The organism is Cellulomonas sp. KH9, from assembly GCF_900114185.1.
Classification (GTDB): Bacteria; Actinomycetota; Actinomycetes; order Actinomycetales; family Cellulomonadaceae; genus Cellulomonas.
Map to the genome: position 1 here is coordinate 438533 of NZ_FOSE01000004.1, position 115343 is coordinate 553875.

The following is a 115343-nucleotide window of genomic DNA, read 5'->3' on the forward strand; positions in this document are numbered from 1 at the left end:
GACGTGCTCGCGATCAACGCGGCGTCGATGTCGACCCAGCTGTCCGGCCTGCCGTTCTCCGGCCCGGTCGCCGCGACGCGCCTGTCGCTCGTCGACGGCCAGTGGGTCGCGTTCCCGCGCTACTCCGAGCGCGTGCGCTCGACGTTCGACATGGTCGTCGCCGGCCGCATCGTCGGTGACGACGTCGCGATCGCCATGATCGAGGCCGAGGCGCCCGAGGGTGCCTGGAACCTCATCCACGGCGGCGGCGGCACCGTGCCGACCGAGGACGTCGTGGCGCAAGGCCTCGAGGCCGCCAAGCCGTCCATCCGCGCGCTGGCCGAGGCGCAGCAGCAGCTCGCCGGTCAGGCCGCCAAGGAGACGCAGGTCTTCCCGACGTTCCCGGACTACCAGCCGGACGCCCTCGCCGCCGTCGAGCAGGCCGCCACGGCGCGTCTGTCGGACGCGCTGACGATCGCGGACAAGCAGCAGCGCGAGAGCCGCCTCGACGAGATCAAGGCCGAGGTCCAGGGCGAGCTCGCGGAGCAGTTCGAGGGTCGCGAGAAGGAGATCTCCGCCGCGTACCGCTCGGTGCAGAAGCAGCTGATCCGCCAGCGCATCCTCACCGACGGCTTCCGCATCGACGGCCGCGGGCTGCGCGACATCCGCACGCTGTCGGCCGAGGTCGAGGTGCTGCCCCGCACGCACGGCTCGGCGCTCTTCGAGCGCGGCGAGACGCAGATCCTCGGCGTCACCACGCTGAACATGCTGCGCATGGAGCAGCAGATCGACTCGCTGTCGCCCGAGACGCGCAAGCGCTACATGCACCACTACAACTTCCCGCCGTTCTCCACGGGCGAGACGGGCCGCGTCGGCTCGCCGAAGCGCCGCGAGATCGGCCACGGCGCGCTCGCCGAGCGTGCGATCGTCCCGGTGCTGCCGGCCCGCGAGGACTTCCCCTACGCGATCCGCCAGGTCTCCGAGGCGCTGAGCTCCAACGGCTCGACGTCCATGGGCTCGGTCTGCGCCGCGACCCTGTCGCTGCTCAACGCCGGTGTGCCGCTGCGCGCACCCGTCGCCGGCATCGCCATGGGCCTGGTGTCCGACACGGTCGAGGGTGAGACCCGCTACGCGGCGCTCACCGACATCCTCGGCGCCGAGGACGCGTTCGGCGACATGGACTTCAAGATCGCCGGCACGCGCGAGTTCGTCACGGCCATCCAGCTCGACACCAAGCTCGACGGCATCCCCGCCTCGGTGCTCGGTGGCGCGCTGACCCAGGCGAAGGAGGCTCGCCTCGCGATCCTCGACGTCATCGCCGAGGCGATCGACGTGCCGGACGAGATGAGCCCGTTCGCCCCGCGCGTCATCTCGGTGAAGGTGCCGGTCGACAAGATCGGCGAGGTCATCGGCCCGAAGGGCAAGATGATCAACCAGATCCAGGAGGAGACCGGCGCCGACATCTCCATCGAGGACGACGGCACGGTCTACATCGGCGCCACCGACGGACCGTCGGCGGAGGCCGCACGGGCCGCGATCAACGCGATCGCGAACCCGCACATGCCCGAGATCGGCGAGCGCTTCGTCGGCACCGTGGTGAAGACGACGACGTTCGGCGCGTTCATCTCGCTGTCGCCCGGCAAGGACGGTCTGCTGCACATCTCGCAGATCCGCAAGCTGGTCGGCGGCAAGCGCGTCGAGAACGTCGAGGACGTGCTGGCCATCGGCCAGAAGGTCCAGGTCGAGATCGGCGAGATCGACCCGCGCGGCAAGCTCTCGCTGCACGCGGTGCTCGACGAGTCCCAGGGTGAGGGCGGCGACCAGGCCGCCGAGCCGGCGACCGCCGACGCCTGACGTGCCGCAGCAGCTCCCGCTCGTCGCACCCGGTTCGCCGGGTGCGGAGCTGGTCGTCGGGCAGGAGGGTGCCGCCGCCGTGCGGCGCACCGTCCTGCCCGGCGGCGTCCGGGTCCTCACCGAGCACATGCCCGGCATGCGCTCGGCGACCGTCGGCGCCTGGGTCGGCGTCGGGTCCCGGGACGAGACGTCGGGCCACTTCGGCTCGACGCACTTCCTCGAGCACCTGCTGTTCAAGGGCACGGCGCGGCGCACCGCGATGGACATCGCGGAGGCGTTCGACGCCGTCGGTGGTGAGGCCAACGCCGCCACCGGCAAGGAGCACACGTGCTACTACGCGCGGGTGCTGGACACGGACGTCCCGATGGCGGTGGACGTCATCGCGGACATGGTGACGTCGGCGCGGCTCGACCCCGCCGAGCTCGAGACCGAGCGCGGGGTGATCCTCGAGGAGCTCGCGATGAACGACGACGACCCGTCGGACGTCGCCCACGAGCAGTTCGCCACCGCGGTCTTCGGGGACACCCCGCTCGGGCGGCCCATCGGCGGCACGCCGCAGACGATCCGCTCGGTGCCGCGCGACGCGGTCTGGGAGCACTACCGCGAGCACTACCGGCCCGAGACCCTCGTGGTGACGGCCGCCGGCGGTGTCGACCACGACGCGCTGTGCGCGCAGGTCGAGGCGGCACTGCGCACGGGCGGCTGGGAGCTGGGCGCCACCGACGTGCCCGCCGGGCGCCGCGTGGGTGCGACGTCGGCGCCGACGGCCGGCGCGGAGCTGACGATCCGTCGCACGACCGAGCAGGCGAACGTCATCGTCGGCGGCACGTGCCTGAACGCGACCGACGAGCGGCGGTTCGTGCTCTCGGTGCTGAACGCCGCCCTGGGCGGGGGCATGTCCTCGCGGCTGTTCCAGGAGGTCCGGGAGAAGCGCGGGCTGGCCTACTCGACCTACTCGTTCGCCAGCGGTCACGCCGAGACGGGCCTGTTCGGCCTGTACGCGGGCTGCACGCCGGCGCGGGTCGACGAGGTCACGGCGCTCATGGTGCAGGAGCTCGAGCGCATGGCGGACGAGCCGATGGGGGCGGCCGAGCTGTCCCGCAGCATCGGCCAGCTGTGCGGCGGGCTGGTGCTCGGCATGGAGGACACCGGGTCGCGCATGAGCAGGCTGGGCAAGGCCGAGCTGGTGCACGGCGAGCTGCTCGACATCGACGAGTCGCTGGCGCGCGTCCGTGCGGTCACGGCGCAGCAGGTCCAGGCGCTGGCCGGTGAGCTCGCCGCCGCGCCGCGCAGCGTGGTGCGCGTCGGTCCCTTCGGGGACTGACCGGTCCCGTCGTGCCCCGGGATCGGGGCATGATGGGGCATGCCCGTCGCCGTGGACTCCTACCGTCGGTTCCCCGTGCCGAGCGCCCTCGCGGGGGTGGCCGAGCACGCCTGGGTCGCCCGCCACGCCGCGGGCCGCGCGCACGCCGAGGTCCTGCTCCCGGACGGTCGCGGCCTGCTGCAGATCGTGCGCGGTGGCGGCGGTTCGGTCGTCGAGCCGCTGACCGGGGAGCGGACGCCCGACCGCGACGGGGTCCGGGGCGCCTGGACCCACGCGGTCGTCGGTGAGCAGACCGGCCCGGTGGCCCGGCTGGGGGTGCAGCTGCACCCCGCCGGCCTCGCGCGGTTGCGGGAGGAGCGCCCGACGGCCGACACGTGGCTGGCGCCCACGGAGGTGCTCGACGAGAGCAGCCTGGCCACGGCCGGGGAGCAGCTCGCCGCGGGGGCGGACGACGCGGCGGTGGCGACGGTCCTCGGGGCGCTGGCTGCCCGGCCCCGCCGCAGCAGCGCGGACCTCGACCACCTCGACGACGCGCTGGCGTTCGTCGACGAGCGTCGTGGCCTGGTGCGGGCGACCGACGTCGCGCGGGAGGTGGGCACCAGCCTGGGAGAGCTGCACCGGTGGTGCAGCCACCTGCTGGGCACGAGCCCGGCGCAGTACCTCTCCGCCGTGCGGTTCAGCACCTTCGTGCGGGAGGCCGTGGGGGCCGGACCGGTCGACGCGGCCGCGACGGTCGCGGCGATCGAGTGGTACGTCGCGGCGGGCTACCAGCCTCGTGAGGTGGAGCGGTTCACCGGGCTGCCGCCCGTCGAGCTGCGGCGGCTCGCGGAGCACCTCGCGCAGCGGTTCGGTCCCGGCGCGCTCGCGCACTGAGGCGACGTGGTGCGTCGTGGCCGGTGCGGGAGAGCCCCCGGTCGCAGGCGTGCGGGCCGCGGACGCGCCGCGACCCGCGGGTGCGTGGCGACTAGGGTGACCTGCCGTGAGCGAACCGATCCGCGTGGCCGTGCTGGGCGCCTCCGGGCGCATGGGGGCGCAGACCGTGCGCGCCGTGCAGGGGGCCGACGGCCTCGAGCTGGTGGCCGCCCTCGACGCGGGTGACGACCTGCGCGCCGTGACCGACGCCGGTGCGCAGGTCGCGGTCGACTTCACGGTGCCCGCCGTGACGGAGCAGCACGTGCACACCCTGGTGGACCAGGGCGTGCACGCCGTCGTGGGGACGACCGGCTGGGACGAGGCCTCGCTCGGGCGGGTGCACGACCACCTGACCCGGGCCCCCGGCATCGGCGTCGTGGTCGCACCCAACTTCGCGCTCGGCGCGGTCCTGGCCATGACGTTCGCACGGCAGGCGGCCCGCTGGTTCGAGTCCGCCGAGGTCGTCGAGCTGCACCACCCCGACAAGGTCGACGCACCGTCGGGCACCGCGCGGCACACCGCCCAGGGCATCGCCGCGGCGCGCGCCGCCGCGGGCCTCGGGCCCGTCCCGGACGCGACCGCCCAGGCGCTGGACGGGGCACGGGGCGCGGACGTCGACGGTGTGCGGGTGCACGCCGTGCGCCTGCGGGGCCTCGTCGCGCACGAGGAGATCCTGCTGGGCAACCCCGGCGAGATGCTGACGATCCGGCACGACTCGTTCGACCGGACCAGCTTCATGCCCGGGGTCCTGCTCGCCGTGCGCCGGGTGGCGGACCGTCCCGGGCTCACCGTCGGCCTCGATCACCTGCTCGACCTCCCCGCATGACCGACGGACCCGCGGCACGCCGTCGCCGCACCGGTCTGCTCGCTGCGGTCGCGCTGACGGCGCTCCTGGCGATCTACGTCTGGCTGGTCGCGCTGCGTGCCGTGCAGCTGATCGGCACCGGGCAGACGGTCGGCATCGTGCTGGGCGTGGCGCTGCTGGTGGCGCCGCTGCTGGTGCTCGCCCTCATCACGCGGGAGTGGCTGCTGGCGCTGGACGTGCAGCGCATGGCCGACGAGCTGGCCGCGACAGGGGACCTGCCCGTCGACGACCTGCCGCGCTCGCCGAGCGGTCGCATCGACCGGGCCGCGGCGCGGGCCGCGTTCGGCCCCCACCGCGAGCAGGTCGAGGCGGACCCCGGTGACTGGCGTGGCTGGTACCGGCTCGCGTTCGCGTACGACGCGGCGGGGGACCGGTCACGCGCACGGGCGGCGCTACGCACCGCCAGCCGGCTGCACCGGGGCAAGGGCGCGGCCGCGGACCTGCCCTGACGGGGCGGCCGGGTCCGCCGGGCCGCCGGTGGTACGGCCGCCGCGCAGCGCGCGACCCGGCTCAGATGCCGGCGTACCAGCGGCGCTCGGTGACCACGTGCGCCTCCTCGTCGGGTCCCGGACCCGTCGCGAGGCGGCGGCTGCGCCCGTCGGGACCGAGGCCGGCGCCGGACAGGAAGCGCTCGCGCGCCGCGTCCCCGTCGACCACCCACGTCTGCACCTGGTCGGCACCGTCGGCGCGGAGCAGGTCCACCGCGGCCGCCAGCAGGCGTGACCCGTGCCCGGCGCGCTGGTCCGGCGGGTCGACCTCGAGGGCCAGGACCACCCCGCCCGGTGCCTGCATCGGGTCGGGCGGGGCCACGGGGGCGACCGACGCGACGCCGACCACGCGGGGGCCGTCGCACGCGACGAGCACGTGGTAGCCCGGCCCGGGCGGCGCGGTCACGGCCTGCCGCCACCGCTCGACGAACGCCTGCTCGTCGAGCGAGTCGAGCACGACCTCCCCGAGGACGTCGACGTGGGAGGCGCGCCACGCGGCGAGCTGGATGCGCGCGATGCGCTCCTCGTCCCCCGGGACGGCGGGGCGGACGGAGACGTCAGCGGTGGGCAGCACCCGGTGAGCCTAACCCTGCCGGTGGGCGCCCCGGCGGCCCGTCACGGCATGCCGAGCAGGCGCAGCCCGGCGGCCGTCGCCGCGGCGAGCAGCACGACGACCACGAACGGCGCGCGCAGCGCCAGTGCCACGGCGGCCACGGCCAGCGCGGGCAGCCGCGCGTCGAGCACGACGCGTCCGCCGTCGGTGGCGGCCTGCACGGCGACGAGCGCCGAGAGCAGCGCGACGGTGACGAGGGCTGCCACGCGGGCGACCCGCGGCTGGGCGAGCCAGTGCTCCGGCAGGACGTGGCCCGCGAGCTTGATGGCGAGGCACGCCAGGCCCGCGAGCAGCACACCGCCCCACAGTGCGGTCATCGCACCGCTCCGGGTACGGGCGGGCGCCCGGTCGTGACCAGGCCGACGACCACGGCCGCCAGCGCGGCCAGCAGCACCGGCACGCCCGCGGGCAGCAGCGACGTGGTCGCCAGCGCCACGACCACCGCTGCCCCGGCCACCGCCTGCGCGGCGCGGCCGGCCAGGCGCGGCCACACCAGCGCGAGGAACGCGGCCGCGGCCGCGGCGTCGAGCCCGTAGGCGCGCGGGTCACCGAGGCGGTCGCCGGCGAGCGCACCCAGCAGCGTGAACAGGTTCCACAGCAGGTACACGCCCACCCCGGTCCACCAGAACCCCACCCGCGCCGCCGCCCGGGTCGGCTGGGCGGTCGCGACGGCCGTCGACTCGTCGATGGTCAGCTGCGCAGCCGGCAGGCGCCGGGACCACGGCAGGTCCAGCAGGGGCGTGAGCTGCGCGCCGTACAGCCCGTTGCGCGCGCCGAGCAGAGCCGCGGACGCCACGGCGGCACCCAGGGCACCCCCGCCGCCGACGACGCCGATGAAGGCGAACTGGGAGCCTCCCGAGAACATCAGCAGGCTCAGGGCCATCGTCTGCGGGACCGACAGGCCGGCGGCGACGGACAGCGCGCCGAACGAGATGCCGTACAGCCCGGTCGCGAGCGACACCGAGACCGCCTGCCGGCGCGCGGCGGAGACGGGGTCGTACGGGGTCACGTCCTCAGTCTCCCGCACGGTGACCACCCGACCGCGCGCGCGGGTGCCGGCGGTACGCCCAGCACCCCGGGGCGGGTGCCGTGGCCTCAGAGCGCCACGTACACCGGGTCGAGGTACTCCTCGAGGCCGAGCTCGCCGCCCTCCCGGCCCAGGCCCGAGGTCTTGACCCCGCCGAAGGGTGCGCTGGCGTCGGAGACCATGCCCCGGTTGATGCCGATCATCCCCGCTTGCACCTCCTCGGCCAGTCGCATCGCCCGGCCGACGTCCCGCGTGTACGCGTACGCCACCAGCCCGAACGGGGTCGCGTTGGCCAGGCGCAGCGCCTCGTCCTCGTCGTCGAACGTGACGACGGGCGCGACGGGCCCGAAGATCTCCTCGGTCACCACGCGGGCGTCCGGCGCGACGTCCGTCAGCACCGTCGGTGCGTAGAAGTACCCGGCGCGGCGCGGCGCGGTGCCCCCCGTGCGGACCCGGGCACCGCCGTCGGCGGCCTGCGCCACGACCTCCGCGACGCGCTCGACCGCCGCGCGCTCGATGAGCGGACCGACCGTCACGCCGTCGTCGGCGCCGTGCCCCAGGACGAGCCCCTCGAAGGCCCGCGTCAGCCGACGCGAGAACTCGTCCGCGACGGACGCGTGCACGAGGAACCGGTTGGCCGCCACGCACGTCTGGCCGGAGTTGCGCATCTTGGCCTGCACCGCGCCCTCGACCGCGGCGTCGAGGTCGGCGTCCGCGAAGACCAGGAACGGGGCGTTGCCGCCCAGCTCCATCGACGTGCGCAGGATCGACGGGGCGGCCGCGGCCAGCAGCGTGGCGCCCACCTCGGTCGACCCGGTGAACGACAGCTTGCGCAGCCGCGGGTCGGCCAGCAGCGGCTCGCTGATCCGCCGCGCGGACGACGAGGGCACGACGTTGAGGACGCCCGCCGGCAGGTCCCGCGCCTCGAGCTCGGCACGGACGACCTCGGCGACGTACGCCGTGGTCAGCGGCGTGAGACGCGCCGGCTTGACGACGCACGTGCACCCGGCGGCCAGCGCGGGCGCGATCTTGCGGGCGATCATCGCGATCGGGAAGTTCCACGGCGCGATCAGCAGGGCCGGGCCGACCGGTCGGCGCAGCACGAGCTGGTGGTGGGTGCCCGCCGGGGACCGGCGCGCGAGGCCGTCGACCCGGACGGCCTGCTCGCTGTACCAGCGCACGTACTCCGCGGCGTACGCGACCTCGGCGCGGGACTCCGCCAAGGGCTTGCCGCCCTCTGCGGTCACGAGCGCCGCGATGTCGTCCGTGCGGGCCACGAGCGTGTCGAAGACGGCCCGCAGCAGGTCCGAGCGCACGCGGGGCGCGGTGCGGCGCCACGGGTCGAACGCCTCGCAGGCGGCGTCGAGCGCGTCGCGGGCGTCCGACTCGTCGGCGTCGGCGACCTCGAAGATCGTGCGGGCCGTCGCCGGGTCCTCGACCTCGAACGTCGCGCCCGATCTCGCGCCACGCCAGCGCCCTCCCACGAGCATCCCGGTGGGCAGGTGCGCGGCGACGGTCGGCGGCAGCGGCGAGGTCATGCCGACCATCCTCGCGCCCTGCCTACGATGTCGCCATGACGGAGCCGGCCGACGCCACGCACGCCCCGACGACCGACGTCCCGACGCCGTACGAGGACCTGCTGCGCCTCGTCCTGGCCACGGGGACACCCAAGTCCGACCGCACCGGCACCGGCACGCGCTCGCTGTTCGGGCACCAGCTGCGCTACGACCTGCGCGCCGGGTTCCCGCTGGTCACGACCAAGCGGGTCTTCTTCCGCGGCGTCGCGGAGGAGCTGTTCTGGTTCCTGCGCGGGGAGTCGAACATCTCCTCCCTGGTCGAGCGCGGCGTGCACATCTGGGACGAGTGGGCCGACGCGGACGGTGAGCTCGGGCCCGTCTACGGCGTGCAGTGGCGGTCGTGGCCGACGCCCGACGGCGGCCACGTCGACCAGCTCACGCGCGTGCTGGCGGACCTGCGCGCGAACCCCGACTCCCGGCGGCACGTCGTGTCCGCGTGGAACGTCGCCGAGCTCGACCGCATGGCGCTGGTGCCGTGCCACGCGTTCTTCCAGCTCTACGTCGCCGACGGGCGGCTGTCGTGCCAGGTGTACCAGCGCTCGGCCGACCTGTTCCTCGGCGTGCCGTTCAACATCGCGTCGTACGCGCTGCTCACCCACATGATCGCCCAGCAGGTCGGCCTCGAGGTCGGTGACCTGGTGTGGACCGGCGGCGACTGCCACGTGTACGACAACCACGTCGAGCAGGTCCGCGAGCAGCTCTCGCGGGTGCCGTACCCCTACCCGACGCTGCGGCTGCGCCCGGCGGCGTCCCTGTTCGACTACACGTGGGACGACGTGGCGGTGGAGGGCTACGTCCACCACCCCGCGATCTCCGCGCCCGTGGCGGTCTGACGCGTGATCGGTCTGGTCTGGGCGCAGACGCCCGCCGGGGTCATCGGCGACGCCGGCACCATCCCGTGGCACGTGCCCGAGGACATGGCGCACTTCCGGGAGGTCACGGCGGGCGGCACGGTCGTCATGGGGCGCGCCACGTGGCAGTCGCTGCCCGACCGGTTCCGGCCGCTGCCGGGGCGCCGCAACGTCGTGCTGTCGCGCGACCCGACGTTCCCGGCGCCGGGGGCCGAGGTGCTCACCGACCTCGACGCCGCGCTGCGCAGCGCGCCGGACGTGTGGGTGATCGGCGGGGGAGCGGTCTACGCCGCGGCGCTCGACCGCGCCGACCGGCTCGAGGTGACGGTCGTCGACCTCGACGTGCCCGGTGACACCGTGGCGCCCGCGGTCGGGCCGGGCTGGCGGCTCGTCGTCGGCGGCCCGGACGCGCCGTGGCGCACCTCCCGGACCGGGACCCGCTTCCGGTTCGACACGTGGGAGCGGTGACGGACGGTCCCGGACCGGTGGTTGGAAGGGGCGACGCGGACGACGGGTCCGAGCGGTACCGTGTGCCCATGCCCGCCGTGACCTCCGCAACCCACCCGTTCGGGTCGCTGCTGTCCGCCATGGTCACCCCGATGACCGCGGACGGCGCCGTCGACCTCGAGGCCACGGTCCGGCTCGCGAAGCACCTCGTCGACGCGGGGCACGACGGCCTGGTCCTCAACGGCACGACCGGTGAGGCGCCGACGACCCACGCGCCGGAGAAGGCCGAGATCGTCGCCGCGGTCGTCGAGGCCGTCGGTGACCGTGCGTACGTGGTCGCGGGCGCCGGGTCCAACGACACCGCGCACGCCGTCCGCATGGCCGAGCAGGCCGCGGAGGCCGGCGCGCACGGGCTGCTCGTCGTCACCCCGTACTACTCCCGTCCGTCGCAGGACGGCATCGTCGCCCACGTGGGAGCCGTCGCCGCCGCCACGGACCTGCCCGTCATGCTCTACGACGTCCCGGGGCGTGCCGGGGTCCGCCTGGCCGCGCCGACGATCGACCGGCTCGCCGCACTGGACCGTGTCGTGGCGATGAAGGATGCCGCGGGCGACCTGGTCGCCGCGGCCCAGTCGATCGTGCGCACCGGGCTCGCCTGGTACTGCGGGGACGACGGGCTCGCCCTCGCGTCCCTCGCGCACGGGGCGGTCGGTCTCGTGGGCGTCGCGACGCAGGCCGCGCCCGAGGGCTTCGCGCGCCTGTTCGCCGCCTGGCAGGCCAGCGACGCCGCAGGCGCGCTCGACGTCTACCGTTCGCTGCTGCCCGTGATCACGGCCCTCAACGGCGCCGGGTTCCAGGCGACCGCCGCGAAGGCCGCGCTCGTCGAGCTCGGCGTGCTCCACAGCCGGGCCACCCGGCTGCCCCTGGTCCCCTTCACCGACGACGAGGCCGCCGACGTGCGTGCCGGTCTGGCGGCCGCAGGTCTGCTGGGCGTCGTCGCGGGCACCGACCGCGCGTGACGCAGCGGTCGGGACCCACCGATCCCTCAGGAGCTCCATGAGTCACCCGCACCCCGACCTGACGCTGCCCCCGCCGCTGCCGGAGGGCGCACTGCGCATCGTCCCTCTCGGCGGCCTGGGCGAGGTCGGTCGCAACATGGCCGTCCTGGAGTACGCCGGTCGGCTGCTCGTCATCGACTGCGGCGTCCTGTTCCCCGAGGACCACCAGCCCGGCGTCGACCTGATCCTCCCCGACTTCGACTACATCCGGGACCGCCTGGACGACATCGACGCGATCGTGCTGACGCACGGCCACGAGGACCACATCGGTGCCGTGCCGTACCTGCTGCGGCTGCGCCGGGACATCCCGCTGGTCGGCTCGCAGCTGACGCTCGCGTTCGTCGAGGCCAAGCTCAAGGAGCACCGCATCGCGCCGCTGACGCTGCCGGTGCGCGAGGGGCAGGTCGAGCAGCTCGGCGCCTTCGAGTGCGAGTTCGTCGCCGTCAACCACTCGATCCCGGACGCGCTCGCGGTCGCCGTGCGGACCCCCGCCGGCACCGTCCTGCACACCGGCGACTTCAAGATGGACCAGCTCCCGCTCGACGGGCGCATCACGGACCTGCGGGCGTTCGCGCGCCTCGGTGAGCAGGGCGTCGACCTGTTCATGGTCGACTCGACCAACGCCGAGGTCCCCGGCTTCGTCACCCCCGAGCGGGAGATCGGGCCGGTCCTCGACCAGGTCTTCGCGGAGTCCACCGGGCGCGTCGTCGTCGCGTCGTTCGCGTCCCACGTGCACCGCGTGCAGCAGGTCATCGACGCCGCCGTCGCCAACGAGCGCAAGGTCGCCCTGGTCGGCCGGTCGATGGTGCGCAACATGGGCATCGCCGCCGAGCTCGGGTACCTGCGGGTCCCCGACGGCGTCCTGGTCGACCAGAAGCAGATCGAGAAGCTCCCCGACGACCGCGTCGTGCTCATGTGCACCGGGTCGCAGGGCGAGCCGATGGCGGCCCTGTCGCGCATCGCCAACGGCGACCACAAGGTGTCCGTCGGCCCCGGTGACACCGTCGTGCTCGCCTCGAGCCTCATCCCCGGCAACGAGAACGCCGTGTTCCGCGTCATCAACGGCCTCATGCGGCTGGGTGCGCGCGTCGTGCATTCGGGCAACGCGAAGGTCCACGTCTCGGGCCACGCCAGCGCCGGCGAGCTGCTCTACTGCTACAACATCCTGCGGCCGCGCAACGTCATGCCCGTGCACGGCGAGGTGCGCCACCTCATCGCCAACGCCGCGCTCGCGGTGAAGACCGGTGTGCCGGCGGACCGCGTGGTCCTCGCGGAGGACGGGGTGGTGGTCGACCTGATCGACGGCCGCGCCCGCGTCGTCGGCGCCGTGCCCTGCGGCTACGTGTACGTCGACGGGTCGAGCGTCGGTGAGCTCACCGAGGCCGAGCTGAAGGATCGCCGGATCCTCGGGGACGAGGGCTTCGTCTCCATCTTCGCCGTCGTGTCCTCCGGTGACGGCAAGGTGCTCGCCGGTCCGCAGATCCACGCCCGCGGCGTGGCCGAGCAGGACGACGTCTTCGACGAGATCCTGCCGGTCCTCACGGCCGCGCTCGAGGACGCCGCCCGCTCCGGCGCGACGGACACGCACCAGCTGCAGCAGGTGATGCGCCGCGTCGTGGGCCGCTGGGTGTCCAACAAGCTGCGCCGTCGGCCGATGATCATCCCCGTGGTCGTCGAGGCCTGATCCGCTGACGAGGCGCCCTCCCTCCCGGCCGACGCCCGGGGGAGGGCGCCTCGCCGCGTCCGGGTGCCCCCGGGTCGCGCGGTCAGGCCGGGTGGCGGCCCGGAGCTGCGCCAGCCGTTCGTGCTCCGTCGCGACGGCGCGCCGCGTGGCCGCGTCCCACGCCGTCCACGGGTCGACGTCGAGGGCGAGGCGCCTGCCGCGGGCACGCGGGCGCCAGGTGCCGACGACGTCGCCGTCCCGCAGCACGGCGCCCGGCCGACCGAGCGCCGGCCACAGCGCCGCACGTCGCGCGGCGTCCCGTCGACCTCGACCTCGGTGACGTCGGGCGGCCACCGGTCCGTCACGCGACGCGGCGCGCACCACGGCAGGGCTGGTGGCCCTCGCGGTCGTCACGATCGAGTCCGGCGGGTGGTTCCTGCTGCGGGTCGTGACGGGTCGTGCCCCGGCCACCGACTTCCAGCGCTCGTTCTACCGCGCCGGGCACGCCCACGCCGGGGTGCTCGTCACCCTCGGACTGGTGTGCCTGCTGCTCGGGGAGGCGACCTCCCCGACCGGGGGCCGGCGGTGGCTCGCGCAGACCGGCGTGCTCGTCGGCGCCGTGCTGCTGCCGGCCCGGTTCTTCCCGTCCGCCGCAGGGGCCGGCCGGACGCGGCCCAACCGCCTCGTCGTCCTGCTCCCGCTCGGTGCGCCGGCCGTCGCGGCCGGTGTCGTGAGCCTCGGCATCGGGCTGCTGACCGCTCGAGGGGGCCCGATTCACCCGGGAGTGGCGGGCGCCACCGGGCGACACGACCCCGGCCGACGGGGGACCGGGGCCCGGTGCGGCTACCGTGAGGACCATGGCGACCCGTACGACCCCCGGCCCCGCGCGTCCCACGCGTGCCTCCGGTGCGTCGCCCCGGTCACCCAAGGGCGGCCAGCCGCGCGGCGGGTCACGCCCGGCGGGGCGTGGTGCCCCACCCGCACCCCGTCAGGCCGCCCTGCCGGTGCGCATCGTCCGCCGTGTCTGGATGGGCGCGGCGCACCTCGTCGGCGGGACCGCCCGGCACGTCGGGGCCGGCGCCCGTGAGCTCGACCCCGCGCACCGGCGCGACGGCCTCGCGCTGACGCTCGTCGGCCTGGCCGTGGTCGTCGCCGCGCGCGAGTGGTGGGACCTGTCCGGTACGGCCGGCGACGTCATCCACAACGTCGTGGCCGGCACGTTCGGCGTCGTCGGCGTCGCGGTGCCCGTGGTGCTGCTGGGCGTCGGCGTCCGGCTGATGCGGCACCCGGACCGGGTCCAGGCCAACTCGCGCATCGGCATCGGGCTCAGCGCCGTGACGATCGCCGTGTGCGGCATCGTCCACCTCACGCACGGGCTGCCCAGCACGCAGGACATGGCTGCCGTCCGCGCCGCGGGGGGCATCGTCGGCTTCGCGGTCGGCACGCCGCTCGCCACGCTGCTGACCACGATCGTGGCGGGACTGCTGCTCGGGATCCTCGCCTTCTTCGGGGTGCTCGTGGTCACGGCGACGCCCGTGCACCAGATCGGCCCCCGCCTGCGCGGCCTGTACCGCCGCCTCACCGGCCAGCACGAGCACCCCGCCGAGGACGTGGACGAGGACGCGCCCCTGGTGATCGAGGCGCTGCACAGCGCCCGCCCAGAGCCGCCGGCCAAGAAGTCGCGCCGTCTGCTGGGCCGCCGCCGGGCCGAGGACGCGGCTCCGCCGGAGGACGGTCGGCTGGACGGGTACGAGGGCGACGAGGCGTTCGAGCGCGCCGCCGTCGTGGCGCGTGAGGAGGAGGAGGCCGCCGCCGCCGCGGCCGCCGCCGACGCGCTCGAGACCCGGCGCATGGCGCCCACCGCGCCCACCGTGCCGATGGCGGCCGTGGAGCCCGACCTGCCCGCGCCGCCGACGAGCGGGGTCCCGCGCGGTGAGCAGCCGATGCTCGAGGGCGACGTCGTCTACATCCTGCCCACCGAGGACGTGCTGGCGAAGGGCGCCCCGCACAAGGTGCGCTCGGCCGCCAACGACCGGGTCGTGGAGTCGCTGACGTCCGTCCTGGAGCAGTTCGAGATCGACGCGCAGGTCACCGGGTTCACCCGGGGGCCGACGGTCACCCGGTACGAGGTCGAGCTCGGGCCCGCCGTCAAGGTGGAGCGCGTCACGGCGCTGAGCAAGAACATCGCCTACGCCGTCGCCAGCGCCGACGTGCGCATCCTGTCGCCGATCCCCGGCAAGTCGGCCATCGGCATCGAGATCCCCAACACGGACCGCGAGACGGTCGCACTGGGCGACGTGCTGCGCTCGTCGGCGGCCAAGCGCACCGAGCACCCGATGGTGATCGGGGTCGGCAAGGACGTCGAGGGCGGCTACGTCGTGGCGAACCTCGCCAAGATGCCGCACCTCCTGGTCGCCGGCGCCACCGGCGCAGGCAAGTCGTCGTTCGTCAACTCGATGATCGTCTCGATCCTCATGCGCTCGACGCCGGACGAGGTCCGGATGATCCTGGTCGACCCCAAGCGGGTCGAGCTCACGTTGTACGAGGGCATCCCGCACCTCATCACCCCGATCATCACCAACCCGAAGAAGGCCGCCGAGGCCCTCGAGTGGGTGGTGCGGGAGATGGAGGCGCGCTACGACGACCTGGCGATGTTCGGGTACAAGCACATCGACGACTTCAACGCCGCCGTGCGGGCCGGCAAGGTCAAGCCGCTGCCCGGGTCCGAGCGCAAGATCGCGACCTACCCGTACCTCCTGGTGATCGTCGACGAGCTCGCCGACCTCATGATGGTCGCTCCGCGCGACGTCGAGGCCTCGATCCAGCGCATCACGCAGCTCGCACGGGCCGCCGGCATCCACCTGGTGCTCGCCACCCAGCGCCCGTCCGTCGACGTCGTCACCGGCCTCATCAAGGCGAACGTCCCCTCGCGTCTCGCGTTCGCCACGAGCTCGCTCACCGACTCCCGCGTCGTGCTGGACCAGCCCGGCGCCGAGAAGCTCATCGGCCAGGGCGACGCCCTGTTCCTGCCGATGGGCGCCGCCAAGCCCATGCGCACCCAGGGCGCGTGGGTCTCGGAGTCCGAGATCCACGCGGTCGTGGAGCACGTCAAGACGCAGCTCAAGCCCGTCTACCGCGAGGACGTCGCCGTCGTCGCGACCAAGAAGCAGGTCGACGAGGACATCGGCGACGACCTCGACCTCCTGCTGCAGGCCGCCGAGCTCGTCGTGACCACCCAGTTCGGCTCGACGTCCATGCTGCAGCGCAAGCTGCGGGTCGGGTTCGCCAAGGCCGGACGCCTGATGGACCTGCTCGAGTCGCGCGAGATCGTCGGCCCGTCCGAGGGCTCGAAGGCGCGCGAGGTGCTGCTGCAGCCGGACGACCTGCCCGCGACGCTGGCGATGCTGCGCGGCGAGAGCGCGCCGGAGCCGGCGCCGCCGGCGGACGAGGAGAGCCCCGGCGGGCACGTCCCCGCCGACGGCGACTGAGCGGCCACGGCGTGGACGCTGGTCTGGTCGGCCCGTACAGCATCGTCACCACGGTCATCGCGGTGGTCGCCGTCGGCGCGCTCGCGACCGTGCTGGTGCTGCTGCGCCGTGAGCGGTCGCAGGCCCGGCGCAACGCCGACCTGGTCCGCGTGGCCCGGCAGCTGCACCGGCGCTACGACGCGCTGCAGCGCGTCACCGCCGAGGGTGTCGTGGTGCAGTCGCGGGACGGGCACGTGCTCGACCTGTCGGAGCGGGCCGCGCAGATCCTCGGCGTCGAGCGGGAGGCCGTCGTCGGGGTGCCGGTCTCGCGTCTCCCGGTCGTCCTGCTGGACGACCGGGGCCTCGCCGTGAACCCCGGTCTGGTGCTGGGCCGGCACGAGGGCGACGCGGACGAGCGCACCACGGTGGTCACGCTGGTGCCACCGGGCCCGGGCAACCGGCCGTCGGTGGTGCAGGTGACGAGCCGCACCGTGCCCGCCGAGGAGGACGGGGAGATCGCCGTGCTCACCACGGTGGTCGACATCACCGCCCGCCACGACGTGGAGGTGGCGCTGTCCCGCAGCGAGACGCAGTTCCGGGTCGCGATGGAGAACGCGCCGATCGGCATGGCCCTCGTGGACCTGGACTGGCGGATCACCGAGGCCAACGTGGCGCTCGCCGAGCTGCTCGGCACCCACGCCGCGGCGCTGCGGGGCTACCGCGTCGACGAGCTCAGCGCGCCCGAGGACCGCGCCGCCCAGCGCATGGAGATGGACAAGCTGCTCGGCGGCGGCCAGCAACGGTTCTCGCTGGAGATGCGGTGCCGGCGCGCCGACGACCAGCTCGTGTGGGTCGTCCTGGACGCGGCGCTCGTGCGCGCCGCCGACAGCAGGCCGGACCACTTCGTCGTCCAGGTCCGCGACGCCACGGAGTCCCGGATGCAGGCCGAGATGCTCACCCACCGGGCCATGCACGACCCGCTGACGGGGCTGGCGAACCGCACGCTGCTGCAGGAGGTGCTGCAGGCGGCACTCGCCCAGCCGGGTGCGGTGGACCGCATCGCGGTGCTCGCGTGCGACCTCGACGGCTTCAAGGACATCAACGACCGGTACGGCCACGCCGCGGGCGACGACATCCTCGTGCACGTCGCCGGGGTGCTGCGCGCCGCGACGTCCGGCAGCGGCACCGTCGCGCGCCTCGGCGGTGACGAGTTCGTCGTGGTGCTGCAGGACGTGCACGCCGCCAAGGCGGTCTTCGAGGTCGCGAACGAGATCCACTCCGGGCTCGCCGAGCCCGTCCGGGTCGGCCGTCGGCGGCTCGGGGTCCGGGCGAGCATCGGCATCGCGCTGGCCGAGCCGCACCTGGTCGAGGCGGGTGCGCCGACGCTGCTGGCGGCGGCCGACGCGGCCCTCTACCGGGCCAAGCAGAGCGGCCGCGGCCGCACCGAGGTCTACGACACCTCCATGGAGATCGCCGCGCCCTCGAACGTGCACCGCGAGCTGGTGGAGGCCATCGAGGCCGGTGAGCTGGTGGTCCACTACCAGCCGATCGTCGACCTGTCCGACGGGCACGTCGTCGGGTACGAGGCGCTGGTGCGGTGGCAGCACCCCCATCGCGGGCTGCTGCTGCCGGGGGCGTTCCTGCCCCAGGTGCAGGAGGCCGGGGTGTCCGTGCTGCTCGGGCAGCTCGTGGCCACGCAGGTCGTGGAGCACCTGGCGGGGACCGCCGACGACGGACGCTGGGTGTCCGTCAACGTGTCCGCCGACCAGCTGGGGGACTCCGAGCTCGCCACGCGGCTGCTGCAGGACCTCTCGCGGCACCGGGTGACGGCGGGCCGGCTCGTCCTGGAGCTCACCGAGTCGTCCCTGGTCGCGTCCGGCACCCGCATCCGCCACGAGCTGACGCAGCTCTCGGCCGCGGGCGTGCCGATCCTGCTCGACGACTTCGGCACGGGCGTCTCGCCCCTGTCCTACCTGCGCGACCTGCCGGTCGCCGGGGTCAAGCTCGACATGTCGTTCACCTCCGGCATCCCGCACGACCCGACGGCCGGCAAGGTGGTGCGCGCGCTGGGTGCGCTGGCCCGCGAACTCGCGATGGTCACGATCGCCGAGGGCATCGAGAACGAGGAGCAGGCCGACTTCCTGCGCCGCAACGGCTGGCGGTACGGGCAGGGCTGGTTGTACGGCGGCGCGCGCCCGATGCCCTGACGCCGGCTGCGGCGCCCCGCGGCGGGGGCGTGCGCCGCGTGCCGCGGGACGCACCAGCGTGGGTGCGGGAGGAGCAGCGGGGACGTGCGGCCCGGCTCACCGACCACGCGGGACGGCCACCGGTCCGGGTCCCGTGGGTGAGGTCGGTGCGGGTCGCTCGGGTGCCGCGGTGCCCGCGGCGGCACGCACGAGCGCGAGCCGGTCGGCGACCTGGGCGGCCGTGAGGCCCGCCGTGCCGGTCGGCACGTCGACGAGCGCGTGCACCCTGTGCCCGCCGCGGCGGTCCACCGTGACGGGCGTCCACTGCACCCCGACCACGCGCGCGGGCCCGGCAGGTGTTCCGGCGGCCGGGTCGGCCCCCGTCGCGACGACCTGGGCGGTCAGCAGCAGCCCGGACGCCGTGGCGGGCGAGCAGCACGCCTCGTCCTGGTTGGACACGTAGTTGCCGAGGCCGTAGGCGACCCACATCCCGGCGCCACCCGGACCGCCGGCCAGCTGCTCGACCGGCTGGGGCACGTGGGCGTGGTGCCCGATCACGAGGTCGACCGTGCCGGCGTCGGCGAGGCGCTGCGCGACCGCCCGCTGCACGTCGGTCGGTGCCGTGCGGTACTCCGTCCCCCAGTGCAGGCTGACCAGGACGACGTCGGCTCCGGCGGCACGGGCCGCACCGGCTCGCGCGAGGACGTCGTCCGCGTCGAGCAGCTGCACGGACCACGGCTTGTCGGCGTCGACCGGCATGCCGTTCGTGCCGTAGGTCGCCGAGAGGTGCGCGACGGTCACCGTGCGGCCGGCGCGCTCCAGGCGGTAGAGCTGCGGTGCGGTGTCCTCGACCGCCGACCGTGCGGTGCCCGCGTGTCCCAGCCCCGCGGCGTCGAGCGCGTCGAGCGTGGCGACGACGCCCGCCCACCCGCGGTCGACCGCGTGGTTCGAGGCGGTCGAGCAGCCGTCCCAGCCCTGGTCGGCCAGCCCCGCCGCGAGCTCCGCCGGGGCCCCGAAGACGGGGTAGCCCGACGGTGCCGAGCGGCCCGGCGCGACGGGCACCTCCAGGTGGCACAGCGCCAGGTCCGCGCCCTGCACCCACGGGTCGAGCGGATCGAGCAGGCGGCCGAAGTCGTAGCCGTCGCCGGCCCGGGCCGAGCGCAGGACGGGCATGTGCGGCAGGACGTCGCCCGCGGCGACGACGGTGAGCTCCACGTCCGGGTCCGGAGCGGGCCGCGGGGTGGGCGTCGCGGTCGGGCGCGACGCGTGGGTCCCCGCCACCGTCGGGACGGGCGGTGCCGGTGCGGGCCCGGAGGCGAGTGCGCCGGCGGCGCCGGCCGCGCCGACCAGCACCAGCGCGGCCAGGGTGCTCACCACGGCCACGGGGAGCACCCTTGCTCCCGGGTCCCGGGCATGTCGAGGCACGCCCGGACGCTAGCCCGACGGGCCGGCCCACGACACCGCCGGACGTGTGGTGCCGCAGGTGAGGGGCACCCGGTCGGGCGGCCCACCGCCCGGCGCTTAGGCTGTGCGCGTGGTCTCCGACGCTCCCTCCGCCTGGAACCCGGCCAATGTCGTCACCGTGCTGCGCATCGCCGTGGTCCCGTTCTTCGCCGTGGCGCTGCTGGCCGACGGCGGGCACACCGTCGGTGGCCGGTTGCTGGCCACGGGGCTCTTCGTCCTCGCCGCCGCGTCGGACCGCCTCGACGGGTGGCTCGCGCGCCGCTCCGGTCAGGTGACCGACCTCGGCAAGATGCTCGACCCCATCGCGGACAAGCTGCTCATCGGCAGCGCCCTGGTGCTGCTGTCGTGGCTGGGGGACCTGTCGTGGTTCGTCACCGTGGTGGTCCTCGTGCGCGAGCTGGGCATCACCGTCATGCGGTTCTTCCTGCTGCGGTACGTGGTGCTGCCCGCCTCCCGGGGCGGCAAGCTCAAGACCGTGCTGCAGGCCGTGGCGATCTCGCTGTACCTGCTGCCGCTGGACCACCTGCCGGCGGTCGTCGGGGTCCTGGCCGCCGTCGTCATGGCCGTCGCCGTCCTGGTCACCGTGCTGACCGGGCTCGACTACGTCCGGGACGCCGTCCGGATCCGGCGCGCTGCCGGGCTGCCGCCGGCGGCCGGGCTGTGAGCGTCGCGCCGGCCGCCGTCCTCGACGCCGCGGCGCGGCGCGGGTGGTCGCTGGCCGTGGCGGAGTCGCTCACCGGTGGTCTGGTGACGGCCACGCTCGTCGACGTGCCCGGCGCCTCGCGCGTCCTGCGCGGCGGGGTGGTCGCGTACGCCACGGAGCTCAAGGCGAGCGTCCTGGGGGTCGACGCCGCCCTGCTCGCGGCGCGCGGCGCGGTGGACCCCGAGGTGGCGGTCGCGATGGCGACGGGCGTGCGGCAGCGCCTCGCCGCCGACGTGGGGCTCGCGACCACGGGCGTGGCCGGCCCCGACCCGCAGGACGGCCACGCACCGGGCACGGTGCACGTCGCGGTGGTCACCCCCGAGGGCGACCACGTGCGCAGCCTGCACCTGCCCGGCGACCGCCGGGACGTGCGCACCGCGGCCTGCGCGGCGGTCCTGGGCCTCGCCGCGGAGGTGCTGGGCCGCTGAGCCCGGGAGTCACCCGCCATGTCACCCGCATCCGTCGCCGGCTCCGGGAACACCTCGCGGGGACGTCGCGTTGGGTGGGGTATGACCAGCACCCGACCGCCGCTGCGCGGCACAGGCGCACGTGTGGGCGGCGCGCGGTACGGTGGACGTCTCCCGGCTCCTCGGCCGGGAGCGGCAAGTGCGACGGCCCCCCGTGGGGCGGGTCCGTCGGAGGACCGGGGACACGACGTGAGGGGAGGAGCCCAGATGGTCGTCCTGCGACGAGAGATCGGCGACGTCCTGCGGGACGCGCGCCAGCGCCAGGGCCGCACCCTGCGTGAGGTCTCCTCGGCCGCCCGCGTCTCGCTGGGGTACCTCAGCGAGGTCGAACGTGGGCAGAAGGAGGCGTCGTCCGAGCTGCTCAGCAGCATCTGCGACGCGCTCGACGTGCCGCTCTCCCTCGTGCTGCGTGAGGTCAGCGACCGTGTCGCCGTGGCGGAGGGTCTGCTGATCCCCGACACCGTGCCTGCGGACCTGACCGCCTGCGCGGGCGTCGGCGGTACCGACCGTGCGCTCGGCGGCGACGCCGGATGGGCGATGCCGCGTTCGGAGCTCGCACCCGTCGGCTGAGCCGGCACCCGTCCCGCGCGCGTCGCCGAGGCGACGCGCGCGCGGTCGGCATGCCACAGGGGACCCGCAGTCGGCGCTCCTCGGTCAGGGACGACCTCGGACCTGGCAGCCCGGGCACCAGTAGACCTGCCGCTGCGTGGGCTGCTCGCCCACGTCCCCGCGCGCGACGCGCGCACCGCACCGCAGGCACGTGCGACCCTGCCGGCCGTACACGGCCGCCGTCGGCCGGCCCTGCGCGACCGAGGCCCGCAGCAGCGCCCGCGCCGCGCGCAGCACCTCCGCGGCGTCCGTCACCCCCGATGCCGGGGCCCAGGGCCACCACCCCCGCGCGAACAGCGCCTCGGCGGTGAAGATCGTGCCGATGCCGACCGCGACCCGCTGGTCGAGCAGCACCTCCGCGACCGGCCGGGTGCCCTGAGCGGCCCATCGCCGCAGCGCCTCCTCGATCCCCGGCGTGGGCAGGTCGAGCACCGGGGGCCCCGCCCACGGGACGCCCGGCGTGCTGTCGAAGTCGCCGTCGAGGACGTCCGGGCCGAGGTGCGCGAGCAGGGTCCGCTCCGCGCTGGTCGGGACCACGTCGAGCATGCCCAGGTGGTGTCCCACCGCGGTCCAGCGCTCGTCACCCAGGACGGCCCGGACGTCGGGGGAGCGCGCACCCGCGCGTGGCCCGCCCGTGGGGACGATGCGCCAGGTCCCGTCCATGCGCAGGTGCGTGTGCAGGGTGCGGCCGTCGTCGAACCGGGTGAGCAGGTGCTTGCCGTACGGCCGGGTGCCCAGCACGGTGCGGCCGACCAGGTCGACCGTCGCCGCGGTCGGCCAGCGCAGGTCGGCCCGGATCAGCCGACGGCCGGCCAGCGCCCGGTCCAGGTGCGCGGCGGTGCGCCGCAGCACGTCACCCTCGGGCACGACGTCCTCCGGGGTCCCTCACGCGACCTGCAGCCGCAGGCCGCGCGGCGTGGTGACGAACCCCGCCGCCGTGAGGGCGGTGACCACGGGGGAGCGCAGGACGTCGGCGGACAGGACGGGCGCCCCGTCGATCCGGTCCACGGTCAGCCGACCCGTGCGGCGGTCGCGCGCGGTGACGGCGAGCGCCTGCGCGGCCGCTGCGAGTGGCGGGGGGTCGTCGGTGAACGTCAGCAGGGTGCGCCCGCCGCGCTCGAGGTAGAGCACGAGCGCCCCGTCGACCAGGACGACGAGCGCACCGGCCTTGCGGCCCGGGCGGTGGCCGGTCGCGTCGCGCCCCGGCGGCGCGTCGGGCCAGGCCAGCGCGGCGCCGTACGGGTTGGCAGGATCGGTCGCGGCCAGCACCACGGACCACGGTGCCTCCTGCCGGGACGCGGGGCTCCCCGCACCGGGCGACCAGGTGCCCGGCCCGGCAGGGCCACCCCATGCCGGCGGGGCGACGTCCTGCCACGGGAGCGTCGGCCCCGCGGGTCCGGCGTCGCGGCGGTCGGCCGCCTGCTCACGGGCACGGTCGACGACCTCCGCGTCGGTCCGCAGCCGGTCGACCGCACCGGGCAGGGCGAACTGCGACCCGCCCAGCCGCTCGACGAAGTACCCACGGCGGACCTGGCCCGACTGCTCGAGCGCGGTCAGCACGCGGTACACCGCGGCGAACCGCCCGCCGATGCCCTCGGCGGGCGCGACGGCCCGCGTCAGGACGCCGTGCCGGTCCAGGAGCTGGGCCGCCAGGGCGTGCGCGCGCACCGTCACGTCCGGTTCCCGCGCGGGGAGCAGCGACCACCGCCCGGCGCCCGGCCCGGAGGGCGGTCCGGCCGTACGGGGCACGGTCCCCGTCGGTCCCACACCGAGCCGGCCACCGGCACGCAGACCGAGGCGCGGCCGCACCGGACGCCCGCGCGCAGGGGCGGGGCGGGTGCGGTGCGCGGTGGAGCCCCCGGCCAGCCACGCGCGCAGCGGTCCCAGGCCGTCGTTGGTGACGCGACCCGCCCACACCAGGTCCCACAGGGCGGTCAGGACGCCTGCGGTGCCCGGCGGCGCGTCCTCGTCCGGCCACTCCGCGGCGACGCGCTCGACGATCGCGGCGAGGAACCAGGCTCCGCCGCCCTCGAGCGCCGCGAGCACCGCCCGGTGCACGCGGTCGGCCGCCGGGGCGTCGGGGTCGTCGAGGTCCGGCACCGGGGCGAGGGTGAGGTCCGCGACCGCGGTGGGGTGCAGCGAGACGAGCCCGTCGTGCCCGGCCAGCGGGGCGTGCCCGGCCCAGAGCACCTCACCGGCGGCCGTCAGCTCGTCGAGCATCGCGGGCACGTAGTCGGGCACCCGCGCCGGCAGCACGTGGGTCTCCAGCGCGGACGCCGGCACGGCGAAGCCTGCCAGCTGCTCGACGGCACGGGCCACCGCGTCGACGCCGCGCAGGCCCGAGAGCCGCCGCCCGACGGCCTGCACACCCTGCCACTGCGGCAGGAAGACCCCCAGCGCCTGCGGGTCGACGGGCTCCACCTGCGCGCGCAGCGCCGCGAGCGAGCGCTGCCGCAGCCGGCGCAGCACGTCGGCGTCGCAGAACTCGTCGCCGGTGCCGCCCAGCACGTCGGGCCGCAGCCGGCCCTGCACCAGGACGCCCGACGTCTCGAGCCGCCGCAGCACCTCGGTCACCACGGCGACGCCCAGGCCGAACCGGGACGCGGCCTGGGCGGCGGCGAACGGCCCGCGCGTGCGGGCGTGCCGGCGCAGCAGGTCGGCCAGGGGGTCGGGCAGCACCTCGGTGAAGACCTCCGGCACCCCGACGGGCAGCGCCACGCCGAGGGCGTCGCGCAGCCGTCCCGCGTCCTCGACCGCTGCCCACTGCTCCGCGCGGTCGGCCGGCACCCCCGCGAGGCGGACCCGGATGGCCCGTCGCGCCGCCGCGAGCTCGTCGAGCCACACCGGGACCGCGTCGCGCAGCTCGGGGCGGGTGCGGGCCGCGACCTCGGCCGCCGTGAGCGGACCGTGGCGCCGCAGGACGTCGGCGACCTGCTCCAGGGACCCCGCCTGGCGGTCCGGGGCGGTGCCGGCCAGCTCGGCCTCGGTGCGCTCGACCGCCTCGGGGTCGAGCAGGTCGGCGAGCTGCGACTCGCCGCCGGTACCGAGCAGCTCGGCGAGCAGCGTGGGGTCGAGCGTGAGTGCAGCGGCCCTCCGCTCGGCGAGCGGGGCGTCGCCCTCGTAGAGGAACTGGGCGGTGTAGCCGAACAGCAGCGACTGCGCGAACGGCGAGGGGTGCGGCGTCGTCACCTCGACGACGCGCACACGTCCGGTCCCCACGTCCCGCATGAGCCCGGACAGGGCCTCGGTGTCGAAGTCGTCCTGGAGGCACTCGCGCACGGCCTCGAGCAGGATCGGGAAGTCCGGGTACCGGGCGGCGACCTCCAGCAGCTGTGCCGCGCGCTGGCGCTGCTGCCAGAGCGGCTGACGGCGGTCCGGGCGGCGGCGCGGCAGCAGCAGCGCGCGCCCGGCCGCCTCGCGGAACCGGGCCGCGAACATCGCGGACCCGCCGAGCTCGTCCCGGACGGCGGTGAGCACCTCGTCCGGGTCGAGCAGCAGGTCCTCCAGGGTCAGCCGGGGGCCGTCGCCCGCGCCCGCGTCCTCGCCCCACGCGCTGTCCGCCGCGCCGTCCAGCACGTCCGGCAGGCGCAGCACGATGCCGTCGTCGGCGTGCATCGCGGCCGCGTCCACCCCGTAGCGCTCCCGCAGGCGGCCGGCCAGCACCAGCGCCCACGGGGCGTGGACCCGCGCCCCGTACGGCGAGTGCAGCACGACGCGCCAGTCACCCAGCTCGTCGCGGAACCGCTCCACGACCAGCACGGTGTCGCTCGGCAGCTGCCCCGTCGCGGCCTGCTGGTCGCGCAGGTACGCCAGCAGGTTGTCGGCGGCCCACGGGTCGAGCCCCGCACCCTCGGCCCGCGCCCGCGCGCCCGCGTCCGGCAGCGCCGCGACCTCGCGGACCCACGCGCCCACCGCCCGGCCCAGCTCGGCCGGCCTGCCGGGCGCGTCACCCTTCCAGAACGGCAGCCGCCCCGGGATGCCGGGTGCGGGCGTGACGAGCACGCGGTCGGGCGTGATGTCCTCGATGCGCCACGTGCTCGACCCGAGCGTGAACGTGTCCCCGACGCGCGACTCGTAGACCATCTCCTCGTCGAGCTCGCCGACGCGCTTGCCGCCGCGCAGCCGACCGCCCGTGCGCTCGGCGTCCACCGCCACGTCGGCCGTCGTGTCGCCGCCGGCCAGGAAGACCCCGAACATGCCGCGGTCCGGGATCGTGCCGCCGCTGGTGACGGCGAGACGCAACGCACCGGGCCGCCCCGACAGGACGTCCGCGACGCGGTCCCACACCACCCGCGGGCGCAGCTCGGCGAAGTCCTCCGACGGGTAGCGCCCGGCGAGCATGTCGAGCACGGCGCGCAGGGTCACGTCACCCAGGTGGGCGAAGGGTGCGGCACGGCGCACGACACGCGCCAGGTCGTCGACGGGCCAGTCGTCGACGGCCACCATCGCGACCACCTGCTGGGCCAGCACGTCCAGCGGGTTGGCCGGGACGGCGAGCGCCTCGAGCTCCCCGGTGCGCATGCGCTGCGCGGTCACCGCCGCCGGCACCAGCTCGCCGCGGTACGTCGGGAAGACCACGCCGCGGGACACCGCACCGACCTGGTGACCCGCACGCCCCACGCGCTGCAGACCGCTCGCGACCGACGGCGGCGCGCCCACCTGGACGACCAGGTCGAGGGCACCCATGTCGATGCCGAGCTCGAGGGAGCTGGTGGCCACCACGGCCGGCAGCCGGCCCGCCTTGAGCTCGGTCTCGGTGCGGGTGCGCTCCGCGCGGCTCATCGACCCGTGGTGCGCGCGCGCCACGATCGTCGCGGCGTCCCGCGTGTCGACGCCCGCCGCCGTGCCCGACTGCCCGGGCACGGCCGCCGCACGCACCGACCCGGGGTCCGGGACGTCGGCACCGTGGCGCTCGGCCCAGACCTCGTTGATCCGGGCGGTCAGACGCTCGGCCCCGCGCCGGGAGTTGGTGAACACCAGGGTCGACCGGTGCGCCGCCACCAGGTCGACCACCCGCTCCTCGACGTGCGGCCAGATGGACGCGCGGGGTCGCTGGTCCTCGACCGTGGGCGCCGGGGCGCCGGGCGCCGGCGCGCCGAAACCCGCCAGGTCGGGGTCGATGCCCGGGCCGCCGTACCGTCCGACCGACCCCGGTGCGGTCCCCGCCGCGCCCGGCCGGCCCGCGGCCGCCAGGTCGCCCAGGTCGGGCACGGGGACCACGACGTCGACCTCGATCACCTTCTGCGAGGGCGGCTGCACCACGACCACGGGCCGCCCGCCGTCCTGCGGCGTGCGCGCGCCGCCGAGGAAGGAGGCGACGGCGTCGACGGGCCGCACGGTCGCGGACAGGCCCACCCGCTGGGCCGGGCCCGGGCCGCCCTCCGCCTCGAGCAGGGCGTCGAGGCGCTCCAGGCTGACGGCGAGGTGCGCACCGCGCTTCGTCCCGGCGACCGCGTGGATCTCGTCGACGATCACCGTGCGGACGCCGGCCAGGCCGCGGCGGGCACCGGACGTGAGCACGAGGTACAGCGACTCCGGTGTCGTGATGAGCACGTCCGGCGGGGAGGTCGCGAACGCCCGGCGCTCCGCGGGCGGGGTGTCACCCGTGCGGATGCCGACGGTGACCTCCGGCAGGGTCGTCCCCAGGCGGGTCGCCGCCTGCCGGATGCCGACCAGCGGGGAGCGCAGGTTCCGCTCCACGTCCGTGGCCAGCGCCTTCAGCGGCGAGACGTACAGCACGCGGCAGCGCTGGGTCCGGTCCTGCGGCGCCGGCCCCGTCAGCAGGCCGTCGAGACCCCAGAGGAACGCCGCGAGCGTCTTGCCGGACCCCGTGGGCGCCACCACCAGCGCGTGGTCGCCCCCCGCGACGGCCTCCCACGCACCCGCCTGCGCGGCCGTGGGCGCGTCGAAGGCGCCCGTGAACCACGCACGGGTCGGCGCGGAGAACCGGTCGAGAACCACGGGGCCATTGTGTCGGGCGCCACCGACACGCGCGCGGTCCCGCCGCACGGTGGCAGGCTGGGGGTGTGAGGCATCGCGAGCTGGCCGGTCTGGTGGACGACGTGCTGGGCCCCGTCCAGGGCCGGCTGCTGCTCGACGAGATGGTCCTGGGCGAGCTCGGCGGCCGGACCGGGGCCGCCGCCCTCGCCGACGGGGTCGAGCCACGCGTCGTGTGGCACGCGCTGTGCGACGCCCTCGGCGTCCCGGAGTCCGACCGGTGGGGCAGGGACCAGCACCGCCAGGCGCCACCGCGGCAGGCGGGGCGCTGACGCGATGACCGGGGCCGGTCCCGCGGCGGGCGGCGAGGGCGACACGCCCGCGCCGGCGGGCCGCGCGCGGTGGCTGCCCCGCCCCGGCGACGTCCTCGACGCGCTGTTCGCGCTCGCCGTGACGGCGCTCGGGCTCGGGATCGCGATCGCCCTGGTGGACGGCATCTCCGCCGTCACACCGTGGGGCGTGCTGCTGGTCGCGCTCGCGGTGGGCGTCGGCGACCTCGCGCTCCGCGCGCCGCTGCGGCTGCTGGCCGGGGTGGCGGGTGCCGCCGGTGCCCTCGTCACGGGTCTGGCGGCCCAGGTCCTGGTCGTGTGGGCGGCGCTGCAGGTCGCCCCGGGCGTGGAGGTGCGCTCGGGGTGGTCGGTGCTGTGGGTCCTGCTCGTCACCGCGGCCGTCATGGCGGCCGGGCGGTGGCTGTGGGGGTCGAGCGACAACGCGTACGTCGTGGCCGACGTGGTCCGTCGCGCCCGGCGCCGCGCCCCGGCGGGCGCGCCGGCGGGCGTCGTGCGGCCGCCCGGGCTCCTCGTCGTGCAGCTCGACGGCGTGGGTGCGCCCGTCCTGGAGCAGGCCATGGACGCCGGGCTGGTCCCGACCCTGCAGCGCTGGGTCGACTCCGGGAGCCACCGGCTGACCACCTGGTGGTCGGCCGTCCCCAGCACGACGCCCGCGGCGCAGGCCGGTCTGCTCCACGGGGCCGCCGACGCGATCCCGGCGTTCCGCTGGTGGGACCGCGGCCTGGGCCGGCTGGTCGTGACCAACCACCCCGCCGACGCCGCGGTCGTCGAGGAGCGGATGAGCGACGGGACGGGGCTGCTGTCGGGCGGCGGCACGGCGGTCGCGACCATGTTCTCGGGGGACGCCGCGTCGTCGTACCTCGTGATGAGCCGCAGCCGGCGTCACGGGCTGGGCCCCGGTCCCGGGTACGTCCGCTTCTTCGCCCGACCGTTCGTGCTGGCCCGTGCCGTGGCCGGCACCGCGGGCGAGATCGTCAAGGAGCTCTACCAGGCGCGCCGCCAGGCGGTGTACGACGTCCGGCCGCGCGTGTCCCGGGGCGGCTGGTACGTGCTGCTCCGCGCGGTGTCCAACGTGCTGCTGCGCGACCTGGCCACGTCGCTCGTCGCGGAGGCGCTCGTGCGCGGCGACCCGACGGTCTACGTCGACCTGGTCGACTACGACGAGGTCGCGCACCACGCCGGTCCCACGCGCCCCGAGTCGTTGCGCTCGCTCGAGGGTCTCGACCAGGTCGTGCGGATCCTCGACGAGGTGGCGCCCCTGGCGCCCCGCCGCTACGACGTCGTCGTGCTCTCGGACCACGGCCAGACGCTCGGGGCGACGTTCGACCAGGTGGAGGGCCGGTCCCTGCTGGAGACCGTCCGGGCGCTGATGGCCGAGCCCGGCCTCGAGGGCGTGGAGAGCGCCGACGGCGAGGGCTGGGGTCCGCTCAACGCGCTGCTGACCAGCGTGCTCGGGCGGTCCGCCGACCCGGTCGTGCTCGGGCCGGACGCGGGCGCCGACCGGCACCGGGGCCGGGTGCGGCGCGACGACGGCGTCCCGCGCGTGCGGGAGCACGGCCGGGCCGCGCGCCCGACCGCCGACGCCGGCGGGGCCGTGCCGGACGTGGTCGTGGTGGGCTCGGGCAACCTCGGGCTCGTGTGGTTCCCCGAGGCGCCGGAGCGGCTGGTGCTGGAGGACCTGCAGGAGCGGTGGCCCGGGCTGGTGGCCGGGCTGGCGGCGCGGCCCGCCGTCGGGGTCGTCGTCGTCGACTCCCGGACGCGCGGCCTCGTCGCGGTCGGGGACTCGGGGCTGCGTCTGCTGGAGGCGGAGGGCGACGTGGTCGAGGGCGTGGACCCGCTGGCGGCGTACCCGTCGCGCGCCCGGGCGGACCTGGCGCGCGCCGCGCGCCTGCCGCACACCGGTGACCTGCTGCTGGTCTCCACCGTGGGGCCGCGGGACCAGGTCCACGCGTTCGAGGGGCAGGTCGGCTCGCACGGCGGTCTGGGCGGTGCGCAGAACCTCGCGTTCCTGCTGCACCCGGCGGACCTCGGGGTCGACGACGCACGGTGCGAGGACGTCGACGGGCGCCGGATGCTCGTCGGAGCGGACGCGGTGCACGCGCAGCTGGTCGCGTGGCTCGGGGAGCGCGGGCTGCGAGGGCGCCCGGTCGCGGCGGGGCGGCCCGCCGCGGGGGAGCGCGCATGAGCGTGCGGGTGCGCTGGCTGGGGCACGCGACGGTCGTGCTCGACGTCGGGGGCGTGCGGCTCGTCACCGACCCCCTGCTGCTGCCGCACGCCGGGCTGCTGCGCCGCCGCGGGGGCGCCCCGCGGCGGGCCGACTGGCGCGGCGCGGCCGCCGTGCTCGTGTCGCACCTGCACCACGACCACGCCGAGCTCGCGTCGCTGCGCATGCTGGGACCGGTGCCCGTGCTGGCGGCACCCTCGAGCGCCCACTGGCTCAGCACGCACGGTGTGGACGGTGTCGGGCTGCCGGAGGGCCGGTGGCGCACCGTCGCGGGTGACGTGCGGGTGCGCACCGTCCCGGCCGAGCACGGTCACCGCCCCATGCCGCACCGCCCGAACGCCGCCACCGGGTTCGTGGTGCGCGGCGCCGGCGTGACGGTGTGGTTCGCCGGGGACACCGGTCCGTTCCCGGGGCTGGCGCGCGTCCCGGAGCTCGCGGGTGCGCCCGTGGATCTCGCGCTCGTCCCGGTCGGGGGGTGGGGTCCGCGGCTGTCGGGGGGCCACCTCGACCCTGTGGAGGCGGCCCGGGTGTGCGCCCTGGTGGGTGCCCGGGTCGCGGTCCCCGTGCACTGGGGCACGCTGCACGCACCCGCGGGTCGCCGGCTGCCGCCGGGCTGGATGGACCGGGGCGGGCGGGCGTTCGAGGCGGCGGTGCACCGGGAGGCGCCGGACGTGCGGCCCTGCGTGCTCGCGCCCGGCGAGGCCGTGGTGGTGGACCCGGTGCGGGTACCCGCCGCACCGTGAGCGACACGCGCGTGTCGTGGTAGGCGTCGAACAGGTGTTCGGGTAGCGTGGTGCCCGGTGACACGGTCGAGCCGACCACAGCCCTACCCGGTGACGAGCCGGTCGCGGGGGTGGGGGCGGTCCGGTCGGGATGTCGGTGGTCGGGCATAGCGTCGCCGCGACAAGACCAGCCCCCGCAGGCGCAGCACGTGCTGCACGAGACGACGAGGTGGACCCATGCCCGCTGCTCCTGACCGTTCCAAGGCCCTCGAGGCCGCCCTCAGCCAGATCGACCGCCAGTTCGGCAAGGGCTCGGTCATGCGCCTCGGCGACGAGACCCGTGCCCCCGTCGAGGTGATCCCGACCGGCTCGATCGCGCTGGACATCGCGCTCGGCATCGGCGGGCTGCCCCGTGGGCGTGTCGTCGAGGTGTACGGCCCGGAGTCCTCCGGGAAGACCACCGTCGCGCTGCACGCCGTCGCCAACGCCCAGAAGGCCGGCGGCATCGCCGCCTTCATCGACGCCGAGCACGCGCTCGACCCCGAGTACGCGAAGAAGCTGGGCGTCGACACCGACGCGCTGCTCGTGTCGCAGCCGGACACCGGCGAGCAGGCGCTCGAGATCATGGACACCCTGATCCGCTCGGGTGCGATCGACATCATCGTCATCGACTCCGTCGCCGCCCTCGTGCCGAAGGCGGAGATCGAGGGGGAGATGGGCGACTCGCACGTCGGTCTGCAGGCGCGACTCATGTCGCAGGCGCTGCGCAAGATCACCGGTGCGCTCAACGCGTCCGGCACCACCGCGATCTTCATCAACCAGCTGCGCGAGAAGATCGGCGTGTTCTTCGGCAGCCCCGAGACGACGACCGGTGGCAAGGCGCTGAAGTTCTACGCCTCGGTCCGCATGGACATCCGGCGCATCGAGACCCTCAAGGAGGGCACCGAGGCGGTCGGCAACCGCACCCGCGTCAAGGTCGTCAAGAACAAGATGGCCCCGCCGTTCAAGCAGGCCGAGTTCGACATCCTGTACGGCGTCGGGATCTCCCGCGAGGGCTCGCTCATCGACATGGGCGTCGAGCACGGCTTCGTCCGCAAGTCGGGTGCGTGGTTCACGTACGACGGCGACCAGCTGGGCCAGGGCAAGGAGAACGCGCGCAAGTTCCTGCGCGACAACCCGGACCTGGCCAACGAGCTGGACAAGAAGATCAAGGAGAAGCTCGGCATCGGTGCCAAGGTCGACGCCCCGGCCGACGCGCCGGTCCCGGTCGACTTCTGAGCACCGTGACGGGTGCCACCGGCCGGTCCGCGGCGCGTCGCCGCGGCCGGTCGGCGACCGAGCCGCTGCAGGACGGCGCCGCCGTGCAGGACCCGGACGCCGACCACGAGTCGGTCGCCCGCAGCATCGTCCTGCGCCGGCTGGCCGCCGCGGCGCAGTCGCGGGGGCAGCTGGCGGACGCGCTCGCGCGTCGTGACGTGCCTCCCGACGTCGCGACCCGTGTGCTCGACCGCTTCACCGAGGTCGGCCTGATCGACGACGCGGAGTACGCCCGCATGTTCGTGCGGTCACGGCACGCCGAGCGTGGTCTGTCGCGCCGGGCGCTCGGCGTCGAGCTGCGTCGCAAGGGCATCGACGACGAGACCGCCGCGGCCGCGCTCCAGGACCTCGACGACGAGGACGAGGAGCACGCCGCACGCGAGCTCGTGCGCCGGCGCCTGCGCTCCACGACCGGCCTCGAGACGCAGGTCCGCGTCCGGCGCACCTACGGCGCGCTCGGCCGCAAGGGGTACGCGCCAGGCCTGGTCGCCCGGCTCGTGCGGGAGGAGCTGGCGGCCGAAGGGCTCGAGGACGACATGGCGAGCACACCGCCCGACGACTGACAGGCGGAGCGCGCCGCCCGACGACTGACGGGGGCGCACGCCGCCCGACCGACGGCGGAGCGCGTCGCCCGACCGACGGGTGACCGCCACCGGTGCGGACGCCCCTCCGCCGTCGTGCGTCCCGGCGTCGTCCGGCGTCGGTGCGCGTCGTGCGTCGTGTCCGGTCCCGCGAGGGCTCGGGCCGGGCGCCGTGCGATCATCCGAGACGTGTCCGCGTCCGTCGAGCCCGAGGTCGGGCGGCCGGCGCGCGCACTCGTCGACCGGAGCCGGGCGCTCGCGGACCGCGCGCGGGGCGTGATCGACCACCTCGACGCCGCCGTCCTGCAGGTCGCGGACGCGGTGGCGCAGGACCGCGAGCGGCGGGTGCTCGCCGAGCTGGCGCTCGTCCCGGTCACCCGCCTCGGCGACGCCACCGACCGCAACCTGCGACTCGGCCGGCTGGTGGACGCCGGCTACCACGCCGCGGCGGACCTCGTCGGTGTCCCCGCCGCCACCCTGGAGCAGGTCCCGGGCGTCGGGCCGCGCACCGCGCGGGCGACCGCGGCGGCCGTCGAGCAGCTCGCCGACGCGGTGCGCGAGGTGACCGCCCCGCGGCTGCGGCTCGACCGCCCCGACGGCACGCCCGACGTGCTCGCCACCACCCGGCTGCTCGCCCTGCTCGCCCGCACGCTGCGCCTCGAGCCGCTCGTCGGCCCGCACCGCCAGGAGCTCGCGGACCACGTGCGCACGGTCGACGCGTGCGCGCCGGCGGCAGCCGTCGCGCGGCACCGGCTGCGGTACGCGGTGGCCCGGCGCCCGACCAGGCAGGCGGCCGTGCGGGCGCTGCGGGTGCTGGCCGACGCGGACCACTGGGCGGCCCGCTCAGGGCTCCCCGCGCTCGTCGACCGGCTGCAGGCCGCCTGCGCCGAACCCGACCCGCCGCAGGCAGCGCTGTGGGACGACGTCGAGACGCGGCCCGCCACGTACACCACCGAGCTGCTGCGGCTGGTCCCGCACGCGGTCGACGTCGCCGCCGAGCGCGGGCTGCTCGCCGCCGAGCTGGCGGCCCAGGTCGCCGACCACCCCCTCGACACCACGAAGCTGCGGGTCCGGCTGCGCGGGTACCAGGACTTCGGTGCGCGGTTCCTGCTGCACCAGGGGCGCGCGCTGCTCGGTGACGAGATGGGCCTGGGCAAGTCCGTCCAGGCCGTCGCGGCCATGGCGCACGTCGCGACGCAGGGCGCGACCCACCTGCTCGTCGTGTGCCCCGCGAGCGTGCTGGTCACCTGGCAGCGGGAGATCGAGCGGCACTCCGCGCTCACCGTGGTTCGCGTGCACGGTCGCGACGCGGCCGCCGAGGGGGAGCGCTGGCGGCGCGAGGGCGGTGTCGCGGTGGCCACGTTCGGCTCCCTGCACCACGTACCCTCGCTCGACGCCCCGGTACCCGGGCCGCAGGTCGCGCCGGGGCAGGTCGACGGCGCGGACGCGTGGTCCGCCGGCGGCGGTGCCCCGCTCGGCATGCTCGTCGTCGACGAGGCGCACCTCGTCAAGAACCCCCGGGCCGAGCGGTCCCGCGCGGTCGCTGCGTGGGCGGGGCGCACCTTCCGCGTGGCGCTGCTCACCGGCACCCCGATGGAGAACCGCGTCGGGGACTTCGTCGCGCTCGTCCGGCTGCTCCAGCCCGACCTCGCCGACGGTCTGCCGCGCCACCTGGGTGCCGCCGGCAGGGACGCGTTCCGGCGCGCCGTCGCGCCGGTCTACCTGCGGCGCGACCGCGACGACGTGCTGGTCGAGCTCCCGGCGCTCACCGTGGTGGACGAGTGGGAGGAGCTGACGCCCGAGGGGCGGCGCCGGTACCGGGAGGCCGTGGCCCGCGGGGACCTCATGGGGATGCGCCGCGCCGCGTCCGTCCACGCGGGGCACCCCACGTCCGGCAAGCTGGGCCGGCTGCTGGAGGTCGTCGCCGACGCGCGGGCGCACGGCCGCCGGGTGGTGGTGTTCTCCTGGTTCCGCGAGGTGCTCGACGTCGTGGCGCAGGCGCTGGTGACCCACGGCGGCGCGACGGTGCTCGGCCCGCTCACGGGCGACGTGCCGCCGCACCGCCGCCAGGAGCTGGTCGACGAGCTGGCCCGGCTCGACCCCGCCGCCGGGGCGGTGCTCGTCGCGCAGGTGCAGGCCGGCGGCGTCGGACTCAACCTGCAGTGCGCATCCGTCGCGGTGCTCTGCGAGCCGCAGCTGACGCCCGCGGCCGAGGCCCAGGCGTTCGCGCGGCTGCACCGCATGGGTCAGCTGCGCCCCGTGACCGCGCACCGGCTGCTGGCCGAGCGCACGGTGGACGAGCGTCTGGTCGCGCTGCTGGCCGAGAAGTCCCGTGAGTTCGACCGCTACGTGCGCGACTCGCTGCTGGCCGAGCAGACCGTGCGAGCCGTCGACGTCACGGCACCGGAGCTGGCGCGGGACCTGGTCGCGTGGGAGCAGGCGCAGTGGGGGACGGGCCCGCTGTGGGAGGAGTTCGCCGACCCGGCGGCCCGCTGACCGCGCGGCGGGACGCCTCCGGGGCGCCCACCGGCGACAATGGTCGCGGCGCCGTGGGCGCGCCGATCTGGAGGAGGTGCCGTGGAGCCGGGTGCGATCGCCACCGTGGTGGGTCTGCTGGGGGCGTGCCTCGTCGCACTCATCCTCGTCCTCACGGCACGTCGGGAGGCCGACGAGCAGCGTCGCCGGGCCGCGCAGGACGTCGCGCAGATCCGCGACGACGCCCGCGCGATGCTGGCCGACGCCGAGCGTCGGGAGCGTCGCGTCGCGGACAGGGAGCGGGAGCTCGCCGCGGAGCGCACCGAGCTCGCCGAGCTCGAGCGTCGCACCCGCAGCGAGGCGGACGCCCTGGCGGAGGCGCGCCGGGCGGGTACGCGCGAGCTCGACAAGGCCGAGCGGGTCGCGGCCCGCACGCTCGCGGACGCGGACCGGGCGGCCAACGAGCGGCTTGCCGACGCCCGGGCGCGCGCCCGTGCAGAGCTGGAGTCCGTGAGCGGTCTGACGCAGGACGAGGCGCTCGCCGAGCTGACGCGCCGCATCACCGACCAGGCCGTCGACGCCGCCGCGGCGCAGGTCCGCCGCGCAGAGGCGCAGGCGCGGCGCACGGCGGACGCCCGTGCGCGGCGGATCGTCGCGACCGCCGTGCAGCGCGTCGCGGTGCCGACCAGCGCACAGCCGGTCGTCACGATCCTGCCGCTGCCGTCGGACGAGATGAAGGGCCGCATCATCGGCAAGGAGGGCCGCAACATCCGGCACTTCGAGGCGTTGACCGGCGTGAACGTCCTGGTGGACGAGACCCCGGACACCGTGGTCCTGTCCTGCTTCGACGCGGAGCGCCGGGAGGTCGCCCAGGTGGCGCTCGAGGCCCTGATGGCGGACGGCCGGATCCACCCGCAGCGCATCGAGGCGGCGTACGCCGAGGCGCTGGCCGGCGCCGACGACCGGCACGACGCGGCCGGCCACGACGCGGTCGAGCGCGCCGGCATCGACCACCTGCACGCCGACCTTGTGCGGACGATGGGCCGGCTGCGGCTGCGGTCGTCGTACGGGCAGAACGTGCTGGAGCACCTCGTCGAGAGCGCGCAGATCGCCGCGGCCATCGCCGCCGAGGTGGGTGCCGACGTCGCCGTCGCCCGGCGCGGTGCCTTCCTGCACGACGTGGGCAAGGCACTCACCGGTGAGGTCCCCGGGACGCACGCCGCGATCGGCGCCGACCTGGCGCGGCGGCTGGGGGAGTCCGACGCCGTGGTCAACGCGATCGCCGCGCACCACGACGAGGTGCCCGCCACCACGGTCGAGGCGGTGCTGGTGCAGGCCGCCGACGCGATCTCCGCGGCACGACCCGGCGCCCGCCGGCAGGAGATCGACCAGTACGTCGAGCGCATGGGGGAGCTGGAGTCCCTCGTCGCGGCGCACCAGGGCGTGCGCCGCGTGCTGGCCATGGCCGCCGGACGGGAGGTGCGCGTGGTGGTCGAGCCCGACGAGGTGGACGACCGCGCGCTGCCGCAGCTCGCCTCGGCCATCGCCAAGCGCATCGAGGCGGACCTGACGTACCCGGGCGAGATCCGGGTGACGGTCGTGCGCGAGCTGCGCGCGAGCGCCACCGCCGGCTGACGGGCCCGCTCCGGACCGGGTGGGCCGAACGGCGCACGTCCGAGGGGTGCGCCCCCGACGATCGCGTCGCCTCAGTGCCCCGTCGTGGCCCCCCGCGGTGCCGGCCCGGGTGCGGTGACGTCCACCGCCGGTGCGGCGGTGCGTCGTGTGCGACCCTGCAGGCGCAGCGCGAGCCGCGACAGGCTGATGTTGACGACCAGGTAGATCCCGGCGCCGACGGTGAACAGGGCCACGACCGACGCGTTGCCGAAGTACTGCGCGTTGTTCTGGATGGCCTTGAGCAGCTCGGAGTACCCGACGATGAAGCCGAGCGAGGAGTCCTTGAGCAGGACGACGAGCTGGGCGACCAGGCTGGGTGCCATGGTGCGCAGGGCCTGCGGCAGCAGCACCAGCCGCAGCGTCTGGCCGCGGGACAGTCCGATGGCGGCCGCGGCCTCGGACTGGCCCTTCGGCAGGGCCGCGAGCCCGGCACGCACGATCTCGGCGATGACGGCCATGTTGTAGACCGTCAGGCCGAAGATGACCGCGGCGAAGGCGCTCCAGCCGAACGCCAGCAGGGCGAAGAACATCATGAGCAGCACCGGCAGACCGCGGAACAGCTCGATCACGACCGACGCGGCGACGCGGACGGGTGCGAGGCGCGTGGTGCGGAGCACGGCCAGCACCAGACCGAGCAGCAGTGCCAGGGGCGCGGCGACGGCCGCGGCGCGCAGTGTGGCGCCCAGGCCGACGACGAGCAGCGACCGCCACACGTCGAGCGCGCTCTGGTTCTTCGGCGGGTCCCACAGGACGGCCCAGCGGTCGGCCTCGAAGACACCGCGTCCGGCGGCGTACCAGGCACCCACACCGACCAGGGCGAGGACGAGAAGGCCCCCGACGACGGAGCCGATCCGCTCGCGGCGGCGCGCGAGCGGGCCGGGGGCGTCGTACAGGACCGAGGTCGCACGGCTCATCGGGCGAACGCCACCTTCCGCTCCAGCAGGTTCGCGAGCTGACCTGCCGGGATCGTCACGACCAGGTAGAACAGCGCGACCCCGGCGAGGACGAGGACGACGTCGGCCGGGTTCTGCTGCGCGAGCCGCCGGCCCGTCGCCGTGAGCTCCACGACGGCGAACCCGGCGGCGACGGACGTGTTCTTCGCCAGGGCGATGATGACGTTGATCAGGGGCGGGATCACCGAGCGCACCGCCTGCGGCAGGATCACCGACGTGAGGGACTGCCCGAACGTCAGGCCGATCGCTCGCGCGGCCTCCGCCTGCCCCACGCCCACGGCGTTGATGCCCGAGCGCACGGCCTCCGCGACGAACACCGACGTGTAGGCCGTCAGACAGCCCACGGCCGTCCAGTAGCCGAGCGGCAGCACGACGCCGAACTGCGGCAGCACGAGCACCGCGAAGAAGAAGATCAGCGTGAGCGGCATGTTCCGCAGCAGCTCGGTGTAGGTCGCGGCGAACACGCGTAGCGACCCCAGGGGTGAGACGCGCATGGCGGCCACGGTCAGGCCGATGACGAGCGCGCCGAGGCCCGCGACGATCGTCAGCTGCGCGGTCATGCGGAAGCCGGCCAGGTAGGCCGGCATGTTGTCGGCGATGACCATGAGGTCCACGCGCGTCCTCCGGGTGCGTGCTCGTGCGGGCGGTCGGGCGCGCAACCCCGCCGCCGCGCGGGAGGCGGCGGCGGGGGTGCGGGTGCTCAGTAGCGGTCGACCGTCGGGGGCTCCGGGGCCGGCAGCACGGTGCCGGCGGTGGACTCCCACGCCTCGCTCCACGTGCCGTCCTCGAAGCTCTCCTCGAGCACGTCGTTGATCCACATGCGGAAGTCCGTGTCGTCGAGCGCGAGGCCGATGCCGTAGGGCTCCTCGGTGAACGGCTCCCCGCGCACCTCCATGTCGTCGTTGTCGGCCGCGAAGCCGGCGAGGATCACGTTGTCGGTGCTGATCGCGTCGACCTGGCCGTTGCGCAGCGGCTCGATGCACTCGGAGTACGCGCCGAGCGCCTGGACCTTCGCCTCGGGGTAGTTCTGCAGCAGGTTCGCCTCGGGCGTCGACCCCGACACGGTGCACACGTTCTTGCCCGCGAGGTCCTCGGGGCCCTCGATGTCGGTGTTGGACGTCATCGTGAGGATCGACTGACCGGCGAGGTAGTACGGGCCCGCGAAGGACACGACCTCCTTGCGCTTGTCGTTGATCGTGTAGGTGGCGACGACGATGTCGACCTCGCCGTTCTGGATGAACGGCTCGCGGTTGGACGAGATCGTCTCCTTCCACTCGATGTCCTCCGGGGCGATGCCCAGCTTGCCGGCGATGATCTTGCCGATCTCGACGTCGAAGCCCTCGGGCTCCCCGTTGGGGCCCACGAGGCCGAACAGCGGCTGGTCGAACTTGGTGCCGATGGTGATCGTGCCGGCCTCCGCGAGGGCCGCCATGGTCGACCCCTCGGGGAACTCGGCGGTCTCCTCGGCGGGTGTGGCCCCGCCCGCGGGCTCGGTGCCCTCGCCGTCGTCGGAACCTCCGGCGCACGCCGTCAGGGCGAGGACGGTGGCGGACATCAGGGCGATGAGCCCGGTACGGACGGGTCGCATGGTGCGTCTCCTTCGTGGCGTCGGCGCGTCGCGGCTGGGTCGACGTCGCGCCGGTACGGGTGCGGGGCCCGGGGCCGGGTCCCCGTCCATCAGTGGGTGAGGATCTTGGACAGGAAGTCGCGCGCCCGCTCGCTGCGAGGCGCCGTGAAGAAGGTCTCGGGGTCGGCGTCCTCGACGATCTGTCCCGCGTCCATGAACACGACACGGTGGGCGGCGCGCCGCGCGAACCCCATCTCGTGGGTGACGACGACCATCGTCATGCCGTCGCGCGCCAGGCCGACCATGACGTCGAGGACCTCGTTGATCATCTCGGGGTCCAGCGCCGACGTCGGCTCGTCGAACAGCAGGGCCTGCGGCTTCATCGCCAGGGCCCGGGCGATCGCGACACGCTGCTGCTGACCGCCGGACAGCTGCGCGGGCAGCTTTGCCGCCTGGTCGGCGACGCCGACGCGGTCGAGGATCTCCATCGCGGTCGCCCGCGCCTCGGCCGGGCGGACCTTCTTGGCCTTGACCTGGCCGAGCGTGACGTTCTCCAGGACCGTCTTGTGCGCGAAGAGGTTGAACGACTGGAACACCATGCCGACGTCGGCGCGCAGCCGCGCGAGGTCCCTGCCCTCCGCAGGCAGCGGCTTGCCGTCGAGGGTGATCGTCCCCGAGTCGATCGTCTCGAGTCGGTTGATGGTCCGGCACAGGGTCGACTTGCCCGACCCGGAGGGCCCGATCACCACGACGACCTCGCCGCGGTGGACGGTGAGGGACACGTCCTTCAGCACGTGCAGGGCACCGAAGTGCTTGTCGACGTGCTCCAGGACGATGAGTGGCTCGCCCGTCGGACGTGCGGCGGCGCCTGCGGACGGTCGCTCGGCGGTGGTGCTGTCGGCCATTGCTCGAACCTACGGGTGCTGTGTTGCGGACGCCATCGTTGCACGTCACGGTCCAGTAACAGCCCGTTCACACGGATTCTCCCCGGCGGCGCACCGCCCCGCGACGCGGAGGTGCTCCGGGGGGCGTCGTACCCTGGTGACGATGTCCACGACCCTGCCCGCCCCGGCGCCTGCGCACGTCCCCGGCCCCGCGACCGTCGGTCCACCGGACCCCGACGTGCGCCCGCGCACGTACCTGGTCAAGACGCTCGGCTGCCAGATGAACGTGCACGACTCCGAGCACATGGCCGGGATGCTCGAGCAGGCCGGGTACGTGCCCGCGGCACCCGCGGAGGCGGCCGCGGAGGACGTCGACGTCCTGGTCATCAACACGTGCGCCGTCCGGGAGAACGCGGCCGACAAGCTCTACGGCAACCTGGGCCGGCTGGCCGGCACCAAGCGGACGCGCCCCGGCGGCATGCAGATCGCCGTGGGCGGCTGCCTGGCGCAGAAGGACCGCGCGGGGATCGTCGAGCGCGCCCCCTGGGTCGACGTGGTGTTCGGCACGCACAACCTCGACGTGCTGCCCACGCTGCTCGAGCGGGCGCGGCACAACGCCGCCGCCCAGGTCGAGATCGCCGAGTCGCTGCAGGTCTTCCCGAGCACCCTGCCCACGCGTCGCGAGTCCGTCTACGCGGGCTGGGTGTCGATCAGCGTCGGGTGCAACAACACCTGCACGTTCTGCATCGTCCCCCACCTGCGCGGCAAGGAGCGCGACCGCCGCCCGGGCGAGATCCTCGCCGAGGTCGAGGCGCTCGTCGCCACGGGTGCCATCGAGGTCACCCTGCTCGGTCAGAACGTCAACTCCTACGGCGTCGGGTTCGGCGACCGGCACGCCTTCGGCAAGCTCCTGCGCGCCGTCGGCGCCGTCCCCGGGCTCGAGCGGGTGCGGTTCACGTCCCCGCACCCCGCGGCCTTCACCGACGACGTCATCGACGCGATGGCGAGCACGCCCACGGTCATGCCGCAGCTGCACATGCCGCTGCAGTCCGGCTCCGACCGGGTGCTGCGGGCCATGCGCCGCTCGTACCGGGCGGACCGGTTCCTGGGCATCCTCGAGCGGGTGCGCGCCGCCATCCCGCACGCGGCGATCACCACCGACGTCATCGTCGGGTTCCCGGGGGAGACGGACGAGGACTTCGAGCAGACGCTGCGCGTCGTCGAGCAGTCCCGCTTCTCCTCGGCCTTCACCTTCCAGTACTCCCCGCGCCCGGGCACGCCCGCCGCTGACCTGCCGGACCAGCTCCCGCGGCACGTGGTGCAGGAGCGGTACGAGCGGCTGGTCGCGCTGCAGGAGCGGATCTCCGCGGAGGAGAACGCCGCCCAGGTCGGCCGCACGGTGGACGTCCTGGTCGCCGAGGGCGAGGGACGCAAGGACAGCGCCACGGCGCGCATCTCCGGACGGGCGCAGGACAACCGGCTCGTGCACCTGGCGCTCCCCGTCGGTCTCGACCCGGCCGACGCACCCCGCCCGGGTGACCTGGTGACCGTCGAGGTGACCCACGGCGCCCCCCACCACCTCGTGGCGGACTCCGGCCTCGTGCCGGGCGGGGTCTTCCGGGTGCGGCGCACCCGGGCCGGCGACGCCTGGCAGGCGCGGGCGGAGGGCCGCGAGGAGCACGCGCACGGCGCGTCCGGCGGCGCCTGCGGCACGGGCGCCCCCGCACCCGCCGGTCCGGTCGTGCTCGGCCTGCCCGCGATCGGGCGCCCGGGCGCCTGACCCGGCCGGGGCACCCGCGACCCGGGTCCTTCGGACCAGGCCGCCACCAGCGGTGGGGTCTTCAATGGGTGGGACGGCGTTGCCGTCCCGCAGCCCCGTGGAGCCGTCATGTCCGAGGTCTTCCTGTTCCTCGCCCAGCAGCCTGTCCTCCTGCTGTTCGTCGTCATCGGTGTCGGCTCGGCCATCGGGCACGTCCGGGTCCGCGGCGTCGGCCTCGGGGCAGCCGCGGTGCTGTTCCTGGCCATCGGGCTCTCGGCGTGGGCCGCGTCGTACGGGGTGAACCTCGAGATCACCGAGGCGCTGGGCACGCTCGGGCTCTGCCTGTTCACGTTCTGCGTCGGCCTGGTGTCCGGCGCCACGTTCTTCTCCTCGCTGCGCCGCAGCCTCGCGCCGATCCTGGCCGTGGCCGGCGTCCTGGTGGCCAGCGCGGCCGTCGCCGTGGGCGTCGGCGGCGTCCTCGGGATCGACCGCGCGGTGGTCGCGGGCGCGTGGGCCGGCGCGGTCACCAACACCCCCGCGCTGGCGGCGGCGCGCGACGCCGCCGGGGACGCGACCGGCCCGACCATCGGGTACGCCGTCACGTACCTGTTCGGGGTCGTGGGCATGCTGGTCGCGGTGTCGCTCGCGCTGCGGCACCGGGACCTCGACACCGACGCCCCGCCGACGCTCGTCACCCGCACCGTGCGCGTCGAGGCGACCGGGCGACCGCGCATCGAGGACCTGGAGGAGCGGCACGGGGACCGCATCAAGTTCTCCCGCGTGCGGCGCGGCGAGGAGGCCCCGATCCGCACCGCCGACGGGGGTGACCTGCTCCTGCTCGACGACCTCGTCACGGTCGTGGGCCCCGCCGAGGACGTCGACGCGGTCACGCGCGAGCTCGGGCACGCCTCGTCGCACCGGCTGGAGGCGGACCGGCTCTACCTCGACATGCGGCGCATGACGGTCTCCGCGGAGCGGGCCGCCGGGCGCACCATCGGCGAGCTCGACCTGCTGCACCGGTTCGGTGCCACGATCTCGCGGGTGCGTCGGGGGGACGTCGACGTCGTCGCCACGGACGACTTCCAGCTGCAGCTCGGCGACCGGGTGCGCGTCATCGCGCCCCGCGAGCGCATGGCGGAGGTCTCGGCGTGGTTCGGCGACTCGGCGCGCGGGCTCTCGGACATCGTGCCGGTCGTCCTGGGCGGCGGCATGACCCTCGGGATCCTGCTGGGCGCCGTCGCGTTCCCCGTGCCCGGCGGTCACTTCGCCGTCGGGTCGGCGGCGGGGACGCTGCTGGTCGGCCTCGTGCTGGGCCGGCTGGGACGCGTCGGACCGGTCGTCACCGCCATGCCCTACACGGCGGCCCAGGCCATCGCCGAGCTCGGTCTGCTGATCTTCCTCGCCCAGGCGGGCACGCGGGCCGGCGCGCAGATCGGTGCCGCGTTCACGTCGGGGGACTGGCTGCGCATCCTGCTGCTGGGCGCGGTCGTGACCACGTTCGTCGCCACCGGGCTGTACCTCGTCATGCGTCGGGTGTTCCGGGTCGGGGGGACCCGCCTGTCGGGCATCGTCGCCGGCGCGCAGACGCAGCCCGCGGTGCTCGCGTTCGCCAACGGCCGCACGGGGTACGACGCGCGGGTCGCCCTGGGCTACGCCCTGGTGTACCCGGCGGCCATGGTCACCAAGATCGTGCTCGGGCAGCTGCTGGGCGGGCTGTGAGCGTCAGTTGTCGGGCACGTCCGGGGGCGGGGTGTCACCGGGGACGACGGGCTCCAGCGCGGCGAACAGCTGCACGCCGGTGCCCAGCCCGCAGGCCAGCAGCTGCGCCAGCTGCAGGTCCGTGACCCCGGGCTCCAGGTCCGCCGAGACCTCCGCGTAGACGGCGAGCGCGCCGTCCTCCTCGCGCACGTAGGCCTTCGGCCAGATGCGCTCGCGGTTCCAGTCGTTGATCGCCAGCGCCAGCGGGCGGCGCTGCTCGAGGGGGAGCGTGCGCTGCCACCTCCCGCGGACCTGCAGGATCTCCTGCTGCTCACCGAGCAGCAGGAACCAGAACCGGCTGCCGTCCCACGTGCCGGTGAGGTCGCCGTCGTCGTCCACGACGAAGCGGTAGCCGCGTCCCAGCAGGTAGTCGGCCACGCGGTCCCGCGTCAGGGGGCGCGGCGGCTCGTCGTCCAGCGGCGTCGTCTTGGCCGGCTTGGGCAGGCCGCCGAGGACCCGCAGGAGCCACCCGGGGGCGCTCACGGGGCCGCCCCCGCCGGGTCCGGGTACCGCTCGTCCAGCGCGTCGAAGAGCATGCTGCCGGTCGACAGGCCGCAGAACAGGATCTGGCTGAGCTGGGCGTCGGTGGCACCGTGCTCGAGATCGGTGGCGACCTCGGCGACCACGTGGACGCGGCCGTTGTCCCGCACCCGGGCGTACGCCTTGGGCCAGATGCGCTCGGCGTTCCACTCGTTGCACAGGTCGAGGACCTCCTCGAGCCGCTCGATCGCCAGCTCGCGGTGCCACTGCCCGCGCACCTGCAGGATCTCGGACTGCGCGCCGAAGAGGAAGAAGTAGAACAGCCGGCCTCGCCACAGACCGCCCAGGTCGCCGTCGTTGTCGACGAAGTACGAGAACTGGTTGTCGGTCATCCACGACGCGATCCGCGCGGGGGAGACGGGTGTCGGCGCCGCGCTGCCGTGCTCGACGGTCCCCAGCTCGCGGGCCAGCAGCTCCGCGACCCGCTCGTGGAGGTCGGCGTCGTCCACGCCGACCTCGGGCGTGCCGGTGACCGGGCGGGTGCCGGACCACCACCGGCGTGCGCGCTGACGGAACCACCCCATGCGCCGACCCTACCCGGCGCCGCCGACGAGCGGCCTGCCGGTGCGCGGGGCGGGACGGGCGCACGCGGCGCGTTACGGTCGGTCCGTGCTCGTCGCTGCCGCTCTCGTCCCGGACACGGTGCTCCTGCTGCCCGGCGTCGCGGGGCGTTCCCCCGAGGACCCCGCGCCGGTCGCGCTGCGGCGGGCGGCGGCCACCGCGACGGCGCGTGCGGTCGCCCACGCCGACCGGGTGGTCGTGGTCGCGCCCGGCCCGCTCACGCGGTGCGTCGTCGGGCCCGTGCACGCCGGTGCCGCGGCCGCGGGGGTCCCGGACCACCTGCTCGGCGCGCCCGTGCCCGACCTCGTCCTCGGCCCCGTGCCCGGTGCGCCGCCCGTCCCGGGAGCGCCGGGGACCGGTGCGGTCGTCGGGCTGCGGTCGGCCCTCGACGCCGGTGTCGCGGCGGACCGGCTGCACCTGCTCGAGGTGGCGCCCGGCCCGGTGACCGGGCTGCGGGCCGTGGGTGCGGCGCTCGGCGCGGACGTGCCGACGGCCCTGGTCGTCGTGGGCTCGGGATCCGCGCGGCACGGCCCGGGCGCCCCGCTGCCGCAGGACGCACGGGCTCCCGCGTGGGACGGCGCCGTGGTGGCCGCGCTCCGCGCAGGCGCTGGCCGGGCCCGCGACGCGCTCGCGGGGGCGGACGCGGGGACGGCGGCCGACCTGGCCGCCACGGGCTGGGCGCCGTGGCAGGTGCTGGTCGGCGCGCTCGACGCGCTGCCGCCCGGTGCGCCCGCCCTCGCGCCGGAGGTGCTGCGCGCGGACGTGTGGCACGGCGCCGCCCACGCCGTCGTGCTCTGGGAGGTCGCGCCGTGAGCCTCGTCGTCGCGGTCGTCGGCCCCACCGCCACCGGCAAGTCCGACCTCGCACTCGACCTCGCGCAGGCCCTGGGCGCGGAGGTCGTCAACACCGATGCCATGCAGCTGTACCGCGGGATGGACATCGGCACGGCGAAGCTGGCCCCGGAGGACCGCCGCGGGATCGCGCACCACCTGCTGGACGTGCTGGACCCGCTGGAGGAGGCGTCCGTCGCGGACTACCAGCTGCTCGCGCGCCGTGTGCTGCGGGACGTCGACGCCCGGGGGTCGCGGGCGGTGGCCGTCGGGGGCTCCGGGCTGTACGTGCGCGCCCTGCTCGACCGCATGGAGTTCCCCGGCACCGATCCGGAGGTGCGCGCGCGCCTCGAGGAGCGCGTCGAGGTGGAGGGTGTCCGTGCCCTGCACGACGAGCTGGCCGCGCTGGACCCGGTCGCCGCCGCCGGCATCGGGCCGCGCAACGCCCGCCGGGTGGTGCGTGCGCTGGAGGTCGTCGCGCTGACGGGGCGCCCGTACTCCGCGACCCTGCCCCGCCACGAGTACGAGGTGCCGGCCCTGCAGATCGGTCTGGACTGCGACCGGGCCGCGCTGGACGCCCGCATCGAGGTGCGGGTGGACCGGATGTGGGACGGCGGCCTGCTCGCCGAGGTGGAGCGCCTCGAGCGGCACGGGCTGGGTCGCACGGCGTCGCGCGCGGTCGGGTACGCGCAGGCGCTCGCCCACCTGCACGGTGGGCTCGACGCCGATGCGGCGCGTGCCGCGACGGCCGCCGGCACGCGGCGGCTCGCCCGCAAGCAGATGGGCTGGTTCGGGCGCGACCCGCGCGTCCACTGGCTCGACGCCCGTGACCCGGACCTCGTCGCGCACGCGCTCGAGCTGGTCGAGGCGGCCGACGCCGACCGGCTCCCGCCGCCCGACCCGGACGCACGCGTGCGCCGTACGCTGGGCTCGTGACCGCCCCCACCGTCCCCGTCGCGAGCACCGTCGCGAGCACCCCCGCGGACCCTGCGGCGACGTCCGCCGCAGCGGGTGCCGCCGCGCCCGTGACGCTCACCGCCGTCCGGGGGCACGGCACGCAGAACGACTTCGTGCTGCTGGACGACCGGGACGGCGTGCTCGACCTGACGGCCGCGCTCGTGGCACGGCTGTGCGACCGCCGGGCGGGCGTGGGCGGGGACGGCGTCATCCGTCTGGTCGCCACCCGGCACGTCCCCGACGCGCCGGACGGCACCGCCGCGACGCCGTGGTTCATGGACTACCGCAACGCGGACGGGTCGATCGCGCAGATGTGCGGCAACGGCGTGCGCGTGTTCGCCCGGTTCGCGCAGCGGCTGGGGCTGTGGGACCCGGCGACCGGGCCGCTCGCGCTCGGGACGCGTGCCGGCGTGCGGACGGTCGCGGCCACGGAGCCCGACGTCGGGTCCGGTCCCTGGTTCACCGTCGGGATGGGTGCGGTCACGCTGCCGGCGGGCCCCGACGCCCTTGCGGTCGGCGGCGACGCGCACGTGGACGTGGCCGGCCTGACCGTGACGCGCCCGGGCCTGTCCGTCGACGTGGGCAACCCGCACACGGTCGTCGTGCTCGCGCAGGAGCAGGACCTGGAGGCGGCGGACCTGACCCGGGCGCCGGACGTGACCCCGCTGCCGCCGCAGGGGACGAACGTCGAGCTGGTGGTGCCGCTGGGCGAGCAGGTCGCCGCCGACGGGACGGTCGTGGGGCGCCTGCGGATGCGGGTGCACGAGCGCGGCGTCGGCGAGACGCGGTCGTGCGGGACGGGCGCCGTCGCGGCGGCCGCCGCCGTCCGCGCCTGGGGCGGCTCCCAGGCCCCGCGCACGTGGCTCGTCGACGTCCCGGGCGGGACGCTGCGGGTCACGCTGCACGCCGACGGCCGGGCGGACCTGGCCGGGCCGGCCGTGCTGGTCGCCGACCTGGTCGTGGACGTGGCGGCGCTGGACGCGTGACCGCGGCGTTCACGGCGTCCGACCTCGGGTCGCCGCTGGGGGAGCGGGCCACGCTGCTGCAGGTCTCGACGGCGTTCTGCGCGCCGTGCCGTGCGGCCCGGCGCGTCCTGGCGCGGGTCGCCGACGCGGTCCCCGGGGTGCGGCACGTCGAGGTCGACGTGGCCGACGCCCCGCACATCGCCGCCGCCCTGGCCGTCACCGCCACACCGACGGTCGTGGTCCTCGACGCCGACGGCACGGTCGTCGCCCGCGCGCAGGGCGTGCCGACGCCGCGTCAGGTGCTCGGGGCGCTCGGTGCCGCGCTGCCCGCGGAGCCGTCCGACGGCGCGAGCGCCCCGCGCCGCTCGGTCGGCGGGACGCCGACGCGCCCCGCGACGAGCACCGCGCCCAGCGCGAGCACGCCCGTGAGCAGGAACGACCCGACGAACGGCGCGGGGCCGGCGTAACCGGCCGCGCCCCCCGCGGTCACGAACACGACGCCGGTCAGCGCGAGCGCGAGTGCCGCGCCGACGGAGTCGGCGATCGAGTTGGCGGCGCTGTTGCGTCCCTGGTCCGCGGGCGTCGACCACCCCAGCAGCAGGACGTTCAGCCGGGACGAGCCGACGCCCATGCCGGCCCCGGTGGCGGTCCACACCCCCACGAGCGCCCACGCCGGCAGCCCGAGCGCCGTCACCAGCGTCGCGCCCGCGACCCCCACGAGCACCAGCGCCGTGCCGATGCGCACGGCCGTCCGGCTGCGCAGCCGGGACCCCAGGCGGCCCTGGACGACCGACCCGACCGACCACGCCAGCGCGGCCGTCGACAGCCCCAGGCCGCTGGCGGTGGTGCCCCACCCGTCCCGGTCGACCAGGAGGTAGGGGACGTACACCTGCGCCCCGAAGAACGCGCCGGAGACCAGGACGCGGGTCGCGATCACGGCGGGCAGGCCGGGGCGCGCACGGAGCGCGCCCTGCGGCACGAGGGGACGGGTGGCGCCGACAGCGCCCAGGGCGGCCGTCACCGCGACGACCTGGGACCACGGCGCGGGCAGCTGCGCGGCGACGTTGAGCGCGAGCACCGCGACCGCGACGAGCACCGCCCACGCCACCCGACGGGCCGCACGGTCACCGGAGGGGGGCGCCGTCGCCCGGTCGGGCACCGCCGACCCCGCGAGGCCCCGCACCGCACCCAGCAGGGGGATCGTGGTCGGGACGACGAGGACGGCGACGGCGAGGAACACCCAGCGCCACCCGGCGAGGTCCGCGACGAGACCCGCGAGCGACGGCCCCACCACCGACGGCAGCACCCACGCCGTGGAGAACCACGCGAACACGCGCGGGTGCAGGACCGGGGGGTACGCGCGGGCGACGACGACGAGCAGCGTGACGTTGACGACGCCGCCCCCGAGCCCCTGGGCGAGCCGCCCCAGCACGAGCACCGGCATCGACGCCGCCGCCCCGGCCACGACGAGACCGACCACGAACAGCGCGACGCCCGCGGCGAACGGCGGGCCCGGCCCGCGCCGGTCGGACCACGCGCCGGCGACCACCATGCCGACCACCCCGGTCGCCAGCGGCCCGGCGAACGCGAACGCGTACAGGGCGCGCCCGTCGAGCACCTCGGCCACCTGCGGCATCACGGTGGTCACGGCGAACGACTCGAAGGCGACCAGCACGACCAGCGCGAACATCGCCGCGGAGATCGTGCGTCGGGCGCGCCACATCGCGTCCGGGGTGGCGTCCTCGGGGGGTGTCACGGCGTGACCGTCACGGCGCGACCCGCAGCACCCGGAACCCCTTCGCGCTGGCCTCGCGGGTGGTGGGCAGCCCGGCCTCCTCCACCAGCCAGCGGTGCAGCGGGTCGGCGCCGAGGTTGCGTCCCACGACGAGCCAGCCCTCGCCGCCGGGTGCCAGCCGGGGCAGCCACCGCGTCAGCAGCTCGTGCAGCGCGGGCTTGCCGATGCGCACCGGCGGGTTCGACCAGACCGCTGCGAACCGCAGGTCGTCCGGGACCTCGTCGGGGGTCGCCGCCACGACGTTCGTCAGGCGGAGCCGCGCGGCGTTGCGGCGCACCAGGTCGAGCGCGCGCTCGTTCACGTCCACCGCCCACACCCGGGCGTCGGGCGCGAGCAGCGCGAGGGTGAGGGTGACGGGTCCCCAGCCGCAGCCCAGGTCGAGCAGGTCGCCGCGGTCCGGCGGTGCCGGCACCGTCCGCAGCAGCACCTGGGTGCCCAGGTCGACGTGGTCGGGGGAGAACACGCCCCCGGCCGTCTCCACCTCCACGTCGCGTCCCGCCAGGTGCACGCGCAGCGTGCGGCGTTGCTCGGCGGAGGCCGGTCGGGCCGTGAAGTAGTGCTGCCCCTGCGGGTCGTCGGTGCCGCTCACCTGCCGAGGCTAGCGGTGCGCGAGGGGTGTGCCTGCAGCGAAATCCCGTCGCGGGCGTCGTACGTGCGTGCGATCCTGGACACAGCCATCCGCCGACGAGAGGACCCGCGTGGACGACCGAGAGCACACCACCGACGAGGCGCAGCAGGCGCCGGCGCGCAGCGCGCAGGAGGTGGCCGACGACGTCGTCGCACGTGTGCTCGCCCGGGCCGGTACCGCGCTGCAGTCCGGCGGGACGTCGCACACCGCCTTCGACGGCGACCAGCTCGACCTCGAGGAGCGCACGTCGCTGCGACGGGTCTCCGGCCTGTCGACCGAGCTCGAGGACGTCTCCGAGGTCGAGTACCGCCAGCTGCGGCTCGAGCGGGTCGTGCTCGTGGGCCTGTGGGGCTCCGGCTCGGTCGAGGACGCCGAGAACTCGCTGCGCGAGCTCGCGGCCCTCGCGGAGACGGCGGGCTCGCAGGTCCTCGACGGGCTGCTGCAGCGACGCCGGACGCCCGACCCCGGCACGTTCCTCGGCTCGGGCAAGGCCGCCGAGCTCGCGACCCTGGTCGCGGCGGTGGGCGCGGACACCGTCGTGGTCGACGGCGAGCTGGCGCCGTCGCAGCGACGCGCGCTGGAGGACGTCGTCAAGGTGAAGGTCGTCGACCGCACCGCGCTGATCCTCGACATCTTCGCCCAGCACGCCAAGTCGCGTGAGGGCAAGGCGCAGGTCGAGCTCGCGCAGCTGGAGTACCTGCTGCCGCGTCTGCGTGGGTGGGGCGAGTCGATGAGCCGCCAGGCCGGTGGCCAGGTCGGCGGCGCCGGCGCGGGCATGGGCTCCCGCGGTCCGGGTGAGACGAAGATCGAGCTGGACCGCCGCCGCATCCGCAACCGGATGGCGAAGCTGCGCCGGGAGATCGCCGCGATGGCACCCGCGCGCGAGACCAAGCGGGCCTCCCGCAAGCGCAACGCCATCCCGTCCGTCGCGATCGCCGGCTACACCAACGCCGGCAAGTCGTCGCTGCTCAACCGGCTGACCCACGCCGGTGTGCTGGTCGAGAACGCGCTCTTCGCGACCCTCGACCCGACGGTGCGCCGCGCGGAGGCCGCCGACGGACGCGTCTACACGCTGGTCGACACGGTCGGGTTCGTGCGTGCCCTGCCGCACCAGCTCGTCGAGGCGTTCCGCTCGACGCTGGAGGAGGTGGCCGACGCCGACCTGATCCTGCACGTGGTGGACGCGGCGCACCCGGACCCCGAGGGGCAGATCGCGGCCGTGCGGCACGTGTTCGCCGACATCCCCGGCGCCATGGACGTGCCCGAGATCATCGTGCTGAACAAGGCCGACCTCGCCTCCCCGGAGGCGGTGGCGCGCCTGCGCTCGCGGGAGGTGCACTCGGTCGTCGTGTCCGCCCACACCGGGGAGGGCATCGAGGAGCTCGGGGCGCTGATCGCCGACCAGCTGCCGCGCCCCGGCGTGCAGGTCGAGGTCGTGGTGCCCTACGCGCGCGGTGACCTCGTCAACCGGGTGCACGAGCACGGCGACATCGACCACGAGGAGCACACGGCCGCCGGCACCCTGCTGCGCGCCCGGGTCGACGCGGGCCTGGCGGCGGAGCTCGAGGCCGTGGCGCGCACGGCCTGACGGCCGACCGGCACGGGTGCGGTACGTCGCGTCCCGGCGGTCGGTCGGGCGCGAGGGGCGTGGGTGCCCGCGACTACGCTGACGCGGTGCCCGACCCCCGACCCGCCTCGTCGACCGACACCGACGACGGCTCCCGCGCCGCGCACGGGGCCGCGGAGGTCGACGAGCTGCTCGACCTGGCCGTCGGGGCGCTCGGCGGCGGGCGGCGCGACGGGCAGCACGCGATGGCGCAGGCCGTGGCCGACGCGCTGCGTACCGGTGAGCACCTGCTCGTGCAGGCCGGCACCGGCACGGGCAAGTCGCTCGGCTACCTCGTGCCCGCCGTGCGCCACGCCGTGCTCGCCGAGGAGCGCGTCGTGGTGTCGACCGCGACGCTGGCGCTGCAGCGCCAGGTGCTCACGCGCGACCTGCCGCTCGTCACCACGGCCCTGGCGTCGCGGCTGCCGCGCCAGGCGCAGATCGCGCTGCTGAAGGGCTGGCACAACTACCTCTGCGTCCACAAGGTCGCCGGCGGCTACCCGTCCGACGACCAGGGCACGCTCTTCGACGTCCCCGAGCGGCCCGGTGCCGCCGAGCACCCGCCGGTGGTCGAGGACGGCGACACCGTGCGCGAGTCGCTGGGCGAGCAGGTGGTCCGCGTGCGCGAGTGGGCGGAGGAGACGACGACGGGCGACCGCGACGACCTCGTCCCCGGCGTGTCCGACCGTGCGTGGCGGCAGGTGTCCGTGACGGCCATGGAGTGCCTCGGCGGGACGTGCCCGATGCTCGCGGAGTGCTTCCCGGAGGCCGCACGGGCGCGCTCCCGGGAGGCGGACGTGGTCGTGACGAACCACGCGATGCTCGGGATCGCCGCGTCGGGCTCGCCCGGTGTGCTGCCGGAGCACCAGGTGGTCGTCGTCGACGAGGCGCACGAGCTGGCCGACCGGGTCACCGCGCAGGCGACGGCCGAGCTGTCCCTGCCGGCGATCGAGCAGGCCGCGCGCATGGCGCGGCGCCACGGGGGCGTCCCCACCACCGACCTGGACACCGCCGGGCAGCACCTCGCCAGTGTCATCGTGCCCCTGCCCGAGGGTCGGTTCCCCCGCGGGCTGCCGGAGGACGTGCGCCTGGCCGTCGCCGCCGTCCGCGACGCGGCGCGCACGCTGCTGACGGCCCTGAAGCCGGAGGCGGGTGCTCGCGACGCCGCGGACGGGGGCCGCAAGATGGCCAACTCCGCGATGCTCCTGCTGTTCGAGGTCGCCGAGCGGATGGCCGCCGACCCCGAGCAGAACGCGTCGACCGTGCTGTGGTGCGCGCGGGGCGAGGACCGCCGCGGCGTCACGACGACGCGGTTGCACGCGGCGCCGCTGGCCGTGGCGGGCCTGGTCCGCAGCAACCTGCTGGCGGGGCGCACGGCGGTGCTGACCTCCGCGACGCTGACGCTCGGCGGCTCGTTCGACCCCGCTGCCCGCTCGGTGGGGCTGGCGGTGCGCCCGGACGCGGCACCCGTCGGGCCGGAGGCCGTGGCCGGTGCCGCGACGACGGGCGTCCCCGCGCCCGGCGGCACGCAGCCGCCACCGGCCGGCGACGAGGTCCTGCGCTGGCGCGGCCTCGACGTGGGCAGCCCGTTCGACTACCCGCGCCAGGGCATCTGCTACATCGCGCGCCGGCTCCCGCCGCCGGGACGCGAGCCGGCCACGGACGCCCAGCTCGACGAGATCGCCACCCTGGTCGAGGCGGCCGGCGGCCGCACGCTCGGCCTGTTCACGTCCCGCCGGGCGGCGACGGTCGCGGCGGAGGCGATGCGCGAGCGGCTGGACGTGCCGGTGCTCCTGCAGGGGGACGACCAGCTCCCGACGCTGGTCGCACGGTTCGCGGCGGACGAGCCGACGTGCCTGTTCGGCACGCTCTCCCTGTGGCAGGGCGTGGACGTGCCGGGCCCGGCCTGCCGGCTCGTCGTCATCGACCGCATCCCCTTCCCGCGTCCCGACGACCCGGTGCGCTCGGCCCGCTCCGACGCGGTGGCCGCTGCGGGCGGCAACGGGTTCATGTCCGTCGCCGCCACCCACGCCGCGCTGCTGCTGGCCCAGGGTGCGGGGCGGCTGGTGCGCTCGGGGGAGGACCGGGGGGTGGTCGCGGTGCTCGACCCGCGGCTGGCGACGGCGCGCTACGGCGAGTTCCTGCAGCGGTCCATGCCGCCGTTCTGGCGGACCACCGACCGCGAGGTGGTGCTCGCCGCGCTGCGCCGGCTCGCCGGTTCGGACTAGCCTCGTGCCTGGGGCGTGCGGACCGGGCGTGCGCGCCCCGTGCTCGGCTCGACGCCCGTGACGAGGGGAAACACCATGGTCGACGCCATCGAGGGCGATGAGTACGCCCTGAGCACGACGCCGTCCGTGCCGCGCCGCACGTCGAAGCTGGGCATCGTCGGCGCGGGTGCGGTGGGCTCGACCATGGCCTACGCCGCCCTGATGCGCGGTGCGGCGCGCACCGTGGCCCTGCTCGACGTCAACCGGGCGAAGGTGGACGCGGAGGTCCTCGACCTGTCGCACGGCATCCAGTTCACGTCGATGGCCGAGGTGATCGGGTCGGACGACGTGGCCGTGATGGCGGACTGCGACATCGTCATGTTCACCGCGGGCGCCAAGCAGAAGCCCGGCCAGACCCGCATCGATCTGGCCGAGGCGACGATCTCCCTGGTCAAGAACGTGCTGTCCGGCATCGTGGAGGTCGCACCGAACGCCGTCTACGTGATGGTGACCAATCCGGTGGACGTCGTGACGTACGCGGCGATGAAGATCTCCGGGCTGCCGCCCGGGCAGATCTTCGGGTCCGGCACCGTGCTCGACTCCTCGCGGCTGCGGTACCTCATCGCGCGGCACACCGGCGTCGCGGTGCAGAACGTGCACGCGTACGTCGCGGGGGAGCACGGCGACACCGAGATCCCGCTGTGGAGCTCGTCGACCATCGGGGCCGTGCCGATCCTCGACTGGGAGGGCACGGGCGGCAACGGCCCCCTGACGCGCGAGGTCCGCGACGCCATCGCGCGGGAGGTCGTCGAGTCCGCCTACCGCATCATCGAGGGCAAGGGCGCGACCAACTACGCGATCGCCCTGGCGGGGTCGCGGATCATCGAGGCCGTGCTCAAGGACGAGCGGCGGATCCTGCCGGTGTCCTCCTTGCTGGACCAGTACCTCGGCATGTCCGACGTCTGCCTCAGCGTGCCCTCGATCGTCGGCGCGGCCGGCGTGCTGGAGCGGCTCGAGGTGCCGATGTCCTCCGACGAGATCATGGGGATGCGGCGCTCGGCGGAGGCCGTCCGGTCGGTCGCCCGCCGCTTCGGCTTCTGACCCCGGACGTCGTCCCCCGCCGCCCGGCAGGGCACCGCCGCCGGGCACGGCCGGTGGCCTGCTCGGGCGGGCGGCGAGGGCCGGCCCCGGCGTGCCGCGGCGTCAGTGCGAGCGCAGGGCGCTGATCAGCTCGGCCTTGCGCATGCCGGAGCGGCCCTCGATGCCGATCTCGGCCGCGCGTCGGCGCAGGTCCGCGAGCGTCCAGTCGTCGTAGTCGCCCGACCGGCCACCCGCGCGGCCGACCGCCGAACGCCCGCGGGCGGCCGCGGCGTTGGCGATGCGCGCGGACTTCTCCTTGCTGTTGCCCTGGTCCCGCAGCTCCTCGTAGAGCTCGGGGTCCTTCACGCTGGGGCCGGGGTCGCGACGTGCGGGCATGGTTCCTCCCTGCGGGCTGGCCGTGCGCCGGGACGTCCGGCGCACGGCCACAGCCTCGCGCGGCGGGCGACCCGCCGCACGGCGACGCGGTCGGGCGGCCGCGCGGGCGCTACAGGCTGCGCAGGACGCTGACGACGCGGCCGAGCACGGTGGCCTCGTCGCCGTCGATCGGTGCGTAGGCCGGGTTGTGGGGGAGCAGCCAGACGTGGCCGTCGGCCCGCTTGAGGGTCTTCACCGTCGCCTCGCCATCGATCATCGCGGCGACGATCTCGCCGTTCTCGGCCACCGGCTGACGACGCACGACGACCCAGTCGCCGTCGCAGATGGCGGCGTCGATCATCGAGTCGCCGGCCACCTTGAGCAGGAAGAGCTCACCCTCCCCGACCAGCTGGCGCGGCAGGGGGAAGACGTCCTCCACGACCTGCTCGGCGAGGATCGGCCCGCCGGCGGCGATCCGGCCCACGACGGGCACGTACGACGGGGCGGGGGTGCCGTCGCGCTCGGGCAGCTCGGGGTCGGGCGCGGGGCCGTCCGTGCGGGCGCCCCAGCGTGCGACGCTGCGCGCGTCGTCCGGCTGCACGACCTCGATGGCGCGCGGTCGGTGCGGGTCGCGCCGCAGGTAGCCCTTGCGCTCGAGCGCGGTGAGCTGGTGCTTGACGCTGGACGGGCTGGTGAGCCCGACGGCGTCACCGATCTCCCGCATGCTCGGCGGGTAGCCGCGCTGCTCGACCGAGGCGCGCACGGTCTCCAGGACGAGGCGCTGCCGCGTCGTCAGCCCGTCGCCCGGGACCTCCTCGGCGTCGGTGGGGGACGCAGCCGCGGCGGCGGCCCGCCCCCGGGCCTGCGTCGTCGAGCCGTGCTGCACGTCCACTGCGCCTCCTGCGTCGGTCGACGCGGGGCCCGGGGCGGGACCCGCGTGCGCCGGGCGCCGCCACCCGCGCCGACCCTCGCCCTCGGGGGGACGAGCTCCGGCGACGGTCGCCGCCTCCGACGTCGCCGGGGCGATGTCGGAGGTCGGTGGTGCACTCGTCGCAGCACTCACCCTAGGGGCGGGGGGTGGACGGATCAAACATCTGTTCGATCGTGTCTCGACGCGTGTCGGTCCGGTCTGGTAGACATCGTACAAGCGTTCGACGAACAGGTGTTCGACGAGGGCGGATGGACGCCGGTTTCCTGGCCGAGGCCGAGGACCGGGGTCGACGACGAGAGGAGCGCAGGATGACCGCGATGACGACGTCACGGACGGTGCGAGCGACAGCAGGTGCTCGTCCGGTGCGTCCGGCACCCGTGGTCCAGGGCGCGCGCCCGCGTGCTGCTCAGCCGACGGGGTCCTCGTCGACGCTGCACCTGACACGCCGCGGCCGGGTCGTCGTCTGGACGCTGGCTGCGGTGGTGGCGCTCGGCGTCGGCGGTGCCGCCGGGGCGTGGGCCGACGGGACCGCGGCCGCGCCCGAGGTGCGGCGCGTCGTGGTCGCACCCGGGGACACCCTGTGGGGGATCGCCGCGGACGCCGCCTCGCCGGGTCAGGACGTGCGGGACGTCGTCCTCGAGCTGATGGCGCTGAACGAGCTGCCCTCCGGCGGGGTGCAGGCCGGCCAGACGGTGGTCGTGCCGGCGCGCTGAGCGCACGGTGAGGGGTGCAGGAACGTCACGCGGCCGGGCGGGACCGGCCGTCGCGGGCCGCCGGCGGCGCCCATCGCGCCCCGTCGGCGGCAGGGATGTTGCGGCGGCAGGCCGTACCGCTTAGCGTCGCGTGCGTCCGCGCGGCACTGTCGAGGCGGACGTCATCTGCGCCACGCCGAGAGGTCCGCTGTGCACTGTCCCTTCTGCCGGCATCCCGACTCCCGTGTGGTCGACTCCCGCACCTCCGACGACGGGTCCTCGATCCGGCGTCGCCGCCAGTGCCCGAGCTGCCACCGTCGGTTCACCACCGTCGAGACCGCCAGCCTGTCCGTGGTCAAGCGGTCCGGTGCCACCGAGCCGTTCAGCCGCGAGAAGATCGCCAACGGTGTCCGCAAGGCGTGCCAGGGGCGACCCGTGAGCGAGGACGACCTCGCGCTGCTCGCGCAGAAGGTCGAGGAGAGCCTGCGCACGTCCGGCTCGGCCGAGATCGACGCCTACGAGATCGGCCTGGCGATCCTCGGTCCGCTGCGTGAGCTCGACGAGGTCGCCTACCTCCGGTTCGCCAGCGTGTACCAGGCGTTCGACTCCCTGGAGGACTTCGAGACCGCGATCTCGGGTCTGCGTGCCGAGCACCGAGCGCGCGAGGGCGAGGGCGACGCACCCTCCGGGCCGCCGCCGAGCGGGGTCTGACCCGCCGTCCGGCGTGCCCCGCAGGAATGGGCTGGCGTGGACGGCCGCGGTCGACCACGCTGGGACCGCCGGTGTGACCACGCCGGCGAGCGGGAGGACATGCACATGACCCAGGACGATCAGCCGTCGGCAGTCAGCGACGAGGCCAAGGAGAAGTTCCGGGCCGCGCTCGAGCACAAGAAGGCCCAGGGCCACCGCAGTGCGGACGGCAGCCGCAACACCGGCGCCGTCCACGGCGCGGAGACGGCGGGGCCGGTCCAGCGTCGGTTCCAGCGCAAGTCCGGCTCGGCCTGACCGGTCCGGGACCGGCAGCGAGCACCAGGGGGCCGCGCAGCATCTGCTGCGCGGCCCCCTGCGTCGTCCTCTGCGTCCCCCGGCGTCGTCGGCGCGGACGTCGCCGTCCGGGCCCGCGGGCACGGACGGGCGTCCGGCCCGCTCAGTCGAGCAGGCGCAGCCGCAGCGACTCCGGGCGGCCGCGCAGCACGTCGGCCACCTCCTGCGGGACGGGCGACGCCACGTCGGTGACCACGTAGCCGAGCTCGCCGCGGGTGGCGAGCAGCTGGCCCTCGATGTTGACGCCGTGCTCGGCGAGGGTCGCGTTGATCGTCGCCAGGACGCCCGGCACGTTGCGGTGCAGGTAGGCGATGCGGTGCGCGTCCGGGCGCTGGTCGAGCGCGAGGTTCGGGAGGTTCACCGACAGGTTCGTCGAGCCGGTCGCCAGGTAGTCGCGCACCTTGTTGGCGACGAACTGGCCGATGGCGGCCTGCGCCTCCTCGGTCGACCCGCCGGTGTGCGGCGTGAGGATGACGTTGGGCAGGCCCCGCAGCTCGGACTCGAACGGGTCGCCCTTGCGCTTGGGCTCGGTCGGGAAGACGTCGACCGCTGCGCCCGCGACGTGGCCCGACAGCACGGCGTCGCGCAACGCGGCGTAGTCGACCACGAACCCGCGGGACAGGTTGAGGAAGATCGAGCCGGGCCGCATGCGGGCGATCTGCTTGGCGCCGAACATGCCGGCGTTCCCCGCCCGCCCGTCGACGTGGAGCGTGACGACGTCCGCGGCCTCGAGCAGCTCGTCGAGGGTGTCCATACGGCGCGCGTTGCCGAGCGCCAGCTTCTCGGCGGTGTCGTAGAACACGACGGACATGCCGAGGTTCTCGGCGAGCACGGACAGCTGCGTGCCGATGTTGCCGTAGCCGATGATGCCGAGCGTGCGGCCCCGCACCTCGTGCGCGCCGGTGGCCGACTTGTTCCAGACGCCCGCGTGCATCTCCTTGTCGAAGACGGTCAGGCGGCGCGTCAGCGAGATGATGTCGGCGATCGCGATCTCCACGACGGACCGTGTGTTGGAGAACGGTGCGTTGAACACGGCGATGCCGTGGCCGGCGGCGGCCTGCAGGTCGATCTGGTTGGTGCCGATGCAGAACGCGCCCACGACCTCCAGGTCGGGGGCGGCTGCCAGCACCTCGGCGGGCACGTCGGTCTTGGACCGGATCCCCAGCACCTGGACACCGGCCAGGGCCTCGACGAGCTCGGCCTCGTCGAGCGCGCCGGTGCGCGTCACGACGTCGAAGCCGGCGGACTCGAGGATGGTCCGGGCGTGCGGGTGGAGGTTCTCGAGGAGCAGGGCGGTGGGCACGCCTCATGGTGCTCCCGTCCGCGGCGTGGACCAAAGCCGTCCCGAGGGCCGGGACGCCGCCGCCCGGACACCGGGTGCCCGGGGGGAGCGGTGCCCCGGGGCCGCGAGCGGCGAGGTCCACCGGCGACCCGCCGGTCGGGCTCAGGGCTGCCCGGCGAACCCCGCGGGCAGGTCCCGGGCGTGCAGCACGTGCAGCGCGTGCGTCGGACGCGTCATGGCCACGTACAGGTCGCCGGCCGAGGCGGCGAGGACCTCCGCGGGCTCCACGAGCACGACGACGTCGAACTCGAGCCCCTTGGCCTGGCCCGGCGTCAGCACGACCAGCGGCGCGTGGAGGTCCACCGCGTCGCCCGCGGGGACGTCGCGCCCGGCCGCGACGAGCGTGGCCCGCACCTGCGCGGCGCGCTCCGGCGTGGCCACCACGGCGACCCGTCCGGCACCGGCCGCGTCGCGGACCTCCTCCGTCAGCGCGTCGGCGCGCTCGGCGGCGGTCGCCGCGAGGTGCGCGTCGTCGACGCGGGTGCAGGTGAGCGCGTCGGGGACGTCGCGCGCCGAGGTCTGGGGGCTGACCGGCAGCCCGGCCGCGAGCGCCACCCGGCGGGCCGCGTCCGCGACGACGGCGGGGGTGCGGTAGTTCACCGTGAGCTCGGCCAACCGCCACGACCCGCGCAGCAGCGGGTCCAGCATCGCGGCCCACTCGTGCGTGCCGCCGGCGGCCGAGGTCTGCGCGACGTCGCCGACGATCGTCAGCGACCGCGTGGGGACCCGTCGCAGCAGGGCGCGCCACGCCATGGCGGACAGCTCCTGCGCCTCGTCCACCACGACGTGCCCGTAGGTCCACGCACGGTCCGCCGCGGCGCGCTCGGCCGTGGTGAGCGACGGGCCGCTGCCGGCGAACCGTCCTGCGAGGGTCTCGGCCGAGACGAGGTCGCCCGCACCGGTGCTGCGCAGCACCTGCCGGGCGTACTCCACGTCGGCCGCACGCTGCTCGGCCTCGGCACGCGCCTGGGCACGCGCCGCCTGGTCGTCCTCGCCGAGCAGCTCCGCCGCCTCGTCCAGCAGGGGGACGTCCGCCGGCGTCCACGGGGCGTCGGCCGGCCGCGCCAGCAGCGCGCGCTCCCGGGGCGACAGCTCCGGTGCCGCCGCCTCCAGGCGGTGCGGCTTGGTCCACAGGTCCCGCAGCAGGCCCTGCGGCGTCAGGGGCATCCAGGCGAGGTTGAGGGCCACGCGGATCTCGCGCGTCGTGCGCAGGTCCTCGACGATCTCGGCGCGGTCCTCCGGTGCCACGTCCCCGCCGAGCTGCTGGACGTACTGCTCCGCGAGGCGGCCCAGCATGTCGCGCACGAACGTGACGCGCGCCAGGTTGTGCGGGCGGTGCTGGCGGCGGGCGCGGGCGATCGCGGACGCGACGTCCTGCGGGCGCACCACGACCGTGCGCCCGTCGATGCGCACGCGCGTGGGCTGCTGCGGCACCCGCTGGCGCTGCCGCACCGCACGGGCGACCACCTCCGCCATGACGGTGCTGCCCTTGAGCCGGGCGACCTCGTCGGGCTCGGTGCCGCGGGCCTCGACGCCCGGGAACAGGTCGGCCAGGGTCGCGGTGACGACGCCGGTCTCGCCGAGGGACGGCAGGACCTGGTCGATGTAGTGCAGGAACGTGCGCGACGGCCCGACCAGCAGCACGCCGGAACGCTCCAGCAGCCGGCGGTGGGCGTACAGCAGGTAGGCCGCGCGGTGGAGCGCGACCGCCGTCTTGCCCGTGCCGGGGCCGCCCTGCACGACCAGGGCACCGGCCAGCGGGGACCGGATGATCGCGTCCTGCTCGGCCTGGATGGTGGCGACGATGTCGCCCATGCGCCCCGTGCGGGCGGCGCCCAGCGCGGCCAGGAGAGCACCCTCGCCGGACACGCCGGCCAGCGACGCGGGGTCGACCCCCTGCGCGACGAGCGCGTCGAGGTCCAGCACGTCGTCCTCGAGCCCCGTGACCCGGCGTCCCGCGGTCACCAGGTGGCGGCGGCGCACGACGCCGTCGGGGTGCGCGGCGGTCGCGCGGTAGAACGCCTGCGCGGCGGGTGCGCGCCAGTCGGTGAGCAGCGGTGTCTGCTCCTCGTCCGTCAGCCCGATGCGCCCGATGTAGCGGCGGTCCCCGTCGTGCAGGTCGAGACGGCCGAACGCGAGCCGGTCCTCGACGGCCTCGAGCTGCGCGACCCGGTCCTCGTACAGCGTGGCGAACGCGTCGCGCTCCGAGCGGTTCTGCGGCGAGCCCGACGGTCCCGCACGGCGCACGGCTGCCAGCCGCCGCCGCGCCTGCGCGCGGAGCGTGTCGAGGCGCCCGTACAGGCCGTCGACGACCTGCTGCTCACCGGCCAGCTCGTTGTCGATCGCTGCCACGCGTGCGGACACCCCCGTCACGCCGGGACGGACGCCCGGTCGCCACGCCCCGCACGGACGCGGGACGCACCGCCTCGCGGGCGGCCGTCCATTATCCGCGACCCCGCGCCCCCGTCGCACCGGGCGCGCCGTCACGCGACCGTGACCTCATCCGGGAGTGGTGCGACCAGCCGGAAGCGGTCCCCCTGGCTTACAGTGCGTCCACACCGACGGAAGGACGCATGTGCACGGCTCTGTGGCGCCTGAGCAGGACGTGCGGTCCGGCGCACCCGGGGACGACGACGTGCCCCTGCGCATCCTGGTCGTCGAGGACGACGAGGGCGACGCGGTCCTGGTGCGCGAGCACCTGCAGGACGGTGGCCTGCCGCACGAGACGGTGTGGGTGCGCACGGTCGACGAGGCGCTGCTGCACCTCGACGCGGACTGCGTGCTCCTGGACCTCGGCCTGCCGGACGCGATGGGGCTGAGCGCGCTGCAGCGGGTGCTGGCCGCCGGCGCACCGCCGGTCGTCGTGCTCACCGGCCTGACCGGCACGGACGCCGGGGTCGAGGCGGTCGCCGCCGGCGCCCAGGACTTCCTGGTCAAGGGCGACGTCGACGCGCAGCTGCTGGCCCGTGCCGTGCGCTACGCCGTGCAGCGCCGCCGCCTGGAGGACACCGGCCGGGCGCTCTACCGCAGCCTCGTGCGCGCGGCCGAGACGACCCGCCTGGAGCGGGCGCTGCTGCCGACGCCCGCGGTGAGCGACGACCGGCTCGAGGTGCGGGTCGGCTACCGGGCGGGCCGTGACGGTCTGCTCGGCGGCGACTTCTACGACGTCGTCGAGCGGCCGGACGGCACCGTGCTGGCGATGGTGGGCGACGTCTGCGGCCACGGGCCCGACGAGGCTGCGCTCGGTGCCACCCTGCGGACGGCGTGGCGCACGCTCGTGCTCGCGGGGATCGCCGCCGACGACATCCTGGGCCTGCTGGAGCGTGTGCTCGCCGCCGAGCGCGCGCGACCCGAGGTCTTCACGACCGTCTCGATGCTCGCGGTGCACCCGGACCGGCGCACCGCCGACCTCTACCTCGCCGGGCACCCCGTGCCGCTGCGTCTCGGCACGCCGTCGACGTTGCTGCCGTCCGGCGCCCGCGGTCGGGCGCTCGGCATCCCCGTGGGCGGCGGCTGGCCTCGCCAGCGGCTCGACCTGGGGGACTCCTGGCGGGTCCTGCTCTACACCGACGGCCTGCTGGAGGCCACGGTCGGCGACGGCACGCAGCGGCTGGGCAAGGCCGGCCTGCTCGACGTGGCCGACCGCACCGTGCTGGGCACGGCCGAGTCCGACGGGGCGGTGCGCCCCGACGAGGACCCGGTCCTGGGGCGGATGCTGTCGGCCGTGCGGGCTCGCCACGGGGGCGACCTCGTGGACGACGCCGCCGTCGTGCTCATCGGGTGGGACGGGTGAGCGCCGCCGCGACCACGGCGGGCGCACGGACCGGGAGCACCCTGCGCCGACGCCTGACCGCGCTGCTCGTCACGACCGGGGCGCTGCTGGGGCTGGTGCTCGTCGTCGCGGGGTTCGTGCTGTCCCGTGCGCTGACGTCCCAGCACGAGGTCACCGAGGTGTACTTCGACGCGGTCACGCGCGCCGACTCCGCGTACGTCCGTCTCGTCGACGCCGAGACCGCGGTCCGCGGGTTCGCGCTCACGGGTGACGAGATCACGCTCGAGCCGTACGACCGGTCGCGCGAGGCGGACGTCACGTTCACGGTCCTCGCGGACGAGCTCGCGCAGACCACCCCGGACGCCGAGCTGGTCGCCGACGCGCGCGCCGCGGCGGACGCCGCGGACCGGTGGCACACGGAGTTCGCCCAGCCGATCATCGCGCAGGTCCGCAACCAGGGCGGGGAGGCGGTCTCGGCGACCGAGGTCGAGGCAGGGCGCGTCCTGTTCGACGAGGCCCGCAGCGCGATCGAGGCGTACCTCACCGAGCTCCGCAAGGACCGCGCGACGGCCGTGGCCGAGCTGGAGACCTGGACCGCGGCCACCGGCGCCCTGGTGCTGCTGCTGGTGGCCGGCGCCGTCGCGATGGGCGTCTCGCTGTCGTTCGCGCTGCGCCGCTGGATCCTGCTGCCCTTGACCGACCTCGGGCAGGCGACCCGGGCCGTGACCCAGGGCGACCTCGGCCACGTGGTGCGCGTCGAGGGCCCGGGGGAGATCGAGCAGCTGGCCTCCGACGTCGAGCAGATGCGGCTCGGGCTGGTGACGCAGCTGGCCGAGCTCCGGTCGTCGCGCGAGGAGATCGCCGAGGCCCACCAGCGGCTCACCGAGCAGGCGGAGGAGCTGCGGCGGTCCAACCGCGACCTCGAGCAGTTCGCCTACGTCGCCTCGCACGACCTGCAGGAGCCCTTGCGCAAGGTGGCGAGCTTCACGCAGCTGCTGCAGAAGCGGTACGGCGGCCAGCTCGACGAGCGGGCCGACCAGTACATCGACTTCGCCGTCGACGGCGCCAAGCGCATGCAGCGGCTCATCCAGGACCTGCTCGGGTTCTCCCGTGTCGGGCGCGTCGGCGGCGAGGTCGTCGACGTCGACCTGGCGGCCGCGCTGGCCCGCGCGCAGGACCAGCTCTCCGAGCGCATCGAGGAGTCCGGCGCGGTCGTCACGCACGACGAGCTACCGGTGGTGCGCGGCGAGGAGCCCCTCCTGGTCCAGCTCTTCCAGAACCTCGTCGGGAACGCGGTGAAGTTCCGGCACCCGGACCGCCCGCCGCGCGTGCACGTCAGCGCGCACCGGGTCGAGGGCGCGTGGGAGATCGAGCTGCGGGACAACGGCATCGGCATCGAGGCGCAGTACGTGGAGCGCGTCTTCGTCATCTTCCAGCGCCTGCACGCCAAGGACCTCTACGAGGGGACGGGCATCGGCCTGGCCCTGTGCAAGAAGATCGTCGAGTTCCACGGCGGTCGCATCTGGATCCCCGAGACCGAGCACGAGGGCACCACGATCCGGTGGACCCTGCCCGTCGCGGACGACGAGACCCCCGGTGACGGGGACGAAGGACGGAGCTGACAGTGTCGGATCAGAAGGTCATCGATGTGCTGCTGGTCGAGGACGACCCCGGCGACGTCCTCATGACGCGTGAGGCGTTCGAGCACAACAAGGTGCGCAACCGGCTCTCGGTCGTCGCGGACGGGGTCAGCGCCCTGGAGTTCCTGCGCAAGGAGGGCGAGCACGCCGACGCCCCCACGCCGGACCTCGTGCTGCTGGACCTCAACCTGCCCCGCATGGACGGGCGCGAGGTGCTCGAGGCCATGAAGTCCGACGAGACGATGCGCGCCATCCCCGTCGTCGTCCTGACGACGTCGGAGGCCGAGGAGGACGTCGTGCGCAGCTACTCGCTGCACGCCAACGCGTACGTCACCAAGCCGGTCGACTTCGACCGGTTCATCGACGTCGTGCGGCAGATCGACGAGTTCTTCGTCGAGGTCGTCCGGCTGCCCGGTCGCTGACGGACACCGCCGCAGGCCGGGAAGAGGCCGACCCGCGGCGGTGTTGTACCGCTCGACACCACGACGAGAGGTGAGTGGAGAGCGATGCTGGACCCCCGGGAGATCTACGACGTCGACCCCGACGTCGCCGCGAGCGTGGACGACGCCGCGCGGCGCGGTGCGCGGCCCGTGCTGGTGCACGCCGTGCGCGGGTTCGTCGACGCCGGTCACGCCGGGCAGGTCGCCGCGGACCACCTCGCCGCCCTCGGTGACGCGCAGCGCCTCGTCACCTTCGACGTCGACCAGCTCGTCGACTACCGCGGCCGGCGCCCCGTGATGACGTTCGACTCCGGCTGGACCGACTACGACGCCCCCGAGCTGGTCGTCGACCTGCTGCGCGACGCGCAGGGCGTGCCGTACCTGCTCCTGCACGGCCTGGAGCCGGACCTGCAGTGGGAGCGCTGGGTCGCCGCCGTCCGCCAGGTCGTCGAGCGCTTCGACGTCCCGCTGGTGGTCGGGCTGCACGGCATCCCGATGGGGGTGCCGCACACGCGGCCCGTGTCGGTGACCGCGCACGCGACCCGCGCCGAGCTCGTGGCGGACCACACGTCGATGTTCGGCACGGTGCAGGTGCCGGGGAGCGCGTCCGCGCTGCTGGAGCTGCGCCTGGGGGAGTCCGGCCACGACGCGATGGGGTTCGCCGTGCACGTGCCGCACTACCTCGCGCAGTCGTCGTTCCCTGCGGCCGGGCTCGCCGGACTGCGTCACGTGGAGCGGGCCACGGGTCTCGACCTGGGGCTCTCCTCGCTCGAGCCGGCGGCGGCCGAGGTGATGCAGGAGGTCGAGCGGCAGGTCGAGGGCTCGTCCGAGGTCGCTGCGGTGGTGCAGGCGCTCGAGGAGCAGTACGACGCGTTCACCCGCAGCGTCGGGCGCACGAGCCTGCTGGCGCAGGCGACCGACCTGCCGACCGCCGAGGAGATCGGCGCCGAGCTGGAGCGGTTCCTCGCCGAGCAGACCGACCAGGGCGGCGGGGACGGCCCCACTCCCTGAGGTGCGCGGCGCGTCCGTCGTGACCGGATCGTTGTGACCCCCGCCCGGGAGTCGTCGGATTTCGTGGCGTACGCCACACCCGACGTGCGAGGATGCTCACCGTTGCAGTGGCGTACGGACGCTCGACCGGCCCGCTGCCCCTCGCCCCCCGGGGCGCGGTGCGCGGAACCATCGGGTCCCCGGCTGGCCGGGGATCGCACCACCCGGTGCCGGACGTGAGGCGCTGCGGCACGCCACGGGCACCGGTCCGCGGCGGTCACCCGGTGGGACAGAAGGATGCAGGACATGGCACAGGGCGCGGTCAAGTGGTTCAACGCCGAGAAGGGCTACGGGTTCATCGCCCAGGACGACGGCGGCGCCGACGTCTTCGTCCACTACTCGGCCATCGACACGCAGGGCTACCGCTCGCTGGACGAGGGTCAGCGCGTGGAGTTCGAGATCACGCAGGGTCAGAAGGGTCCGCAGGCGGAGCACGTCCGCCCGCTGTGACCACTGCCCGGCCTCGGCCGGGCACCTGCGGCGCACAGGGTCGCACCCGCCCGGGTGCGACCCTGTGCCGTGCCCGGGCCCGTCACCCGGCGGGGTCGCGGGCCGGGTGCGGCTCGTCGGGCGGTGCCGGCCCGTCGGTCGGCGGCGGGTCGTGCCGGGGTGCGGCCGCACCGGTGAGCGTGCGCACCTCGTCGCCTGCCACGAGGCGCGCGGGGACCGGGAGCGTGCGCAGCGTCCGTGCCAGGCCGGCGTCGTCGAGGAGGTCGGGGTCGTCGGTGGCGACGAGCAGCAGGTTGCCGTAGCGCCGCCCGCGCAGCTGCGCCGGCTCGGCGACGACGCCGACGTGGGGGTAGACGGCGGCCAGCGTCGCGAGCTCGGCGCGCGCCAGGGCGAGGGGGGGTCGGTCCGCGCAGTTCGCGACGTAGACGCCCCCGGGTCGCAGCACGCGCCGCACCTCGCGCGCGAACTCCACCGTCGTGAGGTGGTCGGGTGTCCGGTCGCCGGCGAACACGTCACGGGCCACCACGTCGTACGTGGCGTCGGCGAGCCCGCTCAGCTCCGCCCGCGCCTCTCCCGTGCGCAGGCGCAGCCGCGGGGCACGGGGCAGCTCGAACCACTCCCGCGCCAGGCGCGCGACGTCCCCGTCCAGCTCCACGGCGAGCTGGCGCGACTCCGGGTGCCGATGGGCCAGCGCACGGGCCAGCGCGCAGCCGCCGGCACCCAGGTGCAGCACGGTCAGGTCCGGGCGCCGGTCGGCGAGCACCTCGACGACGGCGGCCGCCTGCTGCATGTACTCGAAGTCGAGCAGGCCCGGGTCGTCGAGGTCGACGAACGAGCTCGGGACGCCGTTGACGAGCAGGGTGGCGGCGCGCGGACGGCCGGGCTCGGGCACGACCTCCACGGTGCCCGTGGCCACGGGGACGGGGCCGACCGGCCACGGGGGCGACGTCGGGGCGGACCGGGATGTCGGTGGTCGGCGGGACGATGGGTCACGACGTCGGGCAGCCACGCCGTCACCGTACGTGGTGAGGGCGCCGCGGGCGGACCGGGGCGGCGCGGGGCAGGACGGGTCTCCGGGGCGGCGGGACCAGGAGGTGGTCGGGTGTTGACGGGTTCGAACAGGTGTTCGAAGATGGACCAGGCGGACGGACCGCCGCGACGGGAGGTGCGGGCGATGGTCGGACGGGTGAGCCTGCTGCACGCAGCGACGGTTCCGCCGCAGAGTGCGGAGCTCCTGGCGCGCGCGGACGCCGAGCTGCTCGCTGCCCAGTTCTCCGGCGAGCCGTGGGAGATGTTCTCCCACGCGCACCTGGCCGCCCTGCGCGCGGGTGCGGCGCTCGTCGCCGCCCGGGGGCGTCCGTCGGGTCGCGGTGCGCCGCGGACCGTGTGGGGGATGCTCGACGCGGTCGCACCCGAGCTGCACCGGTTGTCGGCGCTCTTCGCCCAGGGCGCGACGCTGCGTGCCGCGGTCGACGCAGGGCGTTTCGAGGCGGTCACCCAGGCCCGTGCGGAGCGGTCGTTGTGCGCGGCAGAGGACCTGGTCGACGCGGTCCGGGACGCCCTCGCGAGCGATGCAGCGCCCTCGGAGGAGGGCCAGGTCGCGATTGTCAGGTGAAACCGGGGCGGATACCGCCCCGGTGGTGGCGTCGGCACCGTTCCGTGCCGCATGATGATCGCCCTGCCGACGGTCGCTCGACTACCACCTTGGTGCCAGCCGATCTATCCTGAGGCCACATAGTCCACCGGAGTGCGACGGGGGTCGGGATGCCACTCTCCGAGTACGAGCAGCGCGTGCTCGAGCAGATGGAGCGCCAGCTGACGTCTGACGACCCTCGGCTCGCCAATACGCTGACGCGACGGGGCGGTCACCGGCCCGTCACGCGCTACGTCATCGCCGGCGTCGGAGCGGCCGTCGGCCTGCTCCTGCTGGTCGTCGGGGCTGCGACGTCGCAGCCTTGGCTGGGTGCGACCGGCTTCGTCGTGATGTTCGCGGCCGTGGCGTTCGCGTTCGCCGCGCCACGCGGCGAGCCCACCGGGCCCCAGGGCACCGTCGGCGCCGACGGTGCCGTGCGGCGTGCGCCTGCCGCAGGCCGGAAGCAGGGGTTCATGGCGCGGCTCGAGGAGCGGTGGGACCGCCGCCGCGAGGGTCACTGACCCGTCGTCGACACCGCTCGTCCCCACCCGCCGCGGCGCGGGGACTCTGACACGGGTCGACGCACCTGACGACCCGACGCGTCGGCGCCGACGCACGTGTCGCAGCGTCGTCGGCCCGCCTGGTCCGAGGCTCGGGACCGCCGTGTCCGCGCTCCGGTCGCGCGGGCGTCCGGGTGACGGGCGGCCATCGGAGCGCTGCACCGCCGCGCCCGCCGGTCCGGCCCCGGACCCGGGTCAGCCGGTGGGGACCGGGGTGCGGGCGCTGCCCTGCGCCAGGAGCTCACGGAGCCCGTCGCGGACCTCCTGCACCCAGCCGTCCAGCTCGTCGGCGCTGTGGGCGGGCGGCGTGGGCGCGTAGCGCGTCCGCTCCACCGCCAGGGCGAGGTTCTCCAGCGCGGTGAGCGCCTCTCCGGACAGGCCGCTGCCGGTGCGCGTCTCGAGGGTGCGCTGCACGTGGCGGACCGCGCCACGAGGGCTGGTCGAGTCGGACCAGTGGATGTCGATGCGGGCCACCTCGCGGCGCAGCGCGACCCACGCGTCGTCCGGGACGGTGGCGCGACGCCGGCGCCGGGACATCAGGTAGACAGCGAGCCCGGCACCCGCGGCGAGGAGCCCCAGCCCTGCGAGCAGGAGGACGGTCGTCCACGGGGACTCCTCCTCGGCGGTCGCGCCCGGCGTGCTGGGCGCCGCGCTGGGCAGGGTGTTGGGCAGGGCGTCCTGCTCGCCGCGCCCGAGCTCGTCGGGCACCGAGCCCGGTGCGGTGATCCCCGTGAAGGGGTCCGCCCACGCCGGCGGCGGTCCGCTCTGCGAGGCGGGGGTCGGCTCGAACCGGACCCAGCCCAGTCCGTCGAAGTAGAGCTCCGGCCAGGCGTGCGCGAGCCGTCCGGTCACGACGTACGCACCGTCGTCGTCGCGCTGACCAGGCAGGAACCCGACGCCGATGCGGGACGGGATGTCCAGCGTGCGCGCCATCATCGCCATCGCGGTCGCGAACTGGACGCAGTAGCCGCGGCGGTCCTCGAGGAAGTCCCAGACCGCGTCGGTGCTCCGGGCCGGCGGGACCCGCGTGTCGTACGTGAAGTTGGCGGTCGAGCGGAGCCAGGTCTGCAGGTCCAGCGCACGCTCGTAGGCCGTGTCGGCGTCCGCGGTGACCTCGGCGGCCAGCGCCGTGATGTCGTCGCGGTGCTGCGTGTCGGGCACCGTCGTGTACAGGTCGAGGTCCGGGGGAGTGCCCACCGGGGTCTCCCGCAGGTCGTCCGCCGTGAGCGTCGGCACCTGCACCAGCATCCGGTAGGACAGGCCCGCCCCGGTCGAGCGGCGACCGACCACCTCGTCGCGCTGCGGGTCGTACCCCCAGGCGCCCTCCACCGCGACGGTGCGGGGGAAGGTCGGGACCGGCAGGCGCCGCTCACGCAGCGCCCCCACCTCGATCTCGACCTGGGCGAGCGTGCCGGCGGCCGCATCGGGTGCGGTGCCGCGCAGCTGCGGGTCGGACGACAGGAGCGTCGTGGGGTCCCACGGCGCGAGGTCGTCCGCCTCCGTCCGGTTCCACAGCCGCCCGTCGAACTCCGCCATCGTGAAAGCCCGCAACGGTCCGACCAGGCGTGCGTCCACCGCCGGTGGCGGTGCCGGGGTGGGGCTCGCGCTCGGCGTCGCCCCGGAGTCCTGCCCGGCCGGGCTGCTGGGCGCCGCGAGGGCGTCCTGCTCGGTGCCGGTGCCGTCGTCGGCGAACGCCTCGGCTGCGTCGTCCGCGGACCCCGCGGCGGCGGCGGCGTCCGCTGCGTCGTCCGCTGCTGCCGTGTCGGCCGCTGCCGTGTCGGCCGCTGCTGCCGTGTCGTCCGCTGCCGTGTCGGCCGCTGCCGTGTCCGCCGCGGCCGGGTCGGTGACGCGGTAGGTCAGCACCACCTGCGCGGACCGTGTGCCCAGGCTCTCGCGCAGGTCGAGGTCGTCGCTCAGCTCCAGCGGGCCGATCGGGCCGTCGCCGAACGTCGGCAGGGCGACGCTCGCCCAGCCGGGCAGCTGCATGAGGGGCGGGCCGGCGAGGACGCTCGAGCCGACCAGCGCCAGCCCCGCCACGGCAGCGGTGGCGGTGCGCCGCGCCCGGCCCGCCTGGGCGTGCAGCGGTGCCGCGCCGTAGGCGAGCAGCGCGAGGTAGGCCGCCGCGGTCCAGAACACGGGGGCGGCACCCGCGGGGAACCCGAGGACGATCGCCGGCACCCACAGGGCCAGCAGCGGCAGGCCGGCGACCGCGGGGACGCGCAGGCCGAGCACCGCCGCGTCCACCAGGAGGTACACCACGAGGCCGCCGACGACCAGGAGCATCTCCGAGGGCCGGACGTCGGGCATCGGCACCAGGGAGTCGTTGACGACGACCACGCCCTGGCGTGCGGTCGCCCAGGCGCGGCGGACCGCGTCGAGGTCGGGCAGGAACTGGGGGCGGCCGGGGGGTGCGCCGTACCGGAGCACGACTCCCACGAGCGCCACGAGCGCCCCGACGACGGACGGCACCCACCAGCGTCGCGAGGCGGCCCGTGCCAGGGCCGTGGCGCCGGCCACGACGAGGACCCCGACGTACGCCACGAGGAGCCACCGACGTCCGGCGACGAGCCCGGCGAGCGCGAGCAGCCCCGCCCACGTCGCGACGACGCAGAGCGCCGCCCCCACGACGGCACGGGCGCCCTGCTCCGGTCCGGCGGTCACCGGGTGCTCCCCAGCAGGCGCAACCAGCAGGTCACCGGGTCCTCGCCCGTCGTCACCTGCGCGACGCGCCACCCTGCGCGCCGCAGCGCGGTGGCCGTGACCTGGGTGTCGCGGGCGCCCCCGGCGTTCCGGCCGTCGGCGCGCACGACGGCCCAGCCCTGCCCGGCGTCGCCCAGGTGCGCGAGCGCGCCGCACCCGGCCGACGACATCGAGCCGACCACGGCCAGCACGATCTCACCGGCGGTCCGCGACGTGTCGAGCCTGCGGGTGGCGTCGAGCACGGCGGCCTCGGCGTCGTTCGCGGTGCGCGCCGGCGTCAGGTCGAGCGTCAGGTCCAGCAGGGCCGCACGGGCCTCGGGGCCGCTGCGCGCGTGCACGTAGGGTGCCGCGGTCGTGCTGCCGGCCGCGACGAGCCGGACGGGGTGGCCGCTGTCGAGCATGGCCAGGGCCATCGACGCCGCGAGGGAGATGGTCCACTCGGTGGCGGTGGCGCGGACCGGCAGGTCGAGCAGGACCGTCACGGGACGCATGCCGGCGCGTTCGTCCGAGCGGACGAGCAAAGTGCCGCGGCGTGCGCTGGACGTCCAGTGGACGCGCCGCAGGTCGTCGCCCTCGCGGTAGTCGCGCAGGTTGGCGTCGTCGGTGGACGGCGTCCGCGCCCCGAGCGCGACCCGGTCGGGCTCGCCCACGAGCACGTCCGAGGGCGCGGGCAGCGCGACGACCGCCGGCCACACCGCGACGTGGGACTCGGTCCCGAGGGTGGTGCGCGACCGCACCACCCCGAACATGTCGGTCCGTGTGACCACGAGGGGGCCGAGGGGCCAGCGGCCGCGCTGGGAGGCGTGCACGGGGTAGCGGACCGTGGCGTGGTCGGGTCCCCGGGCGACCCGGGCGCGCAGGCTGCGGCCACCCGAGAGCTCCACGGCGGCCTGCTCGGAGAAGCGCAGCCCGGCGAGCCGGGCCCGGCCGGGGCGGTCCGTCGCGCGGATGTCCACGCGGACCTCCGCGTCCTGGCCGGCGTGCACGGGGTCCGGGCGGACCTCGCGGTGCACGGTCAGTCCTCGACGGCCGCTGGTGGCGTCCACGACGAACGCCGCGACGAGTGCGGCGACCGGCAGCGCCAGCAGGAGCAGGCCGACGCGCACGAGGTCGATGGAGCCGAGCCCGATGCCCGCCTGCATACCGACGACGCCCGCCGCCGCGAGCGCCCAGCCGCGGGGCGTCGGGCGTCGGTCCATCAGCCGAGCACGCGCCGCGCCCGGGCGAGGGGCTCGGGCTTCGGCAGCGGGGTGCGGGCCACGATGTCGGTCACCACGTCCTGGGTCGTGCGCCCGGACAGGCGGGACTCGGTGCTGGGCAGCAGCCGGTGCGCGAGCACGGGCACGGCGAGCTCCTGGACGTCGTCGGGCAGGACGTGGTCCCGCCCGGACATCGCCGCGAGGGACTTCGAGGCCCGCAGCAGCTGGATCGCGGCCCGGGGCGACGCCCCCAGGCGCAGCCCGCTGTCCTCGCGGGACGCCGTCACGAGCGCGACGATGTACCGCTTGATGGACGGCGCCGCGTAGAGCCGCCGGGCCAGGTCGATGTACCCCTGCACCTCGGCAGCATCCGTCACGGGACGCATACGCGCCAGGGGGTCCGCGTCCTCCTGCTGGTCGAGCATCTCCAGCTCGGACTCGACGCTGGGGTACCCGACGGTCAGGCGCGCCATGAACCGGTCGCGCTGCGCCTCGGGGAGCGGGTACGTGCCCTCCATCTCGACCGGGTTCTGCGTCGCGACGACGAGGAACGGGCGAGGCAGCGGGTAGGTGCGGCCGTCGACGGTCGCCTGCGCCTCCTGCATGCACTCGAGCAGGGCCGACTGGGTCTTGGGCGACGCCCGGTTGATCTCGTCACCGATGACGACGTGGGCGAAGACGGGTCCCGGGCGGAACTCGAACTCGTGGGTCTGCGCCCGGAAGATGTTGACGCCGGTGAGGTCGCTGGGCAGCAGGTCGGGAGTGAACTGGATCCGGCCGACCTGGGCGTCGATGCTGCGGGCGATCGCCTTGGCGAGCGTGGTCTTGCCGACGCCCGGGACGTCCTCGAGCAGCAGGTGCCCCTCGGCCAGCAGGACGGCGAGCGAGACCCGGACGAGGTCGGGGCGGCCGGACACGACCGACTCGATCCCGGTGCGCAGGCGGGTGGCGGTCTCGACGAGCCCGTCGAGCTCGTGCGGGGACGGCAGTGGCTGCATGTGGACGACTCCCTCGGCGACTGGAACGAGAGTACGCATGAGTGGTCGTCCGCGGGGCGAGGTTCACCCGCACCGTGCGCGGGGCGCCGGTGCCCCGGACGTGCGCGGACGGTGCTCCGGGGCCCCGGGACGCCGGTCCGCGGCACCCCCCACATCCCTCCACCACGGCCACCACGGCTCGTGCGTCGCGGTGCCCGGCGGGAGAGGTATGCCGCCTTGTCACGGGTTCGTCCCCGTGGGCCCGCTCCGGGTGCGCTCCGGGGCGCGCCGGGCCCTCCACTTCGCTCCACAGCGCTGACCTGCTGCGACGCTCACCAGACGGGTGAACTTGGCCTCTTGACAAGATGCAGGTGGAGGGAAGTGGAGTACCGTGGAGGCACGTGGAGAGGGCGGGAGACATCCCGCTCCCGGGGTGGCTGGGCAGTGCGCGGACAGCCCCGACGCGTGGGGGCCACGGACCCGGGACGAGCAGGAGGGGAGTGAGGTGTCGTATGAACCGACAGGCGCCTACGGCTCCTTCGCGCCCTTCCTCGGGACGTACACGCCGCGCCTGGACGACAAGGGCCGGCTCATCCTCCCGGCGAAGTTCCGGCCGCAGCTGGCCGGGGGGCTCGTCATGACTCGCGGGCAGGAGCGCTGCCTGTTCGTGCTGCCGATGGACGAGTTCCGCCGGATGCACGACCAGCTGCGGACCGCACCGGTCACGAGCAAGCAGGCGCGTGACTACCTGCGGGTGTTCCTCTCCGGGGCCAGCGACGAGCTGCCCGACAAGCAGGGGCGCATCTCCATCCCGCCGATGCTGCGCACCTATGCGGGGCTCGACCGGGACGTCGCCGTCATCGGCACCGGTACCCGGGTCGAGATCTGGGATCTCGCCGCCTGGGAGACCTACTTGTCCGAGCAGGAGGCGGGTTACGCCGACACGACCGAGGAGGTCTTCCCGAACGGCCCGTTCTGAGCCGTCGGCCGGCCCCCGGGCCACCGCGTCGCCACCCCTGTACCCGTCGCACCGCACGCCGTCGCCGCACCGTCACGGGGCGCGCGGCCCGTCCACACCCCGTCGTCCTCACCCGTCCGTCGAGACCTCCTCCCGTCCTCTCTGACGCCACTTCCCCGGCGCCAGAGGGTCGGTGGGGGATCTGGCCGGTCGGTGGAGGGATCGTCCGGCCATCTCCCTGTCCCACCAGCACCACCAGTCCCATCAGCACCACCAGTACCGGCAGTTACCGAGCAGCAGCACCGTCAGGAGCGAGGAGGGGCGATGAGCGAGCAGACCGGCGCGGGTGCGTCGTCGCGGCACACGCCCGTCCTCCTGCAGCGCTGCCTCGACCTGCTCGCCCCCGCCCTCGCGGCCCCGGGCGCCGTCATGGTCGACTCCACGCTCGGCATGGGCGGGCACACCGAGGGCGTGCTGCGCGCGTTCGAGCACGTCCGGGTCGTCGGCATCGACCGCGACCCGCAGGCGCTGGCGCTCGCGAGCGAGCGGCTCGCGCCGTTCGGTGAGCGCTTCACGCCGGTGCACGCCGTGTACGACGAGATCCGTGAGGTGCTCGACCGTCTCGGCATCGCCGAGGTGCAGGGCGTCCTCATGGACCTCGGCGTCTCCTCCTTGCAGCTCGACGAGGCGGAGCGCGGGTTCGCCTACGCGCAGGACGCCCCCCTCGACATGCGCATGGACCCGACCACGGGCCCGACCGCGGCCGACGTGCTCAACACGTACGACGAGCGGGACATCGCGCGCGTCCTGCGGGTGTACGGCGAGGAGCGGTTCGCGGCCCGCATCGCGCGCGGCGTCGTGCGGCGTCGTGCGCAGGCCCCCCTGACGCGGACGTCCGAGCTCGTCGACATCGTGCGCGCCGGCGTGCCGGCCGCGACCCGCCGCACCGGCGGCCACCCGGCCAAGCGCACGTTCCAGGCGCTGCGGATCGAGGTCAACGGCGAGCTCGCCGCCCTGGAGCGCGCGGTGCCGGCGTCGGTCGAGGCGCTCGCGGTCGGTGGCCGGATCGTCGTGGAGTCGTACCAGTCCCTCGAGGACCGGATCGTCAAGCGCGCGCTCGCGGTGGGCGCCACGTCGAGCGCCCCGCCCGACCTGCCGGTCGAGCCCGCGACGCACGCGCCCTACCTGCGCCTGCTGACCCGGGGAGCCGAGGAGGCGGACGCTGACGAGCTCGCCCGCAACCCCCGCTCCCAGTCCGTCCGCCTGCGCGCCGCCGAGCGCCTGCGCCCCACCCCCGACCACCTGCGCACCCCGAGGAGAGCCGCATGAGCGCCCAGCCCCTGGCCGCCGCCCGCACCGGTGCCGCGCGTGCGTACCCGCAGCCCGCTCGCCCCGCGGCCGCGCCGCCGCCGCGCCTGCGGGTCGTCCGGGCACCGGCCCAGGCCCGCTCGCGCGTGCCCTTCGTCCTCGCGTGCATGGCTGTGCTCGGCGGTGCCCTGCTCGCGGCGCTGCTGCTGAACACGCAGATGGCGTCGCTGGCGTTCGAGCGCTACGAGCTGTCGAACGAGCTCGGGCGGCTGCGGCAGGACCGCATGGACCTCGTCGCCCAGCTCGACGCGCGGTCGTCGCCGACGCAGCTGGCCGAGGCCGCACGGGCCCGCGGCATGGTGGAGGCGAACGGCACCGGTTGGCTGCGGCTCGCGGACGGCAGCGTCCAGGGGGCCCCGGCACCCGCCGACGGATGAGCCCGCGCGCGACCGGCCCGGCGACCCCGGGCGTCCGGCCCGTACGGCGGCAGCCGGCCGTGCGGGTCGACCCGCGCGTCGCGACCGCCCGTCCGGGGACCCGTGGCACGGTGGGCCGCGTGGACGAGCGTGCCGGCACGGTGCCGCGCCGACGGCCCGGCCAGGAGCCGACCGCCCGGCGCGCGGCGACGCCCGCACGCCCGACCGCGGCCGTCCCGCCCGCGCGCGGCGGCGGTGGCCGCCCGCCCGTGCGGGGTGGTGGCCGCCCGCCGGCGCCGCCGGTGCCGCCGACCGTCGTGGCCTCGCGCCCGCGGATGCTGACGCTGGTCGTCGTGCTCGGGCTCGTCCTGGTGACGTTCGCCGGCCGGCTGGTCCACGTGCAGGTCGTGGCCGGACCCGAGCTGGCGCAGGAGGCGCGCGAGAACCGGATGACGACCGCCTCGGTCATCGGTGCCCGCGGGGAGGTCACCGACACCAACGGCGTCGTGCTGGCGACGTCCGTCGAGCGGTACGACATCTCCGTCAACCAGCAGCGGATCGCGCGCTACCAGGCGCGCGGGTCGACCGTCGGGCTGGACGGCGCCGCCGGCGTCGCGGCCCGGCTGGCGCCGCTGCTGGACATGAACGCCGCGGAGCTCGGCGGCAAGCTCGTCGGCGACCGGCCCTTCGTCTACGTCAAGAAGAACGTGCTGCCCGACGTGGCGCGGGAGATCCGCGCGCTGCGGATCGACGGCGTCAACGTCGACAAGGTCCCCGACCGCGTGTACCCCAAGGGCACGGTCGCGGGGAACATCGTCGGCTTCGTGAACTCCGAGGGGGTCGGGCTCCAGGGGCTGGAGTCGGCCCTGGACGAGAACCTGCGGGGGGTCAAGGGCACCGAGCGCTTCGAGCGGGGCAAGGGTGGCCAGCCGATCCCCGGCGGTGCGAGCGAGCAGACCCCCGCGCGCGACGGGAGCTCGGTGCGCCTGACGCTCGACTCCGACCTGCAGTGGAAGGCCGAGGAGGAGCTGCGCAAGCAGGTGGCCGCGATGGGTGCGACCGGCGGCACGGTCGTCGTCATGCGGCCGACGGGAGAGGTGCTCGCGCTGGCGGAGTCCACCGCGTTCGACCCGAACGACCCGGGCGCCCTCGGCACCGGCTCGCTGACCCGCAGCGTGTCCGACGTGTTCGAGCCCGGGTCGACCGGGAAGGTCGTGACGATGGCCGCCGCGCTCGAGGAGGGGCTCGTCGGCCCCACCGACCGCTTCACCGTCGCGGACCGGCTGACGACGCCCAACGGCCAGACCTTCAAGGACTCGCACGACCACCCCGTGCAGAAGCTCACCGCGACGGGCATCTTCGCGGAGTCGTCCAACACCGGCACGATCCAGATCGGCGAGCGGCTGTCGCTGGAGCAGCGCCACCGGTACCTCTCGCTGTTCGGGTTCGGCAGCCGCACGGGCATCGAGATCCCGGGCGAGTCGGCGGGCATCCTGCACCCCTACGAGCAGTGGGACGGCCGCTCGCAGTACGCCGTGCTCTTCGGCCAGGCGGTGTCCGTGAACGCCCTGCAGGCGGCGAGCGTCTTCGCCACCATCGCCAACGGGGGCGTGCACGTGGCGCCGCACCTGGTGGCGGGCTGGACCGATCCCGACGGGACGTACGCGCCGCGGCCGGCGCCCGAGGGGACCCGGGTGGTGTCCGAGCAGACGGCGGACACCGTGCTGTCGATGATGGAGAGCGTCGTCGACGACGGGACCGGCGGCAACGCCGCGATCCCCGGGTACCGGGTCGCGGGCAAGACCGGCACGGCGCAGAAGTTCGCACCGGCGGGCATCACGGCGTCGTTCATCGGCGTCGCGCCCGCGGACGACCCGCAGGTCGTGACGGCGGTCATCCTGCACGACCCCAGCGCCTCGATCTTCGGTGGCACGGCGGCGGCGCCGGTCTTCTCGACCGTCACGTCGTACGCCCTGCAGCAGCTGGGGGTCGCGCCCTCCGGGACACCCGCGTCGCTGTTCCCGGCGACGTGGGAGTGAGCCGGCGGGGTAGATTTCTCCCCATGACGTCCCCCCTGGGCCGGCTGCGCCCCGAGCACCCGCCGGTCCGCAGGGTCGACGACCTCGTCGGCGAGTTCGGACTGCGCTCCGACCGCCCGACGCAGGGTCTGACCTTCACCGGCGTGACCGTCTCCAGCGCTGACGTGCAGCCCGGTGACCTGTTCGTCGCCGTCCCGGGGCTGCGCGTCCACGGAGCCCGCTTCGTGCCCGACGCCCTCGCCCGCGGAGCCGTCGCGGTCCTCACCGACGCGGAGGGCGCCGCCTGCGTGCCCGCCGACGCCGGCGTCCCGGTGCTCGTCGCCGACGACCCGCGCGCGCTCGCCGGGCCGATCGCCGCGTGGGCGCTCGACGACCCGGCGTCACGGCTCGTGACGGTGGGCGTCACCGGGACCAACGGCAAGACCACGACGACCTACTTCGTCGACGCCGCGCTGCGCGCCCGGCACACCACGACGGCCGTGCTCGGCACCGTCGAGCTCCGGATCGGCGACGTCGCCGTCGAGAGCCCGCGCACCACCGTCGAGGCCCCCGTGCTCCAGTCGCTGCTGGCCCTGGCCCTCGAGCGCGGCGCGACCGCGCTGACCACGGAGGTCTCGTCGCACGCGCTCGCGCTGGGACGGGTGCGGGGCATGCGGTTCGACGTCGTCGGCTTCACCAACCTGCAGCGCGACCACCTGGACTTCCACGGCGACATGGAGGGGTACTTCCGCGACAAGTCGCGGCTGTTCGACCCGGACCAGGCGCGCCGCGGCGTCGTCGTCGTCGACGACGAGTGGGGCCGGCGCCTCGCGCAGGAGTCCCCGATCCCTGTGGAGACCGTCAGCACGCACGTCGGCGCGCCGGAGGCGGAGCAGGCCGACTGGGCGGTCGTCGAGGCCGACGTCGGCCTGGACGGCGTCGGCTCGCGGTTCGTCCTGCGCGGCCCCGACGGGGCCCGCCACGAGGCCCACAGCCCGCTGCCCGGACTGGTCAACGTCTCGAACGCCGCGCTCGCCCTGGTGGTCGCGCACGCCGCGGGCGTCCCGCTCGACGCGGCCGCCGAGGCCGTGGCGCAGGCGCACGCGATCCCCGGCCGCATGGAGCGCGTCGTCGAGCGTGGTGACGGCTGGCCGCTGTGCCTGGTCGACTACGCCCACACGCCGGACGCGCTCGAGCTCGCCCTCGAGGCGGTGCGGCCCATCACGCCCGGCCGGCTCGTGCTCGTGTACGGCTCGGACGGCGACCGGGACCGCGGCAAGCGCCCGATCATGGGGCAGGTCGGCGCCCGGCTGGCCGACGTGCTGGTCGTCACCGACGAGAACCCCCGCTCGGAGGACCCCGCGTCCATCCGGGCCGCCATCCTCGAGGGCGTGCGCGACGTGCGCCCCGACCTGGCCGACGTGCACGAGGCCACGAGCCGTGCGCAGGCCATCCGCGACGCCCTTCGTCTGGCAGGACCGGACGACACCGTGATCGTCACGGGCAAGGGCCACGAACCGACCCAGGAGATCGCCGGGGTGTTCCACCGCTACAACGACCGAGACGTGTTCCTCGCCGCCCGCGCCGAGCGCCGGGAGCAGCACGCGTGATCGCCCTCACAGCGGCCGAGATCGCGGCCGCCACGCACGGCAGCCTGGCCGGCGTCGCCCCCGGGCACGTGGTGGCCGGCCCCGTCGTCACCGACTCGCGGGAGATGCTGCCGGGCGGCCTGTTCGTCGCGCTGCCCGGGGAGCACGTCGACGGCCACGACTTCGCCCCGGCGGCCGTGGCGGCGGGCGCCTCGCTCGTCCTGGCCGCACGCCCGCTGCCGGGGCTGCCGTGCGTCGTGGTGCCCGACGTGGAGCGCGCGCTGGGCGACCTGGCGCGCGACGTGCTGGTCCGGCTGCGGGACGCGGCCGCGCAGCCCGGGGGGTCGGGCCTGCGCGTCATCGGGGTCACCGGCTCGGTCGGCAAGACGACCACCAAGGACGTGCTCGCGCAGGTGTGCGGCGCGGCCGGCCCCACGGTCGCCCCTGTTCGTTCGTTCAACAACGAGATCGGCCTGCCCCTGACGGTGCTGCGCGCCGACGAGCAGACCCGGTTCCTCGTGCTCGAGATGGGTGCCAGCGGGCCCGGCCACCTCACGTACCTCACGGACATCGCACCGCCGGACGTCGCGGTGGTGCTGGTCGTCGGGCAGGCCCATCTGGGCGGCTTCGGCGGCGGCATCGACGGGGTCGCACGGGCCAAGGCGGAGATCGTCGCGGGGCTGGTCCCGGACGGGACCGCCGTGCTCAACGCCGACGACCCGCGGGTGCGCGCCATGGCGGCGGCGGCCCCCGGCGAGGTCGTGCTGTTCGGCGCGTCGCCGGACGCGCGGGTGCGCGCGGAGGACGTGCGCCTCGACGGGTCGGGCCGGGCGCGCTTCCGGCTCGTGCACGTCGTGGGCGACGCCCGCGAGGAGCGTGCCGTGGAGCTGCGGCTCGTCGGCGAGCACCACGTGCACAACGCGCTCGCCGCCGCCGCCGCGGCGCTGACGGCCGGCATCCCGCTCGACGACGTCGTGGCCGGCCTGTCGGCCGCCGACGCGCTGTCGCCGCACCGCATGCACGTCGTCGACCGACCCGACGGCGTCACCGTCGTGGACGACTCCTACAACGCCAACCCCGACTCGATGCGGGCCGCGCTCAAGGCGCTGGCGGTCATCGCGGGACGGCAGCGGCGCTCGGTGGCGGTGCTGGGCGAGATGCTCGAGCTCGGCGAGGAGTCCCGCGCCGCGCACGACGCGATCGGGCGGCTCGTCGTGCGGCTCAACATCGACCTGACCGTCGTCGTCGGCGACGGTGCGCGCGCCATCCGCGACGGCGCCAACCACGAGGGCTCGTGGGGTGACGAGGTCGTCCTGGCCGACGACGTCGACGCCGCGGCGGCGTTCCTGGCCGACGAGCTGCGCCCCGGTGACGTGGTGCTCGTGAAGTCCTCGTTCGGCGCCGGTCTGTGGCGGCTCGGCGACCGGCTCGTGGGGGCCGACGCATGAGGGCCGTCCTCATCTCGGGCGGCATCTCGATGCTCGTCGCGCTGCTCGGCACGCCGCTGTTCATCCGCTTCCTGGTCAAGCGGCAGTACGGGCAGTTCATCCGGCAGGACGGGCCGACCGCGCACTTCACCAAGCGCGGCACGCCGACGATGGGCGGTGTCGTCATCATCGGCGCGACGCTCGTCGGATGGGGGCTCGGTCTGCTGCTGACGGGCACCACGCCCAGCGCGTCCGCCCTGCTGGCGCTGTTCCTCATGACGGGTCTGGGGGTCGTCGGGTTCCTCGACGACTTCATCAAGATCTCGCGGCAGCGGTCGCTCGGGCTGAGCCCGCTGTGGAAGATCGTCGGCCAGGGCGTCGTCGGTGTGGTGTTCTCCGTCCTGGCGCTGCAGTTCCCCAACGAGCAGTTCCGCACGCCGGCGTCGACGCGGATCTCGTTCATCCGCGACACCGGGCTGGACCTGGCGTTCGCCGGCGCGACCGTCGGCCTCGTCCTGTTCGTCATCTGGGCGAACTTCCTCATCACCGCCTGGTCCAACGCCGTGAACCTCACCGACGGCCTCGACGGCCTCGCGACCGGCGTCTCGCTCATCGTCTTCGGTGCGTACGTGCTGGTCGGGGTCTGGCAGTTCAACCAGACGTGCCAGAAGCTGCTGTCCGCCGGGCCACGGTGCTACGAGACGCGTGACCCCCTGGACCTGGCGGTCGTGGCCGCCGCCATCACGGGTGCCCTGTTCGGCTTCCTGTGGTGGAACGCGAGTCCCGCGAAGATCTTCATGGGCGACACCGGGTCGCTCGCGCTGGGCGGCGCGCTCGCCGCGCTGACGATCCTCACGCGCACGGAGATCCTCGGCGCGATCATCGGCGGTCTGTTCGTCCTCATCGTGCTCTCGGACGTCATCCAGATCGGCTTCTTCAAGATGACCGGCAGACGCGTGTTCAAGATGGCACCGCTGCACCACCACTTCGAGCTGTCGGGGTGGGGCGAGGTGACGATCGTCATCCGGTTCTGGATCATCGCCGGCCTCTTCGTCGCGCTCGGGGTCGGCATCTTCTACGCGGAGTGGGTGGCGCAGTAGGTGGACGCACGCTTCGACGGTCGCACGGTGCTCGTCGCCGGCCTGGGCGTCTCCGGGCGCGCCGCGGCGCAGGTCCTGACGGACCGGGGCGCGCGGGTGGTGACGTTCGACGAGCACGCCCCCGAGGCGGACGCCGCGGACGTGGCCGGGCTCGTCGCCGAGGGCCTGCGCGGGGCCGACCTCGTCGTGACCTCCCCGGGTCTGCCCCCGACCCACCCGGTCCTCGCCGCGGCGGGGGAGCGCGGGGTGCCGGTGTGGAGCGAGGTCGAGCTCGCGTGGCAGGTCCGCGTGCCCCGGGACGGCGGCGACGGGCATCCCGCCCCCTGGCTCGCGGTCACGGGGACCAACGGCAAGACGACGACCGTCGGCATGCTCGAGTCGATCCTGCGTGCGGCGGGACGGCGCACCGTCGCCGTGGGCAACGTGGGCACGCCCGTGGTGCTGGCGGCCGTGGACCCGGCGCTGGACGTGCTGGCGGTCGAGCTGTCGAGCTTCCAGCTGCACCACACGCACTCGATGTCCGCGCAGGCGGCGGCCGTGCTCAACGTCGCGCCCGACCACCTCGACTGGCACGGCTCGCTGGCCGCGTACGCCGCGGACAAGGGGCGCATCTACGAGCGGGCGCAGGTCGCGTGCGTGTACGACGCGACGGACCCGGTCACCGAGGACCTCGTCCGCGAGGCCGACGTGGTCGACGGGTGCGTCGCCGTCGGGTTCACGCTGGGGATGCCCGGCGTCGGGCAGCTCGGACTCGTCGAGGACGTGCTGGTGGACCGGGGCTTCGCCCGGCTGCGCCACACGCACGCCGCCGAGCTCGGCACGCTCGCCGACCTCGCGCAGCTCGCGGGCCCGGCCGGGGTGGTCCCGCCCCACGTGGTGCGCAACGCGCTCGCGGCCGCCGCGCTGGCGCTCGCCCACGGTGTCGACCCCGTGCACGTCCGCGACGGGCTGCGCGGCTTCGCCCCCGGGGCGCACCGCATCGTGACCGTCGGCCGCGTCGACGACGTGGCGTACGTGGACGACTCCAAGGCGACCAACGCGCACGCCGCCGCCGCCTCCCTCGCCGCCTTCGAGCCCGGGTCGGTCGTGTGGATCGCGGGCGGGCTGGCCAAGGGCGCGCAGTTCGACGACCTCGTCCGCACCCGGCGCGACCGGCTGCGCGGGGTCGTCCTGCTCGGGGTGGACCGTGCGCCGCTGCGCGAGGCCCTCGCCCGACACGCACCGGATATCCCGGTGATCGAGCTGGACGCCGGTGACACTGAGCCGGTGATGACGCGCGCCGTGCACAGCGCGCGCCGGCTGGCGGCCGGCGCGCCCGAGGGCGTGCCCGTCACGGTCCTGCTCGCCCCCGCGTGCGCGTCGATGGACCAGTTCACGTCCTACGCCGCCCGCGGCGACGCGTTCGCGGCGGCCGTGCGGTCGCTGCACGGCGAGGTCGGGCAGGAGCGGCAGCCGGACGGTCGGCCGTGAGCGCCGACGCGCCCGCGCGCCCCCGCACGGCCCCCACCCGCACGGTCACACCGCCCGGCGGGACGCCGCAGGTCCGCGAACCGTCCTTCCTCGGCACGTGGAACTCGGCCGTCACCAGCTACTACGTGCTGCTGGGCTCGACGTTCCTGCTGGTGGCGATCGGCCTCGTCATGGTGCTGTCGAGCTCGAGCGTCGAGTCGCTGGCGGCGGGGGACTCGCCGTACGCGGTCTTCCTCAACCAGGCGCGGTACGCGCTCATCGGGCTGCCGGTGCTGCTGCTGATGTCGCGGTTGCCGGTCCGTGCGGTGCGGGCGCTCGCGTGGCCCGCGCTCGGCGGCGCGATCGCCTTCCAGATGCTGGTGTTCACCCCGCTGGGCTGCGGCGAGGGCGGGAACCTCAACTGGGTGTGCCTGCCCGGGTTCTCGGCGCAGCCGTCGGAGGTCGTCAAGCTCGCGCTGGCGATCTGGCTCGGTGCGCTGCTCACGCGCAAGCTGCCCCTGCTGCACGAGTGGAAGCACGCCCTGGTGCCCGTCGTGCCGGTCGCGGGGATCGCGATCGGCGTCGTGCTGCTGGGCCACGACCTCGGCACGGCGATGGTGATGGTCCTGCTCGTCGCGGGCGCGATGTTCGTCGCCGGCGTGCCGCTGCGCATCTTCGGGTTCGCGGCGCTGCTGGCCGCGGGCGGCGTGGCGGCGCTCACCCTCGGCAGCCCGAACCGCATCAACCGGATCATGTCCTGGCTCTCGGACGAGTGCGACAAGACCAACGAGTGCTACCAGAGCCTGCACGCCGGCTACGGCCTGGCCACCGGCGGCGTCAGCGGCGTCGGCCTGGGGCAGAGCGCCGAGAAGTGGTCGTATCTGCCGGCGGCCCACAACGACTTCATCTACGCGATCCTGGGGGAGGAGCTCGGCCTCGTGGGCACCCTGCTCGTGCTCGGTCTGTTCGCGCTCCTCGCGTTCGCGATGATCCGCATCATGCGCCGGCACCCCGACCCGTTCGTCAAGATCACGACGGCCGCCGTGTTCGCGTGGGTCGTCGGCCAGGCGGCGGTCAACATCGCCGTCGTCATCGGCCTCGCGCCCGTGATCGGCGTGCCGCTGCCGCTGGTCTCGGCGGGCGGGTCGGCGCTCATCATGACGATGGCCGCCCTGGGGCTGGTCCTGTCCTTCGCCCGCACCGAGCCGGGCGCCGCCGAGGCCCTGGCGGCCCGTGCCTCGGTCGTGCGCCGCTCCCTCGCCGTGATCGGACGTACCCGTGGCTGACGCGACCTCCGTCCTCCTGGCCGGCGGCGGGACCGCCGGCCACGTCAACCCGCTGCTGGCCGTGGCCGACGAGCTGCGTCGGCGCCACCCCCACGGACGGTTCGCCGTCCTCGGTACGGCCGAGGGCCTGGAGGCCCGGCTCGTGCCGGAGCACGGGTACGACCTGGCCGTTGTGCCGCGCGTCCCCCTGCCGCGCCGCCCCACCGTCGACTGGCTGCACCTGCCCGGCCGGCTGGGTGCCGCCGTGCGTGCGGCCGAGGACGCCATCGCGCAGATCGACGCCCAGGTGGTCGTCGGGTTCGGCGGGTACGTGGCCACGCCCGCGTACCTCGCCGCCCGGCGCCGCGGCATCCCCGTCGTCGTGCACGAGCAGAACGCGCGGCCCGGCCTGGCCAACCGCCTCGGCGCACGCTGGGCCGCCGCCGTCGCCGTCACCTTCGAGGGCACCGCGCTGCCCGGCGCGCAGGTCACCGGCCTGCCGCTGCGGACCGTGGTGCAGGACCTGCTCGCGGCGCGCGCGTCCGACGCCGCGGCCGCACGGCGCGCGGGCGCCGACGCGCTGGGGCTCGACCCCGACCTGCCGACCCTGCTGGTGACCGGCGGCTCCCTGGGGGCGCTGAGCATCAACCGCGCCGTCGCCGGGGCGGCGGGCGCGTTGCTCGCCACCGGTGCCCAGGTGCTGCACCTGACCGGGCGGGGCAAAGCCGACGAGGTCCGGGCGGCCACCGCCGCCGTGCCCGGTGCGGAGCGGTACCACGTCCTGGAGTACCTGACCGCGATGGACCGGGCGCTGGCCGTCGCGGACGTCGTGGTCGGCCGGGCGGGCGCGGGGACGGTCTGCGAGCTGGCCGCGCTCGGGATCCCTGCCGTCTACGTCCCCCTGCCGATCGGCAACGGCGAGCAGCGCCTCAACGCGGCCGGCGTGGTCGCGGCCGGCGGCGGCGTGCTCGTCGAGGACGGCGACCTGACGCCGGCCTGGGTCAGCGAGCACCTCCCGGTCCTGCTGGCCGGCGACACCGGGGCCGAGACCCGGGCACGCATGGGTGCGGCCGCCGCGCGGGTGGGCGTCCGGGACGGCGCCGCGCGCGTCGCGCGGCTCGTCGAGCAGCAGCTGCCCGCCCACCTGCGGACCGCCACCCTGCAGCACCGCACGCCCCCGGCGCACGCACCGGCCGTGGCCGACCCGGGTGAGCGCGGGCCGGTGGCGCTGGCCGACCTCGGCCGCGTGCACCTCGTCGGCATCGGCGGCGCCGGGATGTCCGCGGTCGCACCGCTGCTCGCCGCGCGCGGGCTCGCCGTCAGCGGGTCCGACGCCCACGACGGCCCGGCGCTGGCCGGGCTGCGGGCCGCCGGTGTGACGGTGCACGTCGGTCACGACGCGGCGCACGTCGACGACGTCGACACCGTCGTCGTCTCGTCCGCCGTCCGCGCGTCCAACCCGGAGGTCGCCCGCGCCCGGGAGCGGGGCCTGCCGGTGCTGCACCGCTCGGAGGCGCTGGCCGCGCTCATGGCCGACCGCGACGCCGTGGCCGTCGCCGGAGCGCACGGCAAGACCACGACCTCGGGGATGATCGCCGCGGCCCTCGTGCACGCCGGCGTCGACCCCTCGTTCGCGATCGGCGGCGTGGTCCGCGCGACCGGGGGCACGCTCGGCGGCGCCCGGCACGGGGCCGGGCCCTTCGTCGCCGAGGCCGACGAGTCCGACGGCTCCTTCCTCGCGTACGAGCCGCTGGTCGCGGTCGTCACCAACGTCGAGCCGGACCACCTCGACCACTACGGCACGCGCGAGCGGTTCGAGGCGGCGTTCGAGCGCTTCGCCGACCGGGTGCGCGACGGCGGGCTGCTGGTCGCCTGCGCGGACGACCCCGGCGCCGCGCGCCTCGTCGCCGCGACCCGGGCACGGCTGGCCGCGCGGGGGGTCGCGGTGCGCACCTACGGCACCGGCCCGGACGCCGACGTGCACGTCTCGCCCAGCGAGCGGAGCGCCGACGGGCGGTGGCGGGTCACGCTGACGCCCCGCGACGAGCCCGCCGTGACGCTCCACCTGCAGGTCGCCGGCGCCCACAACGCGCTCGACGCCGCGGCGGCGTGGTGCGCGCTGCGACGGCTGGGCGTCGACGCGCAGCAGGCGGCCGACGGGCTCGACGACTTCGTCGGGACGGGTCGGCGGTTCGAGGACCGCGGCACGGCCGGCGGGGTACGGGTCGTCGACGACTACGCGCACCACCCCACCGAGGTCGCCGCCCTCCTGCGGGCCGCCCGTGAGGTCGCCGACGGCGGTCGCGTGGTCGTGCTGTTCCAGCCGCACCTCTTCTCGCGGACGCGGACCTTCGCCCAGGAGTTCGGTGAGGCGTTCGACCTCGCGGACGCGGTCGTCGTGACGGACGTGTACGCCGCGCGCGAGGACCCGGACCCCACCGTCACGGGAGCCCTGGTGGTCGAGCACGTGCCGACGCCGGACAAGGCCGTGTTCGTGCCGGGGCGGGTCGACGCCGCCCGGGCGGTCGCCGCGCTGGCACGGCCCGGTGACCTGCTGCTGACGGTCGGTGCCGGGGACGTGACCGAGCTCGCGCCCGTCGTGCTCGCCGAGCTCGCCCGCGCGGACGGCGCGGCGGAGCCCCGGGACGGTGCGCGGCCGTGAGCCCGCAGCGTCCACCGGCCCCGCGCCCGGGACGCCCGTCGCCCACCGCGCGTCCCGCCGCCCCCCGTCGGACCGCCGGCCGTCGCCCGGTCCGGGGGGACGACCCCGCCCCGCGCAGCGCGCCGACCGGTCCGGTGCCTGCGCCGCCCGCGGCCTCCGCGCCCGCGCCACCGACCTCCGCCCCGTCGACCCCCGCCCCGCAGACGCCCGCCCCGCAGACGCCCGCCCCGCCGACGCGTGCGCCGGCCGGCCCGCCCGCGTCGCGACCGGGCCGCGGCGACCCCGCCGCGGCATCTGACCGCTCCGACACGCCGGCACGCGGGGTGCGAGGGCCCGGCACGCGACCGACCGCCGCGACGTCGCGCGTCCGTCGGGCGCCCGGTGCGCCGACGGCGCCGGCGACCGACCCCGTCACCGGCTCGACGCGGGCCGTGACCACCTACACCGTCGGCCGGTTCAGCGGGCCGGTGAGGCCCGCGGTCGTCTCGACCACGTCGCGCGAGCGGTTCGCCGAGCGGGCGCGCGCCCGGCGCAACCTCGCGCGGCGCCAGGTGGTCGGGGGAGCGGCCGGCGTCGTGGCCGTCGGGGCGCTCGGCTGGCTGCTGCTGCTCTCGCCGGTGCTCGCGCTCGACGTGACGCAGGTGGAGGTGACCGGCGCCGGCACCGTCGTGGCGGTGGACCAGGTGGTCGCGGTCGTCGACGAGCGTGCCGGCACGCCCCTGCCGCGGCTCGACACCGTCGGGCTGCGGGACCGGGTGCTGGAGGTGCCGGGCGTGCGGGAGGCGCGCGTCGTGCGGCAGTGGCCCCGCGGCCTGGCCGTGCAGCTGGTGTCGCGCGAGCCGGTGGCTGCGGTGCCGGAGGAGGCGCCGGCCACGGGCCTCGTGCTGCTCGACGAGCAGGGCGTGCAGGTGGGGCGTGCCGATGCGGCGCCCGACGGCCTGCCCGTCGTCGACGTCCCGGTCGGGGACGCGCGCACGCTGTCGGCGGTGCTGCACGTCCTCGAGCAGCTGCCGCCCGACCTGCTGGGGCAGGTCGCCTCGGTCGCCGCGGCGAGCCAGGACACCGTCACCATGCAGCTGCGCGACGGCGGCCCCCGGATCGACTGGGGGAGCGCGGAGCAGACCCCCCTGAAGCTCGCCGTGCTGGCCGCGTTGCGTGCCGCGCCCGAGGCCGCGGGCGCGTCCGTCTTCGACGTCTCCGCGCCCCAGATGCCCATCACGAAGTGAGCACGCGGCGTCCGCGGTGCGGATCACGGCGGCGAAGCACGACACGCGCGGCGCGGTCGTTGATCCGTGGTCGGCGGCCACCTAGCGTCACGACCCGACAGCACATCTGACATAACTCTCACCTTCAACCTGAAGGTGAAGGTTGACGAGCACGACCCGCGTCCCGCGTGTCGGGGCGAGCACCAGCGGCCCGGCACGCCGCGACCCGCGAACGAGAGGCACCCACCGTGGCAGCTCCGCAGAACTATCTGGCGGTCATCAAGGTCGTCGGCATCGGCGGTGGCGGCGTGAACGCCGTGAACCGCATGATCGAGGTCGGCCTCAAGGGTGTCGAGTTCATCGCCGTCAACACCGACGCCCAGGCCCTGCTCATGTCCGACGCCGACGTCAAGCTCGACGTCGGCCGTGAGCTGACGCGCGGGCTCGGCGCGGGCGCCGACCCGGAGGTCGGCAAGAAGGCGGCGGAGGACCACTCCGAGGAGATCGAGGACGTCCTGCGGGGCGCCGACATGGTCTTCGTCACCGCGGGCGAGGGTGGTGGCACCGGGACCGGTGGCGCGCCGGTCGTGGCGCGGATCGCGCGGTCGCTGGGTGCGCTGACCATCGGTGTCGTGACGCGGCCGTTCACGTTCGAGGGTCGCCGGCGCTCCGTGCAGGCCGACGCCGGCATCGAGGCCCTGCGCGCCGAGGTCGACACCCTCATCGTGATCCCGAACGACCGGCTGCTGTCCATCTCGGACCGGTCCGTGTCCGTGCTCGACGCGTTCCACTCCGCCGACCAGGTGCTGCTGTCCGGCGTCCAGGGCATCACCGACCTCATCACCACGCCCGGCCTCATCAACCTCGACTTCGCCGACGTCAAGTCCGTCATGCAGGGGGCAGGCTCGGCCCTCATGGGCATCGGCTTCGCCCGCGGGGAGGACCGTGCCGTGCAGGCGGCGGAGATGGCGATCTCGTCGCCGCTCCTGGAGGCCAGCATCGACGGCGCCCACGGCGTCCTGCTGTCGATCCAGGGCGGGTCCGACCTCGGTCTGTTCGAGATCAACGAGGCGGCCCGCCTGGTGCAGGAGGCCGCCCACGCCGAGGCGAACATCATCTTCGGTGCGGTCATCGACGACGCCCTCGGTGACGAGGTCCGGGTCACGGTCATCGCCGCCGGGTTCGACGGCGGCGGTCCGGTGGTGCGCCGGGACTCCCGCGCACTCGGTCAGGTCAGCGGCGCGACCGCCCGGCAGGTGCCCGCGGTGGCCCCCGTCACGAACCTGCCGGGTGCCGGCCAGGCCCCGACGCCGCGCCCCGTGCAGCTCCCCGACGAGGACCTGGTGCCGGTCGGCACCGTCCGCACCACCGGTCAGCCCGGTGAGGCCCTGCGCCCCGAGGTGCCGGCGTTCATGTCGTCGCGGTCCGAGCCCGCGCCCGCCACGGGGTCGCTCGAGGTGCCCCGCGTCCTCGCGGAGGAGCCCGCGCGCCGCGAGCGGGACGAGCTCGACGTGCCCGACTTCCTCAAGTAGGTCGTGTGGCCGACCGCCCGGGGCCGGCGGACGGCGTCGTGATCGACGCCGTACCGCTCGGCCCCGGCGTCGTCGCGGGGTTCACGTCGCGCGCCGGGGGCTGCAGCGACGGCCCGTGGCGCGGCCTGAACCTCGGCACCCGGGTGGGTGACGACCCCGCCGCCGTCGCCGCGAACCGGCGCGCGCTGGAGCAGCGGATCGGTGCGCCGGTCGTGCTCGCGACCCAGGTGCACGGTGCCGACGTGCTGCTCGTCAGCGACGTCTCGTCGCAGGACCTCCCCGCGGACGGTCTGGTGACCACGACCCCGGACGTGGCGGTGGGCGTGTACGTGGCGGACTGCGCGCCCGTGCTGCTCGCCGACCCGGTGGCCCGCGTCGTCGCCGCCGCGCACGCCGGCAGGGCGGGACTGGTGGCGGGCGTGCTGCAGGCCACCGTGGCCGCCATGGTCCGGCGGGGCGCGGACCCGTCGCGTACCGTCGCGGCCGTCGGCCCCTGCATCGCCGGCGTGTCCTACGAGGTCCCCGCTGCGATGCGGGACGACGTGGCGGCCGTCGTCCCCGAGGCGGCAGCGACCACGGCGGTGGGCACACCGGCGCTCGACCTCGCCGCCGGTGCGCGTGCCGTGCTGCTGCGCGCCGGGCTGGTCCACGTCCACGTGGACGGCCGCGACACGTACCGCGACCCCGACCTGTACTCGCACCGGCGCGCGGTCCACGAGGGCGCCGCGGCCACCGGACGGTTCGGCGGCGTCGTCCGGCTGCTCCCGGAGCGTGCGACGCCGGCCGGGTGACCTCGTGCGCGGTCGCGACACGCCCGCGTGTCGCCGCGCTCTCCAGGCCCCGCGTTGCTAGCGTGACCAGCGCGGAGACGATCGACACCGCACCGACACCGGTCCCGGCACCTGCCGGGCGGTCGGTGCCGTCAGGCAGGGCCGCAGGAGTCGGGGAAGCCCGGCGGATGGGAGACGACGCGATGGCCGGAGCGCTGCGCAAGACGATGCTGTACCTCGGCCTGGCCGACGACCGGTCCGACCACGAGGAGTACCTCGAGGAGTACGAGGAGGCGGAGGTCGCCGTGCCGGAGGACAGCTACGAGGCCCAGGTCATGCCGCTGCACCGCACGCCGCGGGTGCAGGCTGCACCGGCGCCGCGCGAGGCGGGGGACCTGCGTCGCATCACGACCATCCACCCCCGCTCGTACAACGACGCGCGCAAGATCGGCGAGGCGTTCCGCGAGGGGACGCCGGTGATCATGAACCTCACGGACATGGACGACGCGGACGCCAAGCGGCTCGTCGACTTCTCCGCGGGGCTCATCTTCGGGCTGCACGGCGCCATCGAGCGTGTGACGAGCAAGGTCTTCCTGCTGTCGCCCGCGCACGTCGAGCTGGCGGGCGACGCCGCGACCGCTGCCGAGCCGGCCACCCGTTCCGGCTTCTACAACCAGAGCTGACGCGTGCGCCTGATCGCCAGCCTGCTCTACCTGGTCGTCCTCGTCTTCTTCCTGCTGCTGCTCGTGCGCCTGGTGCTGGACTGGGTCCAGGTCTTCGCGCGCGACTGGCGACCGACGGGGTTCGCCCTCGTCGTCGCGGAGGTGACCTACTCGGTCACCGACCCGCCCCTGCGTGCACTGCGACGCGTCCTGCCGCCGATCGGCATCGGCTCCGTGCGGTTCGACCTGGCCTTCCTGGTGCTGGCCCTCGTCTGCTCGCTGCTGCTGCAGGTGCTCGGCAGGCTGTCCTGAACGGCCGTGCTCCCGGCGCCCGTACGGGCGTCCGCGGGGTGCGCGCAGCACGCGTCCTCGGAGTGTCGGGAGGCGTGCGCCGCCCGGATTCTCCGCTACCGTGGCCCGAGGTGGTCGGTGGACTGACTGCCGCCGGCCAGAGCCAGTACGACCGACAGAGGTGACGACGATGGCACTGCTCACCGCAGACGACGTCCTGAACAAGAAGTTCCAGGCGACGAAGTTCCGGGAAGGCTACGACCAGGACGAGGTCGACGACTTCCTGGACGAGGTCGTCAACACCCTGCGGGACATCCAGGGCGAGAACGACGACCTGAAGACGAAGCTCGCGGCCGCTGAGCGGCGCATCGCGGAGCTCAGCCGTGCGGGTGCGCAGCAGGCCGCCCCGGCGCCGAAGCCGGAGCCGACCCCGGAGCCGACGCCGGCTCCCGCGCCGCCGCAGCCGGCCCCGGTGCCGGCCATGGCGCAGCCGTCCGTCGTGTCGGCCCCCGCGCCCGGCCCCACGCGGGGCAACGAGCCCGAGTCCGCGACCGGCATGCTCGCCCTGGCGCAGAAGCTGCACGACGACTACGTGCGCAGCGGCCAGGAGGAGTCCGACCGGCTCATCAACGAGGCGAAGACGCGGGCCAACCGGATCGTGCGCGAGGCGGAGGAGACCTCGCAGCGCACCCTCGGCCAGCTCGAGCAGGAGCGTTCGCTGCTCGAGCGCAAGATCGACGAGCTGCGCGTGTTCGAGCGCGACTACCGCACGCGTCTCAAGAGCTACCTCGAGAACCTCCTCGGGGACCTCGAGAACCGTGGCAACGCGCTGCCGCCCCGCTCCGGCCAGGGCCAGTCGGTCCCGGAGAGCCAGAGCATCTGATCGACAGCCCGCCGCCGGGGGCGCGTGCCCGCCCCCGGCGGCGTGGGCGTGCCCGGACGACGTCCGGGTGACCGCCGTCCGCCCGAGGGCGGCCTGCGGGGCGGTGGCCGCCCCGCACGTGAACCGCCGGCTGGTCGGCTCGGCGTGTCGCGTTCCCCCGTGCCCGCCGTGTCCTGTTGTGCGGTGTCCCGTACGCGCATAAGGTCGGCGCACTCGAGACGGGGGGAACGTCCGTGACACTGAATGATGCCTTGAGCACACTGACGACGGGGTTCGACGAGGGACGGGGGGCACCGGCCGCGCTGCTGCCGGTGCGCGACGGCGAGGTGCCGTGGACCCGCGCCGAGATCGACCAGGTCACCGAGGAGCTCACCGCCGACCGCCTACGCCTCATCGACGAGGTGGCTGCGGCCGACGCCGAGCTGTCGGACCTGCTGCGCAACTCCGGCGACGGTGCCGGGGACGACCAGGCGGACTCCGGTTCGTCCGCACTCGAGCGTGAGCACGAGCTCACCCTCGTCAACAACACGCGCGACCTGCTCGACCAGACCTCGCACGCCCTCGATCGGCTCGCGGCCGGGACGTTCGGTGTGTGCGAGTCCTGCGGGCAGGCCATCGGCAAGGCGCGCCTGCAGGCGTTCCCGCGCGCGATGCTGTGCGTGAGCTGCAAGCAGCGGGAGGAGCGGCGCTGAGGCGCCCGTAGACTCCTGCGGTGCCCATGACGGACGACGACACCGCCCTGCCCGACGACCGCCCGACACCCGCCGCGACCACGGCGGGCGACGACGGAGCGGGTGGGGCGGTGCTCGTCGCCCCCGAGCGTCGCCGCCGGCTGCTGCGGGGGCTCGTCGCCCTCACAGCCTCGGTGCTGGTCGTCGACCAGCTCACCAAGGTGTGGGCGGTGGCCGCGCTGGCCCCCGGGGAGCGCACCCCGCTGCTCGGTGACCTGTTCGGGCTCCAGCTCGTGCGCAACCCGGGCGCCGCACTGTCGATCGCGACGGGCATGACCTGGGTCCTGACCCTGGTCGCGGTCGTGGTGGTCGTCGTGATCGTCCGGGTGTCGCGGCGCATCGGCTCGGCCGCGTGGGCCGTGGCCCTGGGGCTGCTGCTCGGCGGTGCGCTCGGCAACCTCGTGGACCGGATGGTGCGCGAGCCCGGACCGCTGCGCGGCCACGTCATCGACTTCCTCGCCTACGGGCGGCTGTTCATCGGGAACGTCGCGGACATCGCGATCGTCGCGGCGGCGGTGCTGGTCGTGTGGCTCACCTCCCGCGGCGTCCACGTCGACGGCAGCCGCGACGGGCACGACGGCGCCGATCCGACGCCGCCCGGCGATCCCGGCCCGGCCGACGGGACCGACGAGCCGGCGAGCACCACGCCCGGCACCACCACGCCCGGAACCACCGCGCCCGGAACGACCGCGCCCGGCACCACCACGGGCGGGGGTGCGGCGTGAGCGGCACGCGGGCGCTGCCCGTCCCCGACGGCCTGGCCGGCGAGCGGGTCGACGCCGCGCTCGCCCGTCTCCTGGGGCTGTCGCGCACGCGCGCCGCGGAGCTCGCCGCCGAGGGTGCCGTCCGCGTCGACGGGCGCCCGGTGGGCAAGTCCGACCGGCTCGTCGCGGGCGCCTACCTCGAGGTCGACCTGGAGCCCGTGGCCACCGCCGTGCCGGCCGTGGTCGCCGAGCCCGTGCCGGGGATGCGGATCGTCCACGACGACGACGACCTCGTGGTGGTCGACAAGCCCGTGGGCGTCGCGGCGCACCCGTCGCCCGGCTGGACGGGTCCCACCGTGGTGGGCGCGCTCGCCGCGGCGGGCTACCGCATCTCCACGTCCGGCTCGGCGGAGCGGCAGGGCATCGTCCACCGGCTCGACGCCGGCACGTCCGGCCTCATGGTCGTCGCCAAGAGCGAGCACGCGTACACCGCGCTGAAGCGCGCGTTCAAGGAGCGCACGGTCGAGAAGGTGTACCACGCGCTCGCCCAGGGTCACCCGTCACCCACGACGGGCACGATCGACGCACCGATCGGCCGCCACCCGTCGTCGGACTGGAAGTTCGCGGTCGTGGCGGACGGCAAGCCCTCGGTCACGCACTACGAGGTGCTGGAGATGCTGCCGGGTGCCTCGCTGGTCGAGGTGCACCTGGAGACGGGCCGGACGCACCAGATCCGCGTGCACTTCGCGGCGCTCAAGCACAGCCTCGTGGGGGACCTCACGTACGGCGCGGACCCGACGCTCGCGGCGCGTCTCGGGGTGACGCGGCAGTGGCTGCACGCCGTGCGCCTCGGGTTCGAGCACCCGGGCACGGGGGAGTGGTTCGAGGCCACGAGCGAGTACCCCGAGGACCTCGTCGCGGGCCTCGAGACGTTGCGGGGTGCGTACTCCTAGACCCGGCGGGGCACGGCCGGGACCGTCGGTGGGGCGACGTAGGATCGCCAGCATGAGTGCTGGAGGATCCCCGGACCCGTCCTTCGTCCACCTCCACGCGCACAGCGAGTACTCGATGCTCGACGGTGCGGCACGCGTCGGCGAGATGCTGGACGAGGCGAAGCGGCTGGGCCAGACGGCGATGGCCATCACGGACCACGGCTACCTGTTCGGCGCCTTCGAGTTCTGGCAGAAGGCGACCGACCGCGGCATCAAGCCGATCATCGGGGTCGAGGCCTACGTCACGCCGGGCACCAGCCGGTTCGACCAGAACCGGGTGCGCTGGGGCGAGGCGCACCAGGCGGCGGACGACGTGTCCGCCCGCGGCGCGTACACGCACCTGACGCTGCTGAGCCGGACCACGGACGGCATGCACAACCTGTTCCGGATGGGTTCGCTGGCCTCGCTCGAGGGCCAGATGGGCAAGTGGCCCCGCATGGACCGCGAGCTGCTGTCGCGCTACTCCGACGGTCTGATCGCGACGAGCGGCTGCCCGTCGGGCGAGATCCAGACGCGGCTGCGGCTGGGGCACTACGACGAGGCGCTGCGGGCCGCGGGCGAGCTGCAGGACATCTTCGGCAAGGACTACTTCTACGTCGAGGTCATGGACCACGGCCTGGAGATCGAGCGCCGGGTCATCAAGGACCTGCTGCGCATCGCCGAGGGGATCGGCGCCCCGCTCGTCGCCACGAACGACCTGCACTACACGCGCGAGGAGGACGCCCACGCGCACGAGGTGCTGCTCGCGGTGCAGTCCGGGTCGACGTTGGACGAGCCGACGAGCGACCAGGGTGGCTCGCGGTTCGCGTTCAGCGGCAGCGGCTACTACGTGAAGTCGGCCGCCGAGATGCGCCGTACCTGGGCGGAGCTGCCCGAGGCGTGCGACAACACGCTGCTCATCGCCGAGCAGTGCGAGGTGAAGTTCAACACCGGCGCCAACTACATGCCCAGGTTCCCGGTCCCCGCGGGCGAGAACGAGGACTCCTGGTTCGTCAAGGAGGTCGAGAACGGCCTGCTGCGGCGGTACCACGGCTCGGTCCCGGACGCGGTCCGCAAGCAGGCGGACTACGAGACCGGCGTCATCACGCAGCTCGGGTTCTCGGGGTACTTCCTCGTCGTCGCGGACTTCATCAACTGGGCCAAGGCGCAGGGCATCCGCGTCGGCCCGGGGCGTGGTTCCGCGGCCGGCTCGATGGCGTCGTACGCGATGGGCATCACGGAGCTCGACCCGCTCGAGCACGGGCTGATCTTCGAGCGGTTCCTCAACCCCGAGCGCGTGTCCTGGCCCGACGTCGACGTCGACTTCGACGAGCGCCGGCGCGGCGAGGTCATCCGGTACGTCACGGAGAAGTACGGCGACGACCGGGTCTGCCAGATCGTCACCTACGGCACGATCAAGGCCAAGCAGGCGCTCAAGGACGCGTCGCGCGTGCTGGGCTTCCCGTTCGCGATGGGGGACAAGCTCACCAAGGCGATGCCGCCGGCGGTCATGGGCAAGGACATCCCCCTGTCGGGGATGTACGACCCCGAGCACCCGCGGTACGCGGAGGCCGACGAGTTCCGGCAGGTCGTGGCCGCCGACCCCGAGGCGCAGCGCGTGCTGGAGACGGCGCGCGGCCTGGAGAACCTCAAGCGGCAGTGGGGCGTCCACGCCGCCGGCGTCATCATGTCGAGCGAGCCGCTGCTCGACATCATCCCGATCATGAAGCGCCCCCAGGACGGCGCGATCATCACGCAGTTCGACCAGCCGGCGTCCGAGGCCCTCGGCCTCATCAAGATGGACTTCCTCGGCCTGCGCAACCTGACGATCCTCGACGACGCGCTCGAGAACATCGTCATGAACGGCAAGCCGCCGATCGAGATCGAGACGGTCCCGCTCGACGACCCGCCGACGTACGAGCTGCTGGGCCGCGGTGACACGCTCGGGGTGTTCCAGCTCGACGGCGGGCCGATGCGCTCCCTGCTGCGCCAGATGCGCCCGGACAACTTCGAGGACATCTCGGCCGTCATCGCGCTGTACCGCCCGGGCCCGATGGGCATGAACTCGCACGTCAACTACGCGCTGCGCAAGAACGGCCTGCAGGAGGTCGAGCCGATCCACCCCGAGCTCGTCGAGCCGCTCGAGGACGTGGTGGGCATCACCCACGGGCTGATCGTCTACCAGGAGCAGGTGCAGAAGGCCGCGCAGGTGCTGGCCGGGTACTCGCTCGGACAGGCCGACCTGCTGCGTCGCGCGATGGGCAAGAAGAAGAAGGAGGTCCTCGACAAGGAGTTCATCCCCTTCCAGGCCGGCATGCGCGAGCGCGGCTACTCCGACGCCGCGATCCAGGCCGTGTGGGACGTCCTCGTGCCGTTCGCCGGCTACGCCTTCAACAAGGCGCACTCCGCGGCGTACGGCGTCGTGTCGTACTGGACCGCCTACCTCAAGGCGAACTTCCCGACCGAGTACATGGCGGCGCTGCTGACCAGCGTGCGCGACGACAAGGACAAGTCGGCGCTGTACCTGGGCGAGTGCCGGCACATGGGCATCACCGTGCTGCCGCCGGACGTCAACTCCTCGTCGGCGAACTTCACGGCCGTCGGCGTCGACATCCGTTTCGGGCTCACCGCGGTGCGCAACGTCGGCGCCAACGTCGTCGACGCGATCGTGGCGGCCCGCGAGGAGAAGGGCGCGTTCACGTCCTTCACCGACTTCCTCGACAAGGTGCCGGCCGTCGTCTGCAACAAGCGGACCATCGAGTCGCTCATCAAGGCCGGGGCGTTCGACTCCCTGGGCCACCCGCGCCGTGCGCTCCTGCTGGTCCACGAGCAGGCGGTCGACGCGGTCATCGACGTCAAGCGCAAGGAGGCGACGGGCCAGTTCGACCTGTTCGCCGACCTGGGCGGCGACGACGAGACCGGCACGGGCATCGCCGTGACGATCCCCGACCTGCCGGACTGGGACAAGAAGCAGCGGCTCGCGTTCGAGCGCGAGATGCTCGGCCTGTACGTCTCGGACCACCCGCTGTCGGGGCTCGAGCACGTGCTGTCCGCGCAGGCGGACGTGTCGATCGCGACGCTCAACGCCGACGAGGCACGCCCGGACGGCTCGACGGTCGTGGTGGCGGGCCTGGTCACCAGCCTGCAGCGCAAGATGTCGAAGCAGGGCAACCCGTGGGCCGCGGTGACGCTCGAGGACATGGAGGGCTCCGTCGAGATCATGTTCTTCGGCGAGACGTACCTCGCCTACTCGACGGTGCTGGCCGAGGACGCGGTGCTCGTGGTGCGCGGCCGCGTGCGCCGACGGGACGACCAGATGCAGCTGCAGGCGATGGAGGTCTCCATCCCGGACACGTCGCAGGCCGCGGACTCCCCGGTCGTCGTGTCGCTCACGGAGGGCCGCTGCACGCCGCCGGTCGTCGAGCGGCTGCGCGAGGTGCTGTCCACGCACCCGGGCGTCACCGAGGTGCACCTGCGGCTCACCAGCCCCGGTCGCGCCGTGGTGATGCGGCTGGACGACGGGCTGCGCGTCGAGCGGTCACCGTCGCTGTTCGGGGACCTCAAGGCGCTGCTCGGTCCGAGCTGCCTGGCGTCCTGAGGCGCGGCGGGCGGTCGGGACGGCGCGCCGCGCTGCCGGGGCCGACGGCGGGCAGGGCCGGTGGGGGCTAGTCCTCGACCGTCGCGCGCTGGACGCCGCCGGGGAGGTCCACCTCGACGACGTCACCGGGTCGCAGCTGCCGGCCGCGGCGGGCCTCGGGCTCGCCGTTGACGGTCACCGCGCCGTCGTCGAGGAGGGCGCGGGCGTGCCCGCCGGTCTCGGCGAGGCCGACGAGCTTGAGGAACTGGCCGAGGCGGATGGGCTCGTCGTGCTGGGTCACGCGTCCAGTCTGCCAGCCGCGGCGGGTCGGTCACTCATCTAACTCTTGCGTTATATAACCCTCGGTGAAAGCATGGGGTCGTGCACCCCATGGACGTCCTGGGCGATCCCGTCCGCCGCCGCCTCGTCGAGCTCGTCGGCGCGGGCGAGCGGCCCGCGGGCGAGCTCGCGGCCGCCGTGGGGGACGAGTTCGGCATCAGCCAGCCGGCGGTGTCCCGGCACCTGCGCGTCCTGCGCGAGGCGGGCCTCGTCACGTCACGGGCGCGCGGCCCGGTCCGGCTGTACACCGTCCGCCCGGAGGCGGTCGACGAGGTCGGCCGGTGGGCGTCGTCCGTGGTGCGGGCGTGGACACCGCGGCTCGACGCGCTCGGCACCGAGGTGGCCCGCGGTCGGCGTGCCAGGACACCGTCCGTCGGCAGCCCCGCCGACGGCACCGACCCCCGCGAGGAGGACGCATGAGCACCAGCACGCCCGGCTCGAGCACCGGCACGCCCCACCAGGGCACCGTGACCGTCGACGGGGACGCCTCCCGGGTCGAGCTCCGGCGGCGCTACGGCACCGACGGCGCCGACCTCTGGGACGCGATCACGTCCCCCGAGCGCGCCCGGCGGTGGCTCGGCGCCCTGTCCGGGGACCTGCGGGCGGGGGGCACCTACGAGCTGCGGATGGGGGAGGGCCGCCCCGGCGCCGACGACGTCGCCCACGGGGAGGTCCTGCGCTGCGAGCCCCCGCGGCTGCTCGAGCTGACGTGGCACTTCCCCGGTGAGCAGCAGTCGCACCTGCGGGTCGAGGTCTCCGAGGACGGCGAGCTCGTGCTGCTCCACACCCGTCTGGAGGCCGCGGCGGCGCGCGACTACGGCACGGGCTGGCAGGTGGTGCTCGACCAGCTGGAGGACGACGCCGCGCACCGGCCGGTGCGTCCGTGGGGCGACCTGTGGGCCCAGTACGCACCCGGGGACGACGCCGCGGGCTGAGGCGACACCGCGGCGGCGGTGCCGGACGGCCCGAACCGCTCCGCCTGGGTCGTCCTAGACTCGATCCCGTGATCTCCCGAATCGACCTGCGCGGTCGCCGCCCCTCACGTCGTGAGCTGCTCCTCGAGCTGCCCCGGGCCGAGCTCGACGTCGAGCACGCCACCACCACGGTGGCGCCGATCCTCGAGGCGGTGCGGACGCGGGGCGCGGCCGCCCTGCGCGAGCTCGGTGAGCGGTTCGACGGTGTGCGTCCCGTGCACGTGCGGGTCCCGGCGGAGGCGGTCACGGGTGCGGTCGGGGCGCTGGACCCGCAGGTCCGCGCCGCGCTGGAGGAGACGATCCGCCGCGTGCGCGGTGTGCACGCCGCGCAGCGTCCGCAGGACTTCACGGTCGAGGTCGCGCCGGGCGCGCAGGTGCGCCAGCGCTGGCTGCCGGTGCGTCGCGTGGGCCTGTACGTGCCCGGTGGCCTCGCGGTGTACCCGTCGTCCGTGGTGATGAACGTCGTCGCCGCGCAGGAGGCGGGCGTGACGTCGCTCGCGGTCGTGTCCCCGCCCCAGAAGGACAACGACGGGCTGCCCGACCCCGTGGTCCTGGCCACCTGCGCGCTGCTCGGCGTGGACGAGGTCTACGCCGTCGGCGGTGCGCAGGCGGTCGCGATGCTGGCGTACGGCGCAGCGGGCAGCGAGGACGTCGACGGCGAGACGCTGTGCGAGCCCGTGGACGTCATCACGGGCCCCGGAAACGTGTACGTCGCGGCGGCCAAGCGCCTGGTGCGCGGCATCGTCGGCATCGACGCCGAGGCCGGTCCGACCGAGATCGCGATCCTCGCGGACGGCACGGCGGACCCCGTGCACGTCGCCGCGGACCTCATCTCCCAGGCCGAGCACGACCCGTTGGCCGCCGCCGTCCTGGTCACGCCGTCGGTGGAGCTCGCGGGTGCGGTCGAGTCGAAGCTCGTCGACCTGGCGGACGCCACCGCCAACCGGGAGCGGGTCGCGGTCGCGCTGCGGGGCACGCAGTCGGCGATCGTCCTGGTGGACGACCTGGACGCGGGTCTCGACGTGGTCAACGCCTACGGCGCCGAGCACCTGGAGATCCAGACGGTGGACGCCGCCGCGTGGGCGGACCGCGTCACGAGCGCCGGCGCGATCTTCGTCGGGCCGTGGTCGCCGGTGTCCCTGGGTGACTACATGGCGGGCTCGAACCACGTGCTGCCCACCGGCGGCTGCGCGCACTTCGCCAGCGGGCTGGGTGTGCACTCGTTCCTGCGTGCCGTGCAGGTGATCGAGTACGACGCCGACGCGCTGGCCGCCGTGGCCGACCGGGTCGTGGCGCTGGCCGACGCCGAGGGCCTGCCCGCGCACGGTGAGGCCGTCCGCGCCCGGTTCTGAGCGACGCGGCCCGCCGTGCGCCGAGCGCGGCGGGGCCGTGCGCGTCCGGCGGACGCTGTGCCCCGCGCGGCGGGCGTCAGCCCACGCCGAGCACGAACGGCAGCACCTCGGTCGCGCCCGCCCGCCGCAGCAGCCGCCCCGTCACGGTGAGCGTCCAGCCGGTGTCGGTGCGGTCGTCCACCAGCAGCACGCGCCGGCCGTCGACCGCAGCCGCGACGTCGGGCGGCAGGTCGACGTGCCGCAGCACGTCCGCCAGGCGCTGCGCAGAGTTCACGTCGTGCCGCGAGGGCGTGCCCGTCGGCAGCAGCGCGCCGACCAGCGGCACGCCGAGCAGCCGCGCCGTCCCGGCCGCCAGGTGCTCGACGAGAGCGCCGCGGCTCTCCGACGCGACGGCCACGACGACGTCCACCGGGGGCGCCCACGCGTCGAGCACGGTGCGCACGGCGGCCCGCAGGTTCACCGGGAGCTCGGTGGGCACCTGCTCGCGCAGCGCCTCGCGCAGCGGTCCGCCCCACCCGAGCGCGTCGAGCCGGCCGACGGCACGCCCCTCGGCCACCTGCTCGCCCGGTGCGATCCGTCCCTTGAGGTCCAGACCGAGCGAGCCGAGACCGCTGGGCCACTGCCGACGGGCGGTCACGGGCTCACCGGGCACCGCCAGCAGCTCGCGCGCGTGCTCGACCGCGCCGGCGTCGGGCACGGCCCCGACACTCGTCCCCGTGCACCGGTCGCAGCGGTCGCAGCGCCAGCCGTCGGGCAGGTCCGGGTCGTCGAGCGCCGCCCGCAGGAACGCCATCCGGCAGCCCTCGGTGGCCTGGTAGTCCAGCATCGTGCGCTGCTCGGCCCGCCGCGCGGCGGTGACGCGGGCGTACCGCTCGCCGTCGTACGCCCACGGCTGCCCGGTCGACTCCCACCCGCCGCGCACGCGCCGCACGGCACCGTCGACGTCGAGGACCTTGAGCATGCCCTCGAGGCGGCTGCGGCGCAGGCTGACGAACGTCTCCAGGGCGGCGGTCGAGAGCGTGCCCTGCGCGTCGAGCGCCGCGAGCGTCGCGCGCACCTGGTCCTCCGGCGGGAACGCGGTCGAGGCGAACCACTCCCAGATCGCCTGGTCGTCGTGCCCGGGCAGCAGCACGACGTCGGCGCGGGCCGTCGCACGGCCCGCACGGCCGACCTGCTGGTAGTACGCGATGGGGGAGGACGGCGCACCCACGTGGACGACGAAGCCGAGGTCGGGCTTGTCGTAGCCCATGCCCAGGGCTGACGTCGCGACGAGCGCCTTCACGCGGTTGGCGAGCAGGTCGGCCTCGGCCTGCTCCCGCTCGGTCGGGTCGGTCTGGCCGGTGTAGGACCGGACGTCGAGCCCGGCCGCGCGCAGGTGCTCGGTCACCTGCTCCACGGCGGCGATCGTCAGGCAGTAGATGATCCCGGAGCCGGTCAACGTCGGCAGCGTCGACGCGAGCCACGCGAGGCGGGTCGCGACGTCGGGCAGCGCCGTCACCTGCAGCCGCAGGCTCGGCCGGTCGAGCGTGCCGCGCAGGACCAGGGTGCCCTCGCCCGGCGCGCCGTCGGCGTCCGTGACGGCGAGCTGCTCGGCGACGTCCGCCGTGACGCGCGCGTTGGCGGTGGCCGTGGTGGCGAGCACCGGCACCCCGGCGGGCAGGTCGGCCAGCAGCGTGCCGATGCGCCGGTAGTCGGGCCGGAAGTCGTGGCCCCAGTCGGACACGCAGTGGGCCTCGTCCACGACGACGAGCCCGGCGTCGGACGCGAGCCGCGGCAGCACCTCGTCGCGGAACCCGGGGTTGTTGAGGCGCTCGGGGGACACGAGCAGCACGTCGACCTCGCCGGCGGCGATGCGCGCGTGCACGTCGTCCCAGTCCTGCTGGTTGGCCGAGTTGAGCGTCTCGGCGGCGATGCCGGCGCGCCGGGCCGCGTCGACCTGGTTGCGCATGAGCGCGAGCAGCGGCGACACGATGATCGTGGCGCCGCGCGGCGGCCCCGCGGCGCCCCGACGCAGCAGCGCGGTCGCGACGAAGTAGACGGCGGACTTGCCCCACCCGGTGCGCTGCACGACCAGCACCCGCCGACGGTCGGCGACCAGGGCCTCGACCGCCTGCCACTGGTCCTCGTGCAGGTGCGCGTCGTCGCGTCCGACGAGGGCCCGCAGCACCTCCTCCGCCTGCGCGCGCAGCGCGACCCGGTCGACGGCGGTGGCGGTGTCCGGCGCAGGGGTGGGCATGTCCGGCAGCGTACGTCGCGACGCCGACACGACCGGTGGGCGGGCGCCGGGCCGGTGCATGCGGCACGGAACCTAGACTCGGGGACGTGACCGCCGCTCCCGACCTGTCGCCCGGCACGCTGCCGCTGCGCCCCGAGCTCGTCGGCATCGAGCCGTACGGTGCCCCGCAGCTCGACGTCCCGGTGCTGCTCAACGTCAACGAGAACCCGTACGCCCCGTCCGACCGCGTCGTCGCCGACGTGGCCGCCGCGGTCGCCGACGCGACCCGCGGGCTCAACCGGTACCCGGACCGCGACTTCGCGGCGCTGCGTGCCGACCTCGCCGCGTACCTCGAGGTCGAGTCGGGTGTGCACCGCGAGCCCGAGCAGATGTGGGCGGCGAACGGCTCGAACGAGATCATGCTGCACGTCCTGCAGGCCTTCGGCGGGCCCGGGCGCACGGCGCTGTCGTTCGCCCCGACGTACTCGATGTACCCGGAGTACGCCCGCGGCACGTCGACCGCCTGGGTCACGGGCCGCCGCGCGGCGGACTTCACGATCGACCCGGGGCACGCGCGCGCGACGGTCGCGGCGCACGCGCCGAGCGTCGTGCTGCTGGCGAGCCCGAACAACCCGACCGGCACGGCGCTGCCGCCGGACACCGTCCGCGCGGTGCTCGACGCGGCCGCCGAGGTGCCCGGCGGGTGCGTCGTGGTCGTCGACGAGGCGTACGGCGAGTTCCGCCGCGCGGGCACGCCGTCGGCCCTCGAGCTGCTGGACGACCACCCGCACCTGGCCGTCAGCCGCACCATGTCCAAGGCCTTCGGCCTGGCGGGAGCCCGCGTCGGGTACCTGTCGGCCTCCCGTGAGCTCGTGGACGCGCTGCGTGTCGTGCGGCTGCCGTACCACCTGTCGGCCGTCACGCAGGCGGTGGCCCGTGCCGCGCTGCGCCACGCCCCCGAGCTGATGGCCCAGGTGGGGTCGCTGCGCGCCGAGCGGGACGCCCTGGTGACGTGGCTGCGGGACCAGGGGTTCACGGCCGCCGACTCGGACGCGAACTTCGTGCTGTTCGGCATGTTCGACGACCGCGAGGCGGTCTGGCAGGGTCTGCTCGACCGCGGTGTGCTCGTGCGCGTCACGGGCCCCGAGGGATGGCTCCGGGTGTCGGTCGGCACCCCGGCGGAGACGGCGGCGTTCAAGGACGCCCTGGTGGAGGTGGCGGGACGATGAGTGAGGCACGCCGGCGCACGGCGCGCATCGAGCGCAGCACCAGCGAGTCCAGCGTGCTGGTCGAGCTCGACCTCGACGGCACGGGACGCACGCAGATCGACACGGGTGTGCCGTTCTACGACCACATGCTCACGGCCCTGGGCAAGCACTCGCTCATCGACCTGACCGTGCAGGCCACGGGCGACACGCACATCGACGCCCACCACACCGTCGAGGACACCGCGATCGTGCTCGGCCAGGCGCTGCGCGAGGCGCTCGGCGACAAGCGGGGCATCTCCCGCTACGGCGACGCGACCGTCCCCCTCGACGAGGCCCTCGCCCAGGCGGTCGTCGACGTGTCGGGCCGCCCGTACCTGGTCCACACCGGGGAGCCCCCGGGGCAGGAGTACCACCTGATCGGTGGCCACTTCACGGGGTCGCTGACGTCGCACGTGCTCGAGTCGATCGCGCACCACGCGGCGTTCACCGTGCACGTCCGCGTGCTCGCCGGGCGCGACCCGCACCACATCGTCGAGGCGCAGTTCAAGGCGCTGGCCCGCGCGCTGCGCGCGGCCGTCGCCCTCGACCCGCGGGTCGACGGCATCCCGTCGACGAAGGGCGCGCTGTGAGCGAGGACGACCTCGACGGCATCGAGATCCCGGACGACCTGTCGGCGCTGACCGCGGCGCCGACGCCCACCGTCGCCGTCGTCGTGACGCAGGTCGCGGTCGCGCCGGCGCTCGCGGCCGCCTGCTCGCTGGCGGGCGTGGACGTGGACGCGGTGCCGTCGCCCGTGGGCGCGCTCGCGGTGCTGCGCGACCCCGCGGCAGGCGTCCCCGCGGCCGGTGCCGTGTCCCGGCTGCTGCGCCAGGTCCCCGTCGTGCTGCTGGAGCGCCGCGCGGGCAAGGTCGCGGCGTCGCAGTGGGTGGGCGGCGAGCACGAGAAGGACCTGCCCGCCGGCCTGGTGCTGTCCGGGGCTCCCGAGGTCCTCGAGGAGCTGCTGCTGGGAGACCTGCCGGCCGGCGAGGTCGAGGGCGTGGTGTCGTCCGTCGGCATGTCGCGCTGGAAGGCGATGCGGCTGCTGGCCGCGCACCGGCGCTGACGGGTCGCCGGGCGGCCGTCCGGTCGTCGGACGACCGCCCGGGGGCGCGTCCCGGCGCGGTTACCCTGGGGTCGTGTCTCCCCGTGTTGTCGTCCTGGACTACGGCTTCGGGAACGTGCGCTCCGCGGTGCGGGCGCTCGCCCGGGTCGGTGCCGACGTCGAGCTGACCGCCGACAAGCAGGCGGCCCTCGACGCCGACGGTCTCGTCGTTCCCGGCGTCGGCGCGTTCGCCGCCTGCATGGAGGGTCTGCGCGCCGTCGGCGGCGACCAGATCGTCGACCGCCGGCTGGCCGGCGGCCGCCCGGTGCTCGGCATCTGCGTCGGCATGCAGGTGATGTTCGCCGAGGGCGTCGAGCACGGGGTGCGTACCGAGGGCCTGGGTCAGTGGCCCGGTGTGGTCGACCGCCTCGAGGCCGACGTCGTGCCGCACATGGGCTGGGCGGACGTCGACGCTCCCGAGGACTCCGTCCTGCTGGACGGGCTCGACGGTGAGCGCTTCTACTTCGTGCACTCGTACGCCGCCCGCTCCTTCCCGCTGGCCGACGCGCCCCCGGCGGGCGAGCACCCGCTGCCCGCCCCGCGGGTGACGTGGGCCGACCACGGCGGCCGGTTCGTCGCCGCGGTGGAGAACGGGCCGCTGTCGGCCACCCAGTTCCACCCCGAGAAGTCCGGCGACGCCGGCGCGGAGCTGCTGTCCCACTGGGTCGGCTCGCTGCGCTGAGCACGTCACCGCACGTCACCGCACGTCACCGCACCGGCCCGTCGGAGGTCCGGGGCGGCCCCACCTGGAGAGGACCCATGACTCCCACGCGTGAGCCCCGGCTCGAGCTGCTGCCCGCCGTCGACGTCGCCGACGGCCAGGCCGTCCGCCTCGTGCAGGGCGAGGCCGGCTCGGAGACGGCGTACGGCGACCCGCTGACCGCCGCGCTCGACTGGTACGCGGGCGGGGCGGAGTGGATCCACCTGGTGGACCTGGACGCCGCCTTCGGCCGCGGCACCAACGCGGTCCTGCTCGGCAAGGTGGCCGCCGACCTGGCGGCCAAGGGAGTCAAGGTCGAGCTGTCCGGCGGCATCCGCGACGACGCGTCGCTCGAGCGCGCACTGGCGACCGGGGCGACCCGGGTCAACCTCGGGACGGCCGCGCTCGAGGACCCGGAGTGGACCGCGGGCGTCATCGCCTCGCACGGCGAGCAGATCGCCGTGGGGCTCGACGTGCGCGGCACCACGCTCGCGGCGCGCGGGTGGACCCAGGAGGGCGGCGACCTGTGGGAGGTGCTCGCGCGCCTCGACGCCGCGGGCTGCTCGCGCTACGTCGTCACCGACGTGACCAAGGACGGCACGCTCCGCGGACCCAACCTGGACCTGCTCCGTGAGGTGTGCGCCCGCACGTCCGCGCCCGTCGTGGCGTCGGGCGGCATCTCCAGCCTCGAGGACATCCACGCCCTGCGCGGGCTCGTCGGGGTCGGCGTCGAGGGCGCGATCGTCGGCAAGGCGCTCTACGCGGGTGCGTTCACGCTGCCGCAGGCGCTGGACGTCGCCGGGCGCCCGTGAGGGGTCGGGAGCTGCCGCCGTCGTCGCCGTTCGCCGGTGACGACGGGTCGGCCGACGCCGGGCTGGCGGCCGTGCTCGCGCGCTACGCCGCCGACGACGCCGCGCTCGCCGACGTCGTGGCGGCGCTCGCGGGTACCCGCGTGCTCGTGCCCGTGCTGGCCGAGCTCGAGGTGGCCGACGTCGTCGAGCACGACGGCCGGGCCCACACCGTCGACAAGGAGGCGTCCGCCGGCATCGTCGCGCTGCGCACGCCGGACGGCCGCACCGCGCTGCCGGTGTTCACCGGCGTCGAGGCGATGACCCGCTGGCGGGCCGACGCCCGGCCGGTGCCCACCGCCGTCGCCCGCGCGGCGCTCTCGGCGGTCGCCGAGGGCTGGGAGGTGATGGTGCTGGACGCCGCCGGCCCCGTGACCGTCGCGCTGCCGCGCACGGCGGTCTACGCGCTGGCGCAGGGACTGGCCTGGCAGCCCGCCGTGCAGGACGGACAGGTCGACGAGGAGGTGCGCACCGCGGTGCGGGCCGCCCTCGCGGACGTCCGGCTCGTCGTCGACGCGGAGGCCGTGCCGGGCACCCGGGCGGAGGTCGCCGTCCGGCTCGCGCTGCCGGCCGGCCTGGACCGCGCCGCGCTCGACCGTGTGCTCGCCCAGGTCAACGACGCGCTCGCGCACGACCCCGTGGTCGCAGCGCGCGTGGACTCCCTCGAGCTCCGGGTCCGCGCGGCCTGAACACCACACCGCGGAGCGGGGCGCAGGTCCGCACGGCGCTCCGCTCTGCACGGCTGTCCCGCGGACGCCCGGCAGGCGCGCGCGACGTCCTGCTCAGCGACGGCGGACGGCCCAGGCGACGGCCCACGCGCTCGCCACCACGGCGGCCACGACCTGACCGCCGAGGATCACGCGGTTGAGGTCGAGGGTCGGCTGCCAGCGGGCCCCGTGGTCGTCCACGACGAAGACGCCGAGCGGCGTCACGTGCGTCGCGAACCCGCCCCCGCCGCCGTCCCCGGTGCCGTGCGCGACGTGTCCCGTGCCTCGGGTGCCGTCGTCGGCGCCGTCCGCGGGTGCCATGTCCCCGCCGCCGCCGCCCGCCCCGGAGCCGGTCAGGCCCGTGACGCGGGCGACCGGCACCACCAGGCGGCCGTCGCGCTCGTACGCCTCGCCGAACACCCGGCGCACCGTGAACGTGTCCTCCGCCGCCCGGGTCAGGGTGCCCGGGTCGAACCTGCGCTCCGTCATGTCGTGCCGTCCCGTCGTCATCGTGGACCGGCCCGCGCTCACCCGCAGGTCGGGGCCGGCGCGAACGCCGTGTCGTCGTCCAGCATGGCGCGCAACGTGCTCACGGGCACCAGAAAGCTCATCCCGTCCGTGTTCTTCGCGTACACGACGCCGATCACGCGGCCGTCCGCGTCCAGCGCGGCCGACCCCGAGCTGCCGGGCTCGACCGGGGCGTCGGTGACGAGCACCTCGCCGAGGTTGGCGTGCAGCGGGTCGGTCACCGCGGCGAAGACCCGGCCGTCCGTGACGGTCAGCTGCCGCCCCAGCGGGTACCCCACGACGGTCACCGGGTCGCCGACCTGGGGGTCGGCCTCCGCCAGGACGGGCGCCGCGGGCAGTGCGTCGACCGTGCGGACGATCGCCAGGTCCGCCAGCCCGGCCGTGCTCGCGGCCTCGGCGGCCACGTCGCGCCCGTCGTAGGTGCTCAGCTGGAGCTCGGCCGAGTCCGCGACCACGTGCCGGTTGGTGACCAGCGTGTGCTCGTCGAGCGCGAAGCCCGACCCGGTCGACAGGCCGCCGCAGCCGATGTTGCGGATCCGGACCGCCATCCGCTGCGCGGCGTCGAAGCCGTCGGGGGACAGCTGGGACCCGGCGGCGTCCACGGGCGGCACCTGGACGGCCGTGGGCACGACGCTCGTCGGCACGGGGGCCGGGGGATCGGGCAGGGCAGCGCACCCGCCGACGACCGGCAGCACCGTGACCAGCGCGGCCACGGGTGCGAGCGTCCGCGTGCGGTGCGGCGTCCTCACCGGGACAGCTCGCTCTGCAGCGAGGCGTTCGCGTCGGAGGCGGCGCCGCAGACGCGCTCGACGTCCGCGCGGAACCGGGCGACGTCGGCCGCGTCGTACGACGCGGCGTCCTGCAGGTAGCCGATCAGCCGCTCCTGACCGTCGACGCACGTGGCCAGCGCGGTGGCGACCCGTCCGGCCGCCTGCGAGATGCGCTCCTGGTAGTCGGCGAGCTGCTGCTGCGCGGCCGTGGTGTCACCGAGCTGCGCCTTCTCGTCGGCCAGCTCGGTGATGCGGGCCTGGGCGGTGGCCAGCTGGGCGCGGGTGGCGTCGAGCTCGCCCGTCGCGGCCTCGAGCTCCGCCTGCGTCTGCGCGAGCTGCTCGCCGTGGGTGCGCGCCAGGGCCTCCCACTCGGCGGCGGACTCCTCCCAGGCGGCCGTGGTCTCCCACAGACGCCAGCCGACCACGCCGGCCGTCGCCAGCACCGCGACCAGGAGCAGCGTGAGCACCGTGGTCGCACGGCGGCCCCGCGGCGGCTCCGTCGGCGCCGGGGCTGTGCGGCGGCCGGCCGCGACGGGCTCGGGCCCGGCCCAGCCCGGCGGCAGGGGGGCGGTCGGCGTCGACGCCCACGGCTCGGGGTGGTGGTGCCCGGGGTCGGGTGTCGGGCCGCTCGGTCCGGTCATCGCCCCAGGATAGGGCGGCGTCGCGAGGACCACGGCGACCCGGTGCGGACGACCCCGGGCCTGCGTCCGGGAGTGTGACGCGCCTCGCCCGTGCCGCACCGGACCATCCGGGCATCACGGGCGCGGGCCGGACGGGCGGCCGCGCGCACCGTGTCAGCATGGTCGATCGTGCGTTCCGCCTACTCCGACGTCCTGCGCCTGCCCGGTGTGGCGCGGTTGTTCCTCATCGGGCTGGTCGCCCGCGTCCCGCACGCCATGTCCGGGGTCGTGCTCACGCTGCACGTCGTCGGGGCGCTCGACGAGGGCTACGGACGCGCCGGTGTCGTGGCCGCGTCCCTCACCGTCGGCCTCGCCGTGGGTGCCCCGTGGCGGGGACGGCTCGTCGACCGGATCGGGCTGCGGCGCGCGGTCCTGCCGTCGGTCGTCGTGGAGTCGGCGGTGTGGCTGGCCGCCCCGCACCTGGACTACGCGGCCCTCGTCGCGGTGGTGTTCGTCGCTGGCCTCTTCCTCGTCCCGGTGTTCTCGGTCGTGCGGCAGTCGTTGTCCGTGCTCGTGCCGCCCGCGCAGCAGAAGGCGGCGTTCGCGCTCGACTCCGTGATGACGGAGCTGACCTTCATGCTCGGCCCCGTGCTCGGGGTGCTGCTGGTGACCGGCGGCTCGAGCGCGCTGGCGCTGACGGTGGTGGGCGTCGCCACCGTCGGCGGGGGCGCCCTGCTGCTGTGGGCCGACCCCCCGACGCGGTCGGCCGTGAGCCCGGCCGACGCCCCCGTGGGGCGGGTCGTGACGCCCCGGCTGCTGGTCGTGCTGCTCGCGGCGGTCGCCGCGGCCTTCGTCATCGTGGGGACGGACGTGTCCCTCGTCGCGGCGCTCAACGACGCCGGACGCCCGCAGGACGTGGGCTGGATGGTCGCGCTGTGGGCGGGCGGGTCGCTGGTGGGCGGGCTCCTGCACGGCATCAGCCCGCGGCAGCCCGCACCGCTCGTGCTGGTGGCGCTGCTCGCGCTCGCCACCCTGCCGGCCGCGTTCGCCGACGGCCGCGGGGCGCTCGCGGCTGCCGTCGTCATCGCCGGCCTGCCCTGCGCGCCCGTCCTCGCGTCGATCAACGCCACCCTCGTGCGCCTGGTGCCCGAGGAGCGTCGCGGCGAGGTCATGGGGTGGGGCGGGACCATGCAGACGGTCGGCAACGCGCTGGGCGCACCCCTGTGCGGGGTCGTCATCGACCGCGCCGGCGCGGGCGCGGGGTTCGCGACCGCGGCGGTCGTCGGCGGCGCCGTGGCCGCCGTGGGCCTCGTCGTGGTCGCGCTCGCCGGGCGGCGGCGTGCACGGGACGGCTCCGCCCCCGTGGTGGCGGAGGGCCTCACCGCGCCGGTGCGGGACCCGCTCGAGGACCCCGCGTGGCGCTGACCCGACCGGAGGGCACCGGCGGGTCGCCGGTGCCCTCCGGTGTCAGGACACCGGGCCGGTGAACGACTCGCCCGGGCCCTCGCCGGGCGCGTCGGGGAACGGCGACGCCTCACGGAACGCGAGCTGCAGCGAGCGCAGGCCGTCGCGCAGCGATCGGGCGTGCTGGTTGCCGATGTCGGGCGCCGAGGTCACCACGAGCGCCGCGAGGGCGGTGATGAGCTTGCGCGCCTCGTCGAGGTCGCGGTGCCGCGACCCGGGCCCCTGCTCGTCGTCCTCCGCCAGACCGCACTTCACGGCCGCGGCGCTCATGAGGTGGACCGCGGCGGCGGTGATCACCTCGACGGCGGCGACGTCGGCGATGTCGCGGACGGCCTGGGTCGTGGGGTCGGTGGCCGCGTCGTCGGCGTGCGTGTGGCTCATGCGTCGATCCTCTCACCGGGCGCCCGGTACCCCGCCCGCACGCACGACGGCCCCGCACCCGGTGGGGTGCGGGGCCGTCGTGGTGGACGGGTGCGTCAGGCGACCGGGACGCTCGCGGTGCCGGGCTCGCCCGTCTCCACGGGAGCGTCGAGGGCCGTCAGGCGCTCGCGCAGCGCCTGGCCGAGGCCGGCGTCGACGTTGGTCCAGTACTGGATGGCGCGCTCACGCACGTCCGAGCGCTTCACGCCGCCGACGTGACCCGTGATCGTGTCGAGGAACCGGGCGCGTGCCGCGTCGTCGAAGACCTCGCGGTAGAGCGTGCCCGCCTGGCCGAAGTCGTCGTCCTCGGGGTGCAGGGTCGCCGCCGTGCGCACGAGCGCACCGTCGGACTCCCAGCCGCCCTCGCCCGCCCGGGCCGGGTCGGCCGCCGGGCCGCCGACCGAGTTGGGCGCGTAGACCGGCGTGGTCGCCGAGGAGAAGGTGTACCGCGCGGCGCCGTCCTGCGAGTACGAGTGCACGGGCGACTTCGGCGCGTTCACCGGCAGCTGCGCGTGGTTGGTGCCCACGCGGTACCGGTGCGCGTCGGCGTAGGAGAAGATCCGCGCGAGCAGCATCTTGTCCGGGCTGGCCGCGATGCCGGGCACGAAGTTGCTCGGCGCGAACGTCGCCTGCTCGATCTGCGCGAAGTAGTTCTCCGGGTTGCGGTTGAGCTCCATCACGCCGACCTCGATCAGCGGGTAGTCGCCGTGCGGCCACACCTTGGTGAGGTCGAACGGGTTGAACCGGTACTCCGCCGCGTCCGCGTACGGCATGACCTGGACGCTGAGCGTCCAGCGCGGGAAGTCGCCGGCCTCGATGTGCTCGTACAGGTCGCGGATGTGGTGGTCGGCGTCCGAGCCGGCCAGCTGCGCGGCGACCTCGGCCGGCATGTTCTCGATGCCCTGCTGGGTCTTGAAGTGGTACTTGACCCAGAAGCGCTCACCGGCGGCGTTGATCCACTGGTAGGTGTGCGAGCCGAACCCGTCCATGTTCCGCCACGTGGCCGGGATGCCCCGGTCGCCCATGAGCCACGTCACCTGGTGCGCCGACTCCGGGGACAGCGTCCAGAAGTCCCACTGCATGTCGTTGTCGCGCAGGTGCGAGCCCGGCAGGCGCTTCTGGGAGTGGATGAAGTCGGGGAACTTGATGCCGTCGCGGATGAAGAAGACGGGGGTGTTGTTGCCGACGAGGTCGTAGTTGCCCTCGGTCGTGTAGAACTTCAGCGCGAAGCCGCGCGGGTCGCGCCACGTGTCGGGGGAGCCCTGCTCACCGGCGACCGTGGAGAAGCGCGCGAGCATCTCGGTCGTCGCGCCCGGCTGGAACACCGCGGCGCGGGTGTAGGCCGACACGTCGTTCGTCACCGTGAACGTGCCGAACGCACCGCCACCCTTGGCGTGCACGACGCGCTCGGGCACCCGCTCGCGGTTGAACTGCGCGAGCTTCTCCACCAGGTAGTGGTCGTGCAGGGCGATCGGGCCGTCGGCGCCGACGGACAGGGCGTGGGCGTCGGAGGCGACCGGTGCGCCGGAGTTGGTGGTGGTGGGCGGGACGTGGGACAAGGTGGGTTCCTCTCGTCGACCGGGCGGACGGGCCCGGCGGGGATCGTGGTGCCGGTGGGCGGCGGTGGGTCAGGCGGCCGACCGGCAGGTGGGGCACAGGCCCCAGAACGTGACCTCGGCGGACTCGACCGCGAAGCCGGACGTCGAGCTGGGGGTGAGGCACGGGGCGTGGCCGACCGCGCAGTCGACGTCGTCGAGCGCGCCGCAGCCGCGGCACACGACGTGGTGGTGGTTGTCCCCGGTGCGCCGCTCGTAGCGGGCCGGGTGGCCCGCCGGCTCGATGCGACGCAGCAGGCCTGCGTCGGCGAGCGCGTGCAGCACGTCGTAGACGGCCTGCACGGACACGTTCGGCAGCGTCGTGCGGACCTCCCGCAGCACCGCGTCGGCGTCGAGGTGCGCGCGACCGCCGAGCGCGTCGAGCACGGCGAGCCGCGGGGCGGTCACCCGAAGCCCGTGCTCACGGAGCAGGTCGGTGTCGGTCACGGGCACACTCGACCACCTTTTCTGGAACCGTTCAAGTTTCTGCAGTCGCAGGGTGTGCGGGGCGCGGCGGACCCGTCGGTCGCGCGAGGCGGCGCCGGTCGAGCGGGGTGCAGCGAGGGTGAGGCCTGCCCGTCCGGCGCCCCAGCGTGTGTGCGGCCGTCGGTCTGCTAGAGTGGTCGAGACTGATCCGCGCTGTCGCGCGCCCTCGTCCTGTCGCACGGCCCTCCGGGAGCACACCCGGGTGTCCGTGCCGGAGTCGGGGACGCACGGTGGGGTGGATGCACAAGTGGAGCTTCTCCCACCCGGCCCCGACCGTTCGGCTCGTCCGACGACAGGGGTCCGGGTCCCGGTCCGCAGGTCGACGGGTTTCGCCCCGTCGGCCGGTCGACGGCACGCCTCGTGCGTCCGTCGGTGCCGGACGAGGCCTCCGCCTGTGCCCAGGGCGGGGGCCTTCCTCGTTCCTGGAGGTCCGACACGACGAACCCGAGGAGCACCACATCAGCGAGCCCCGCATCAACGATCGGATCCGCGTCGCCGAGGTCCGACTCGTCGGACCCAACGGTGAGCAGGTCGGCATCGTGCGCCTGGAGGACGCCCTGCGTCTGGCCCAGGACGCGGACCTCGACCTGGTCGAGGTCGCACCGACCGCGCGTCCGCCCGTGTGCAAGATCATGGACTTCGGCAAGTTCAAGTACGAAGCCGACATGAAGGCGCGTGAGGCCCGGCGCAACCAGGCGAACACGATCCTCAAGGAGATCCGCTTCCGGC

101 protein-coding genes and 1 pseudogene (2 of these 102 running past the window's edge) are annotated in these 115343 nt (G+C 75.3%); 71 read left to right on the top strand and 31 right to left on the bottom strand.

The features are described from left to right. The 5 genes from BMZ16_RS14960 to BMZ16_RS14980 form a co-directional block, all read left to right on the top strand. Positions 1-1833, top strand: partial view of a polyribonucleotide nucleotidyltransferase gene (locus BMZ16_RS14960; RefSeq protein WP_089801840.1) — the 3' portion only. The gene continues 402 nt to the left of window position 1, outside the view; 1833 of the gene's 2235 nt are visible here — the last part of the coding sequence; its start codon lies off the left edge, out of view; it ends in the stop codon at positions 1831-1833. A 1-nt stretch (position 1834) separates the two neighbouring features. Then, on the top strand, positions 1835-3157 hold the full coding sequence (locus BMZ16_RS14965; RefSeq protein ID WP_089801842.1) for a M16 family metallopeptidase: 1323 nt from the start codon (positions 1835-1837) through the stop codon (positions 3155-3157). Positions 3158-3196: 39 nt separating this feature from the next. Further along, complete coding sequence (locus BMZ16_RS14970) at positions 3197-4030, top strand: helix-turn-helix transcriptional regulator (RefSeq protein WP_089801844.1); 834 nt, start codon at positions 3197-3199, stop codon at positions 4028-4030. A gap of 106 nt (positions 4031-4136) precedes the next feature. Continuing rightward, the gene (gene dapB, locus BMZ16_RS14975) at positions 4137-4895 is read left to right on the top strand and encodes a 4-hydroxy-tetrahydrodipicolinate reductase (protein WP_089801846.1); all 759 of its coding nucleotides are present in this window, start codon (positions 4137-4139) and stop codon (positions 4893-4895) included. Further along, positions 4892-5383, top strand: coding sequence for a tetratricopeptide repeat protein (locus BMZ16_RS14980; protein WP_089801848.1), 492 nt, complete (start codon positions 4892-4894; stop codon positions 5381-5383). The genes dapB and BMZ16_RS14980 overlap by 4 nt, the downstream gene beginning before the upstream one ends. A gap of 61 nt (positions 5384-5444) precedes the next feature. Here the strand turns inward: BMZ16_RS14980 and BMZ16_RS14985 are convergent, their stop codons facing one another. The 4 genes from BMZ16_RS14985 to BMZ16_RS15000 form a co-directional block, all read right to left on the bottom strand. Continuing rightward, positions 5445-5996 (bottom strand): GNAT family N-acetyltransferase, encoded by a 552-nt coding sequence (locus BMZ16_RS14985; protein WP_089801850.1) that lies wholly within the window; start codon positions 5994-5996, stop codon positions 5445-5447. Between the two features lie 41 nt (positions 5997-6037). Beyond that, positions 6038-6352 carry an AzlD domain-containing protein gene (locus BMZ16_RS14990; protein WP_089801852.1) on the bottom strand — a complete coding sequence of 105 codons (315 nt, stop codon included), beginning with the start codon at positions 6350-6352 and terminating at the stop codon, positions 6038-6040. Next, on the bottom strand, positions 6349-7044 hold the full coding sequence (locus BMZ16_RS14995; RefSeq protein WP_255366716.1) for an AzlC family ABC transporter permease: 696 nt from the start codon (positions 7042-7044) through the stop codon (positions 6349-6351). Before BMZ16_RS14995 ends, BMZ16_RS14990 begins: the two co-directional genes overlap by 4 nt. Before the next feature lie 86 nt (positions 7045-7130). Further along, positions 7131-8600: an NAD-dependent succinate-semialdehyde dehydrogenase gene (locus tag BMZ16_RS15000; protein ID WP_089802166.1), complete on the bottom strand. Its 1470-nt coding sequence runs from the start codon at positions 8598-8600 to the stop codon at positions 7131-7133. Positions 8601-8635: 35 nt separating this feature from the next. On the opposite strand from BMZ16_RS15000, the gene BMZ16_RS15005 reads away from it, so the two are divergent. From BMZ16_RS15005 to BMZ16_RS15040, 6 genes are all read left to right on the top strand, one after another. Continuing rightward, on the top strand, positions 8636-9472 hold the full coding sequence (locus BMZ16_RS15005; RefSeq protein WP_089801857.1) for a thymidylate synthase: 837 nt from the start codon (positions 8636-8638) through the stop codon (positions 9470-9472). 3 nt (positions 9473-9475) lie between these two features. Continuing rightward, a complete protein-coding gene (locus BMZ16_RS15010; RefSeq protein ID WP_089801859.1) occupies positions 9476-9958 on the top strand; it encodes a dihydrofolate reductase in 483 nt (160 codons plus the stop codon). A gap of 68 nt (positions 9959-10026) precedes the next feature. After that, positions 10027-10956 (top strand): 4-hydroxy-tetrahydrodipicolinate synthase, encoded by a 930-nt coding sequence (gene dapA / locus BMZ16_RS15015; RefSeq protein WP_089801861.1) that lies wholly within the window; start codon positions 10027-10029, stop codon positions 10954-10956. Between the two features lie 37 nt (positions 10957-10993). Next, a complete protein-coding gene (locus BMZ16_RS15020) occupies positions 10994-12679 on the top strand; it encodes a ribonuclease J (protein ID WP_089802168.1) in 1686 nt (561 codons plus the stop codon). An 836-nt stretch (positions 12680-13515) separates the two neighbouring features. Beyond that, on the top strand, positions 13516-16146 hold the full coding sequence (locus BMZ16_RS15035) for an FtsK/SpoIIIE family DNA translocase (RefSeq protein WP_089801863.1): 2631 nt from the start codon (positions 13516-13518) through the stop codon (positions 16144-16146). 11 nt (positions 16147-16157) lie between these two features. Next, a complete protein-coding gene (locus BMZ16_RS15040) occupies positions 16158-18332 on the top strand; it encodes a putative bifunctional diguanylate cyclase/phosphodiesterase (protein WP_089801865.1) in 2175 nt (724 codons plus the stop codon). A 96-nt stretch (positions 18333-18428) separates the two neighbouring features. On the opposite strand, the gene BMZ16_RS15045 is transcribed toward BMZ16_RS15040, so the two are convergent. Further along, positions 18429-19694 carry a CapA family protein gene (locus BMZ16_RS15045; RefSeq protein ID WP_369822633.1) on the bottom strand — a complete coding sequence of 422 codons (1266 nt, stop codon included), beginning with the start codon at positions 19692-19694 and terminating at the stop codon, positions 18429-18431. Between the two features lie 151 nt (positions 19695-19845). Here BMZ16_RS15045 and pgsA point away from each other — a divergent pair, with 151 nt between their 5' ends. The 3 genes from pgsA (at position 19846) to BMZ16_RS15060 (ending at position 21515) form a co-directional block, all read left to right on the top strand. Further along, positions 19846-20439 (top strand): CDP-diacylglycerol--glycerol-3-phosphate 3-phosphatidyltransferase, encoded by a 594-nt coding sequence (gene pgsA, locus BMZ16_RS15050; protein ID WP_089802170.1) that lies wholly within the window; start codon positions 19846-19848, stop codon positions 20437-20439. After that, entirely contained in the window at positions 20436-20906 is a 471-nt protein-coding gene (locus tag BMZ16_RS15055; protein WP_089801869.1) for a CinA family protein, read from the top strand. Before pgsA ends, BMZ16_RS15055 begins: the two co-directional genes overlap by 4 nt. Before the next feature lie 246 nt (positions 20907-21152). Continuing rightward, positions 21153-21515, top strand: coding sequence for a helix-turn-helix domain-containing protein (locus BMZ16_RS15060; RefSeq protein WP_089801871.1), 363 nt, complete (start codon positions 21153-21155; stop codon positions 21513-21515). 84 nt (positions 21516-21599) lie between these two features. Here the strand turns inward: BMZ16_RS15060 and BMZ16_RS15065 are convergent, their stop codons facing one another. Beyond that, on the bottom strand, positions 21600-22421 hold the full coding sequence (locus BMZ16_RS15065; protein ID WP_089801873.1) for a DNA-formamidopyrimidine glycosylase family protein: 822 nt from the start codon (positions 22419-22421) through the stop codon (positions 21600-21602). A gap of 18 nt (positions 22422-22439) precedes the next feature. Next, positions 22440-27515, bottom strand: a complete 5076-nt coding sequence (locus BMZ16_RS15070; protein WP_089801876.1) for an Lhr family ATP-dependent helicase — start codon at positions 27513-27515, stop codon at positions 22440-22442. 65 nt (positions 27516-27580) lie between these two features. On the opposite strand from BMZ16_RS15070, the gene BMZ16_RS15075 reads away from it, so the two are divergent. The 7 genes from BMZ16_RS15075 to rny all read left to right on the top strand — a co-directional run bounded on the left by BMZ16_RS15075 (position 27581) and on the right by rny (position 36795). Continuing rightward, a complete protein-coding gene (locus tag BMZ16_RS15075) occupies positions 27581-27823 on the top strand; it encodes a DUF3046 domain-containing protein (protein WP_089801878.1) in 243 nt (80 codons plus the stop codon). Between the two features lie 4 nt (positions 27824-27827). Beyond that, entirely contained in the window at positions 27828-30026 is a 2199-nt protein-coding gene (locus tag BMZ16_RS15080; protein WP_089801880.1) for an alkaline phosphatase family protein, read from the top strand. Next, positions 30023-30808 carry an MBL fold metallo-hydrolase gene (locus BMZ16_RS15085; protein ID WP_089801882.1) on the top strand — a complete coding sequence of 262 codons (786 nt, stop codon included), beginning with the start codon at positions 30023-30025 and terminating at the stop codon, positions 30806-30808. The genes BMZ16_RS15080 and BMZ16_RS15085 overlap by 4 nt, the downstream gene beginning before the upstream one ends. Positions 30809-31024: 216 nt before the next feature. Beyond that, a complete protein-coding gene (gene recA / locus BMZ16_RS15090; protein WP_089801884.1) occupies positions 31025-32065 on the top strand; it encodes a recombinase RecA in 1041 nt (346 codons plus the stop codon). 5 nt (positions 32066-32070) lie between these two features. Then, the gene (locus BMZ16_RS15095; protein WP_089801886.1) at positions 32071-32667 is read left to right on the top strand and encodes a regulatory protein RecX; all 597 of its coding nucleotides are present in this window, start codon (positions 32071-32073) and stop codon (positions 32665-32667) included. A gap of 207 nt (positions 32668-32874) precedes the next feature. Beyond that, complete coding sequence (locus tag BMZ16_RS15100; protein ID WP_218143371.1) at positions 32875-35181, top strand: DEAD/DEAH box helicase; 2307 nt, start codon at positions 32875-32877, stop codon at positions 35179-35181. 81 nt (positions 35182-35262) lie between these two features. Further along, on the top strand, positions 35263-36795 hold the full coding sequence (gene rny, locus BMZ16_RS15105) for a ribonuclease Y (protein WP_255366718.1): 1533 nt from the start codon (positions 35263-35265) through the stop codon (positions 36793-36795). A gap of 71 nt (positions 36796-36866) precedes the next feature. Here the strand turns inward: rny and BMZ16_RS15110 are convergent, their stop codons facing one another. The 4 genes from BMZ16_RS15110 to BMZ16_RS15125 form a co-directional block, all read right to left on the bottom strand. Beyond that, positions 36867-37748, bottom strand: coding sequence for an amino acid ABC transporter permease (locus tag BMZ16_RS15110; RefSeq protein ID WP_089801890.1), 882 nt, complete (start codon positions 37746-37748; stop codon positions 36867-36869). After that, entirely contained in the window at positions 37745-38392 is a 648-nt protein-coding gene (locus BMZ16_RS15115; RefSeq protein WP_089802174.1) for an amino acid ABC transporter permease, read from the bottom strand. The genes BMZ16_RS15110 and BMZ16_RS15115 overlap by 4 nt, the downstream gene beginning before the upstream one ends. Before the next feature lie 95 nt (positions 38393-38487). Then, positions 38488-39375 (bottom strand): glutamate ABC transporter substrate-binding protein, encoded by an 888-nt coding sequence (locus BMZ16_RS15120; protein WP_089801893.1) that lies wholly within the window; start codon positions 39373-39375, stop codon positions 38488-38490. 89 nt (positions 39376-39464) lie between these two features. Then, the gene (locus tag BMZ16_RS15125) at positions 39465-40259 is read right to left on the bottom strand and encodes an amino acid ABC transporter ATP-binding protein (protein ID WP_089801895.1); all 795 of its coding nucleotides are present in this window, start codon (positions 40257-40259) and stop codon (positions 39465-39467) included. Between the two features lie 142 nt (positions 40260-40401). Between BMZ16_RS15125 and miaB the strand changes: the two genes are divergently transcribed. Together miaB and BMZ16_RS15135 are read left to right on the top strand one after the other, a co-directional pair. Continuing rightward, entirely contained in the window at positions 40402-42018 is a 1617-nt protein-coding gene (miaB, locus tag BMZ16_RS15130; RefSeq protein WP_089802176.1) for a tRNA (N6-isopentenyl adenosine(37)-C2)-methylthiotransferase MiaB, read from the top strand. A 108-nt stretch (positions 42019-42126) separates the two neighbouring features. Then, on the top strand, positions 42127-43716 hold the full coding sequence (locus BMZ16_RS15135; RefSeq protein WP_089801897.1) for an aspartate:alanine exchanger family transporter: 1590 nt from the start codon (positions 42127-42129) through the stop codon (positions 43714-43716). A gap of 3 nt (positions 43717-43719) precedes the next feature. On the opposite strand, the gene BMZ16_RS15140 is transcribed toward BMZ16_RS15135, so the two are convergent. Both BMZ16_RS15140 and BMZ16_RS15145 read right to left on the bottom strand, forming a co-directional pair. Next, the gene (locus BMZ16_RS15140) at positions 43720-44238 is read right to left on the bottom strand and encodes a type III secretion system chaperone family protein (RefSeq protein ID WP_089801899.1); all 519 of its coding nucleotides are present in this window, start codon (positions 44236-44238) and stop codon (positions 43720-43722) included. Beyond that, positions 44235-44819: a type III secretion system chaperone family protein gene (locus BMZ16_RS15145; RefSeq protein ID WP_089801901.1), complete on the bottom strand. Its 585-nt coding sequence runs from the start codon at positions 44817-44819 to the stop codon at positions 44235-44237. The genes BMZ16_RS15140 and BMZ16_RS15145 overlap by 4 nt, the downstream gene beginning before the upstream one ends. Positions 44820-44904: 85 nt before the next feature. Between BMZ16_RS15145 and BMZ16_RS15150 the strand changes: the two genes are divergently transcribed. The 4 genes and pseudogenes from BMZ16_RS15150 to BMZ16_RS19840 form a co-directional block, all read left to right on the top strand. Further along, the gene (locus BMZ16_RS15150; RefSeq protein ID WP_143082856.1) at positions 44905-45669 is read left to right on the top strand and encodes a hypothetical protein; all 765 of its coding nucleotides are present in this window, start codon (positions 44905-44907) and stop codon (positions 45667-45669) included. Then, entirely contained in the window at positions 45666-46622 is a 957-nt protein-coding gene (gene miaA / locus BMZ16_RS15155; protein ID WP_089801905.1) for a tRNA (adenosine(37)-N6)-dimethylallyltransferase MiaA, read from the top strand. Before BMZ16_RS15150 ends, miaA begins: the two co-directional genes overlap by 4 nt. Further along, a complete protein-coding gene (gene dapF, locus BMZ16_RS15160) occupies positions 46619-47629 on the top strand; it encodes a diaminopimelate epimerase (protein ID WP_369822634.1) in 1011 nt (336 codons plus the stop codon). The genes miaA and dapF overlap by 4 nt, the downstream gene beginning before the upstream one ends. Beyond that, positions 47626-47880, top strand: a pseudogene (locus tag BMZ16_RS19840) (thioredoxin family protein); the annotation flags it as partial. The gene dapF and the pseudogene BMZ16_RS19840, both read left to right, overlap by 4 nt. A gap of 23 nt (positions 47881-47903) precedes the next feature. On the opposite strand, the gene BMZ16_RS15170 reads toward BMZ16_RS19840, so the two are convergent. Together BMZ16_RS15170 and BMZ16_RS15175 are read right to left on the bottom strand one after the other, a co-directional pair. After that, positions 47904-49364 carry an MFS transporter gene (locus BMZ16_RS15170; protein WP_255366719.1) on the bottom strand — a complete coding sequence of 487 codons (1461 nt, stop codon included), beginning with the start codon at positions 49362-49364 and terminating at the stop codon, positions 47904-47906. 10 nt (positions 49365-49374) lie between these two features. Continuing rightward, positions 49375-49992: a class I SAM-dependent methyltransferase gene (locus BMZ16_RS15175; RefSeq protein ID WP_089801907.1), complete on the bottom strand. Its 618-nt coding sequence runs from the start codon at positions 49990-49992 to the stop codon at positions 49375-49377. Positions 49993-50101: 109 nt separating this feature from the next. On the opposite strand from BMZ16_RS15175, the gene hflX reads away from it, so the two are divergent. The 3 genes from hflX to BMZ16_RS15190 all read left to right on the top strand — a co-directional run bounded on the left by hflX (position 50102) and on the right by BMZ16_RS15190 (position 54945). After that, the gene (hflX, locus tag BMZ16_RS15180; RefSeq protein WP_089801909.1) at positions 50102-51619 is read left to right on the top strand and encodes a GTPase HflX; all 1518 of its coding nucleotides are present in this window, start codon (positions 50102-50104) and stop codon (positions 51617-51619) included. Positions 51620-51705: 86 nt separating this feature from the next. Beyond that, complete coding sequence (locus BMZ16_RS15185; protein ID WP_369822635.1) at positions 51706-53865, top strand: ATP-dependent DNA helicase; 2160 nt, start codon at positions 51706-51708, stop codon at positions 53863-53865. 75 nt (positions 53866-53940) lie between these two features. Next, positions 53941-54945, top strand: a complete 1005-nt coding sequence (locus BMZ16_RS15190; RefSeq protein WP_089801912.1) for an L-lactate dehydrogenase — start codon at positions 53941-53943, stop codon at positions 54943-54945. Positions 54946-55047: 102 nt separating this feature from the next. Here BMZ16_RS15190 and BMZ16_RS15195 read toward each other — a convergent pair whose 3' ends face one another. Further along, on the bottom strand, positions 55048-55320 hold the full coding sequence (locus tag BMZ16_RS15195) for a DUF7218 family protein (protein WP_089801914.1): 273 nt from the start codon (positions 55318-55320) through the stop codon (positions 55048-55050). 109 nt (positions 55321-55429) lie between these two features. Then, on the bottom strand, positions 55430-56095 hold the full coding sequence (lexA, locus tag BMZ16_RS15200) for a transcriptional repressor LexA (RefSeq protein WP_255366742.1): 666 nt from the start codon (positions 56093-56095) through the stop codon (positions 55430-55432). Between the two features lie 497 nt (positions 56096-56592). On the opposite strand from lexA, the gene BMZ16_RS15205 reads away from it, so the two are divergent. The 3 genes from BMZ16_RS15205 to BMZ16_RS15215 all read left to right on the top strand — a co-directional run bounded on the left by BMZ16_RS15205 (position 56593) and on the right by BMZ16_RS15215 (position 57927). Further along, positions 56593-56943, top strand: a complete 351-nt coding sequence (locus BMZ16_RS15205; protein WP_255366720.1) for a LysM peptidoglycan-binding domain-containing protein — start codon at positions 56593-56595, stop codon at positions 56941-56943. A 189-nt stretch (positions 56944-57132) separates the two neighbouring features. Continuing rightward, positions 57133-57633, top strand: coding sequence for a transcriptional regulator NrdR (nrdR, locus tag BMZ16_RS15210; protein WP_089801918.1), 501 nt, complete (start codon positions 57133-57135; stop codon positions 57631-57633). A 105-nt stretch (positions 57634-57738) separates the two neighbouring features. After that, on the top strand, positions 57739-57927 hold the full coding sequence (locus BMZ16_RS15215; RefSeq protein WP_089802184.1) for a DUF5302 domain-containing protein: 189 nt from the start codon (positions 57739-57741) through the stop codon (positions 57925-57927). A 142-nt stretch (positions 57928-58069) separates the two neighbouring features. Here BMZ16_RS15215 and serA read toward each other — a convergent pair whose 3' ends face one another. Together serA and BMZ16_RS15225 are read right to left on the bottom strand one after the other, a co-directional pair. Next, positions 58070-59269, bottom strand: coding sequence for a phosphoglycerate dehydrogenase (gene serA / locus BMZ16_RS15220; RefSeq protein WP_089801920.1), 1200 nt, complete (start codon positions 59267-59269; stop codon positions 58070-58072). A 141-nt stretch (positions 59270-59410) separates the two neighbouring features. Continuing rightward, positions 59411-61660: a HelD family protein gene (locus tag BMZ16_RS15225; RefSeq protein ID WP_089802186.1), complete on the bottom strand. Its 2250-nt coding sequence runs from the start codon at positions 61658-61660 to the stop codon at positions 59411-59413. 283 nt (positions 61661-61943) lie between these two features. Between BMZ16_RS15225 and BMZ16_RS15230 the strand changes: the two genes are divergently transcribed. The 5 genes from BMZ16_RS15230 (at position 61944) to BMZ16_RS15250 (ending at position 66660) form a co-directional block, all read left to right on the top strand. Beyond that, the gene (locus BMZ16_RS15230; RefSeq protein ID WP_255366721.1) at positions 61944-63101 is read left to right on the top strand and encodes a PP2C family protein-serine/threonine phosphatase; all 1158 of its coding nucleotides are present in this window, start codon (positions 61944-61946) and stop codon (positions 63099-63101) included. Further along, complete coding sequence (locus BMZ16_RS15235; protein ID WP_089802188.1) at positions 63098-64702, top strand: sensor histidine kinase; 1605 nt, start codon at positions 63098-63100, stop codon at positions 64700-64702. The genes BMZ16_RS15230 and BMZ16_RS15235 overlap by 4 nt, the downstream gene beginning before the upstream one ends. A 2-nt stretch (positions 64703-64704) precedes the next feature. Beyond that, entirely contained in the window at positions 64705-65142 is a 438-nt protein-coding gene (locus tag BMZ16_RS15240) for a response regulator (protein WP_089801924.1), read from the top strand. Positions 65143-65226: 84 nt separating this feature from the next. Continuing rightward, positions 65227-66171 carry a PAC2 family protein gene (locus BMZ16_RS15245; RefSeq protein ID WP_089801926.1) on the top strand — a complete coding sequence of 315 codons (945 nt, stop codon included), beginning with the start codon at positions 65227-65229 and terminating at the stop codon, positions 66169-66171. Positions 66172-66456: 285 nt separating this feature from the next. Next, positions 66457-66660 carry a cold-shock protein gene (locus BMZ16_RS15250; protein ID WP_089801928.1) on the top strand — a complete coding sequence of 68 codons (204 nt, stop codon included), beginning with the start codon at positions 66457-66459 and terminating at the stop codon, positions 66658-66660. A gap of 82 nt (positions 66661-66742) precedes the next feature. Here the strand turns inward: BMZ16_RS15250 and BMZ16_RS15255 are convergent, their stop codons facing one another. Then, complete coding sequence (locus BMZ16_RS15255) at positions 66743-67669, bottom strand: spermidine synthase (protein ID WP_089801930.1); 927 nt, start codon at positions 67667-67669, stop codon at positions 66743-66745. Between the two features lie 177 nt (positions 67670-67846). Here BMZ16_RS15255 and BMZ16_RS15260 point away from each other — a divergent pair, with 177 nt between their 5' ends. Together BMZ16_RS15260 and BMZ16_RS15265 are read left to right on the top strand one after the other, a co-directional pair. Beyond that, on the top strand, positions 67847-68275 hold the full coding sequence (locus tag BMZ16_RS15260; protein ID WP_255366722.1) for an SAV_6107 family HEPN domain-containing protein: 429 nt from the start codon (positions 67847-67849) through the stop codon (positions 68273-68275). A gap of 149 nt (positions 68276-68424) precedes the next feature. Beyond that, positions 68425-68814, top strand: coding sequence for a DUF3040 domain-containing protein (locus BMZ16_RS15265; protein WP_089801932.1), 390 nt, complete (start codon positions 68425-68427; stop codon positions 68812-68814). Between the two features lie 234 nt (positions 68815-69048). Here the strand turns inward: BMZ16_RS15265 and BMZ16_RS15270 are convergent, their stop codons facing one another. The 3 genes from BMZ16_RS15270 to BMZ16_RS15280 are packed head-to-tail and all read right to left on the bottom strand — an operon-like array spanning position 69049 to position 73750. Continuing rightward, the gene (locus tag BMZ16_RS15270; RefSeq protein ID WP_089801934.1) at positions 69049-71514 is read right to left on the bottom strand and encodes a transglutaminase TgpA family protein; all 2466 of its coding nucleotides are present in this window, start codon (positions 71512-71514) and stop codon (positions 69049-69051) included. Next, positions 71511-72752 carry a DUF58 domain-containing protein gene (locus BMZ16_RS15275; RefSeq protein WP_089801936.1) on the bottom strand — a complete coding sequence of 414 codons (1242 nt, stop codon included), beginning with the start codon at positions 72750-72752 and terminating at the stop codon, positions 71511-71513. The genes BMZ16_RS15270 and BMZ16_RS15275 overlap by 4 nt, the downstream gene beginning before the upstream one ends. After that, positions 72752-73750, bottom strand: a complete 999-nt coding sequence (locus tag BMZ16_RS15280; protein WP_089801938.1) for an AAA family ATPase — start codon at positions 73748-73750, stop codon at positions 72752-72754. The genes BMZ16_RS15275 and BMZ16_RS15280 overlap by 1 nt, the downstream gene beginning before the upstream one ends. Before the next feature lie 484 nt (positions 73751-74234). Between BMZ16_RS15280 and mraZ the strand changes: the two genes are divergently transcribed. From mraZ to dnaE, 20 genes are all read left to right on the top strand, one after another. Then, the gene (mraZ, locus tag BMZ16_RS15285; protein ID WP_089802192.1) at positions 74235-74708 is read left to right on the top strand and encodes a division/cell wall cluster transcriptional repressor MraZ; all 474 of its coding nucleotides are present in this window, start codon (positions 74235-74237) and stop codon (positions 74706-74708) included. A gap of 303 nt (positions 74709-75011) precedes the next feature. Next, positions 75012-76016: a 16S rRNA (cytosine(1402)-N(4))-methyltransferase RsmH gene (gene rsmH, locus BMZ16_RS15290; RefSeq protein WP_089801940.1), complete on the top strand. Its 1005-nt coding sequence runs from the start codon at positions 75012-75014 to the stop codon at positions 76014-76016. Continuing rightward, positions 76013-76432, top strand: a complete 420-nt coding sequence (locus BMZ16_RS15295; RefSeq protein WP_089801942.1) for a cell division protein FtsL — start codon at positions 76013-76015, stop codon at positions 76430-76432. The genes rsmH and BMZ16_RS15295 overlap by 4 nt, the downstream gene beginning before the upstream one ends. A 119-nt stretch (positions 76433-76551) precedes the next feature. Continuing rightward, complete coding sequence (locus tag BMZ16_RS15300; RefSeq protein WP_255366723.1) at positions 76552-78450, top strand: peptidoglycan D,D-transpeptidase FtsI family protein; 1899 nt, start codon at positions 76552-76554, stop codon at positions 78448-78450. 23 nt (positions 78451-78473) lie between these two features. After that, the gene (locus BMZ16_RS15305; RefSeq protein ID WP_089801946.1) at positions 78474-80039 is read left to right on the top strand and encodes a UDP-N-acetylmuramoyl-L-alanyl-D-glutamate--2,6-diaminopimelate ligase; all 1566 of its coding nucleotides are present in this window, start codon (positions 78474-78476) and stop codon (positions 80037-80039) included. Continuing rightward, positions 80036-81466 carry a UDP-N-acetylmuramoyl-tripeptide--D-alanyl-D-alanine ligase gene (murF, locus tag BMZ16_RS15310; protein ID WP_089801948.1) on the top strand — a complete coding sequence of 477 codons (1431 nt, stop codon included), beginning with the start codon at positions 80036-80038 and terminating at the stop codon, positions 81464-81466. The genes BMZ16_RS15305 and murF overlap by 4 nt, the downstream gene beginning before the upstream one ends. Next, positions 81463-82545, top strand: coding sequence for a phospho-N-acetylmuramoyl-pentapeptide-transferase (gene mraY / locus BMZ16_RS15315; protein WP_089801950.1), 1083 nt, complete (start codon positions 81463-81465; stop codon positions 82543-82545). Before murF ends, mraY begins: the two co-directional genes overlap by 4 nt. Further along, entirely contained in the window at positions 82546-84015 is a 1470-nt protein-coding gene (gene murD / locus BMZ16_RS15320) for a UDP-N-acetylmuramoyl-L-alanine--D-glutamate ligase (protein ID WP_089801951.1), read from the top strand. Next, a complete protein-coding gene (gene ftsW / locus BMZ16_RS15325) occupies positions 84012-85280 on the top strand; it encodes a putative lipid II flippase FtsW (RefSeq protein WP_089801953.1) in 1269 nt (422 codons plus the stop codon). Before murD ends, ftsW begins: the two co-directional genes overlap by 4 nt. Beyond that, positions 85273-87921, top strand: coding sequence for a UDP-N-acetylmuramate--L-alanine ligase (gene murC, locus BMZ16_RS20070; protein WP_089801955.1), 2649 nt, complete (start codon positions 85273-85275; stop codon positions 87919-87921). The genes ftsW and murC overlap by 8 nt, the downstream gene beginning before the upstream one ends. Positions 87922-88352: 431 nt before the next feature. Continuing rightward, positions 88353-89147, top strand: a complete 795-nt coding sequence (locus BMZ16_RS15335; protein WP_089802194.1) for a cell division protein FtsQ/DivIB — start codon at positions 88353-88355, stop codon at positions 89145-89147. Positions 89148-89374: 227 nt separating this feature from the next. Beyond that, positions 89375-90658 carry a cell division protein FtsZ gene (gene ftsZ / locus BMZ16_RS15340; protein WP_089801957.1) on the top strand — a complete coding sequence of 428 codons (1284 nt, stop codon included), beginning with the start codon at positions 89375-89377 and terminating at the stop codon, positions 90656-90658. A 5-nt stretch (positions 90659-90663) separates the two neighbouring features. Beyond that, positions 90664-91449, top strand: a complete 786-nt coding sequence (pgeF, locus tag BMZ16_RS15345) for a peptidoglycan editing factor PgeF (protein WP_255366724.1) — start codon at positions 90664-90666, stop codon at positions 91447-91449. A gap of 182 nt (positions 91450-91631) precedes the next feature. Beyond that, positions 91632-92111: a cell division protein SepF gene (locus BMZ16_RS15350; protein WP_089801960.1), complete on the top strand. Its 480-nt coding sequence runs from the start codon at positions 91632-91634 to the stop codon at positions 92109-92111. 3 nt (positions 92112-92114) lie between these two features. Beyond that, positions 92115-92402: a YggT family protein gene (locus BMZ16_RS15355; RefSeq protein WP_089801962.1), complete on the top strand. Its 288-nt coding sequence runs from the start codon at positions 92115-92117 to the stop codon at positions 92400-92402. Positions 92403-92571: 169 nt separating this feature from the next. Next, positions 92572-93264, top strand: coding sequence for a DivIVA domain-containing protein (locus tag BMZ16_RS15360; protein WP_089802198.1), 693 nt, complete (start codon positions 92572-92574; stop codon positions 93262-93264). A gap of 251 nt (positions 93265-93515) precedes the next feature. Beyond that, positions 93516-93956 carry a TraR/DksA family transcriptional regulator gene (locus BMZ16_RS15365; protein ID WP_255366725.1) on the top strand — a complete coding sequence of 147 codons (441 nt, stop codon included), beginning with the start codon at positions 93516-93518 and terminating at the stop codon, positions 93954-93956. Between the two features lie 26 nt (positions 93957-93982). Next, a complete protein-coding gene (gene lspA / locus BMZ16_RS15370; protein ID WP_177199739.1) occupies positions 93983-94720 on the top strand; it encodes a signal peptidase II in 738 nt (245 codons plus the stop codon). Next, positions 94717-95652 (top strand): RluA family pseudouridine synthase, encoded by a 936-nt coding sequence (locus tag BMZ16_RS15375; protein WP_089801964.1) that lies wholly within the window; start codon positions 94717-94719, stop codon positions 95650-95652. The genes lspA and BMZ16_RS15375 overlap by 4 nt, the downstream gene beginning before the upstream one ends. Before the next feature lie 52 nt (positions 95653-95704). Then, positions 95705-99268: a DNA polymerase III subunit alpha gene (gene dnaE, locus BMZ16_RS15380; RefSeq protein ID WP_089801966.1), complete on the top strand. Its 3564-nt coding sequence runs from the start codon at positions 95705-95707 to the stop codon at positions 99266-99268. A 67-nt stretch (positions 99269-99335) separates the two neighbouring features. Here the strand turns inward: dnaE and BMZ16_RS15385 are convergent, their stop codons facing one another. Next, positions 99336-99548 (bottom strand): RNA-binding S4 domain-containing protein, encoded by a 213-nt coding sequence (locus tag BMZ16_RS15385; protein WP_089801969.1) that lies wholly within the window; start codon positions 99546-99548, stop codon positions 99336-99338. Between the two features lie 89 nt (positions 99549-99637). Here BMZ16_RS15385 and BMZ16_RS15390 point away from each other — a divergent pair, with 89 nt between their 5' ends. The 3 genes from BMZ16_RS15390 (at position 99638) to hisD (ending at position 101912) form a co-directional block, all read left to right on the top strand. Further along, positions 99638-100006 (top strand): ArsR/SmtB family transcription factor, encoded by a 369-nt coding sequence (locus BMZ16_RS15390; protein WP_369822645.1) that lies wholly within the window; start codon positions 99638-99640, stop codon positions 100004-100006. After that, positions 100003-100521, top strand: coding sequence for an SRPBCC family protein (locus tag BMZ16_RS15395; RefSeq protein ID WP_089801973.1), 519 nt, complete (start codon positions 100003-100005; stop codon positions 100519-100521). Before BMZ16_RS15390 ends, BMZ16_RS15395 begins: the two co-directional genes overlap by 4 nt. A gap of 68 nt (positions 100522-100589) precedes the next feature. Then, positions 100590-101912, top strand: a complete 1323-nt coding sequence (gene hisD / locus BMZ16_RS15400; protein WP_089801975.1) for a histidinol dehydrogenase — start codon at positions 100590-100592, stop codon at positions 101910-101912. A 76-nt stretch (positions 101913-101988) separates the two neighbouring features. Here the strand turns inward: hisD and BMZ16_RS15405 are convergent, their stop codons facing one another. Beyond that, positions 101989-104148: a RecQ family ATP-dependent DNA helicase gene (locus BMZ16_RS15405; protein ID WP_089802203.1), complete on the bottom strand. Its 2160-nt coding sequence runs from the start codon at positions 104146-104148 to the stop codon at positions 101989-101991. A gap of 86 nt (positions 104149-104234) precedes the next feature. Here BMZ16_RS15405 and BMZ16_RS15410 point away from each other — a divergent pair, with 86 nt between their 5' ends. The 6 genes from BMZ16_RS15410 to BMZ16_RS15435 all read left to right on the top strand — a co-directional run bounded on the left by BMZ16_RS15410 (position 104235) and on the right by BMZ16_RS15435 (position 108713). Further along, positions 104235-105356, top strand: a complete 1122-nt coding sequence (locus BMZ16_RS15410; protein WP_089801977.1) for a histidinol-phosphate transaminase — start codon at positions 104235-104237, stop codon at positions 105354-105356. After that, a complete protein-coding gene (gene hisB / locus BMZ16_RS15415; RefSeq protein WP_089801978.1) occupies positions 105353-105964 on the top strand; it encodes an imidazoleglycerol-phosphate dehydratase HisB in 612 nt (203 codons plus the stop codon). The genes BMZ16_RS15410 and hisB overlap by 4 nt, the downstream gene beginning before the upstream one ends. After that, a complete protein-coding gene (locus BMZ16_RS15420) occupies positions 105961-106437 on the top strand; it encodes a hypothetical protein (protein ID WP_089801980.1) in 477 nt (158 codons plus the stop codon). Before hisB ends, BMZ16_RS15420 begins: the two co-directional genes overlap by 4 nt. A gap of 73 nt (positions 106438-106510) precedes the next feature. Next, a complete protein-coding gene (hisH, locus tag BMZ16_RS15425; protein ID WP_089801982.1) occupies positions 106511-107158 on the top strand; it encodes an imidazole glycerol phosphate synthase subunit HisH in 648 nt (215 codons plus the stop codon). 77 nt (positions 107159-107235) lie between these two features. Beyond that, positions 107236-107988 carry a bifunctional 1-(5-phosphoribosyl)-5-((5-phosphoribosylamino)methylideneamino)imidazole-4-carboxamide isomerase/phosphoribosylanthranilate isomerase PriA gene (priA, locus tag BMZ16_RS15430; RefSeq protein ID WP_089801984.1) on the top strand — a complete coding sequence of 251 codons (753 nt, stop codon included), beginning with the start codon at positions 107236-107238 and terminating at the stop codon, positions 107986-107988. Further along, entirely contained in the window at positions 107985-108713 is a 729-nt protein-coding gene (locus tag BMZ16_RS15435; protein ID WP_089801986.1) for an SseB family protein, read from the top strand. The genes priA and BMZ16_RS15435 overlap by 4 nt, the downstream gene beginning before the upstream one ends. Positions 108714-108806: 93 nt before the next feature. Here the strand turns inward: BMZ16_RS15435 and BMZ16_RS15440 are convergent, their stop codons facing one another. The 3 genes from BMZ16_RS15440 to BMZ16_RS15450 are packed head-to-tail and all read right to left on the bottom strand — an operon-like array spanning position 108807 to position 110670. After that, on the bottom strand, positions 108807-109220 hold the full coding sequence (locus tag BMZ16_RS15440; protein ID WP_143082858.1) for a spore germination protein GerW family protein: 414 nt from the start codon (positions 109218-109220) through the stop codon (positions 108807-108809). A 38-nt stretch (positions 109221-109258) separates the two neighbouring features. Next, positions 109259-110008 carry a S1C family serine protease gene (locus BMZ16_RS15445; RefSeq protein ID WP_089801990.1) on the bottom strand — a complete coding sequence of 250 codons (750 nt, stop codon included), beginning with the start codon at positions 110006-110008 and terminating at the stop codon, positions 109259-109261. Beyond that, positions 110005-110670 carry a hypothetical protein gene (locus BMZ16_RS15450; protein ID WP_089801992.1) on the bottom strand — a complete coding sequence of 222 codons (666 nt, stop codon included), beginning with the start codon at positions 110668-110670 and terminating at the stop codon, positions 110005-110007. Before BMZ16_RS15450 ends, BMZ16_RS15445 begins: the two co-directional genes overlap by 4 nt. Before the next feature lie 168 nt (positions 110671-110838). Here BMZ16_RS15450 and BMZ16_RS15455 point away from each other — a divergent pair, with 168 nt between their 5' ends. Next, the gene (locus BMZ16_RS15455; protein WP_255366727.1) at positions 110839-112074 is read left to right on the top strand and encodes an MFS transporter; all 1236 of its coding nucleotides are present in this window, start codon (positions 110839-110841) and stop codon (positions 112072-112074) included. 42 nt (positions 112075-112116) lie between these two features. On the opposite strand, the gene BMZ16_RS15460 is transcribed toward BMZ16_RS15455, so the two are convergent. The 3 genes from BMZ16_RS15460 to BMZ16_RS15470 form a co-directional block, all read right to left on the bottom strand. Beyond that, a complete protein-coding gene (locus tag BMZ16_RS15460; RefSeq protein WP_089801994.1) occupies positions 112117-112494 on the bottom strand; it encodes a DUF1844 domain-containing protein in 378 nt (125 codons plus the stop codon). Between the two features lie 95 nt (positions 112495-112589). After that, a complete protein-coding gene (locus BMZ16_RS15465) occupies positions 112590-114092 on the bottom strand; it encodes a catalase (RefSeq protein WP_089801996.1) in 1503 nt (500 codons plus the stop codon). A gap of 69 nt (positions 114093-114161) precedes the next feature. Next, a complete protein-coding gene (locus BMZ16_RS15470; protein ID WP_089802207.1) occupies positions 114162-114575 on the bottom strand; it encodes a Fur family transcriptional regulator in 414 nt (137 codons plus the stop codon). Positions 114576-115099: 524 nt separating this feature from the next. Here BMZ16_RS15470 and infC point away from each other — a divergent pair. Then, positions 115100-115343: the start of a translation initiation factor IF-3 gene (infC, locus tag BMZ16_RS15475; RefSeq protein ID WP_255366744.1), read on the top strand. 788 nt of this gene lie beyond the right edge of the window; the window shows 244 of its 1032 coding nt (coding positions 1-244); the start codon lies at positions 115100-115102; its stop codon lies off the right edge, out of view.

Coding starts and splice junctions, on each gene's coding strand:
- BMZ16_RS15000 (WP_089802166.1), bottom strand. CDS start 8,600: ATGACCTCGCCGCTGCCGCCGACCGTCGCCGCGCACCTGCCCACCGGG.
- lspA (WP_177199739.1), top strand. CDS start 93,983: ATGACGGACGACGACACCGCCCTGCCCGACGACCGCCCGACACCCGCC.
- priA (WP_089801984.1), top strand. CDS start 107,236: ATGACTCCCACGCGTGAGCCCCGGCTCGAGCTGCTGCCCGCCGTCGAC.
- BMZ16_RS15125 (WP_089801895.1), bottom strand. CDS start 40,259: ATGGCCGACAGCACCACCGCCGAGCGACCGTCCGCAGGCGCCGCCGCA.
- BMZ16_RS15120 (WP_089801893.1), bottom strand. CDS start 39,375: ATGCGACCCGTCCGTACCGGGCTCATCGCCCTGATGTCCGCCACCGTC.
- BMZ16_RS15215 (WP_089802184.1), top strand. CDS start 57,739: ATGACCCAGGACGATCAGCCGTCGGCAGTCAGCGACGAGGCCAAGGAG.
- mraY (WP_089801950.1), top strand. CDS start 81,463: ATGAGGGCCGTCCTCATCTCGGGCGGCATCTCGATGCTCGTCGCGCTG.
- BMZ16_RS15135 (WP_089801897.1), top strand. CDS start 42,127: ATGTCCGAGGTCTTCCTGTTCCTCGCCCAGCAGCCTGTCCTCCTGCTG.
- BMZ16_RS15460 (WP_089801994.1), bottom strand. CDS start 112,494: ATGAGCCACACGCACGCCGACGACGCGGCCACCGACCCCACGACCCAG.
- BMZ16_RS15250 (WP_089801928.1), top strand. CDS start 66,457: ATGGCACAGGGCGCGGTCAAGTGGTTCAACGCCGAGAAGGGCTACGGG.
- BMZ16_RS15145 (WP_089801901.1), bottom strand. CDS start 44,819: ATGGGGTGGTTCCGTCAGCGCGCACGCCGGTGGTGGTCCGGCACCCGC.
- BMZ16_RS15305 (WP_089801946.1), top strand. CDS start 78,474: ATGACGTCCCCCCTGGGCCGGCTGCGCCCCGAGCACCCGCCGGTCCGC.
- BMZ16_RS15190 (WP_089801912.1), top strand. CDS start 53,941: ATGGTCGACGCCATCGAGGGCGATGAGTACGCCCTGAGCACGACGCCG.
- BMZ16_RS15085 (WP_089801882.1), top strand. CDS start 30,023: ATGAGCGTGCGGGTGCGCTGGCTGGGGCACGCGACGGTCGTGCTCGAC.
- BMZ16_RS15405 (WP_089802203.1), bottom strand. CDS start 104,148: ATGCCCACCCCTGCGCCGGACACCGCCACCGCCGTCGACCGGGTCGCG.
- BMZ16_RS15450 (WP_089801992.1), bottom strand. CDS start 110,670: ATGACCGGACCGAGCGGCCCGACACCCGACCCCGGGCACCACCACCCC.
- BMZ16_RS15280 (WP_089801938.1), bottom strand. CDS start 73,750: ATGCAGCCACTGCCGTCCCCGCACGAGCTCGACGGGCTCGTCGAGACC.
- BMZ16_RS15080 (WP_089801880.1), top strand. CDS start 27,828: ATGACCGGGGCCGGTCCCGCGGCGGGCGGCGAGGGCGACACGCCCGCG.
- BMZ16_RS15195 (WP_089801914.1), bottom strand. CDS start 55,320: ATGCCCGCACGTCGCGACCCCGGCCCCAGCGTGAAGGACCCCGAGCTC.
- BMZ16_RS15035 (WP_089801863.1), top strand. CDS start 13,516: ATGGCGACCCGTACGACCCCCGGCCCCGCGCGTCCCACGCGTGCCTCC.
- BMZ16_RS15245 (WP_089801926.1), top strand. CDS start 65,227: ATGCTGGACCCCCGGGAGATCTACGACGTCGACCCCGACGTCGCCGCG.
- dnaE (WP_089801966.1), top strand. CDS start 95,705: ATGAGTGCTGGAGGATCCCCGGACCCGTCCTTCGTCCACCTCCACGCG.
- BMZ16_RS15005 (WP_089801857.1), top strand. CDS start 8,636: ATGACGGAGCCGGCCGACGCCACGCACGCCCCGACGACCGACGTCCCG.
- BMZ16_RS14970 (WP_089801844.1), top strand. CDS start 3,197: ATGCCCGTCGCCGTGGACTCCTACCGTCGGTTCCCCGTGCCGAGCGCC.
- BMZ16_RS15275 (WP_089801936.1), bottom strand. CDS start 72,752: ATGGACCGACGCCCGACGCCCCGCGGCTGGGCGCTCGCGGCGGCGGGC.
- BMZ16_RS15440 (WP_143082858.1), bottom strand. CDS start 109,220: ATGACGGAGCGCAGGTTCGACCCGGGCACCCTGACCCGGGCGGCGGAG.
- BMZ16_RS14980 (WP_089801848.1), top strand. CDS start 4,892: ATGACCGACGGACCCGCGGCACGCCGTCGCCGCACCGGTCTGCTCGCT.
- rsmH (WP_089801940.1), top strand. CDS start 75,012: ATGAGCGAGCAGACCGGCGCGGGTGCGTCGTCGCGGCACACGCCCGTC.
- BMZ16_RS15020 (WP_089802168.1), top strand. CDS start 10,994: ATGAGTCACCCGCACCCCGACCTGACGCTGCCCCCGCCGCTGCCGGAG.
- BMZ16_RS15360 (WP_089802198.1), top strand. CDS start 92,572: ATGGCACTGCTCACCGCAGACGACGTCCTGAACAAGAAGTTCCAGGCG.
- BMZ16_RS14990 (WP_089801852.1), bottom strand. CDS start 6,352: ATGACCGCACTGTGGGGCGGTGTGCTGCTCGCGGGCCTGGCGTGCCTC.
- BMZ16_RS15115 (WP_089802174.1), bottom strand. CDS start 38,392: ATGGTCATCGCCGACAACATGCCGGCCTACCTGGCCGGCTTCCGCATG.
- BMZ16_RS15390 (WP_369822645.1), top strand. CDS start 99,638: ATGGACGTCCTGGGCGATCCCGTCCGCCGCCGCCTCGTCGAGCTCGTC.
- hisB (WP_089801978.1), top strand. CDS start 105,353: ATGAGTGAGGCACGCCGGCGCACGGCGCGCATCGAGCGCAGCACCAGC.
- BMZ16_RS15295 (WP_089801942.1), top strand. CDS start 76,013: ATGAGCGCCCAGCCCCTGGCCGCCGCCCGCACCGGTGCCGCGCGTGCG.
- BMZ16_RS15395 (WP_089801973.1), top strand. CDS start 100,003: ATGAGCACCAGCACGCCCGGCTCGAGCACCGGCACGCCCCACCAGGGC.
- BMZ16_RS15350 (WP_089801960.1), top strand. CDS start 91,632: ATGGCCGGAGCGCTGCGCAAGACGATGCTGTACCTCGGCCTGGCCGAC.
- BMZ16_RS15265 (WP_089801932.1), top strand. CDS start 68,425: ATGCCACTCTCCGAGTACGAGCAGCGCGTGCTCGAGCAGATGGAGCGC.
- recA (WP_089801884.1), top strand. CDS start 31,025: ATGCCCGCTGCTCCTGACCGTTCCAAGGCCCTCGAGGCCGCCCTCAGC.
- miaB (WP_089802176.1), top strand. CDS start 40,402: ATGTCCACGACCCTGCCCGCCCCGGCGCCTGCGCACGTCCCCGGCCCC.
- BMZ16_RS15060 (WP_089801871.1), top strand. CDS start 21,153: ATGGTCGTCCTGCGACGAGAGATCGGCGACGTCCTGCGGGACGCGCGC.
- dapA (WP_089801861.1), top strand. CDS start 10,027: ATGCCCGCCGTGACCTCCGCAACCCACCCGTTCGGGTCGCTGCTGTCC.
- BMZ16_RS15110 (WP_089801890.1), bottom strand. CDS start 37,748: ATGAGCCGTGCGACCTCGGTCCTGTACGACGCCCCCGGCCCGCTCGCG.